This is a genomic window from Blastococcus sp. SYSU DS1024 (assembly GCF_054050795.1).
The window spans coordinates 56,328-154,196 of record NZ_JBJHAA010000009.1; the positions used below are offsets into that span (position 1 = coordinate 56,328).

At 73.6% G+C, this 97,869-nt stretch carries 98 protein-coding genes, 1 tRNA gene and 1 pseudogene (1 of these 100 cut by a window edge); 43 read left to right on the forward strand and 57 right to left on the reverse strand.

Annotated elements, in window-relative coordinates:
- Positions 1-295, reverse strand: partial view of an MBL fold metallo-hydrolase gene (locus ACI79S_RS10420; RefSeq protein ID WP_456593355.1) — the start only. The gene continues 317 nt to the left of window position 1, outside the view; the window shows 295 of its 612 coding nt (coding positions 1-295); its start codon is at positions 293-295; its stop codon lies beyond the left edge, outside the window.
- Positions 292-1,383 (reverse strand): S-(hydroxymethyl)mycothiol dehydrogenase, encoded by a 1,092-nt coding sequence (locus ACI79S_RS10425; RefSeq protein WP_456593356.1) that lies wholly within the window; start codon positions 1,381-1,383, stop codon positions 292-294. The genes ACI79S_RS10420 and ACI79S_RS10425 overlap by 4 nt, the downstream gene beginning before the upstream one ends.
- A 208-nt stretch (positions 1,384-1,591) precedes the next feature.
- Here ACI79S_RS10425 and ACI79S_RS10430 point away from each other — a divergent pair, with 208 nt between their 5' ends.
- Complete coding sequence (locus ACI79S_RS10430) at positions 1,592-3,007, forward strand: OFA family MFS transporter (protein ID WP_456593357.1); 1,416 nt, start codon at positions 1,592-1,594, stop codon at positions 3,005-3,007.
- Positions 3,004-3,153 carry an MFS transporter small subunit gene (locus tag ACI79S_RS10435; RefSeq protein ID WP_456593358.1) on the forward strand — a complete coding sequence of 50 codons (150 nt, stop codon included), beginning with the start codon at positions 3,004-3,006 and terminating at the stop codon, positions 3,151-3,153. The genes ACI79S_RS10430 and ACI79S_RS10435 overlap by 4 nt, the downstream gene beginning before the upstream one ends.
- Positions 3,154-3,299: 146 nt before the next feature.
- Here the strand turns inward: ACI79S_RS10435 and ACI79S_RS10440 are convergent, their stop codons facing one another.
- The 6 genes from ACI79S_RS10440 to purB form a co-directional block, all read right to left on the reverse strand.
- Entirely contained in the window at positions 3,300-3,710 is a 411-nt protein-coding gene (locus tag ACI79S_RS10440; protein ID WP_456593359.1) for a sterol carrier family protein, read from the reverse strand.
- Complete coding sequence (gene purL, locus ACI79S_RS10445; protein WP_456593360.1) at positions 3,710-6,055, reverse strand: phosphoribosylformylglycinamidine synthase subunit PurL; 2,346 nt, start codon at positions 6,053-6,055, stop codon at positions 3,710-3,712. Before purL ends, ACI79S_RS10440 begins: the two co-directional genes overlap by 1 nt.
- Positions 6,052-6,723, reverse strand: a complete 672-nt coding sequence (purQ, locus tag ACI79S_RS10450) for a phosphoribosylformylglycinamidine synthase subunit PurQ (RefSeq protein WP_456593361.1) — start codon at positions 6,721-6,723, stop codon at positions 6,052-6,054. Before purQ ends, purL begins: the two co-directional genes overlap by 4 nt.
- 11 nt (positions 6,724-6,734) lie before the next feature.
- Complete coding sequence (gene purS / locus ACI79S_RS10455; RefSeq protein ID WP_456593362.1) at positions 6,735-7,880, reverse strand: phosphoribosylformylglycinamidine synthase subunit PurS; 1,146 nt, start codon at positions 7,878-7,880, stop codon at positions 6,735-6,737.
- Between the two features lie 124 nt (positions 7,881-8,004).
- A complete protein-coding gene (locus tag ACI79S_RS10460; protein ID WP_456593363.1) occupies positions 8,005-8,859 on the reverse strand; it encodes a phosphoribosylaminoimidazolesuccinocarboxamide synthase in 855 nt (284 codons plus the stop codon).
- A gap of 2 nt (positions 8,860-8,861) precedes the next feature.
- Positions 8,862-10,169, reverse strand: coding sequence for an adenylosuccinate lyase (purB, locus tag ACI79S_RS10465; protein ID WP_456593364.1), 1,308 nt, complete (start codon positions 10,167-10,169; stop codon positions 8,862-8,864).
- Positions 10,170-10,265: 96 nt separating this feature from the next.
- On the opposite strand from purB, the gene ACI79S_RS10470 reads away from it, so the two are divergent.
- The gene (locus ACI79S_RS10470; protein WP_456593365.1) at positions 10,266-11,693 is read left to right on the forward strand and encodes an AI-2E family transporter; all 1,428 of its coding nucleotides are present in this window, start codon (positions 10,266-10,268) and stop codon (positions 11,691-11,693) included.
- Here the strand turns inward: ACI79S_RS10470 and purD are convergent.
- Positions 11,690-12,976, reverse strand: coding sequence for a phosphoribosylamine--glycine ligase (purD, locus tag ACI79S_RS10475; RefSeq protein ID WP_456593366.1), 1,287 nt, complete (start codon positions 12,974-12,976; stop codon positions 11,690-11,692). The two genes, ACI79S_RS10470 and purD, sit on opposite strands and share 4 nt — an antisense overlap.
- Positions 12,977-13,168: 192 nt before the next feature.
- Here purD and ACI79S_RS10480 point away from each other — a divergent pair, with 192 nt between their 5' ends.
- Positions 13,169-14,209, forward strand: a complete 1,041-nt coding sequence (locus tag ACI79S_RS10480; protein ID WP_456593367.1) for a glycerophosphodiester phosphodiesterase family protein — start codon at positions 13,169-13,171, stop codon at positions 14,207-14,209.
- A 10-nt stretch (positions 14,210-14,219) separates the two neighbouring features.
- On the opposite strand, the gene rsgA is transcribed toward ACI79S_RS10480, so the two are convergent.
- Positions 14,220-15,233 (reverse strand): ribosome small subunit-dependent GTPase A, encoded by a 1,014-nt coding sequence (rsgA, locus tag ACI79S_RS10485; RefSeq protein WP_456593368.1) that lies wholly within the window; start codon positions 15,231-15,233, stop codon positions 14,220-14,222.
- 57 nt (positions 15,234-15,290) lie between these two features.
- Positions 15,291-16,580, reverse strand: a complete 1,290-nt coding sequence (locus ACI79S_RS10490; protein ID WP_456593369.1) for an adenylosuccinate synthase — start codon at positions 16,578-16,580, stop codon at positions 15,291-15,293.
- A gap of 112 nt (positions 16,581-16,692) precedes the next feature.
- On the opposite strand from ACI79S_RS10490, the gene ACI79S_RS10495 reads away from it, so the two are divergent.
- From ACI79S_RS10495 to ACI79S_RS10505, 3 genes are read left to right on the forward strand one after another with little or no spacing between them, the layout of a single operon-like run.
- The gene (locus ACI79S_RS10495) at positions 16,693-17,307 is read left to right on the forward strand and encodes a hypothetical protein (protein WP_456593370.1); all 615 of its coding nucleotides are present in this window, start codon (positions 16,693-16,695) and stop codon (positions 17,305-17,307) included.
- A 38-nt stretch (positions 17,308-17,345) separates the two neighbouring features.
- Positions 17,346-18,479 carry an ABC transporter permease gene (locus ACI79S_RS10500; RefSeq protein WP_456593371.1) on the forward strand — a complete coding sequence of 378 codons (1,134 nt, stop codon included), beginning with the start codon at positions 17,346-17,348 and terminating at the stop codon, positions 18,477-18,479.
- Positions 18,476-19,312 carry an ATP-binding cassette domain-containing protein gene (locus ACI79S_RS10505; RefSeq protein WP_456593372.1) on the forward strand — a complete coding sequence of 279 codons (837 nt, stop codon included), beginning with the start codon at positions 18,476-18,478 and terminating at the stop codon, positions 19,310-19,312. Before ACI79S_RS10500 ends, ACI79S_RS10505 begins: the two co-directional genes overlap by 4 nt.
- Positions 19,313-19,352: 40 nt before the next feature.
- Here the strand turns inward: ACI79S_RS10505 and ACI79S_RS10510 are convergent, their stop codons facing one another.
- The 8 genes from ACI79S_RS10510 to ACI79S_RS10545 all read right to left on the reverse strand — a co-directional run bounded on the left by ACI79S_RS10510 (position 19,353) and on the right by ACI79S_RS10545 (position 26,052).
- On the reverse strand, positions 19,353-19,499 hold the full coding sequence (locus tag ACI79S_RS10510; RefSeq protein ID WP_456593373.1) for a GPGG-motif small membrane protein: 147 nt from the start codon (positions 19,497-19,499) through the stop codon (positions 19,353-19,355).
- 152 nt (positions 19,500-19,651) lie between these two features.
- Complete coding sequence (locus tag ACI79S_RS10515) at positions 19,652-20,074, reverse strand: DUF3151 domain-containing protein (protein ID WP_456593374.1); 423 nt, start codon at positions 20,072-20,074, stop codon at positions 19,652-19,654.
- Positions 20,075-20,076: 2 nt separating this feature from the next.
- Positions 20,077-21,111, reverse strand: a complete 1,035-nt coding sequence (gene fbaA, locus ACI79S_RS10520) for a class II fructose-bisphosphate aldolase (RefSeq protein ID WP_456593375.1) — start codon at positions 21,109-21,111, stop codon at positions 20,077-20,079.
- A 206-nt stretch (positions 21,112-21,317) separates the two neighbouring features.
- A complete protein-coding gene (locus ACI79S_RS10525; RefSeq protein ID WP_456593376.1) occupies positions 21,318-21,953 on the reverse strand; it encodes a pentapeptide repeat-containing protein in 636 nt (211 codons plus the stop codon).
- Between the two features lie 3 nt (positions 21,954-21,956).
- Positions 21,957-23,309, reverse strand: a complete 1,353-nt coding sequence (locus ACI79S_RS10530; protein ID WP_456593377.1) for an FAD-dependent oxidoreductase — start codon at positions 23,307-23,309, stop codon at positions 21,957-21,959.
- Positions 23,306-24,724, reverse strand: coding sequence for an FAD-binding oxidoreductase (locus tag ACI79S_RS10535; protein ID WP_456593378.1), 1,419 nt, complete (start codon positions 24,722-24,724; stop codon positions 23,306-23,308). The genes ACI79S_RS10530 and ACI79S_RS10535 overlap by 4 nt, the downstream gene beginning before the upstream one ends.
- A 53-nt stretch (positions 24,725-24,777) precedes the next feature.
- Positions 24,778-25,332, reverse strand: coding sequence for an orotate phosphoribosyltransferase (pyrE, locus tag ACI79S_RS10540; RefSeq protein ID WP_456593379.1), 555 nt, complete (start codon positions 25,330-25,332; stop codon positions 24,778-24,780).
- 51 nt (positions 25,333-25,383) lie between these two features.
- The gene (locus tag ACI79S_RS10545) at positions 25,384-26,052 is read right to left on the reverse strand and encodes a fasciclin domain-containing protein (protein WP_456593380.1); all 669 of its coding nucleotides are present in this window, start codon (positions 26,050-26,052) and stop codon (positions 25,384-25,386) included.
- 111 nt (positions 26,053-26,163) lie between these two features.
- Between ACI79S_RS10545 and ACI79S_RS10550 the strand changes: the two genes are divergently transcribed.
- Complete coding sequence (locus ACI79S_RS10550; RefSeq protein ID WP_456593381.1) at positions 26,164-26,625, forward strand: hypothetical protein; 462 nt, start codon at positions 26,164-26,166, stop codon at positions 26,623-26,625.
- 13 nt (positions 26,626-26,638) lie between these two features.
- Here the strand turns inward: ACI79S_RS10550 and ACI79S_RS10555 are convergent, their stop codons facing one another.
- Together ACI79S_RS10555 and clpB are read right to left on the reverse strand one after the other, a co-directional pair.
- On the reverse strand, positions 26,639-27,379 hold the full coding sequence (locus tag ACI79S_RS10555) for a hypothetical protein (RefSeq protein WP_456593382.1): 741 nt from the start codon (positions 27,377-27,379) through the stop codon (positions 26,639-26,641).
- 164 nt (positions 27,380-27,543) lie between these two features.
- Positions 27,544-30,129, reverse strand: coding sequence for an ATP-dependent chaperone ClpB (clpB, locus tag ACI79S_RS10560; RefSeq protein WP_456593383.1), 2,586 nt, complete (start codon positions 30,127-30,129; stop codon positions 27,544-27,546).
- A gap of 216 nt (positions 30,130-30,345) precedes the next feature.
- Between clpB and ACI79S_RS10565 the strand changes: the two genes are divergently transcribed.
- Positions 30,346-30,810, forward strand: a complete 465-nt coding sequence (locus ACI79S_RS10565; RefSeq protein ID WP_456593384.1) for a MarR family winged helix-turn-helix transcriptional regulator — start codon at positions 30,346-30,348, stop codon at positions 30,808-30,810.
- Between the two features lie 88 nt (positions 30,811-30,898).
- Entirely contained in the window at positions 30,899-31,336 is a 438-nt protein-coding gene (locus tag ACI79S_RS10570) for an OsmC family protein (RefSeq protein ID WP_456593385.1), read from the forward strand.
- Between the two features lie 61 nt (positions 31,337-31,397).
- Here the strand turns inward: ACI79S_RS10570 and ACI79S_RS10575 are convergent, their stop codons facing one another.
- From ACI79S_RS10575 to dnaK, 7 genes are all read right to left on the reverse strand, one after another.
- Positions 31,398-33,071 (reverse strand): MFS transporter, encoded by a 1,674-nt coding sequence (locus ACI79S_RS10575; RefSeq protein WP_456593386.1) that lies wholly within the window; start codon positions 33,069-33,071, stop codon positions 31,398-31,400.
- A 53-nt stretch (positions 33,072-33,124) separates the two neighbouring features.
- Entirely contained in the window at positions 33,125-33,607 is a 483-nt protein-coding gene (locus ACI79S_RS10580; protein ID WP_456593387.1) for a MarR family winged helix-turn-helix transcriptional regulator, read from the reverse strand.
- A gap of 111 nt (positions 33,608-33,718) precedes the next feature.
- Positions 33,719-34,195 (reverse strand): MarR family winged helix-turn-helix transcriptional regulator, encoded by a 477-nt coding sequence (locus ACI79S_RS10585; protein WP_456593388.1) that lies wholly within the window; start codon positions 34,193-34,195, stop codon positions 33,719-33,721.
- Complete coding sequence (locus tag ACI79S_RS10590) at positions 34,192-34,644, reverse strand: heat shock protein transcriptional repressor HspR (RefSeq protein ID WP_456593389.1); 453 nt, start codon at positions 34,642-34,644, stop codon at positions 34,192-34,194. The genes ACI79S_RS10585 and ACI79S_RS10590 overlap by 4 nt, the downstream gene beginning before the upstream one ends.
- Positions 34,641-35,846 carry a molecular chaperone DnaJ gene (dnaJ, locus tag ACI79S_RS10595; protein WP_456593390.1) on the reverse strand — a complete coding sequence of 402 codons (1,206 nt, stop codon included), beginning with the start codon at positions 35,844-35,846 and terminating at the stop codon, positions 34,641-34,643. Before dnaJ ends, ACI79S_RS10590 begins: the two co-directional genes overlap by 4 nt.
- 34 nt (positions 35,847-35,880) lie before the next feature.
- A complete protein-coding gene (grpE, locus tag ACI79S_RS10600) occupies positions 35,881-36,642 on the reverse strand; it encodes a nucleotide exchange factor GrpE (protein WP_456593391.1) in 762 nt (253 codons plus the stop codon).
- Positions 36,639-38,513 carry a molecular chaperone DnaK gene (gene dnaK / locus ACI79S_RS10605; RefSeq protein WP_456593392.1) on the reverse strand — a complete coding sequence of 625 codons (1,875 nt, stop codon included), beginning with the start codon at positions 38,511-38,513 and terminating at the stop codon, positions 36,639-36,641. The genes grpE and dnaK overlap by 4 nt, the downstream gene beginning before the upstream one ends.
- Positions 38,514-38,779: 266 nt before the next feature.
- Between dnaK and ACI79S_RS10610 the strand changes: the two genes are divergently transcribed.
- From ACI79S_RS10610 to ACI79S_RS10620, 3 genes are all read left to right on the forward strand, one after another.
- On the forward strand, positions 38,780-39,829 hold the full coding sequence (locus ACI79S_RS10610) for a type IV toxin-antitoxin system AbiEi family antitoxin domain-containing protein (RefSeq protein WP_456593393.1): 1,050 nt from the start codon (positions 38,780-38,782) through the stop codon (positions 39,827-39,829).
- Positions 39,830-40,217: 388 nt separating this feature from the next.
- Entirely contained in the window at positions 40,218-42,518 is a 2,301-nt protein-coding gene (locus ACI79S_RS10615; RefSeq protein WP_456593394.1) for a (Fe-S)-binding protein, read from the forward strand.
- 137 nt (positions 42,519-42,655) lie between these two features.
- A complete protein-coding gene (locus tag ACI79S_RS10620) occupies positions 42,656-43,987 on the forward strand; it encodes an MFS transporter (protein WP_456593395.1) in 1,332 nt (443 codons plus the stop codon).
- Here ACI79S_RS10620 and dcd read toward each other — a convergent pair.
- Positions 43,984-44,568, reverse strand: a complete 585-nt coding sequence (gene dcd / locus ACI79S_RS10625; protein WP_456590124.1) for a dCTP deaminase — start codon at positions 44,566-44,568, stop codon at positions 43,984-43,986. The two genes, ACI79S_RS10620 and dcd, sit on opposite strands and share 4 nt — an antisense overlap.
- A 140-nt stretch (positions 44,569-44,708) precedes the next feature.
- Between dcd and ACI79S_RS10630 the strand changes: the two genes are divergently transcribed.
- The 4 genes from ACI79S_RS10630 to ACI79S_RS10645 all read left to right on the forward strand — a co-directional run bounded on the left by ACI79S_RS10630 (position 44,709) and on the right by ACI79S_RS10645 (position 48,205).
- Positions 44,709-45,287 (forward strand): PAS domain-containing protein, encoded by a 579-nt coding sequence (locus ACI79S_RS10630; RefSeq protein WP_456593396.1) that lies wholly within the window; start codon positions 44,709-44,711, stop codon positions 45,285-45,287.
- A 1-nt stretch (position 45,288) separates the two neighbouring features.
- Positions 45,289-46,257, forward strand: a complete 969-nt coding sequence (locus ACI79S_RS10635; protein ID WP_456593397.1) for a methyl-accepting chemotaxis protein — start codon at positions 45,289-45,291, stop codon at positions 46,255-46,257.
- A gap of 52 nt (positions 46,258-46,309) precedes the next feature.
- Positions 46,310-46,383 (forward strand) — tRNA-Gly (locus tag ACI79S_RS10640).
- Between the two features lie 196 nt (positions 46,384-46,579).
- Entirely contained in the window at positions 46,580-48,205 is a 1,626-nt protein-coding gene (locus ACI79S_RS10645) for a GAF domain-containing protein (RefSeq protein WP_456593398.1), read from the forward strand.
- A 16-nt stretch (positions 48,206-48,221) separates the two neighbouring features.
- Here ACI79S_RS10645 and ACI79S_RS10650 read toward each other — a convergent pair whose 3' ends face one another.
- The 4 genes from ACI79S_RS10650 to ACI79S_RS10665 all read right to left on the reverse strand — a co-directional run bounded on the left by ACI79S_RS10650 (position 48,222) and on the right by ACI79S_RS10665 (position 50,863).
- Entirely contained in the window at positions 48,222-48,857 is a 636-nt protein-coding gene (locus ACI79S_RS10650; RefSeq protein ID WP_456593399.1) for a response regulator, read from the reverse strand.
- Positions 48,858-48,922: 65 nt separating this feature from the next.
- A complete protein-coding gene (locus ACI79S_RS10655; RefSeq protein ID WP_456593400.1) occupies positions 48,923-49,951 on the reverse strand; it encodes a type III polyketide synthase in 1,029 nt (342 codons plus the stop codon).
- 73 nt (positions 49,952-50,024) lie between these two features.
- On the reverse strand, positions 50,025-50,732 hold the full coding sequence (locus ACI79S_RS10660) for a methyltransferase domain-containing protein (protein ID WP_456593401.1): 708 nt from the start codon (positions 50,730-50,732) through the stop codon (positions 50,025-50,027).
- Positions 50,733-50,737: 5 nt separating this feature from the next.
- The gene (locus ACI79S_RS10665; RefSeq protein ID WP_456593402.1) at positions 50,738-50,863 is read right to left on the reverse strand and encodes a hypothetical protein; all 126 of its coding nucleotides are present in this window, start codon (positions 50,861-50,863) and stop codon (positions 50,738-50,740) included.
- A 95-nt stretch (positions 50,864-50,958) separates the two neighbouring features.
- On the opposite strand from ACI79S_RS10665, the gene ACI79S_RS10670 reads away from it, so the two are divergent.
- From ACI79S_RS10670 to ACI79S_RS10720, 11 genes are all read left to right on the forward strand, one after another.
- Complete coding sequence (locus tag ACI79S_RS10670; RefSeq protein WP_456593403.1) at positions 50,959-52,104, forward strand: ribokinase; 1,146 nt, start codon at positions 50,959-50,961, stop codon at positions 52,102-52,104.
- A gap of 96 nt (positions 52,105-52,200) precedes the next feature.
- A complete protein-coding gene (locus ACI79S_RS10675; RefSeq protein WP_456593404.1) occupies positions 52,201-52,332 on the forward strand; it encodes a hypothetical protein in 132 nt (43 codons plus the stop codon).
- A 152-nt stretch (positions 52,333-52,484) separates the two neighbouring features.
- Complete coding sequence (locus tag ACI79S_RS10680; RefSeq protein WP_456593405.1) at positions 52,485-53,111, forward strand: TetR/AcrR family transcriptional regulator; 627 nt, start codon at positions 52,485-52,487, stop codon at positions 53,109-53,111.
- A 15-nt stretch (positions 53,112-53,126) separates the two neighbouring features.
- Positions 53,127-53,552 (forward strand): hypothetical protein, encoded by a 426-nt coding sequence (locus ACI79S_RS10685; protein ID WP_456593406.1) that lies wholly within the window; start codon positions 53,127-53,129, stop codon positions 53,550-53,552.
- An 80-nt stretch (positions 53,553-53,632) separates the two neighbouring features.
- The gene (locus tag ACI79S_RS10690) at positions 53,633-53,803 is read left to right on the forward strand and encodes a hypothetical protein (RefSeq protein ID WP_456593407.1); all 171 of its coding nucleotides are present in this window, start codon (positions 53,633-53,635) and stop codon (positions 53,801-53,803) included.
- Positions 53,800-54,174, forward strand: coding sequence for a LapA family protein (locus ACI79S_RS10695; RefSeq protein WP_456593408.1), 375 nt, complete (start codon positions 53,800-53,802; stop codon positions 54,172-54,174). Before ACI79S_RS10690 ends, ACI79S_RS10695 begins: the two co-directional genes overlap by 4 nt.
- A gap of 139 nt (positions 54,175-54,313) precedes the next feature.
- The gene (locus ACI79S_RS10700) at positions 54,314-56,152 is read left to right on the forward strand and encodes an acyl-CoA dehydrogenase (protein ID WP_456593409.1); all 1,839 of its coding nucleotides are present in this window, start codon (positions 54,314-54,316) and stop codon (positions 56,150-56,152) included.
- A gap of 224 nt (positions 56,153-56,376) precedes the next feature.
- Positions 56,377-56,628, forward strand: a complete 252-nt coding sequence (locus ACI79S_RS10705; protein WP_456593410.1) for a hypothetical protein — start codon at positions 56,377-56,379, stop codon at positions 56,626-56,628.
- Positions 56,625-56,780, forward strand: coding sequence for a hypothetical protein (locus ACI79S_RS10710; RefSeq protein WP_456593411.1), 156 nt, complete (start codon positions 56,625-56,627; stop codon positions 56,778-56,780). The genes ACI79S_RS10705 and ACI79S_RS10710 overlap by 4 nt, the downstream gene beginning before the upstream one ends.
- A 45-nt stretch (positions 56,781-56,825) precedes the next feature.
- The gene (locus tag ACI79S_RS10715) at positions 56,826-57,740 is read left to right on the forward strand and encodes a 3-methyladenine DNA glycosylase (RefSeq protein WP_456593412.1); all 915 of its coding nucleotides are present in this window, start codon (positions 56,826-56,828) and stop codon (positions 57,738-57,740) included.
- Entirely contained in the window at positions 57,737-58,570 is an 834-nt protein-coding gene (locus ACI79S_RS10720; protein ID WP_456593413.1) for a tyrosine-protein phosphatase, read from the forward strand. The genes ACI79S_RS10715 and ACI79S_RS10720 overlap by 4 nt, the downstream gene beginning before the upstream one ends.
- Positions 58,571-58,573: 3 nt before the next feature.
- Here ACI79S_RS10720 and ACI79S_RS10725 read toward each other — a convergent pair whose 3' ends face one another.
- The 8 genes from ACI79S_RS10725 to pdhA form a co-directional block, all read right to left on the reverse strand.
- A complete protein-coding gene (locus ACI79S_RS10725; protein WP_456593414.1) occupies positions 58,574-60,667 on the reverse strand; it encodes a diguanylate cyclase domain-containing protein in 2,094 nt (697 codons plus the stop codon).
- 157 nt (positions 60,668-60,824) lie between these two features.
- Positions 60,825-60,974: a hypothetical protein gene (locus ACI79S_RS10730; protein WP_456593415.1), complete on the reverse strand. Its 150-nt coding sequence runs from the start codon at positions 60,972-60,974 to the stop codon at positions 60,825-60,827.
- Positions 60,975-61,182: 208 nt separating this feature from the next.
- Complete coding sequence (locus tag ACI79S_RS10735; RefSeq protein WP_456593416.1) at positions 61,183-61,644, reverse strand: SRPBCC family protein; 462 nt, start codon at positions 61,642-61,644, stop codon at positions 61,183-61,185.
- A gap of 80 nt (positions 61,645-61,724) precedes the next feature.
- Positions 61,725-62,888, reverse strand: a complete 1,164-nt coding sequence (locus ACI79S_RS10740) for an AGE family epimerase/isomerase (protein WP_456593417.1) — start codon at positions 62,886-62,888, stop codon at positions 61,725-61,727.
- 9 nt (positions 62,889-62,897) lie between these two features.
- Positions 62,898-63,269 carry a hypothetical protein gene (locus ACI79S_RS10745; protein ID WP_456593418.1) on the reverse strand — a complete coding sequence of 124 codons (372 nt, stop codon included), beginning with the start codon at positions 63,267-63,269 and terminating at the stop codon, positions 62,898-62,900.
- Positions 63,270-63,309: 40 nt separating this feature from the next.
- Positions 63,310-64,812, reverse strand: coding sequence for a dihydrolipoamide acetyltransferase family protein (locus ACI79S_RS10750; RefSeq protein WP_456593419.1), 1,503 nt, complete (start codon positions 64,810-64,812; stop codon positions 63,310-63,312).
- A 3-nt stretch (positions 64,813-64,815) separates the two neighbouring features.
- Entirely contained in the window at positions 64,816-65,796 is a 981-nt protein-coding gene (locus ACI79S_RS10755; protein WP_456593420.1) for an alpha-ketoacid dehydrogenase subunit beta, read from the reverse strand.
- Positions 65,796-66,935, reverse strand: coding sequence for a pyruvate dehydrogenase (acetyl-transferring) E1 component subunit alpha (gene pdhA, locus ACI79S_RS10760; protein WP_456593421.1), 1,140 nt, complete (start codon positions 66,933-66,935; stop codon positions 65,796-65,798). Before pdhA ends, ACI79S_RS10755 begins: the two co-directional genes overlap by 1 nt.
- 216 nt (positions 66,936-67,151) lie before the next feature.
- Here pdhA and ACI79S_RS10765 point away from each other — a divergent pair, with 216 nt between their 5' ends.
- Genes ACI79S_RS10765 through ACI79S_RS10775 form a run of 3 tightly spaced genes read left to right on the forward strand, consistent with a single transcriptional unit; the run spans position 67,152 to position 68,846 of the window.
- Complete coding sequence (locus ACI79S_RS10765; RefSeq protein ID WP_456593422.1) at positions 67,152-67,631, forward strand: Lrp/AsnC family transcriptional regulator; 480 nt, start codon at positions 67,152-67,154, stop codon at positions 67,629-67,631.
- A 60-nt stretch (positions 67,632-67,691) separates the two neighbouring features.
- The gene (locus tag ACI79S_RS10770) at positions 67,692-68,210 is read left to right on the forward strand and encodes a hypothetical protein (RefSeq protein ID WP_456593423.1); all 519 of its coding nucleotides are present in this window, start codon (positions 67,692-67,694) and stop codon (positions 68,208-68,210) included.
- A gap of 12 nt (positions 68,211-68,222) precedes the next feature.
- Positions 68,223-68,846, forward strand: coding sequence for a pyridoxamine 5'-phosphate oxidase family protein (locus ACI79S_RS10775; RefSeq protein ID WP_456593424.1), 624 nt, complete (start codon positions 68,223-68,225; stop codon positions 68,844-68,846).
- Between the two features lie 136 nt (positions 68,847-68,982).
- Here the strand turns inward: ACI79S_RS10775 and ACI79S_RS10780 are convergent, their stop codons facing one another.
- Both ACI79S_RS10780 and ACI79S_RS10785 read right to left on the reverse strand, forming a co-directional pair.
- Positions 68,983-70,305: a serine hydrolase domain-containing protein gene (locus ACI79S_RS10780; protein ID WP_456593425.1), complete on the reverse strand. Its 1,323-nt coding sequence runs from the start codon at positions 70,303-70,305 to the stop codon at positions 68,983-68,985.
- Between the two features lie 35 nt (positions 70,306-70,340).
- Complete coding sequence (locus ACI79S_RS10785; RefSeq protein WP_456593426.1) at positions 70,341-70,664, reverse strand: DUF3817 domain-containing protein; 324 nt, start codon at positions 70,662-70,664, stop codon at positions 70,341-70,343.
- Positions 70,665-70,776: 112 nt separating this feature from the next.
- On the opposite strand from ACI79S_RS10785, the gene ACI79S_RS10790 reads away from it, so the two are divergent.
- A complete protein-coding gene (locus ACI79S_RS10790) occupies positions 70,777-71,343 on the forward strand; it encodes a hypothetical protein (RefSeq protein ID WP_456593427.1) in 567 nt (188 codons plus the stop codon).
- On the opposite strand, the gene ACI79S_RS10795 is transcribed toward ACI79S_RS10790, so the two are convergent.
- Positions 71,313-72,392 carry a C40 family peptidase gene (locus ACI79S_RS10795; RefSeq protein ID WP_456593428.1) on the reverse strand — a complete coding sequence of 360 codons (1,080 nt, stop codon included), beginning with the start codon at positions 72,390-72,392 and terminating at the stop codon, positions 71,313-71,315. The genes ACI79S_RS10790 and ACI79S_RS10795 overlap by 31 nt on opposite strands.
- Before the next feature lie 377 nt (positions 72,393-72,769).
- Here ACI79S_RS10795 and ACI79S_RS10800 point away from each other — a divergent pair, with 377 nt between their 5' ends.
- Entirely contained in the window at positions 72,770-72,943 is a 174-nt protein-coding gene (locus ACI79S_RS10800) for a hypothetical protein (protein ID WP_456593429.1), read from the forward strand.
- 10 nt (positions 72,944-72,953) lie between these two features.
- On the forward strand, positions 72,954-73,841 hold the full coding sequence (locus ACI79S_RS10805; RefSeq protein ID WP_456593430.1) for a YihY/virulence factor BrkB family protein: 888 nt from the start codon (positions 72,954-72,956) through the stop codon (positions 73,839-73,841).
- Here ACI79S_RS10805 and ACI79S_RS10810 read toward each other — a convergent pair.
- Positions 73,782-76,202 (reverse strand): transglycosylase domain-containing protein, encoded by a 2,421-nt coding sequence (locus ACI79S_RS10810; protein WP_456593431.1) that lies wholly within the window; start codon positions 76,200-76,202, stop codon positions 73,782-73,784. The genes ACI79S_RS10805 and ACI79S_RS10810 overlap by 60 nt on opposite strands.
- Positions 76,203-76,385: 183 nt before the next feature.
- Here ACI79S_RS10810 and ACI79S_RS10815 point away from each other — a divergent pair, with 183 nt between their 5' ends.
- Positions 76,386-77,396: a zinc-binding dehydrogenase gene (locus ACI79S_RS10815; protein ID WP_456593432.1), complete on the forward strand. Its 1,011-nt coding sequence runs from the start codon at positions 76,386-76,388 to the stop codon at positions 77,394-77,396.
- A 233-nt stretch (positions 77,397-77,629) separates the two neighbouring features.
- Complete coding sequence (locus ACI79S_RS10820) at positions 77,630-78,037, forward strand: hypothetical protein (RefSeq protein WP_456593433.1); 408 nt, start codon at positions 77,630-77,632, stop codon at positions 78,035-78,037.
- Between the two features lie 48 nt (positions 78,038-78,085).
- Here the strand turns inward: ACI79S_RS10820 and ACI79S_RS10825 are convergent, their stop codons facing one another.
- On the reverse strand, positions 78,086-78,751 hold the full coding sequence (locus ACI79S_RS10825; RefSeq protein WP_456593434.1) for an acVLRF1 family peptidyl-tRNA hydrolase: 666 nt from the start codon (positions 78,749-78,751) through the stop codon (positions 78,086-78,088).
- 678 nt (positions 78,752-79,429) lie between these two features.
- Between ACI79S_RS10825 and ACI79S_RS10830 the strand changes: the two genes are divergently transcribed.
- A complete protein-coding gene (locus ACI79S_RS10830) occupies positions 79,430-81,619 on the forward strand; it encodes an AAA family ATPase (RefSeq protein ID WP_456593435.1) in 2,190 nt (729 codons plus the stop codon).
- A 55-nt stretch (positions 81,620-81,674) separates the two neighbouring features.
- On the opposite strand, the gene ACI79S_RS10835 is transcribed toward ACI79S_RS10830, so the two are convergent.
- Positions 81,675-82,772, reverse strand: coding sequence for a cupin domain-containing protein (locus ACI79S_RS10835; protein WP_456593436.1), 1,098 nt, complete (start codon positions 82,770-82,772; stop codon positions 81,675-81,677).
- Between the two features lie 108 nt (positions 82,773-82,880).
- On the opposite strand from ACI79S_RS10835, the gene ACI79S_RS10840 reads away from it, so the two are divergent.
- The 3 genes and pseudogenes from ACI79S_RS10840 to ACI79S_RS10850 all read left to right on the forward strand — a co-directional run bounded on the left by ACI79S_RS10840 (position 82,881) and on the right by ACI79S_RS10850 (position 84,507).
- Positions 82,881-83,090: a hypothetical protein gene (locus ACI79S_RS10840; RefSeq protein ID WP_456593437.1), complete on the forward strand. Its 210-nt coding sequence runs from the start codon at positions 82,881-82,883 to the stop codon at positions 83,088-83,090.
- Between the two features lie 15 nt (positions 83,091-83,105).
- A pseudogene (locus ACI79S_RS10845) lies at positions 83,106-83,219 on the forward strand (IS982 family transposase); the annotation flags it as partial.
- Between the two features lie 160 nt (positions 83,220-83,379).
- Positions 83,380-84,507: an MFS transporter gene (locus tag ACI79S_RS10850; RefSeq protein ID WP_456593438.1), complete on the forward strand. Its 1,128-nt coding sequence runs from the start codon at positions 83,380-83,382 to the stop codon at positions 84,505-84,507.
- Here ACI79S_RS10850 and ACI79S_RS10855 read toward each other — a convergent pair.
- Entirely contained in the window at positions 84,504-85,196 is a 693-nt protein-coding gene (locus ACI79S_RS10855) for a class II aldolase/adducin family protein (protein WP_456593439.1), read from the reverse strand. The two genes, ACI79S_RS10850 and ACI79S_RS10855, sit on opposite strands and share 4 nt — an antisense overlap.
- Before the next feature lie 67 nt (positions 85,197-85,263).
- Between ACI79S_RS10855 and ACI79S_RS10860 the strand changes: the two genes are divergently transcribed.
- Positions 85,264-86,523, forward strand: coding sequence for an NAD(P)/FAD-dependent oxidoreductase (locus tag ACI79S_RS10860; RefSeq protein ID WP_456593440.1), 1,260 nt, complete (start codon positions 85,264-85,266; stop codon positions 86,521-86,523).
- A 47-nt stretch (positions 86,524-86,570) separates the two neighbouring features.
- Here ACI79S_RS10860 and ACI79S_RS10865 read toward each other — a convergent pair whose 3' ends face one another.
- The 5 genes from ACI79S_RS10865 to ACI79S_RS10885 are packed head-to-tail and all read right to left on the reverse strand — an operon-like array spanning position 86,571 to position 91,177.
- Positions 86,571-87,392: an NAD(P)-dependent oxidoreductase gene (locus ACI79S_RS10865; protein ID WP_456593441.1), complete on the reverse strand. Its 822-nt coding sequence runs from the start codon at positions 87,390-87,392 to the stop codon at positions 86,571-86,573.
- The gene (locus ACI79S_RS10870) at positions 87,392-88,381 is read right to left on the reverse strand and encodes a hypothetical protein (protein ID WP_456593442.1); all 990 of its coding nucleotides are present in this window, start codon (positions 88,379-88,381) and stop codon (positions 87,392-87,394) included. Before ACI79S_RS10870 ends, ACI79S_RS10865 begins: the two co-directional genes overlap by 1 nt.
- A gap of 5 nt (positions 88,382-88,386) precedes the next feature.
- Entirely contained in the window at positions 88,387-89,397 is a 1,011-nt protein-coding gene (locus ACI79S_RS10875; RefSeq protein ID WP_456593443.1) for an amidohydrolase family protein, read from the reverse strand.
- Positions 89,394-90,131: a 4-carboxy-4-hydroxy-2-oxoadipate aldolase/oxaloacetate decarboxylase gene (locus tag ACI79S_RS10880; protein ID WP_456593444.1), complete on the reverse strand. Its 738-nt coding sequence runs from the start codon at positions 90,129-90,131 to the stop codon at positions 89,394-89,396. Before ACI79S_RS10880 ends, ACI79S_RS10875 begins: the two co-directional genes overlap by 4 nt.
- Complete coding sequence (locus ACI79S_RS10885) at positions 90,128-91,177, reverse strand: zinc-dependent alcohol dehydrogenase (protein ID WP_456593445.1); 1,050 nt, start codon at positions 91,175-91,177, stop codon at positions 90,128-90,130. The genes ACI79S_RS10880 and ACI79S_RS10885 overlap by 4 nt, the downstream gene beginning before the upstream one ends.
- Before the next feature lie 151 nt (positions 91,178-91,328).
- Here ACI79S_RS10885 and ACI79S_RS10890 point away from each other — a divergent pair, with 151 nt between their 5' ends.
- On the forward strand, positions 91,329-92,270 hold the full coding sequence (locus ACI79S_RS10890) for an ABC transporter substrate-binding protein (RefSeq protein ID WP_456593446.1): 942 nt from the start codon (positions 91,329-91,331) through the stop codon (positions 92,268-92,270).
- 9 nt (positions 92,271-92,279) lie between these two features.
- A complete protein-coding gene (locus tag ACI79S_RS10895) occupies positions 92,280-92,735 on the forward strand; it encodes an RpiB/LacA/LacB family sugar-phosphate isomerase (protein WP_456593447.1) in 456 nt (151 codons plus the stop codon).
- Positions 92,736-92,756: 21 nt separating this feature from the next.
- On the opposite strand, the gene ACI79S_RS10900 is transcribed toward ACI79S_RS10895, so the two are convergent.
- The 4 genes from ACI79S_RS10900 to ACI79S_RS10915 all read right to left on the reverse strand — a co-directional run bounded on the left by ACI79S_RS10900 (position 92,757) and on the right by ACI79S_RS10915 (position 97,693).
- Positions 92,757-92,927 (reverse strand): hypothetical protein, encoded by a 171-nt coding sequence (locus tag ACI79S_RS10900; RefSeq protein ID WP_456593448.1) that lies wholly within the window; start codon positions 92,925-92,927, stop codon positions 92,757-92,759.
- A gap of 470 nt (positions 92,928-93,397) precedes the next feature.
- Entirely contained in the window at positions 93,398-94,699 is a 1,302-nt protein-coding gene (locus ACI79S_RS10905; protein WP_456593449.1) for an MFS transporter, read from the reverse strand.
- Positions 94,700-95,845: an ABC transporter ATP-binding protein gene (locus ACI79S_RS10910; protein WP_456593450.1), complete on the reverse strand. Its 1,146-nt coding sequence runs from the start codon at positions 95,843-95,845 to the stop codon at positions 94,700-94,702.
- A gap of 84 nt (positions 95,846-95,929) precedes the next feature.
- The gene (locus ACI79S_RS10915; protein ID WP_456593451.1) at positions 95,930-97,693 is read right to left on the reverse strand and encodes an ABC transporter permease; all 1,764 of its coding nucleotides are present in this window, start codon (positions 97,691-97,693) and stop codon (positions 95,930-95,932) included.
- Between the last annotated feature and the right edge of the window lie 176 nt (positions 97,694-97,869).

Consider the following 97,869-nt stretch of genomic DNA (forward strand, 5'->3'; position numbering starts at 1 on the left):
GCACGACGTCCCACAGCATCCGGTCCATCGGGTGGAACCAGATCGGGGCGCCGGTGGCCTCGCGGAGCGCGGGCGCGGCGGTGATGTGGTCGTTGTGCCCGTGGGTCAGCACGATCGCGGTGACCTTCCGGCCGCCGATCGCCTCGACGATCGGTGCGGCGTCGTGCGGGGCGTCGATGACCAGCACCTCGTCGTCGTTCCCGACGAGCCACACGTTGTTCTCGACGTCGAAGTCCTGCCCGTCCAGGGAGAACACACCCGGGACGACGACCTTGTCGATGCGGGGCGCGCTCACTTGTCGAACACCACGACCGAGCGCAGCACCTCGCCGTGGTGCATCTTCTCGAACGCCTGCTCGACGTCGCCCAGACCGATGGTCTCGGAGACGAAGGCGTCCAGGTCGAAGCGGCCCTGCAGGTAGAGGTCCACCAGCATCGGGAAGTCGCGGCTGGGCAGGCAGTCGCCGTACCAGGAGGACTTGATCGATCCACCCCGGCCGAAGATCTCGATCGCCGGCAGGGTGACCTCCATGCCCGGCGTCGGGACGCCGACCATGACCACCCGGCCCGCGAGGTCCCGGGCGTAGAAGGCCTGCTCGAACACCTTCGGGTGGCCGACGGCGTCGATCGCGACGTCGACGCCGAACCCGCCGGTGAGCGCCTTGATCGCCTCGACGGCGTCGGTCTCCTTCGAGTTGACCGTGTGGGTGGCGCCGAACTGCTTGGCCCACTCCAGCTTCCGGTCCTCGATGTCGACGGCGATGATCGTCGTCGCCCCGGCGAGCTTCGCCCCGGCGATCGCGGCGTCACCGACGCCGCCGCAGCCGAACACGGCCACGGTCTCGCCGCGCTGCACGCCGCCGGTGTTGATCGCCGCACCCACGCCGGCCATCACGCCGCAGCCGAGCAGGCCGGCGGACGTCGGGGGCGCGGCGGGGTCGACCTTCGTGCACTGACCGGAGTGGACCAGGGTCTTCTCGGCGAAGGCGCCGATGCCCAGGGCCGGCGAGAGCTCGGTGCCGTCGGCCAGCGTCATCTTCTGCGCCGCATTGTGCGTGTTGAAGCAGTACTGCAGCTCACCCTTGCGGCAGGCGCGGCACTCGCCGCACACGGCCCGCCAGTTGAGGACCACGTAGTCGCCGACGGCGACGTTGGTGACGCCCTCACCGACGGCCGAGACGACGCCGGCCGCCTCGTGGCCCAGCAGGAAGGGGAAGTCGTCGTTGATGCCGCCCTCGCGGTAGTGCAGGTCGGTGTGGCAGACCCCGCAGGCCTGCACGTCCACGACCGCCTCACCCGGGCCCGGATCGGGCACGACGATGGTCTCGACCGTGACGGGCTGTCCCTTGCCGCGGGCGACCACGCCCTGCACCTCGTACGCCATGCCTGCACCCTAGGCGGACGCGCAGCGGCCGGCCGAGCCCCTTCCACCCTGCGGACGGGTGGTCACGCGCGGATCACGAGTTGCATGTTGAGCGCGCGACAGCACAGAGGGACACGTACGGTGCGAGCCGATAGCGACCCATATCACAGGGCGCGTCCCGGTCGTGTCCGTCCGGACGCACCGGTTCCCGTCCCCGGAGGTACACCCCGTGGCAGTACCCAGCTTCCTGGCACGCGAGCGCATCGTCGCCCGGCCAGGATTCAACCGCTGGCTGATCCCGCCGGCGGCGCTCGCCGTCCATCTGTGCATCGGCCAGGCGTACGCGACCAGTGTCTACAAGGTGGCGCTCGTCGAGCACTTCGACACGGGCCTCACCCAGATCGGGATCATCTTCTCGATCGCCATCGTGATGCTCGGTCTCTCGGCCGCCGTGTTCGGCACCTGGGTGGACAAGAACGGCCCGCGCGCCGCCATGTTCACCTCGGCCGTCTTCTGGGTGTCCGGCTTCCTCGTCGGCTCGCTCGGCATCTACACCGAGCAGCTCTGGCTGCTCTACCTCGGCTACGGCTTCCTCGGCGGCATCGGCCTGGGCATCGGCTACATCTCGCCGGTCTCCACGCTGATCAAGTGGTTCCCCGACCGCCCGGGCCTGGCCACCGGCATGGCGATCATGGGCTTCGGTGGCGGTGCGCTCATCGCCTCGCCGCTGTCCCGCCAGCTGATGAACTGGTACGACCCGAACTACGACCCGGCCGTCGCCGGCACGGTGCCCAGCGGCAACGCCGTCGCGGGTCTGTTCCTCACCCTCGGCCTGATCTACCTGGTCTTCATGATGTTCGGCGCGTTCATCATCCGCGTGCCCGCGGCCAACTGGCGGCCCGACGGCTTCGACCCGTCGACCGTCAAGGCCAAGTCCCTGGTCACCACCGAGAACGTCTCGGCCAACAACGCGATCAAGACCCCGCAGTTCTGGCTGCTGTGGACCGTCCTGTTCTGCAACGTCACCGCCGGCATCGGCATCCTCGAGCAGGCCGCGCCGATGATCCAGGACTTCTTCCGCACCGGTGCGACCTCCACGGTCCTGGCCGCCACGGCCGCAGGCTTCGTCGGCCTGCTCTCGCTGTTCAACATGGCGGGCCGGTTCGTGTGGTCCTCGACCTCGGACTACATCGGCCGCAAGCCGATCTACATGGTCTACCTGGGCGTCGGCATCGTCCTGTACGTCATCCTGGCGACCCTCGGCAGCACGGCGACCTGGATCTTCGTGGTCACCGCCGCGATCATCATCAGCTTCTACGGCGGTGGCTTCGCCACGGTCCCGGCCTACCTGCGCGACCTCTTCGGCACCTACCAGGTGGGCGCCATCCACGGCCGGCTGCTGACCGCGTGGGCGGCCGCCGGCATCGCCGGCCCGCTGATCGTCAACGGCGTCCTCGACGCCCGCGGCACCCCGGGTGAGCTCGTCGCCGGTGACTACCGGCCGGCGCTGTTCATCATGGTCGGCCTGCTGGCCGTCGGCTTCGTCGCCAACCTGCTGATCAAGCCGGTGTCGGAGAAGTACTTCGAGCCCAAGCAGACCGACATCCCCACCACCGCCGCCGAGCCCGAACGGAGCATCCGATGAGCACCCCCGCATCCCGGACCGGCGAGCAGCCGACCACCCACACTCCGGTGGGCCTGATCGCCTTCGCGTGGACCCTGGTCGGCGTCCCGCTGGCCTACGGCCTGTACAACACGATCAAGGCGGCCAGCGCGCTCTTCGGCGGCTGATCCACCTGAACGCCCGCGACGGCGGGGATCCCTCCGGGGGTCCCCGCCGTCGTCGTTCCCGGCGTTATGTGCACAAAGCGCCGCCACGGCAGCCCCCGTGCGGCGTCATGTGCACAAACTGCAGCCACAGGAGTCCCGGTGCGGCGTTATGTGCACAAATCGCCGCGGTGTCGCCCGGAGGGCGACAGGGGGCGCAGCGGGAGCAGGGCGGACAGGTCGGCGCGGTTGCCGCTCGCGGTCAGCGTCCCCCCGGCGACGGCCTCGTCCCAGCCCAGCTGCCCGGTGGCCAGCCGGAGCCAGGTCGCCGCGTCGGTCTCGACGACGTTCGGCGGGGTGCCGCGGGTGTGCCGTGGCCCCTCGACGCACTGGACCGCGACGTGCGGCGGCACCCGCAGCTCGACGGAGCGGCCCGGCACCTGCTGCGCCAGCCACCGCGCGCTGGTCTTCACCGCGGCACCCACGACGGCCCGGGGCGGCTGCTCCGCCTCACCCGCCAGCCAGGCCCGCACCGGGTCGACCACCGCCCGCAGCTCCTCGGCCGGGATGGGCGCCGGCATCAGGACGTGGGGACGGTGCCCGCCGGTACGGAACCGACCGTGACCTCCGGCGCCCCGAACAGCGCGGGGAGGGTGGCGGTCCAGGCGGCGCGCAGCTCGGCCAGCGGCAGCTCCGGCAGGCCGGCCACGGCGAGCGAGTCGCCCCCTGTCGTCCCGAGCTCGGTGACCGGCACGCCCGCCCACTCGGCGGTGGTCTTCACGCCACCCGGATCGGACGTGGTGACGACCGCCCGGGCGGTGGACTCGCTGAACAGCGCCGTGAAGGGATCCTCACCGAGGTCCAGCGCGGCGCCGACGCCGTACCGCAGCGCAGACTCGGTCAGCACCTGGGCCAGGCCGCCGTCTGCCAGGTCGTGCGCGGAGCCGATCAGGCCTTCGCGGCCGAGGGCGCCCAGCAGGTCGCCCAGCGCCCGCTCAGCGGCCAGGTCGACCGCCGGCGGGCGGCCTCCGAGGTGGTCGTGCACGACGCTCGCCCACGCGGAGCCGCCGAACTCCGGTCGGGTGGTGCCCAGCAGCAGCACCGTCTCCCCGGCCGCCCGCCAGCCGGCGGAGACCCGGGTGCGGACGTCCTGGTGCACACCGAGCACACCGATGACCGGGGTCGGGTTGATCGCCACGTCGCCGGTCTGGTTGTAGAGGCTGACGTTGCCACCGGTGACCGGCAGGCCCAGCTCGCGACAGCCGTCGGCCAGGCCGCGCACGGCCTCGGCGAACTGCCACATCACCTCGGGGTTCTCCGGGGAGCCGAAGTTCAGGCAGTTGGTGACGGCGAGGGGCTTCGCGCCGGAGACGGCCACGTTGCGGTAGGCCTCGGCGAGGTTGAGCTGGGCGCCGGTGTAGGGGTCCAGGCGCGCGTACCGGCCGTTGCCGTCGAGGGAGAGCGCGATGCCCCGGTTGGTCTGCTCGTCGATGCGCACCACGCCGGCGTCGTCGGGCTGGGCGAGCACGGTGTTCCCGCGGACGTAGCGGTCGTACTGCTCGGTGACCCAGGTCTTGTCCGCGCCGTCCGGGCTGCTGACGACGGCCAGCCAGTGGGCCTGCAGCTCCTCGGGCGTGGTCGGCCGCGGCAGCCGGGCCGGGTCGTCGGCCCGCAGGGCGTCGAGGTCGGCGGGGCGGGTCATCGGGCGCTCGTACACCGGGCCCTCGTGGGCGACGGTGCGCGGCGGGACGTCGACGATCCGCTCGCCGTGCCAGTCGACGGTGAGCCGGTCGCCGTCGGTCACCTCACCGATGACGGTGGCCAGGACGTCCCACTTCCGGCAGACCGCGAGGAAGGCGTCGACCTTGTCCGGTTCGACGATCGCGCACATCCGCTCCTGCGACTCGCTCATCAGGATCTCGGCGGGCGTCAGGGTGCTGTCGCGCAGCGGGACGGTGTCGAGGTCGACGTGCATGCCGCCGGTGCCGGCGCTGGCCAGCTCGCTGGTCGCGCAGGAGAGGCCCGCGCCGCCGAGGTCCTGGATCCCGGTGACGAGGTCGGCGGCGAAGATCTCCAGGCAGGCCTCGATGAGCAGCTTCTCGGTGAACGGGTCGCCCACCTGCACGCTCGGGCGCTTCGCCGGGCCCTCCGCGTCGAACGTCTCGGACGCGAGGACGGAGACGCCGCCGATGCCGTCGCCGCCGGTGCGGGCGCCGAACAGGATGACCTTGTTGCCCACGCCCTCGGCCTTGGCCAGCCGCACGTCCTCGTGCTTCATGACGCCGACGCACAGCGCGTTGACCAGCGGGTTGCCGGCGTAGCAGTCGTCGAAGAGCACCTCGCCGCCGATGTTCGGCAGGCCCAGGCAGTTGCCGTAGCCGCCGACGCCGGCGACGACGCCGGGCAGCACGCGGGCGGTGTCGGGGGCATCGGCGCGGCCGAAGCGGAGGCTGTCCATGACCGCGATCGGGCGGGCGCCCATGGTGAGGATGTCGCGGACGATGCCGCCGACCCCGGTGGCCGCGCCCTGGTAGGGCTCCACGTAGCTCGGGTGGTTGTGGCTCTCGACCTTGAAGGTGACCGCGTAGCCGTCACCGACGTCGACCACACCGGCGTTCTCGCCGATGCCCACCAGCAGCGCATCGCTGGGCGGGAGGTCGCCGAACTGCCGGAGGTGGACCTTCGAGCTCTTGTAGGAGCAGTGCTCGCTCCACATCACGCTGTACATCGCGAGCTCCGCCGTGGTGGGGCGGCGGCCGAGGATGCCCTTGATCCGGGCGTACTCGTCGGCCTTGAGGCCCAGTTCGGCGTAGGGCTGCTCGTCGTCCGGGGTGCTCGCCGCCAGCTCGACGGTGTCGAGCCGGTTCGCGAGCCGGCCCGGCCCGGTGTCCAGGTCGGAGAGCCCCGCCGTTGCCGACTCACTCATGCGCTGACGACCGCCTTCAGGACGGAGGTGAAGAAGCCGAGCCCGTCGGTCGACGGCCCGGTGAGGTCCTCGACGGCGTGCTCGGGGTGCGGCATGAGGCCGACCACCCGGCCGTTCTCGCTCGTGACCCCGGCGATGTCGCGGGAGCTGCCGTTCGGGTTGCCACCCTCGTAGCGGAACACCACCCGGCCCTCGCCCTCCAGCCGGTCGAGGTCGGCGTCGGCGGCCACGTACCGCCCCTCGCCGTTCTTGACCGGGATGACGATGCGCTGGCCGACCGCGTAGTCCTGCGTCCAGGCGGTGTCGTCGCGCTCGACGACCAGGACCTGGTCGCGGTTGCGGAAGTGCAGGTGGCTGTTGCGGGTCAGCGCCCCCGGCAGCAGCCCGGCCTCGCAGAGCACCTGGAAGCCGTTGCAGATGCCCAGCACCGGCATGCCGCCGTTCGCCGCGGCCACGACGTCCTGCATCAGGGGCGAGCGGGCGGCGATGGCGCCGGCCCGCAGGTAGTCGCCGTACGAGAAGCCACCGGGGAGGACGACGGCGTCGACGTCCAACAGGTCGTGGTCGGCGTGCCAGAGGGCGACCGGCTCACCGCCGGCGAGCCGCACCGCGCGCGCGGCGTCGACGTCGTCCAGGGAGCCCGGGAAGGTGATGACACCGATGCGCACAGCGGTCTCTCTCAGTCGGTGGGGAGGTGCAGCTCGACGTCCTCGATGACCGGGTTGGCGAGCAGCGTCTCGGCGATCTGCTTCAGCTCGGCCTCGTCGGGTGTCCCGTCGACCTCGAGCACGAAGTGCTTGCCCTGACGGACGCTCCTGATCGAGTCGTGGCCGAGCCGGCCCAACGCTCCCAGGACCGCCTGCCCCTGGGGGTCGGAGATCTCTGGCTTCAGGACGACGTCGACGACCACCCGGGACACGCCGACGAGGGTACCGGGACCCGTCCACCGCTCCCCCGCCCCCGGCGCCCGGAGGATCTGGGCGACCACCTCGTCGGGGCGCCCGAGGACGTCCGCCGAGCTGAAGCGCAGCACCGTCCACCCGGCGGCGACCAGCGCGTTCTGACGCCGGAGGTCCCGGACGAACACCGCGCGGTCGCGGTGCAGATCGCCGTCGAACTCGACGAGGACCCGGTGCTCCGGCCAGGCCAGGTCGGCGCGGAACTCCCCGTCCGGCGTGCGGACGGGGTGCTGCAGCAGCGGAGCCGGCACCCCGGCGGCCTGGAGGAGCCACCGGAGCACCGACTCCATGGGCGACTCCGCCCGCGGGTCGGCGACCGGGAGCACCGCCCGCGCCCGCGCGGAGCCCCTCCCCGCCGGCCGCAGCGCCAACTGCTCCTCCAGGTCGGCGGGCGCGCACCACGCGGCGAGCACCTGGTCGGTCACCGCGAGGAGAGCAGCCGGTGGCAGCGTCGCGGCGAGGTCGCGCCAGGTCCGCCGCGGGGTGGTCAGGTGGAAGCCGAGGCGCTGGTCGACCTCGCCGGGGACGAGGGGGCAGCGGTGGATGCAACGATCGGCCCTGGCACGAACGGCCGAGCCCGTGGCGACGGTCAGGTGCACCCGTTCGTCGTCCCGCTGGAGGGGGATGTCCAGTCCCCAGACCGCGGCCGCGGTCCGATGGCTGACGACGGCACCGGGCGGGGCGGTCAGCAGCACCGCCTCGACCGGGACGGTGACGTCGTCCACCGCGGCGCGGGGGACGTAGGTGTCCCTCGACAGCCGGACGACGTCTCGATGCCGGAGCTGCTTGCCGCTGATCCCGGCTGCCGCCGCCATGGCACGCGTCGCCGGGCCGGTGAGTCGAGAGGGAGCAGGACGCGCAGGCACCGGGCGATGGTGGCCGCCGTCGGGCGCACGGCGCGGCAGCTGTCCACAGACAGCCCCGAGATCTGCGTTCTGGCCCCTGCGGCGGCGCTGATGGGGCCAGTGTGCAGATCTCGCCAGGGTGGGGTCAGGCGAACGGGCGGCCGGTGAGGCGCTCGTAGGCGGTCACGTAGCGCTCGCGGGTGGCGGCGACGACGTCGTCGGGCAGCTCCGGCGGCTCGGAGACGCGGTCCCAGCCGGACGACGTCAGCCAGTCGCGCACGAACTGCTTGTCGTACGAGGGCTGCACCGCGCCCGGCGACCAGGTGTCGGCCGGCCAGAACCGGGACGAATCCGGGGTGAGCACCTCGTCGCCGAGCACCAGCGACCCACCGGCCACCCCGAACTCGAACTTCGTGTCGGCCAGCACGATGCCCGCGTCGGCGGCGATCTCCGCACCCCGCCGGTAGAGCGCCAGCGTCAGCTCGCGCAGCTCCTCGGCCCGGTCGGCGCCGACGGCGGCCTCCACGGCGGCGAAGTCGATCGCCTCGTCGTGCTCGCCCACCTCCGCCTTGGTCGACGGCGTGAACACCGGCTCGGGCAGCCGCGAGCCCTCCACCAGCCCGGTCGGCAGGGCGACGTCGCGGATCGACCCGGTCCGCTCGTACTCCTTGGTGCCCGAGCCGGAGAGGTAGCCGCGGGCCACGCACTCCACCGGCAGCATCTCCAGCCGGCGGACCAGCATCGCGCGGCCGGCCACCGACGCGGGCACGTCCGAGGCCGACACCAGGTGGTGCGAGGCCCCGAACGAGGCCAGCACCGGCGTCAGCTGCTCGAACCACCACACCGAGAGCTGGGTGAGCACCCGCCCCTTGTCCGGGATCGGCGTGGGCAGCACGTGGTCGTAGGCGGAGATCCGGTCCGACGCCACCAGGAGCAGCCGGTCGGAGCCGGCGTCGTAGATCTCCCGCACCTTGCCGCGGGCGACCAGCGGGAGGTCCACGCTCACGATAGCGCCGCGAGCCGGTCGAACAGCGGGCCGAGGTTGGCCACGTACCTCTCCGGCCGGCAGATCTCGTCCAGCCGCGCCTCGTCCAGCGTCACGTCCGAGGCGGCCGCGCGATCGCGCAGCGTCGACCGGAACGGGACACCGGAGTTCCAGGTCTCCATCGCCGCCGACTGGACCAGCGCGTAGGCGTCCTCGCGGGAGAGCCCGCTCTCCACCAGCTCCAGCAGCACCGACGAGGTGTAGATCAGCCCGCCGGTGGATTCGAGGTTGGCGCGCATCCGCTCGGCGTCGACCACCAGGTTCTCCACCAGCCCGGCGGTCAGGTGCAGCAGGTAGTCGGTGGTGATCGCGGCGTCGGGCAGGAACACCCGCTCGGTCGAGGAGTGCGAGATGTCGCGCTCGTGCCAGAGCGGGATGCCCTCCATGATCGGCACGATCGCCGCCCGCACCACCCGCGCCAGCCCCGCGATGCGCTCGGAGCGGATCGGGTTCTTCTTGTGCGGCATGGCGCTCGAGCCCTTCTGGCCCGAACCGAACGCCTCGGAGAGCTCGCGCACCTCGGTGCGCTGGCCGTGCCGGACCTCCAGGGCGACCGCCTCGCACACCGTCGCCAGCACGGCGAGGGAGGAGACCCACTCGCTGATCGAGTCGCGCAGCACCACCTGGGTGGAGGCGTCGGCGGGCTTCAGGTCCAGCGCCTCGGCGACGACGACCTCGACCGACGGGTCGATCAGCGAGTACGTGCCGACGGCGCCGGAGATGGCGACGACGCCGACGCGCTCGCGGGCGGCCCGCAGCCGGTCCCGCGACCGGGCGGCGGCGAAGGCGAGGTCGGCGACCCGGTGCCCCCACACGACGGGCTCGGCGTGCACGCCGTGGGTGCGGCCCACCTTGATCGTCGAACGGTGCGCCAGGCCGTGGTCGCGCAGCGCCGCCACCAGCCGGTCGGCCTTGGCCAGCAGGATGTCGGTGGCCTCGGTGAGCTGCACGGCCAGCGCGGTGTCCAGCAGGTCCGACGACGTCATGCCGTGGTGCACGAACGCCGCGGCCGAGCGGGGCTCGGTGCTATCGGCCCACGCGGTGAGGAAGGCGATGACGTCGTGCTGCGTCGTCTCCTCGATCTCGGCGACCCGTTCGGCGGTGGGCGGGGGTGCGTTGCGCACCGGCTCGACGACGTCGGCCGGGACGCGGCCCGCCGCGGCGTGCGCCTCGAGCACCAGCGTCTCGACGCGGCACCACAGCTCGTACTTGTGGGCGTCGCTCCAGACCCGGCCCATGTCCGGAAGGGTGTAGCGCTCGATCATGCGGGTACCGCCCGCCACCGGTCAGCTCGTCGCAGCACGGGGACAGTCTCCCGTAGGGCTAGCGTGATCACGAACGGCCCCTACCGGAGGTGATCGATGCGGCGTCGCGCCCGTGATCTCGCCGCGCGCGCCCGCGAGCGCATCCGCGCCGCCCGGGAACACGATCCGCACGCCTGGCACCACCACCACGGGCCGCCCGATCCCTATCCGGTCGGCATCCGGCACGATCCCGCGCCCGACGACCCGAGCGGCCGGCCGGACGACGCCGGCGCCGCGAGCCCGCCCCTGGGCAGCCCGGCCCCCGGCGCCCCGGACCTGGACGGCGTGGTCGGTCCCGGCGGGGTGAGCGGCCCCCCTGACGCCCGCTCCCCCGAGGGGGCCGGGCCGCGCCCTGCCGGGTCGCCGGCAGCCGCCCACCCCGCCCACGCGGAGGACGACGTCCCGTTCGGGCTGCGCACGGCGGCCGCCTGGTCCTGGCGGCTGATCGTGGTGATCGCCGGCTTCTACGTGCTGCTCTCCGCCGCCGCGCACATCGCCGTCGTCATCGTCCCGGTCCTGGTGGCGCTGCTGCTGTCGGCGTTGCTGCAACCCGGCGCCGCGGGGCTCGCCAAGCGGGGCTGGCCGCCCTCGCTGGCCGCCTCCACGATGCTGCTCGTCGGCCTGACCGTGGTGGCCGGGATCATCACGCTGGTCGTCGAGCGGTTCACCGCCGGCTTCGCCGATCTGGCCGAGCAGGTGAGCGAGGGCCTCGAACAGGTCCAGACCTTCGTCGTCCGGCGGTTCCCCATCTCCGAGGGCCAGCTCGCCGACCTCCTCGAGCAGGCCCAGGACGTGCTGCTGGACAACCAGGACACCCTGGCCTCCGGGGCGCTGACGACCGCGGCGACGGTGGGCGAGGTCGTCACCGGCATCGTGCTGGCGCTGTTCACGCTCTTCTTCTTCCTCAAGGACGGCCGGTCGATCTGGCTGTGGCTGGTGGGCCTGTTCCCCGCCGCCTCCCGCGCCTACCTCGACGAGGCCGCCCGGCGCTCGTGGCGCACGCTGATCTCCTACGTCCGCGCCACCGTGGTGGTGGCGCTGGTCGACGCGATCGGCATCGGCGTCGGGCTGGCGATCCTCGGCGTGCCGCTGGTGATCCCCCTGGCCGCCCTGGTCTTCCTGGGCGCCTTCGTGCCGATCATCGGCAGCTTCCTCGCCGGCACCGTGGCGGTGCTGGTGGCCCTGGTCTCCAACGGCCCGATCACCGCGCTGATCACGCTCGCCATCGTCATCGGGGTCATGCAGCTGGAGGGCCACGTGCTCCAGCCGCTGCTGCTAGGCCGGGCGGTGCGGGTGCACCCGCTGGCGGTGGTCCTGGCGATCGCCGCGGGCCTGCTCATCGGCGGCATCTTCGGCGCCCTGATCGCCGTTCCCACGGTCGCCTGCGTCAACGTCGCCGGCACCTACCTCAGCCGCCGGCACGAGGGGCCGCGGCCGCCCGAGCCCCGGCCCGAGCGCGCCCGCCCCACGGTCGCGGCGGGTTAGCCGGAAAGGGCGATGCGGCCCTCGACGGCGGCCAGCGCGATGTCGGTGCGCCAGTGCGCGTCGGCCAGCCGGACGCCGGCGACCCGCTCGTAGGCGGCCTGCCGGGCTGCGGCCAGGTCCGAGCCGGTGGCGGTGACGGCCAGGACGCGCCCACCGGCGGAGAGCACCGTGCCGTCGTCGGCGAGCGCGGTGCCGGCGTGCAGCACGCCCTCGCCCTCGGCCCCGGTGATCGGGTCGCCGGTGCGCGGCGCCTCGGGGTACCCCGGCGCGGCGACGACGACGGTGACCGCCGCACCGTCCCGCCAGCGCAGCGGCGGGTGGTCGGCGAGGGTGCCGGTCGCCGCGGCGTGCAGCAGCCCGCCGAGCGGGGTCTCCAGCAGCGGCAGCACCACCTGCGTCTCCGGGTCCCCGAAGCGGGCGTTGAACTCCACCACCCGCACGCCGCGGGAGGTGAGGGCCAGCCCGGCGTAGAGCAGGCCGCTGAAGGTCTCGCCGCGGCGCGCCATCTCGTCCACGGTCGGCTGCAGCACGGTGGCGAGCACCTCGTCGACCAGCCCGGCCGGCGCCCACGGCAGCGGGGCGTAGGCCCCCATCCCGCCGGTGTTCGGTCCGCCGTCGCCGTCGTCGCGGCGCTTGTGGTCCTGGGCGGGCACCAGCGGGAGCACGGTCGTGCCGTCGGTGACGGCGAACAGCGACACCTCGGGGCCGTCCAGGTACTCCTCGACCAGGACCGCGCCGCCGGCCTCGAGCACCCGCCGGCCGTGGGCCGCGGCGGCCGCCCGGTCGGCGGTGACGACGACGCCCTTGCCGGCGGCCAGCCCGTCGTCCTTCACCACGAAGGGCGCGCCGCCGGTGAGCGCCGCGACCTCGTCGAGCGCGGTCTCCAGCTCGGCCTGGCCCCCGACGGGCCACGAGCGCGCGGTGGGGACCCCGGCCGCCGTCATCACGTGCTTGGCGAAGGACTTGCTGCCCTCCAGCTGGGCCGCCTGCGCCGAGGGCCCGAAGCAGGCGATGCCGGCCTCGCGGACGGCGTCGGCCGCTCCGGCGACCAGCGGCACCTCGGGGCCGATCACGACCAGGTCGGCCGCCCACTCCCGGGCGAGCGCCGCCACCGCGACGGGGTCGGCCACCGCGAGCGACCCGCCGCCGGAGGGCGGCGGCGCGATCCCCCGCGTCCCGGCGTTGCCCGGGGCGCAGGCGAGCTCGCGCACCGCGGGGTCGGACTGCAGAGCCACGCACAGGGCGTGCTCCCGGGCACCGGAGCCGATCACCAGCACGCGCACGAGCGGCGACCCTACCGATCCCGTGGCTGCGGGCCTCGCGGAGGGCCCGTCCCACCCGCCCCAGACACCTCAGGTGATATAGGTCACGATGAGTCCGAATTGCTGCTGGTCAACGAACCGGCCGCTCGATCGTGCACAACCCGTCTCCTCCAGTTCCCCCCACATTCACCCGACTCAGATGTGGTGGGTGCCATGCGCGCGACCGAGTCGCTGGCCGTCCGGCCAGGGACACGCCTTCCCCGGCCCGTCGTCATCGGACACCGCGGCGCTCCGGCCTACCGGCCGGAGCACACGCGGGCCAGCTTCGAGCTGGCCATCGACCTGGGTGCCGACCTCATCGAGCCCGACGTCGTGCTCAGCCGCGACGGCGTGCTCGTCGTCCGGCACGAGAACGAGCTGTCGCTCTCCACCGACGTGGCCCAGCACCCGGAGTTCGCCGACCGCCGGACCACCAAGCTGGTCGACGGCCAGCTGAGCACCGGCTGGTTCACCGAGGACTTCACCCACGCCGAGCTGCGGACGCTCCGCGCGATCGAGCGGATGCCGTCGCTGCGGCCGCTCAACACCGCCTACGACGGCCGCTACGGCATCCTGACGCTGGCCGAGGTGATCGAGCTGGCGCGCTGCCGCTCGACCGCCGGGCGCGCGATCCGCGTGCTCGCCGAGCTCAAGCACCCCGAGCGGTGCCCCGCCCCGGGGGCCTCCATGGCCGCTCTGGTGGCCGACGAGCTGCGCCGGCTCGGTGCCGACCGCGCCGACGGCCCCGTGGTGCTGCAGTCGTTCGACCCAGCGGTGCTGCGCGAGCTGCGCACGCGCCTGGGTGAGGACGGCCCCCGGATGGTGCAGCTGGTCGAGGACGACCTCGGAGGCGACGCCATGGTGACCCCGTCGGGGCTGCGGGAGGTCTCCACCTACGCGCAAGGGATCGGGCCGAACCGGGAGCGGGTCCTGGCCGACGCCGCGGAGCACGCGCTGACCGGGACCCCGAACATCGTGGACCAGGCGCACGGAGCGGAGCTGGCGGTGTTCTGCTGGACGCTGCGGGCGGAGAACGCCTTCCTGCCCGAGCACCTGCGCCGGGGGGAGTCCCCCGGCGCGCTCGGGGACGCGCTGGGCGACGCCGTGGCGCTGCTGGCGCTCGGGGTGGACGGGCTGATCACGGACTACCCCGACGTCGCCGTCCGCGCCCGCACCGCCGTCACCGCTGCCCCCGCCACCGCGCAACTGGCCTGAACCGCACGGCTCAGCGCAGCCGGTTCGGCTGGGCGCGCTGCGCCCGGTGCACCCCCCGCAGCCGGGCGCGTTCCTCGGCGCGGGCCCGCGCGTCGACGCGGAGCCGCTGGCGGTGGGCCTCGCCCTGCAGCTTCCGCCAGGCCGTGAAGCGGGCGGGGTCCAGCCGGCCGTCCTCGAGAGCCGCGGCGACGGCGCACCCGGGTTCGGTGCGGTGCGCGCAGTCGCGGTACCGGCACGCGGGAGCGAGCTCCGCGACGTCGGCGAACACCCGGTCGACGCCGTCCGCGTCGTCGTGGAGCGCCAGTTCGCGCATCCCGGGGGTGTCGATCAGCAGCCCGCCGCCGGGCAGCCGGTGCAGCTCCCGGGCGGTCGTGGTGTGCCGCCCGCGGCCGTCGTCGCGGATGTCCCGGGTGGCGGCCACCGTGCGGCCGGCCAGCGCGTTGGCGAGGCTGGACTTCCCGACGCCGGAGGGCCCCACCATGGCGGCCGTGGCACCGGCCGGCAGCAGCGCCCGGACGGCGTCCAGCCCGGCCCCGGTGACCGCGCTGACCGCCAGGACGGGCACACCCACGGCGTCCTCGGCGACCTGCGCCACCCCGGCCGGTACGTCCGGGCACAGGTCGGCCTTCGTGAGGACGACGACGGGCGCGGCGCCGCTGCTCCACGCCACCGCCAGGTAGCGCTCGACCCGGCGCGGCCGGGCCACCCCGGTGAGCGCGTCGACGACCAGGACGGCGTCCACGTTGGCGGCCACGACCTGGGCGGCCGAGGTCCGGCCGGCGGCCGTGCGGGTGAACGCACTGCTGCGCGGCAGCACCGCCACCGCCAGCTCACCGCGCAGGGCGACCCAGTCACCGACGGCGGGAGCGCCGTGCAGCGCCGCCGCGGGGGCGACCCGCCGCATCCCGGCGGCGGTGAGGACGCTCAGCCGGCCGCGGTCCACCCGTGCGACCCGGCCGGGCTGGCAGCCCGGCGGGAGCGCTGCGGCCCGGCCGGGCGTCCAGCCCAGATCGATGAGCTCCACGCCGGGATGGTCGCCGGGAACGGCCCGGCTGTCGCCCCAATTACCGGGCGGGCGCGCTCACGCGATCAGATCGTGGATCACGACGTTCTCGTCGCGGCCCGGGCCGACGCCGATCACGCTGACGCGGGCCCCGGAGAGCTCCTCCAGCCGCCGCACGTAGGCCTGGGCGGCCGCCGGCAGCTCGTCGAACGTCCGGCAGTGCCGGATGTCCTCGAACCAGCCGGGCATCTCCTCGTAGATCGGCTTCGCGTGGTGGAAGTCGGTCTGCGTCATCGGCATCTCGTCGTGCCGGACGCCGTCGATCTCGTAGGCGACGCAGATCGGCACGGTGTCGAGCCCCGAGAGCACGTCGAGCTTGGTGAGGAAGTAGTCGGTGATCCCGTTGACGCGGCTGGCGTAGCGGGCCACGACGGCGTCGAACCAGCCGCAGCGCCGGTCGCGCCCGGTGGTGACGCCGACCTCTCCGCCCTGCTTGCGCAGGTACTCGCCCCACTGGTCGTGCAGCTCGGTGGGGAACGGGCCGGAGCCGACGCGGGTGGTGTAGGCCTTGAGGATGCCCACGACGCGCTCGATCCGCGTGGGGCCGACCCCGGCGCCGACGGCGGCCCCGCCCGCGGTCGGGTTCGACGACGTGACGAACGGGTACGTGCCGTGGTCGACGTCGAGCAGCGTCCCCTGCGAGCCCTCCAGCAGCACCCACTCGCCGGCGTCCAACGCCTTGCCCAGCAGGAGGCGGGTGTCGACGATGCGGTGCTTCAGAGCCTCGGCGTACTGGGTGTACTCCTCGACCACCTCGTCGACGTCGATCGCCTTGCGGTTGTAGACCTTGACCAGGATCTGGTTCTTCTCCTGGAGCGTGCCCTCGAGCTTCTGCCGGAGGATCGAGAGGTCCAGGAGGTCCTGCACGCGGATGCCCACACGGGCGACCTTGTCGCCGTAGGCGGGGCCGATGCCCCGGCCGGTGGTGCCGATCTTGCGCTTGCCCAGGAACCGCTCGGTGACTTTGTCGAGCGCCCGGTGGTGCGGCATGATCAGGTGCGCGTCGGAGGAGATGACCAGCCGCGAGGTGTCCACCCCGCGCTCGTCCAGCCCGGCGAGCTCGCGGATCAGCACCTCGGGGTCGATCACCACGCCGTTGCCGATCACCGGCGTGCAGCCCGGCGTCAGGATCCCCGACGGGATCAGGTGCAGGGCGTACTTCTCGCCGTCGGGCGTGATCACCGTGTGGCCGGCGTTGTTGCCGCCCTGGTAGCGGACGACGTAGGGGACGCGGCCGCCGAGCAGGTCGGTGGCCTTGCCCTTGCCCTCGTCGCCCCACTGGGCACCGATCAGCACGACAGCGGGCATCGGCTCCTGGGTCTCCTGTTCGGTGGGGTGACGGTCGGCGCGCGACACCCGGATCGATCCGGCCGGCAGGTCGGCCGGGACGGTGGGGCTGGACGGATGACAGGGTATCGGCATGTCGTCGGTCGAGTTGGACCTCCGCCGCCTGGGCCCCGGGGAGGCGCCGTTGCGGAGCCAGCTGGAACCGGTCGCCACGGCCGGGCAGCTGGTGGTGCGCGGCCCGGTCGCTGCGCTGTCGGCGGTGCTGGCGACGCTGCTCAAGGCCGGGCGCACGGCGGAGGTGCCGGTGGCCTGGGAGCCGACGGCCGACAAGGGCTCGGCCGCCCTGGCCCGTGCGCTGGAGCTGGGCACGGGCACGACCCGGGACCTCACCCTGGTCCGCGACGACCACGGTGGTGTGCTCCTGCACCACGGCCGGATCGAGGCGCCCGGGACCGGCCGGCGCTCCCTGTCCCGCCGGCTGGGCCTGCAGGCCCACCACGACGACATCAAGGTGGCCGACGGCGAGATCACCCGGATCGACGTCCGACCGGACTGGACCGCCGTCGACACCATCGGCGTGACGGTGATGACCCAGCCGCTGCGCCCCACCCGGCAGACCAGCGGACGCGCCCTGCAGGTCGCCTCGGACCCCGCCCGAGTGGTGCGCGACGGGGTGCCCTACGTGCGCCCCGTCGACCGGTGGACCTGGTACGCCGACGACCGGGTGCGGTGGCGCCTGGTCCCCTAGGAGCGGTCTGCGCGGGGCCGGGGCCGTCGTGGACACTGGTGGGGCACCCGACCGCCCGAGGAGGACCCGCTGCCGACGTCCTGCCGTCCCGCTGGGTCGACGTGCCGGTGATCACCGACCCGCGCACCTCGTTCGGCTCCCGCGCCGCCCCGGCACCCGCCGGCCGCCCCTTCCTGGTGCGCACGCTGTCCCGGCCGAGCCTGCCTGCCGTCGTCGGACTCCTCGTGGTCGTCGCCTTCTTCGCGGTGCGGGTGCCGGACCTGGTCAGCCCCTTCGGGCTGGCGACGGTCCTGGACACCGCGGCGCTGCTCGGCATCGGCGGCGTCGCGGTCGCGCTCCTGCTGGTGGCAGGGCAGTTCGACCTCTCGGTCGGGGTGATCGCCGTCGCCAGCTCGCTGCTCACGGCGCTGCTCATCGGCCACGCGGGGTGGAGCACCTGGCCGGCCCTGGTCGTCTCCCTGCTGGCGGCGCTGCTGGTCGGCGTGGTCAACGGCGTGCTCGTCGTGAACACGGGTCTGCCCAGCTTCCTGGTGACCCTCGCGACCTTCCTGATCCTGCAGGGCACCTCGCAGGCCGGGGCGCAGGAGGTCGCCGGCGGCACGCGGGTCAGCGGTCTGGACCAGGCCCCGGGCTGGTCGTCGGCGACGGCCGTCTTCGACGCGACCGCCCAGCTGGGCAACGGCCGGTTCAGCGTGAGCATCCTCTGGTGGCTCGGCCTCACCGCGCTGGCCACCTGGGCGCTGTGGCGGACCAAGTTCGGCAACGCGGTGTTCGCCAGCGGTGGCGCCCGGCAGGCCGCGCGGGAGCTGGGCGTACCGGTGCGGCGGACCACGGTGGCGCTGTTCTGCCTCACCGCGGCCGCGGGCTGGCTGCTGGGCACCATGACGCTCGTGCGGCTGGGCAGCGTCCAGGCCGGCGGGACCGTCGGCATCCTCAGCGGGATCGACTTCATCGTGGTGGCGGTCATCGGCGGCTGCTTGCTGACCGGCGGCTACGGGTCGACGGTCGGCGCCGCCGTCGGCGCCCTGCTGTACGCGGTGGCCCGGCAGGGCATCACCCTGGCCGACTGGGACACCCGCTGGTTCCAGGCGTTGCTGGGGGTGCTGCTGCTGGTGGCGCTGCTGGCCAACGGCGAGGTGCGCCGGCGGCTCCGCGCGAGGCCACGGTCGTGACCCCCGATCTCCCCGCCGACGAGACCCCGGCGCCCGGCACGACCCCGGTCGTGGAGCTGCGCGGCGTCACCGTGCGGCACGGCAGCGTGCCGGCGCTGAGCCGGGTCAGCGCCGCGCTGCTGCCGGGGCAGATCACCTGCGTCCTCGGGGAGAACGGCTCCGGCAAGTCGACGCTCGTGTCGGTGGTCTCGGGGCTGCGCCGGCACGACGAGGGCACGTTGCTGGTGGAGGGCGTGCCCACGCGGTTCCGGTCCCCCCGGCAGGCGCGGGACGTGGGCATCGCCACCGTGTGGCAGGACCTCGCCGTCGCCCCGCTGCTGTCGGTGTGGCGGAACTTCTTCCTGGGTGTCGAGCCCACCCGGGGGGTGTGGCCGCTGCGCCGCCTCGACCTGGACGGAGCCCGCGAGACCACCGTGCGCGCGATGGCCCGGGTCGGTGTCACCGGGCTGGACCCCGACCAGCCGGCCAGCGCCCTGCGGGCCGGGGAGCGGCAGAGCCTCGCCGTCGCCCGCGCCCTGCACTTCGGCGCCCGCGCGCTGGTGATCGACGAGCCCGTCACCCCCATGACCGTGGCGCGCCAGACGTTGTTCGGGCAGGCCGTCCTCGCGGCCCGCACCCAGGGGCTGGCGGTCGTCGTCGTCACCAACAACCCGCGCTACGCCCACCTCATCGGCGACCGGTTCCTGCTGCTGGCCCACGGGCAGGTGGCCGGGAACCTCACCCGCGACGACGTCGACGCCGACGTGCTCACCGCCCTCATGGCCGGCGGGGACCAGCTGACCACCCTGACCGACGCGCTCACCGCGCTGCACCCGGAGCTCGGCGAACGGTGAAACTCCCCCGGGCCCCCGCCGCGCGGGGGCCCGGGGCCGGTCAGGTGAAGATGCTCACCCCGCCCGGGCCGACCAGCAGCCCCACGACGATGAGCACGATCCCCCACAGCATCTGACCGCGGAAGATCGAGACGATCCCGCTGATCACCAGGATCACCGCCAGGATCCACAAGATCGTTGCCAGCATCCGTAACGTCCCTCCTCCGGGCACCCTCTCGGCACCGTGCACGCTCCGTGGTTGCCGCTGGCGGGCTCCGGCAAACCCGGGGGCGGAAAACGCAGGTGAAAGCGTGACGGGCGGTCCGCGCCGGCGGACCGCCCGTTACCGATGGTGACCCCTCAGGGAACCAGCGTCGGATCGCAGTCCCGGAGCAGCTGGGTGCAGCGCTCGGCCTCGGCCGTCTCGCCAATGGCCTCGGCCGCCCGCGCCAGAACGGTCACGCAGCGCAGGAACCCCCGGTTCGGCTCGTGCGACCACGGCACCGGGCCGTAGCCCTTCCACCCGTTGCGGCGCAGCGCGTCGAGCCCGCGGTGGTAGCCGGTGCGGGCGTAGGCGTAGGCCTGGATCGTGTCACCGAGCGCCCGCTCGGGGCGGCTCATCGCCTCCTCGGCCAGCCCCGCCCACACCGCGCTCACGGTCGGGTGGTGCGCGGCGACCTCGGCGAGCGTGGCGCCCTCGGCGAGCTCGGCGTCGGCCTCCGGCGTGGCCGGCAGCAGCGTGGCCGGCGGCTCGCCCAGCAGGTTGCCGTGGGAGTGGCTCATCGTCACGCCCCCTGCGACTGGCCGGCCGAGAGCAGGTGCTCGCACGCCTCGACGACACGGGCGGCCATGCCGGTCTCGGCGGCCTTGAGGTAGCTGCGCGGGTCGTAGGTCTTCTTGTTGCCGACCTCGCCGTCGATCTTCAGCACCCCGTCGTAGTTGCTGAACATGTGGCCGGCGATCGGGCGGGTGAAGGCGTACTGGGTGTCGGTGTCGACGTTCATCTTCACGACGCCGTAGGAGAGCGCCTCGCGGATCTCCGACTCGGCCGAGCCCGAACCGCCGTGGAACACCAGGTTGAACGGCTTGGCGTCCTCGCCGAGGCCGAACTCCTTGGCGACCAGCGCCTGGCCGCGCTGCAGCACGTCGGGGCGGAGCTTGACGTTGCCCGGCTTGTAGACGCCGTGCACGTTCCCGAAGGTCGCCGCGAGCAGGTAGACCCCGCGCTCCCCCAGCCCCAGCTTCTGCGCGGTGCGCAGGAAGTCGCCGTCGGCGGTGTAGAGCTTCTCGTTGATCTCGGCGACGACGCCGTCCTCCTCACCGCCGACGATGCCGATCTCGAGCTCCAGCACGAGCTTGGCGGCGGCGGACTTCTCCATCAGCTCCTCGGCGATGTCGAGGTTCTCACCGAGCTCGATCGCCGAGCCGTCCCACATGTGCGACTGGAACAGGGGCTCCTGCCCGGCGTCCACCCGGTCCTGCGACAGCGCGATGAGCGGGCGGACGTAGGAGTCGAGCTTGTCCTTGGGGCAGTGGTCGGTGTGCAGCGCCACGTTGATCGGGTACTTCTCGGCCACCACGTGGGCGAACTCGGCCAGCGCCACCGCGCCGGTGACCATGTCCTTGACCCGGGTGCCCGAGCCGAACTCCGCACCTCCGGTGGAGAACTGGATGATCCCGTCGCTGCCGGCGTCGGCGAAGCCGCGCAGCGCCGCGTTGATCGTCTCCGAGGAGGTGCAGTTGATCGCCGGGTAGGCGAACCCGCCCTCCTTCGCCCGGTTGATCATGTCGGCGTAGACCTCAGGGCTGGCGATGGGCATGCGGGCACTCCTCCGTCGGGAACGGCTGTACTGCGCTGTACGTGCGGACGTCGGTGATCAGTATCGCGCTGTGCCCCCTGCCTGCGACAGCGTGGGCGGCAGCGGAGCCCGACCGGGCGACACCGGGTCAGCCCGCGTCCTCCGCCAAGACCGGCGGAGCGAGCGTCGCGGCGACGGCGCACCGGGGGTGGCCGCGGCCCCGCGCGTCACGGCCGGCCCGTCCGCCTCGGCTGGTCCGCCTCGTCCTCCCCCACCCGGAGCCCGAGCGCGGCCGCGACCTGCGCCGCCTGCGCGAGGTCGATCCGCGCCCCGGTCAGCCGGAGCTCGCGCGGGTCGAACGCCGGGAGATCGCTGCCGCGCAGGTCGGCGCCGCCGAGATCGGCCTCGTGCAGCTCGGCCCCGGAGAGGTCGACGTCGCGGAGCCGGACGCCGGCGGCGCGCACGGCGCTGAGGTCGGCCTCCCGCAGCCGCGTACCGCGGAAGGACGCCCGCCGGAGGTCCGCCCCGGGCAGGACGGCGAAGGACCAGTCACCGCCGTCGACGGTGAGCTGGTCGAACGAGCACCGGTCGAACACCGCGCCCACGAGCTTGCACCCGGTGAGGGTCGCGGAGAAGAACGAGCAACCGGTGAAGGTGCAGTTCACGAAGGCGGCGTCGGTGAGCTGGGCCAGGGAGAACCGGCAGTCGTGGAACGTGCAGTCGGTGAAGGTGGCCCCGGTGCCGGTGGCCTCGGTGAGGTCGACCGCGCTGAAGGCGACGCCCTCGTGCTCCTGGCCCGTGAGGTCCGCGCCGTACCAGTCCGCGTTCCGCACGTCGGCCGCCGGCAGCACGCGGCCGGGCACCGGTCAGCCCTGCTCGATGCGGCTGACCACCCGCGCGGCGACGACCACCGGGTCGTAGGTCGGCGAGAAGGGCGGCGCGTAGGAGAGGTCCGAGCCCGCGAGGTCCTCGGCGGTCATCCCCGCCCAGATGGCGGCGGCCAGCACGTCGATCCGCTTGCCCGATCCGGGGCCGCCGACGATCTGGGCGCCGAGCAGCCGCCCGGAGCCCGCCTCGCTCAGCAGCTTGATCGCGATCTCCTCGGCGCCCGGGTAGTAGCCGGCCTTCGTCGTCGCCTCGATCGTGTCGGTGCGGTAGTCGAACCCGGCCTGCTCGGCCTCGGTGGTGCACAGCCCGGTGCGGCCGATCTCCAGGTCCCCCACCTTGGTCAGCGCCGTGCCCAGGGCCCCGGCGAAGCGGGCCGCCCGGCCGCCGACGACCGAGCCGGCCACCCGGCCCTGCTTGTTCGCGTGGGTGCCCAGCGCGATGTGGGTGGCCTCGCCGGTGACCCGGTGGAAGGTCTGCGAGCAGTCGCCGGCGGCGTAGATCTCCGGGTGCGAGCGGCTGCGCTGGGTGCGGTCGACGGCGATGGCGCCGGTGGTGCCGAGCCGGATGCCGGCCTGCTCGGCCAGCGCCACCTCGGGGCCCATCCCCAGGCCCAGCACGACGAGGTCGGCGTCGTAGCTGCCGGCGTCGGTGCGCACGCCCCGCGCGCGGCCGGACTCGTCGACCAGGATCTCGCGGACCGCCTGATCGGGGTGCATCTCCATGCCCATGGCGCCCATGCCGGCGCACACCCGTTCGGCCATGTCGGCGTCGAGCAGCTGCATCGGCAGCGGGTCGGCGAGGACGACGGTGACCTCCAGCCCGCGCCGCTGCAGCGCCTCGGCCATCTCCAGCCCGATGTAGCCGCCGCCCAGGACCAGGGCGCGGCGCGGTCCGGCGTCCAGGGCGGCCCGGATGTCGGCGCCGTCGTCGAGCCGGTGCACGCCGAAGACGCCGGGGGCGTCCAGGCCGGGGATCGGCGGGCGGTTCGGCCGGCCGCCGGTCGCGACCAGCAGGCGGTCGTAGCCGATCCGCTCGCCGCTGTCGGTGACGACCTTCCCCGCGTCGGCGTCGATCTCGATCGCACGGGTGCCGGTGTGGACGGTGATGTCCCGGGCGGCGAACTCCGCCGGCGTCCGGGCGATCAGCTCGTCCCGGCCCTGGACCTGCCCGCCCACCCAGTACGGGATGCCGCAGGCGGAGTAGGAGACGACGTCGCCCTGCTCCAGCACGACGATCTCCAGGTCGTCGTGGCTCCTCAGTCGGCGAGCCTGCGCCGCTGCGGACATCCCTGCCGCATCGCCCCCGATGACGAGGAACCGCTCCCTGCTCATCGCCCCAGCGTGGCACCCGCCGGCGCGCTGCGGAACACCGTGCCGGGGTTGAGCAGGCCGGCGGGGTCGAGCGCGGACTTGATCGAGCGGTGCACGTCCAGCGACACCGGCCCGATCTCGCGCTCCAGCCAGTCGACCTTGAGCACGCCCACCCCGTGCTCGCCGGTGATCGTCCCGCCCAGCGACAGCCCGAGCTCCAGGATGTCGTCGAAGGCGGCGTAGGCCCGCTGCCGCTGGTCGGCGTCGCCGCCGTCGAAGCAGACGGTGGGGTGCATGTTGCCGTCGCCGGCGTGCCCCACGACCCCGATGACGACGTCGCGCTCCGCGGCGATGCGGTCGCAGCCGTCGAGGAACCCCGCGATCCGCGAGCGGGGCACGGCGACGTCGTCGATGAGGATCGCGCCCCCGACCTGCTGCAGGGCGGGCAGCGCCATGCGCCGGGCCGCGAGGAGCAGGTCGCCCTCGGCCTGGTCGTCGGTGGAGTGGACGAACTGCGCGCCGGCCTCCTCGCACAGCGCGGTGAGCGTCGCGATCTCGTCGGCGGCCGCCACCCCGCCGGTGTCGGACTGCGCCACCAGCAGCGCGCGGGTGTCGTGGTCGAGGCCGGCCTTGAGCACCTGGTCGACGGTGCGGATGCAGGTGTTGTCCATGATCTCCAGCAGGCTGGGCACCAGCCCGGCGGTGACCACCCGCTCGACGACCTGCCCCGCCTGCGCCGTCGTGGCGAAGGAGGCGGCGAGGGTGACCGGTGCCTTCGGTGCGGGCCGCAACGCGAGCGTCGCCTCGGTGATGACGCCGAGGGTGCCCTCGGACCCCACGAACAGCCGGGCGAGGTCGTAGCCGGCCACGCCCTTCACCGTGCGGCGACCGGTGCGGAGCACCCGGCCGTCGGCCAGCACCACCTCCAGGCCCAGCACGTAGTCGGTGGTGACGCCGTACTTGACGCAGCACAGACCGCCGGAGTTGGTGGCGAGGTTGCCGCCGATGGTGCACCAGTCGTAGCTGGAGGGGTCCGGCGGGTAGAACAGCCCGCTGCCTGCGACCGCGTCGCGCAACTGCTTGTTCACCACCCCCGGCTGGACGACGGCCAGCCGGTCGGCGGCGGAGACCTCCAGCACGGCGTCCATGCGGGTCATCACCAGCGTGATCCCGCCGTCGACGGCGTTGCTGCCGCCCGCGAGCCCGGAGCCGGCGCCGCGCGGGACCACCGGGAGGCCGTGCCGCGAGGCGACCCGCATCACCGCGACGACGTCGTCGGTGCGGCGCGGGAACACCACCGCCGCGGGGGTACCGGCGGGCGCCATCATCGCCTGGTCGCGGGCGTAGCCGGCCGTCACGTCGGGGTCGGTCAGGACGCCGTCGGGGCCGAGGGCGTCCTGCAGTTCGGCCACCCACGCCGTCGTCACTGTGGTCACCGTCACACCGTAGCCACCCCGACGATGATCAGGTCACCTGATCATCCGCGTGGTCAGCCGAGGTCGAGGTCGGCGAGGGTGAAGGCGGCCCGGTACTCGAAACCGGCCTCCTCCACCGCCGCGCGCCCGCCCCGGTCGACGATCACCGCGATGGCGACCACCTCCGCGCCGGCCTCCTGCAGCGCCTGCGCCGCGGTCAGCGGGCTGCCGCCGGTCGTGGAGACGTCCTCGACGACGAGGACGGCGCGGCCGGCGACGTCCGGCCCCTCGATCCGGCGCTGCAGGCCGTGCGCCTTGCCCGCCTTGCGGACGACGCAGGCGTCGAGGAAGCCCTCGCCCGCCGCGGCGGCGTGCAGCATCGCCGTGGCCACCGGGTCGGCGCCGAGGGTGAGCCCGCCGACGACGTCGTAGCGCAGGTCGCCGGTGAGCTGCCGCATCACGCGGCCGACGAGCGGTGCGCCCTCGTGGTGGAGCGTGAGCCGGCGCATGTCGATGTACCAGTCGGCCTCCTGCCCGGAGGAGAGCGTGACCTTCCCGTGCACCACGGCGAGGTCGAGGATCAGCTGCAGCAGCCGGTCGCGGTCGGGCAAGGTCGGGGCAGCTGTCATGGGAGGGACCCTACTGAGCGCCCGGCGGGCGGGGTCGGGACGACGCAGGTCTCACAGGCCGGCGGGCTGGAGCACCTGGTCGATGACGTAGACGGTCGCGTTCGCCGTCTGCAGGTTGCCGCAGATCACCGTCGCCTCCTCGCCGACGACGGTGGCATCGGCGCCGATGGTGAAGTCCCCGCCGGAGCCCTCGATGGTCACCTCGTCGTTGTTCAGCGTGGTGTGCGTGCCGGCCAGCTCGTCCGGGGCCAGCCGGCCGGGGATGAGGTGGTGGGTGAGCACCGCGGTCAGCGCCGGGGTGTCGGCGAGCAACCCGTCGAGCGCCTCCGCCGGGAGGGCCTCGAACGCCTGGTTCGCCGGCGCCAGGACGGTGATGTCCTCCGTGCTGTTCAGGGTGTCCACCAGGTTCGCGGCCTGCACGGCCTGCACCAGGGTCGACAGCGCCGGGGTGTTGCCGGCCGCGGTGGCCACCGGATCGGCGCTCATGCCCTCGAAGCTGCCGGGGCCCTCGGTGGCCACCGCAGCGCAGCCCTCGCCGAACGGCTCGTCGGGTACCGGCGCCGCCGCGCTGGTCTCCGGGGCGGCGCTGCTGGTACCGGGGGTGGTGGCGGCGGTGGTGGCGGTGCTCTCGGCGGAGTCGTCGGAGCCGCAGGCGCTGAGCGTGATGGCCAGGCCGGAGACGGCGGTGAGCAGAACGCCGCGGGTCAGGGTGCGCGTCATGGGGGTGATCCTGTCTGGTTCCCGGCGACGGCGGCGACGCGATCGGGTGGTGCGCCGGCGCCGCCCCGGCGTCCCGCCGGTCGCGACCGGGCCGTCTGCCAGGCTGGGCCGGTGCCGGCCGAACCCCGCCCCCGCCCCGCCGACGGAGACCCATCCCCGCAGGCACCGCCGTCGGCCAAGGTCGCCATCGCCCTGCTGGCGACCCTCGCCGCCCTGCTCCTGCTCTACGTGACGATCACCTGGCTCGGGCGCGACGGCGTCGTCGAGGCGCTGACCGAAGCCGGGCTCACCCGGGACGAGGCGCAGCAGTTCCTGCTGATCAACACCACCGCCCCGCTCGTCCTGGGGGTCGGTTACGGCGTCTCGGCCTGGGCGCTGGCGGGCCGCCGCCGGTGGGGCCGCTGGACCGGGCTGGTCGCGACGATCGTGCTGGCGGTGGTGCTGCTGTCGACGATGCTCACCGCGGGCGGCGCCACCGTCGTCGCGCTGCTCCTGCTGGTGCTGTCGGTCGCGGCGGCGACCAGCCTGGTGGCGCGCACGACGCGGGACTGGGTGAACGCCGGCCCGGCCTGAGGCCCGGTGCGGATCAGCCCTGCCCGGTGGCGCGCTGCCACTTGCGGAAGCGGTACCAGTCGTTGGACGGCTTCGCCGCCAGCAGCACCACCCCGGCTGCGGTGAGGGCGAGCTGGAACCAGGTGAGCGTGGTGACGAACGGCAGCGGCCCGCTGGCGACGGCGTTGAACGGGCCGGAGAGCAGCGTGAGGCCACCGAGGATCCACAGCACGATCCGCGCCCAGTTGCGGCCCTGCCAGGCGAACCACAGGAACAGCAGCTGCAGGGCGAGCATCAGGACGGTGATGCCGACGGTGACCCGGCCGATGAGCTCGGCGAACGCCTCGGGGTCGATGCCCTCGAACTCGGGGCCCTCGAGGTCGGTGCCCGACTGGTCCAGCGTCCAGGCGACGAACTCGTCCCAGTTGAGCAGCGTGGCGACGGCGGCCACGGCGCTGAGCACCAGCGCGGCGAGGAAGGCGCCGAGCCCGGCGCGCACCGTGACCGGCCGGTCCAGGGGCGCCGGCGCGCCAGGTCCGCCGCCGGTGGGGGCCGAGGGAGCAGGCGCGTAGCCGTACGGGTTCTGGCCGTACGGGTTCTGGGGCCCCTGGCCGTACGGGGGCTGACCGCCATACGGAGGCTGACCGCCGTACGGAGGCTGACCGCCGTACGGAGGCTGACCCGAGGGCTGGCCCCATCCCGGCTGCGGCCGGTCGCCCTGTCCCTCGGGCTGCCCCTGCTGCTGGCCGTGCTGGTCGTCCTGCCCCGCCGTCATCACGCCTCCGTGTCCCGGTCCCCCTCGTCGCCGCGATCATGGACGACGACGCGGTCAGGGACCAGCAGGGCACGCGGTCGCACCCGATCAGGCGGCCCGCCCGCCGGACCCGCGAAGGGCCCGGCGGGCGCGCCGGCGGGTGCCGGGACCTCCCGCGGGCGCGGCTACGCGCCTCGGGTGACGCGCAGGCCCTCGACGTCGCCACCCGGCCAGTCGACGACGACCTCGTCGCCGTCCCGGATGTCGCCCGACAGCAGGGCCTTGGCGAGCTGGTCACCGATCGCCGACTGCACCAGCCGGCGCAGCGGGCGCGCCCCGTAGACCGGGTCGAAGCCGTTGAGCGCCAGCCAGTCGCGGGCGGCGTCGGTGACCTGCAGCGAGAGCCGGCGCGCGGCCAGGCGGCGGGCCAGGACCCCGACCTGGATGTCGACGATGCCGGTCAGCTCCTCGCTGCCCAGGGCCCGGAACACCACGACGTCGTCCAGCCGGTTGAGGAACTCCGGCTTGAAGTGCGTCCGGACGACGTCCATGACGGCCGAGCGACGCCGCTCCTCCGGCACCGACTGATCGGCGATGATCTGCGACCCGAGGTTGGAGGTCAGGATCAGGATGGTGTTGCGGAAGTCCACCGTCCGGCCCTGGCCATCGGTGAGCCGGCCGTCGTCGAGCACCTGCAGGAGGACGTCGAAGACGTCGGGGTGCGCCTTCTCCACCTCGTCCAGCAGCACCACGGTGTAAGGACGCCGCCGGACGGCCTCGGTGAGCTGGCCGCCGGACTCGTAGCCGACGTAGCCGGGCGGGGCACCCACGAGCCGGGCCACCGAGTGCTTCTCGGAGTACTCGCTCATGTCGACGCGGACCATGGCGCGCTCGTCGTCGAAGAGGAACTCCGCCAGCGCCTTGGCCAGCTCCGTCTTGCCGACACCCGTGGGGCCGAGGAACAGGAACGACCCGGTCGGGCGGTCGGGGTCGGCGACGCCGGAGCGGGCCCGCCGGACGGCGTCGGCGACCGCCCGCACCGCGTCCGGCTGCCCGACGACCCGGTGCCCGAGCTCCTCCTCCATGCGCAGCAGCTTCTGGGTCTCACCCTCGAGCAGCCGGCCGGCGGGGATGCCGGTCCAGGCCTGGACGACCTCGGCGATGTCGTCGGGGCCGACCTCCTCCTTCAGCATGGAGGCCTGCTCCTCGACCGACGCCTCGGCCTCGGTCAGCGCCTTCTCCAGCTGCGGCAGCTGCCCGTAGCGCAGCTCGGCGACGCGCGCCAGGTCACCGTCGCGCTCGGCGCGCTCGGCCTCCGTGCGCAGCCGCTCGAACTCCTCCTTGATGTGCTGGATGCGGGTGATCGCGGTCTTGTCCTGCTGCCAGCGGGCGGTCAGCTCGGCCAGCTCCTGGCGCTTGTCGGCGAGGTCCTCGCGCAGGGCGGCGAGGCGCTCGAGGGACGACGGGTCGTCCTCCTTGGCCAGCGCCATCTCCTCGATCTCCAGCCGGCGCACGGCGCGCTCCACCTCGTCGACCTCGACCGGGCGGCTGTCGATCTCCATGCGCAGCCGGCTGGCGGCCTCGTCGACCAGGTCGATCGCCTTGTCCGGCAGGAACCGGGACGTGACGTACCGGTCCGACAGGGTGGCTGCGGCGACGATCGCGCCGTCGGTGATGCGCACACCGTGGTGCACCTCGTAGCGCTCCTTGAGCCCGCGGAGGATGCCGATGGTGTCCTCGACGCTGGGCTCGCCGACGAAGACCTGCTGGAAGCGCCGCTCCAGCGCGGGGTCCTTCTCGATGTGCTCGCGGTACTCGTCCAGCGTGGTGGCGCCCACCATGCGCAGCTCACCGCGGGCGAGCATCGGCTTGATCATGTTGCCGGCGTCCATGGCGCCGTCGCCGGTCGCGCCGGCGCCGACGATGGTGTGCAGCTCGTCGATGAAGGTGATGATCTCGCCCTCGGCCTCGGTGATCTCCTGCAGGACGGCCTTCAGCCGCTCCTCGAACTCACCCCGGTACTTCGCGCCGGCGACCATGGACGCCAGGTCCAGCGCCATGAGCCGCTTGCCCTTGAGGCTCTCCGGGACGTCGCCGGCGACGATCCGCTGGGCCAGGCCCTCGACGATGGCCGTCTTGCCGACGCCCGGCTCCCCGATGAGGACGGGGTTGTTCTTGGTCCGGCGGGAGAGCACCTGCACCACCCGGCGGATCTCGGTGTCACGGCCGATGACCGGGTCGATCTTGCCGTCCCGGGCGCGCTCGGTGAGGTCGACGGCGAACTTCTCGAGCGCCTGGTAGGTGGCCTCGGGGTCGGCGCTGGTCACCTTGCGGTTGCCGCGCACCGTGCGGAAGGCCGCCAGCAGCGCGTCGCGGGTGGCCCCGGCGCTGGTGAGGACGGCCGCGGCCTCCCCCTCCGAGCCGGCCAGCCCCACGAGCAGGTGCTCCGTGGAGACGTACTCGTCGCCGAGGGCCCCGGCCTGCTCGGACGCGGCGTTGATCACCCGGAGGAACTCGCGCGAGGGTGCGGGCGCGGAGACCGTCGCGCCGCTGACGCTCGGCATGCGGCGCAGCGCGGCATCGGCCTTGCTGCGCACGTCGGCCGGGTCGGCACCGACAGCGGTCAGCAGCGGCCCCGCGATGCCGTCGGCCTGCTCCAGCAGGGCGACCAGCAGGTGCAACGGCTCCAGAGCCGCCTGACCCCGGCCGACGGCGAGGCGCTGAGCGCCGGCGACGGCCTCCTGCGAGCGGGTCGTGAGCTTGCTCTCCATGCTCGGGCGCACGTCCTTTCGTGTGTCTGGGGGCGCCGTCCGTCCGTGGCGGCGCCATCGACTTCCCCAACGCACCAGGGGTTGAGTCTGTTCCGCTCAACTCTGCCCCGCGCGGCCGCCCCGGCGCACCCCCGACCGGCGGGCAGGTCCCCCTTCCGGGCGGGCACAAGGGCGGAAGGTCCCGAGTCCGCCGCCGTCGCCCCCTAGACTGGCGGCATGACCGCCCTGCCAGCCCCGAGCGTCGCCCTCGACGATCAGCTGTGCTTCGCGCTGTACGCCGCGTCCCGGGCGGTGACCGCGCGGTACCGCCCCATGCTCGACGCGATCGGTCTGACCTACCCCCAGTACCTGGTGATGCTGCTGCTCTGGGAGCAGGACAACCAGACGGTCGGCCAGCTGGGTGCTCGCCTGGCCCTGGACAGCGGAACGCTGTCGCCCCTCCTCAAGCGCCTGACGGCCGCGGGACTTGTCACCCGCCACCGGCGGGTCGAGGACGAGCGGTCGGTCTCCATCGCCCTCACCGACGCCGGCCGGGCCCTCGAGGACAAGGCCGTGGCCATCTCCGAGGAGATGATCGGCGCGATCGGCTTCGACGCGAGCGAGTTCGACGACCTCAAGGCCCGCCTCCGGCTGCTCACCGAGCGGGTCAACGGGACGGTCGAGGTCCCCGAGCAGGCCTGATCCGCGCGGTAGCTCGCGCTCCGGGCGGGTAGGAGGGCGGCCACAGCGCCGCCCGAGCCAGAGGCGGCCACGGCCCGGAAGGGGCAGCATGCCCACTCGTACCGCCCGCACCGCCTGGAACGGCACCCTGCAGGAGGGCTCGGGGCAGGTGGAGCTCTCCAGCTCCAAGATCGGCACCTACGAGGTGTCCTTCCCCAAGCGCACCGCCGACGAGGCAGCCGGCGCCACCAGCCCCGAGGAGCTGATCGCCGCGGCGCACTCCGCCTGCTTCGCCATGGCGCTCTCCAGCGAGATCGGCAAGGCCGGCGGTACCCCGCAGTCGCTCGAGGTCTCGGCCGACGTCACCCTCGGCCAGCAGGACGGAGCCCCGGCGATCACCGGCATCAAGCTCACCGTGCGCGGCGAGGTTGACGGCCTGGACGCCGCCGGTTTCGACAAGGCCGCACAGGCGGCCAAGGCCGGCTGCCCGGTGAGCAAGGCGCTGACCGGCACCGAGATCACGCTGGACGCCTCGCTGGAGGGATGACCCCCGGCTGAACCGGCGACGGCCCGCCTCCCTCAGGGAGACGGGCCGTCGGACGGTCCGGTCAGCGGGTGGCGGGCCCGGATCCGGCGTGCGCCACCTCGCCGGTCCGCTCGCCCGCGGCATTCCGGCCCTCGAGGGCGTCGGTGTCGATGCGGACGGCGTCGGCCCGCTCGGCGCGCTCGCGCTCGTCTCCGGTATCGGTGCGCAGCGCCACCTCGCGGATGAACAGCACGGCGAGCACCGCCACCACCGCCACCACCGCGGAGATCAGGAACACCCGGCCGGTCGCGTCGCCGTAGGACATCCGGATCAGCTCCCGGACGGGCGCGGGCGCATCGGCCAGGTCGGCCAGGCCGACGTCGCCCCCCGCGGCCGCCGCGGCACCGGGGACCCGGGCCAGGCCGTCCCGGATCAGGTCACCGACGTGGTTGCTCAGCACCGCACCCAGGACCGAGACGCCGATCGTGCCGCCGAGGCTGCGGAAGAAGGCGACCGCGGAGCTGGCCGCCCCCAGGTCGCTGGCCGCCACGGTGTTCTGCACGGCGAGGACGAGGTTCTGCATGCTCATGCCGATGCCGACGCCGAGCACGAACAGGAAGGCGCTGAACACCACCATGTCCGTCTCGTGGTCGATGGTGGAGAGCAGCGCGAACCCCGCCACGACCAGGACCGAACCGGACGTGAGGTAGGCCTTCCACCGGCCGAACCGGGTGATCAGCAGACCCGACACCGTGGAGGAGATCAGCAGCCCGCCGACCATCGGGATGGTGAGCAGCCCGGCCTCGGTGGGCGAGTAGCCGCGCGAGATCTGCAGGTACTGGCCGAGGAACACCGTCGAACCGAACATCGCCATGCCGACGGCGACGCTGGCGATGATCGCGAGCGTGGTCGTGCGGTCGCGGAACAGGCGCAGCGGCACGATCGGCTCCACCGCCCGCACCTCGGTGACGAGGAAGGCGGCGATCGCGAGCGCGGCCCCGCCGAGGAACAGCGCCGTCTCGACCGAGGCCCAGTCGAAGCTGCCGCCGGCCAGGGTCACCCAGATCAGCAGCGCGGAGACGGCCGCGGTCAGGAAGGCGGCACCGAGGTAGTCGATCGTCACGTCCCGCTTGGTGACCGGCAGGTGCAGCGTGCGCTGCAGCAGCACCAGCGCCACCGCGGCGAAGGGGACGCCGACGTAGAAGCACCAGCGCCAGCCGAGCCAGCTGGTGTCGACGAGCAGCCCGCCCAGGAGCGGCCCACCCACGGTGGCGACCGCCATGACCGAGCCCATGAGCCCGGCGTACCGGCCACGCTCGCGCGGGCTGATCATCGCCGCGATGGCGATCTGCACCAGCGCCTGCAGTCCCCCCAGGCCCAGCCCCTGCAGCACGCGCCAGGCGATCAGCGTGTCCACCGACTGCGCCAGCCCGGCCAGCATCGAGCCGACGATGAAGATCACGATGGCCAGCTGGATGAGCAGCTTCTTGCTGAACAGGTCGGCCAGCTTGCCCCAGATCGGCGTGGAAGCCGTCGACGACAGCAGCGTCGCGGTGACCACCCACGTGTACTGGTTCTGCGTGCCGCGCAGCTCGGTGATGATCGTCGGCAGGGCGTTGGAGACGACGGTCGAGGACAGGAACGCCACGAACATCGCCAGCAACATGCCGGACATGGCCTCCAGCACCTGGCGGTGGCTCATCCTCCCCTGCTGCTCGACGGGCGCCTCGGCTGCGGAGGTCTGCGGGGTGCTCACGGGACTCCTGGACGGAACTGGTGCGGAACGGGGTGGGAGAGAGGGCCGGGCGCTCATCCGGCGACGCCCAGGGGGGCCGTGCGCGGGGACGCGCTCAGCACGTCGATGTCGGCGACCAGCCGCTCGAGCAGGTCGGCCAGCCGCCGGGCGTCCTCCTCGTCCCAGCCCGCCAGGGCGGTCAGCGCCCACTCCCCGCGGAGCGCCCGCGAGGTGGCGAGCGCCCGGACCCCCTGGCCGGTGAGCCGGAAGAGCGCGGCCCGGCCGTCGCGGGGGTCGGGGCGACGGTGCACGTAGCCGGCCCGCTCCAGGGCGGCGAGCTGCCGGCTGGCGACGGAGCCGTCGACCCCGGCGAGCGCGGCGAGCGCGCTGCAGCGGAGGTCCTCCTGCCGCTCGAGCGGGGAGAGCAGGGGCCAGCCGAACGACGGCAGGTCGCCGTGCAGCTGCACGGCCGCACGGGAGCTCAGGTGCCGGCCGGCGCGGATCAGCTGGGCCACGCCGGCCGTGAGCCGGTCACGCGTGGCGGGGTGCATGGGCATGGGACGTCCTCGGGACGGAAAAACGCTTGTAGACCGCAACCATACGATCATATGGTTGCGGTCTACAACGAGATACCGTGTGTCGTCGGCCACGCCCGACCCGGGGCCGGGTCAGCGCTCCGCGGACTCCGCCTCCCGCGCCTCGCCGATCCGGTTCAGCCGCTCGAGCAGCACGGCGAGCGTCGCCACGTCCTCGGCCGGCCAGTCGGCGAGGTCGCTCTCCCAGCGGGCCCGGCGGACCGTGCGGATGCCCGCCAGCCGCGCCGCCCCCTCGGCGGACGGCCTCAGCACCTGCGCCCGGCCGTCATCGGGGTCCGCCGCCCGGTCGACCAGTCCCAGCTCCACGAGGCTGGACAACTGACGGCTGACGGTGCTCTTGTCCAGCCCGAGCCGCGCGACCAGGTCACTGGCCCGCAGCGGCCCGGCGTCCTGCAACAGCGCCAGCAGCCCGTACGCGGCGCCGTCCAGATCGGGGTGCAGCTCGCGCGCCAGCCGGGTCGAGATGGCCCGGGACCGCCGGAGCAGCAGCCCGATCTCCCGCTCCAACGAGACGAAGGCCTCGTGGGCGTCGACGTCCGGCCCGCTCACCGGGCGCCTCCCGGGCGCCAGACGACCAGGGCCGAGCTCTGCCGCCGGTGCGGCACCAGATCGGCGCGGTAGGCCGCCGGGATCGCGGCCTCCGCCGCGATCCGCCGGTTCTCGGAGTGCTGCAGCTCCTCGAGCAGCTCGTGCACCCGGGCCTGCAGCGCCTCGACCTGGGACTCCAGGTCGATGATCCGCTTGATGCCTGCCAGGTTGACCCCGTCCTCCTGCGACAGCCGCTGCACCTCGCGCAGCAGCGCGACGTCGCGAGGGCTGTACCGCCGCCCTCCGCCGGAGGTCCGGCCGGGGCTGACCAGCCCCAGCCGGTCGTACTGCCGCAGCGTCTGCGCGTGCATCCCGGCCAGCTGGGCCGCCACGGAGATCACGAACACCGGGGCGTCGTCGGCGACGGCCGGGCCCGCCTCACCGAGCGGGCCGCCCGAGGGCCTGGTCATCCCTCACCTCCACCCCGCACCGCGGCGGTGATCTGCGGGCGCGGGTCCTCGTCCATCTCCTCGGCCAGGGCCTCGACCGCCTTGCGCTGCGCCGGGGTCAGCCGCGCGGGGACGGCGATCTCGACGGTCACGAGCAGGTCGCCGGCGCGGCCCTTGGCGGGCACGCCCCGCCCGCGGACCCGCAGCGTGCGGCCGCTCGCGGTGCCGGCCGGCACCCTGAGGGACACGGTGCCGTCCAGGGTCGGCACCGTCAGCGTGGTGCCGAGCGCCGCCTCGGCGAAGGTGATCGGCACGGTCAGCGTGAGGTCGTCGCCCTTGCGGCCGAACAGCTGGTGCTCGGCGACGTGGACGACGACGAACAGGTCGCCGGCCGGGCCGCCCCGCCGCCCGGGTGCGCCCTTGCCGGGCAGCCGGATGCGCTGGCCGTCCTTGACCCCCGCCGGGATCCGCACGGTGATGGTGCGGGTCTGGCTGGTGACCCCGCTCCCGGCGCAGGTGGGGCACGGGTCCTCGACGACCTGACCGCTGCCGCGGCAGTTGCGGCACGGCTCGGAGAAGGCGAAGGCGCCCTGGCTCCGGCTGGTCACCCCGGCGCCCTGGCACACCGGGCAGGTGTGCGGGGAGGTGCCGGGGCGGGCGCCGCTGCCGGCGCAGGTCGCGCAGCTGCCCGGGCTCTGCATCCGCAGTGGCACGGTGACGCCGAGGACGGCCTCCTCGAAGGAGAGCGTCGCCTCGGTCTCGACGTCCTGACCCCGCGCGGGCCCGGATGCGGCCTGGCTGCGCGCACGCGCGCCACCGGCCCCACCGAACAGCCCGCCCAGGATGTCGCCCAGGCCGCCTGCCCCCCGGGCGCCCGCCCCGGCGCCGGCCGCACCGAACAGGTCGCCGAGGTCGAACGGCTGCCCGCCGGCCCCGCCGCCCGGGAAGCCGCCGGGGAACCCGGCACGGGCACCGGCTCCCCCGGCGCCGAACAGCCGTCGCGCGTCGTCGTACTCACCGCGCCGCTTGGGGTCGGAGAGCACGTCGTAGGCCTCGGAGACCTCCTTGAACCGCGCCTCGGCCGCGGTGTTGCCCGGGTTCTTGTCCGGGTGCAGCTCCGTGGCCAGCTTGCGGTAGGCCTTCTTGATCGCGGCGGCGTCGGCGTCCTGGGGGACGCCGAGCGCGCCGTAGTAGTCCTTCTCGATGAAGTCACGGGTGCTCATCGGACGCCCCCTCTCGCGCTCGGTCGGACGCCGCTCAGCCGGCGGCCTGGTCGGTTGGCTCGGCGGACTCCCCGGACTCGGCGGAGGCCGCGGCAGGCGCCGGCGCCTCCGGCTCGGTGACGGCGACCATCGCGGTGCGCAGCACCCGCTCGCCCCGGCGGAAGCCCTGCCGCAGCACGGTCGTGGCCGTCGGCACGCTCACCTCGGGGGAGGTGTCGTGCATGACGGCCTCGTGCAGCGACGGGTCGAACTCGTCGCCGGCCTTGCCGAACGCCTCGACCCCGAGACCGTCGAGCAGCCCGAGGATGCGGTCGGCGACCAGCTTGAAGGCGCCGGTGAGGTCGCCGTGGTCGCGAGCGCGCTCGATGTCGTCGACGATCGGGAACAGCTGGGTCGCGAACCGCTCCGCGGCCTGGTCGACGACGAGCGACCGGTCACGGTCCACCCGCCGCCGGTAGTTGGCGTACTCGGCGGTGACCCGCTGCAGGTCCCCGGTGCGCTCGGCCAGCTGCTGGGCCAGGTCGCCGTCCGCCGCCGGCTGCGGCGCGGCGCCCCCCTGCGACTCCGTGCCCTGCTGCGGCGCCGCGTCCTGCTGGGGCGCCGTGCCCTGCTGCGCGCCCGCGGCCTCGTCGGCGGCCGGCGTGTCGTACTCGCTCATCTGCTCCCCTGGGAGGTCGGTACCGGGCCGGACGCCGGCCGGCTGCTCGCCGGCCGGCGTCCGCACTGCGCCAGTGGTGGGGTCGATGCGCCGCCTGTCGCGGATCACGACCCGCGGCTGCTCTTCCCTGTCCGTCATCGGCGGTCGGTGTCCTCGTCGACGATCTCGGCGTCGACGACGTCGTCGTCACCGGAGGCCTGGGCACCCGTGGCACCGGCACCGGCCTCGGCACCGGCCTCGGCACCGGGAGCTCCGCCGGCCGCCTCGGCCTGCTGGGCGTAGAGCGCCCCGCCGACCTCCTGGGAAACCCGGGCCACCTTCTCCTGGGCGGACTTGATGGCCTCGATGTCCGAGCCGCCGAGGGCCGAGCGCAGCTCGGTCAGCGCCTCACCGAGCTCGTCCTTCTTCTCGGCCGGGATCTTGTCGCCGTTCTCGGCCAGGAACTTCTCGGTCTGGTACTGCAGCGACTCGGCGAGGTTGCGGGTCTCGGCCTCCTCGCGGCGGCGCTTGTCCTCCTCGGCGTGGGCCTCGGCGTCCTTCATCATGCGCTCGATGTCCTCCTTGGGGAGGGCCGAGCCGCCGGTGATGGTCATCGACTGCTCCTTGCCCGTGCCGAGGTCCTTGGCGGACACGTGCACGATGCCGTTGGCGTCGATGTCGAAGGCGACCTCGATCTGCGGGACGCCGCGCGGCGCCGGGGGCAGGCCGGTCAGCTCGAACATGCCGAGCTTCTTGTTGTACATCGCCATCTCGCGCTCGCCCTGGAACACCTGGATCTGCACGGACGGCTGGTTGTCGTCGGCCGTCGTGAAGATCTCCGAGCGCTTGGTCGGGATCGTGGTGTTCCGCTCGATGAGCTTGGTCATGATCCCGCCCTTGGTCTCGATGCCCAGGGACAGCGGGGTGACGTCGAGCAGCAGCACGTCCTTGACCTCGCCGCGGAGGACACCGGCCTGCAGCGCGGCACCGATGGCGACGACCTCGTCGGGGTTGACGCCCTTGTTGGGCTCCTTGCCGCCGGTCAGCTCGCGCACCAGGTCGGTGACGGCCGGCATGCGGGTCGAGCCACCCACCAGGACGACGTGGTCGATCTGGCCGACGGAGATGCCGGCGTCGCGGATCGCCTGGTTGAACGGCGCGCGGGTGCGGTCGAGCAGGTCCTGGGTCAGCCGCTGGAACTCGGCGCGGGTGATCGTGACGTCCAGGTGCAGCGGGCCCTCGGCGCCGGCGGTGATGTAGGGCAGGTTGATGTTGCTCGACTGCGCGCCCGACAGCTCGATCTTGGCCTTCTCTGCGGCCTCGCGGAGCCGCTGCATGGCCAGCTTGTCCTTGGACAGGTCGATGCCGTTCTGGGCGCTGAAGGTCTGCACCAGGTGCTTGACTACGCGCTCGTCCCAGTCGTCACCACCGAGGTGGTTGTCACCGGCGGTGGCCTTCACCTCGATGACGCCGTCCCCGATCTCGAGCAGGGAGACGTCGAAGGTGCCGCCACCGAGGTCGAACACGAGGATCGTCTGCTCGGTCTCGCCCTTGTCCAGGCCGTAGGCCAGCGCGGCCGCGGTCGGCTCGTTGACGATGCGCAGGACGTTGAGGCCCGCGACCTCACCGGCCTCCTTGGTGGCCTGGCGCTGCGCGTCCTCGAAGTAGGCCGGCACGGTGATGACGGCGTCGGTGACCGGCTCGCCCAGGTAGGTCTCGGCGTCCCGCTTGAGCTTCTGCAGGATACGGGCGGAGATCTCCTGCGGCGTGTACTTCTTGCCGTCGATCTCGTCGGTCTTCCAGTCGGTGCCCATGTGCCGCTTGACGCTGCGGATGGTGCGGTCGACGTTGGTGACCGCCTGGTTCTTGGCCGACTGGCCGACGAGGACCTCGCCGTTCTTGGCGAAGGCGACGACCGACGGGGTGGTGCGCGAACCCTCGGAGTTGGCGATGACCGTCGGCTCACCGCCCTCGAGGACGGTGACGACGGAGTTGGTGGTGCCGAGGTCGATACCGACCGCTCGAGCCATGGGAGATGGCCTCTCTTCCGTGTGCTGGGTGGTGCTGGTCCGTGTGAGGAGTCGAGCGCGACCGCATTGCGCGTGGTCGGCTCAACTTTCCTGTCCACCGTAACGGCAAGCCGTGCTGTCGTGTTCCCGGGGGAGCGACCCCGCCCCGGCCCACCGCCCTCGCACCCCACCTCGCCGCGCCCCCACCTCGCCGCACATCCGCCGAACACACCGCACACCGCGTGGCCGACCAACGCGCGGCGTGGACGACCGACGGCTGTCCACAGTTGCCAGGCCGGCCGATCCCGGGGCGCCCCGTCGCGGCCCACACTTCTGTCCTGCACCCCCTCCTGCGCGCGGCGGCCGAGCGGCAGCTGGGCCTGTTCACCGCCGCCGACGCGCGCCGGGCCGGCTACGGCCACCCGGAGATCCGGCGCCACCTGGCCTCCGGCGCCTGGGTGCGCCTGCGTCGCGGCGTCTACGCGACCGCCGGGGCGGTGGCGGCCGCGGGCACCGGAGCGCGGCGGCATGCCCTCGACTGCCACGCCGTGCTGCTCGAGCTGGGCCGCTCCACGGCCGTGGTGAGCCACGGGTCGGCCGCGCGCCTGCACGGCCTGACGGTGCGCCGGGGTCTCGATCCGACCGTCCGGCTGACCGATCCGTCACTGTGGCGGCGCGGCCGCGGCTTCCACATGACCCGCGCGCCGCTCGCCGCCCACGAGGTCACGGGGAGGAGCCCGTTCCGGTCGACGGCGGTCGCGCGGACCCTGGTCGACTGCGCACGGGAGTGGGACGTCGACGACAGCGTGGTCGCGATGGACTCCGCCCTCGTGGCCGAGCGTCTCACCACGCACGACCTGCGGACCGCGGCCGCCGCGGTGTCGAGCTGGCCCGGCGGGATCGCCGCCGTGCGCGCCGCGGGCCTGGCGGACGAGCGAGCGGAGTCGCCGCTGGAGACCCGCGGCCGGCTGCGGATGCTCGGCGCAGGGCTGCCGTCACCGGTGCTCCAGGTGGAGATCCGGACCGAGGGGCACCTGGTCGGCGTGGTCGACGTCTGGTTCGACGCGGCGGCCGTCGCGGTCGAGTTCGATGGCCGGGTGAAGTACAGCGACCCGTGGCGCGGACGCACGCCCGCCCAGGTCCTCTGGGATGAGAAACGCCGCGAGGACGTCCTGCGCGCACTCGGCATCCGCGTGGTCCGGGTGGCCGACGAGGACCTCGACCGCGGCTGGCACCGCGTCGAGGGGCGGTTGCGCGACCTGCTCGCCGCCCCGCCGCCCACAGCGCGCCCGTTCCGTGCCGTTCCCCGGGAGCGGGGCCGTCGCCGGGCCGGCTGACCGGTCCACCTCGCCGCGCGTGCGCCGGACACGCCGCACACCGCGTGGACGACGACCACACCGCGAGGACCCCACCACACCCCCCGTGGATGACGGTCAGACCGCGTGGACGACGACCACACCGGCGGCGACATGTGTCGCGGGTCACCCCATGGGCGGGGCGCCCCACGGGAGCCCGGCGATCCGGTGCACGGCGCCCGGGGCTACCCATGAGTAACCCGTGCCGGCGCCAGCTATCGTGCGTCGCAGTGCGGACAGCGCTGCCCGCACGCGCCTCGACGCGGCGGCCCCCGGGCCGGCGCACCGGCGCGCGCACCACACACAGCCCCGTCGCCCGCGTGGCCGGCGGGAGTCGACCGACGCCGCGAGGCGTACGGGAGGGGAAAACATGACGGGCCCGCTGCAGATCGTCCTGGGGACGATCAGCGTCCTGTTCCTGATCGTCGCGTCCGTGATGGCCTACCGGGCCGTCCGGGCGATGGTGCGGATCATCCGCACCGGCCAGCCCGACGGCACCCGCTTCGGCCCGGTCAAGAGCCGGCTGAAGACGCTGGTGGTGGAGTCGATCGGCCACACGCGCATGCTGAAGTGGTCGACCATCGGCGTCGCCCACTGGTTCGTCTTCGTCGGCTTCTACGGCCTGTTCCTGACGCTGGTCGAGGCGTTCGGCGAGGTGTGGAACCCGGCGTTCCACCTGCCGCTCATCGGCGAGTGGGCGATCTGGAGCCTCTTCGTCGACCTGATCGGCGCCGGCACGATCCTCGGGATCATCTACCTGATCATCCGGCGGCAGCTCGACCACCCGCGCCGACAGGGTCGCAAGAGCCGGTTCGCCGGGTCCAACGAGGGCCGGAGCTACTTCGTCGAGGCCGTCGTCCTCATCGTCGGCATCAGCATCCTCAGCATCCGCGCTGCCAAGGTCGCCTCCGGCCTGGACGACGCCCCCACCTGGTCGCACCCGTTCGCGAGCCTGGCGTCGAACCTCTTCCCGGACAACCCCGACGTCGTCTCGATCGTCGCCTTCATCAAGATCGTCGTCTCGCTGACCTGGCTCGTGGTCATCAGCCGCATCCTGAACATGGGGGTGGCGTGGCACCGGTTCAGCGCCTTCTTCAACATCTACTTCAAGCGCGAGGCCGACGGCGCCCCGGCGCTCGGCCCGCTGCCGGCCATGACCTCCGGTGGCAAGCCGATCGACTTCGAGGACCCGGGCGAGGACGACGTCTTCGGTCGCGGCAAGATCGAGGACTTCACCTGGAAGGGGATGCTGGACTTCACCACCTGCACCGAGTGCGGGCGGTGCCAGAGCCAGTGCCCGGCGTGGAACACGGGCAAGCCGCTCAGCCCCAAGATGGTGATCATGGACCTCCGCGACCACCTGTACGCGAAGGCTCCCTACCTCCTGGGCGAGAAGACGGCGTCGGAGTCGGCGCCCGACTACGACCTCCTCAAGCCCAGCGACGAGCAGGTCTGGGCGTCGGGCTACGCCCGGATCGAGGGCACCAACGACGCCCAGGCGCACCGCCCGCTGGTCGGCACCTTCGAGGAGGGCGGGGTCATCGACCCCGACGTCCTGTGGAGCTGCACCAACTGCGGCGCCTGCGTCGAGCAGTGCCCGGTGGACATCGAGCACATCGACCACATCGAGGACATGCGCCGCTACCAGGTGCTGATCGAGTCCAACTTCCCGTCCGAGGCCGGGGTCATGATGACCAACCTCGAGAAGCGCGGGAACCCGTGGGGCATGGGCGGCAACGTCCGCGAGGACTGGATCAAGGAGATGGACTTCGAGGTCCGCGTCGCGGACGGTCCGCTCCCCCACGAGGTCGAGTACCTGTTCTGGGTCGGCTGCGCCGGCGCCGTCGACGACCGCGCCAAGAAGGTCACCAAGGCCGTCGCCGAGCTGCTGCACACCGCGGGGGTCGAGTTCGCCGTGCTCGGCAACGGCGAGACCTGCTCGGGCGACCCGGCCCGCCGCATGGGCAACGAGTTCCTCTTCCAGCAGCTGGCCATGGAGAACGTCGAGACCCTCAACGGTGTCTTCGAGGGCCGGGTGCCCGGCACCCGCAAGATCGTCGCGACCTGCCCGCACTGCTTCAACTCGCTGGGCCGGGAGTACCCGCAGGTCGGCGGCGAGTACGAGGTCGTGCACCACACCCAGCTGCTCGGCAAGCTGGTGGAGGAGGGCCGGCTGACCCCGGTCACCCCGGTCGACCGCAAGGTCACCTACCACGACCCGTGCTTCCTGGGCCGGCACAACAAGGTCTACACGCCCCCGCGGGAGATCCTCGACTCCGTCCAGGGCCTGTCCACGCAGGAGATGCACCGCTGCAAGGACCGCGGCTTCTGCTGCGGCGCCGGCGGTGCGCGCATGTGGATGGAGGAGAAGATCGGCAAGCGGATCAACATGGAGCGCACCGAGGAGGCCCTCGAGCTCGATCCCGACGTCATCTCCACCGCGTGCCCGTTCTGCATCACGATGCTCAGCGACGCGCTGACCAGCAAGAAGCAGAACGGTGAGGCCGGCGAGCACGTCGAGGTGCTCGACGTCAGCCAGATCCTGCTGCGCTCGCTGACGCCGGCCGGCGTCAGCGCCCCGGGCGCGGAGTCCGGCGCCGACGTCGGCACCAAGGCCGACGACCCGGCGGGAACCGGCTCGGCGGCGACGGAGCACGGTCCCACGACCTGACCGCTGCACGGCCCGACGACGACGGCGCGCGTCCCCGCGAGGGGGCGCGCGCCGTCGCCGTTCCGCGCCCCCAGGTTGGTTGCGCCGCGCACCCGCCCGGGAGCGGTGTGGGCCGCGTCATGGAGGACGCTTTCCGGGTGACGCGCACCGCCCCCGCACCCAGCACCACCGGCACCGATCGACGACGGGGTCTCGGGCTGATGGCCGTGGCCATCGTGCTCACGGCGCTCAACCTCCGGACGGCGGTCACCAGCGTCGGCCCGGTGCTGGAGGAGATCGAGCGGGGCCTGGGCATCTCCAGCGGCCTGGCCGGGGTCATCACCACGATGCCGGTGCTCTGCTTCGCGCTCATCGGGTTCACCGGTCCCGCTCTGTCGGCGCGCTACCGCGACTCGCACGTCCTCGCCGGCGCCCTGGTCGCGATGACCGTCGGGCTGGTGCTGCGGAGCCTGGCCGAGGCCTTCCCCGTCTTCCTCGCCGGCACGGCGCTGGCCATGGCCGGCGGGGCGCTGGGCAACGTCATGCTCCCGGGACTCGTCAAGCGCCACTTCCCGGGGCGGACGGGTCCGCTGATCGGCGCCTACAGCACCGCGATGGGCCTGGGCGCGACCCTCGCCGCCGTGTCCGCGCAGCCCGTCGCCGACGTCGCCGAGGGGGAGGGCTGGCGCTGGGCACTCGTCGTCTGGGCGCTGCCGGCGCTCGTCGCGGCGGGGGTGTGGCTGGCCCTGCCGGCCGCGCCCGACGTGTCCCGCGAGGGCCACACCGCCGTCCGGATGCGGGCCCTCGTGCACAGCCCGACGGCGATGGCGATCACCGCGTTCTTCGGCGTCCAGGCGCTGCAGGCCTACGTGGTCATCGGCTGGTCGGCCCAGTACCTGCGCGACTCCGGGCTGAGCGCGGCCACCGCGGGGCTGCTCCTGGGCCTGAACTCCGTCGTCGGGCTGCCGCTGAGCGCCGTCATCCCGTCGCTGACCGTCCGCCCGCGCCTGCAGCGCCCGCTGCTGCTGCTGTTCATCGCCTGCTACGTGACCGGTTGGGTGGGCCTCTGGACGGCGCCGACCGCCGCCCCGTGGCTCTGGATGGTCCTCATCGCCGTCGGCATGGGCACCTTCTCGATGGTGCTCACCCTCATCGGCCTGCGCGCGCGCACGCCCGAGACCGTCTCCGCCCTCTCCACCGTCAGCCAGAGCATCGGCTACGTGATCGCCGGATCCGGCCCGCTGCTCGTGGGCGTGCTCCGCGGGGCGACCGGCAGCTACGACGGGATGTTCGTCATCGTGCTCACCGGCGTCATCGTGCTCGCCGTCGCCGGGTGGATCGCCACCCGGCAGGTCTTCGTCGACGACGAGGTGGAGCGCACCGTCCCCGGCTGGTCACCGGCCGGCGACCGCGCGGAGGTGCTGGAGAGCGCCGGCGTCGAGGTCCCGGCGGCGGCCCGCGTCACCGACGCACCGCCGGCGCGGACCTAGGGACGCCTGGTCTCGGCGCGGGTGAAGTTGCGGAACGAGCGCGACGGGGTGGGCCCCCGCTGGTCCTGGTACCGGGAGCCGTAGACCGCCGAACCGTAGGGGTGCTCGGCTGCGCTGGTCAGCCGGAAGAGGCACAGCTGGCCGATCTTCATGCCCGGCCACAGCGTGATCGGCAGGTTCGCGACGTTCGACAGCTCCAGGGTGATGTGCCCGGAGAACCCGGGGTCGACGAAGCCCGCGGTCGAGTGGGTGAGCAGCCCGAGCCGGCCCAGCGAGGACTTGCCCTCGAGCCGCGCGGCGAGGTCGTCGGGGATGCGGACCACCTCCAGCGTGGAGCCCAGCACGAACTCACCCGGGTGGAGCACGAACGGCTCGTCGCCCTCGGGCTCCACCAGCGACGTGAGGTCGTCCTGCTGCTCCGCCGGGTCGATGTGGGTGTAGCGGGCGTTGTTGAACACCCGGAAGTACCGGTCCAGCCGGACGTCGATGCTGGACGGCTGCACCAGCCCCGGGTCGTAGGGCTCGATGCCGAGGCGTCCCCCGGCGATCGCGGCCGTGATGTCGCGGTCGCTCAGCAGCATGGCGCGGAGTCTAGGGAACCGCGTCCGTGCGCCGTGCGGGCGAACGTCGCCACCGGTCCGCGCGCGAAGGCGCCGTGCCGATCGGCGTCCCACCTGCCGATGTACGGGACGCAATCGAACGACACCCGAGGGGGACCTGCGTGCTCGACACCCGGCCGGCCACCGCCGCACCTCGCGGCGCGCGTGAGGCCGTACGCCCCACCGGCCGCGAACGGAGCTTCTCCGCCGACGAGCTGATCGTCTCCAAGACCGACCTGCGCGGCGTGATCACCTACGCCAACGACGTCTTCCTGCGGGTGAGCGACTACTCGCTCGACGACGTGCTGGGCCAGCCGCACAACCTCATCCGGCACCCGGAGATGCCGCGGGCGGTGTTCAAGCTGCTGTGGGACGCCCTCGGCGCCCGCCGGGAGGTGTTCGCCTACATCAACAACCTCGCCGCCGACGGCGGCCACTACTGGGTGCTGGCGCACGTCACGCCCTCCTACGACGCGAGCGGCACCGTCGTCGGCTACCACTCCAACCGCCGCCGGCCCTCCCGGGGCGCCGTCCAGCGGGTGCTGCCCCTCTACCAGCGGCTGCTGGCCGAGGAGCGCCGGCACCCGAACGCGCGCAGCGCGGTGGCGGCGTCCTCCCGGCTCCTCGACGAGGTGCTCGCCGAGCAGGGGCAGGACTACGAGGCGTTCGTCTGGTCGATCATCAACCGCGAGGAGAGCTGACATGGGCGTGCGCACCGCGCGCGGCGAGCACGGTCGGCGGTCGGACGTCGCCGAGCTGGCGCTCTACCGCGACTTCGTCCGGCAGCTGACGACGGCGTGCGAGGCGGCCTCCCGCGGCGACCTCGAGGCCCGCAGCCGCATCGCCCCCGCCGCGGAGGCGGTGCCCGAGCTGGCCTCCCTCCACCACGCGCTCAACCGGGTGCTCGACGTCTCCGACGCCTTCGTCCGCGAGTCGTCGGCCGCGCTGAGCTCGGCCGCCGAGGGCCGGTTCCACCGGCGCCTGCTCACGACCGGCCTGCTCGGCTCCTTCCGCCGCACCGCCAGCGACATCAACGACGCCCGCACCGCCATGCAGGCGACCGCCGGGCGCGTCACCGACGCCCAGGCCAGCCGGCTGCGGCTGGCCGACGACTTCGAGTCGGTGGTGCTCTCGATGTCCGAGCAGGTGGCGACGGCCGCCACCGAGCTGAGCGCGTCGGCGTCCGGGCTCACCGCAGCCGCGGCCGCCGCGAGCTCCGAGGTGAGCACCGCGCAGGACACCATCGGCTCGCTCACCCGGTCGTCGGCCGAGATCAAGGAGATCATCGCGCTGATCGACTCGGTGGCCGCCCAGACCCGGCTGCTCGCGCTCAACGCCACGATCGAGGCCGCCCGCGCGGGCGAGGCCGGCAAGGGGTTCGCCGTCGTCGCCTCGGAGGTCAAGGACCTCGCCGACCAGACCGGCCGCGCGACCGAGCGGGTCACCGCGCAGGTGGAGCAGATTCGCCAGGCGTCGGAGGGCGTCGCCGCCGGCATGAGCAGCGTGAGCTCGACCGTCGACGAGATGAACGGGCTGGTCAGCGGCATCGCCGCCGCGGTGGACGGCTCGGCGTCGCTGAACACCGGGCACGAGGACGTCACCGGGCTGTCGCAGATGGCGGAGAAGCTGCGGTCGGAGGCGACCGGCTTCCTCGCGGAGATGCGCCGCTGACCGGAGGCCGCTGTCGCGGCGGCGAGGCGACCAGGTACGCTGGTCGCCGTTCGCGGGTGTAGTTCAATGGTAGAACATCAGCTTCCCAAGCTGACAGTGCGAGTTCGATTCTCGTCACCCGCTCCACGAGCTCCCGAGGCCCCGGTCGCAGCGACCGGGGCCTCGTCGCGTTCCGGCCACGCCGGGGAACGCGGAACGGAACCGGGCCTTTCGTCCCTGGGGGACGACGGAACCGTGCCCCACGATGGGCGAAGCGCTTCCCCTGCCCCCGTCGGCGCTCCTACGGTCAGGCCGTGCCCCCGCCCGACCCCTGGTGCGCTCGATGAGCGACGACGCCGCGGCCCTCACCGCCGCGGTGCTGGCGGCGGCCTCCGGTGGCCGGCTCGAGGCCACGCTGCACGAGATCGTCGCGGTCGCGGTCCGGCACGTCGACGCCCGCTACGGCGCGCTGGGCGTGCTCACCCCCGACGGGCGCGGGCTGGACCGGTTCGTCACGGTCGGCATGGACGCCGAGGCACACGAGCGGATCGGCCGCACACCCGCGGGCGACGGCATCCTGGGCCTGCTCGTAGCGGACCCGACCCCGCTGCGGCTGGCCGACCTCCGCACCCACCCGGCCTCGGTCGGCGTCCCCCCGGGGCACCCCCCGATGCGGTCGTTCCTGGGCGTGCCGGTCCGCTCCCGCGACTCCGCCTTCGGCCACCTGTACCTCACCGAGAAGCGCGGCGGGGGCGCGTTCACCCCGGCCGACCTGGAGCTCTCCCAGGGCATGGCGGCGGTGGCCGGGCTGGCCATCGAGAACGCCCGGCTGCTGGAGCAGGCCGAGCAGCGCCGGGCCTGGTCGCAGGCCGGCACCGACATCGCGACCGCACTGCTGTCGGGGCGCCCGGCCGACGAGGTGCTCCGCACCGCGGCCACCCGCATCGCCGCGCTCTCCGGCGCCGACTCCGTCGGCATCCTGGCACCGGTGCCCGGTGACGAGGGCACCGTGGTCGTGACCGCCGCCGCCGGCCCGGAGGCCGCCGAGACCGAGGGCGTGCGCATCCCCCTCGCCGGCACCCGGCTGGGCGACGCCCACCGCGCGGGCACGCCCCTGCTGGTGGACGACGTCGCCACACCGGCGCCCGGCACGACGCGCCCCCCGGTCGTCGGTGAGCTCGCCGGCCGGTACGGGCCGGCGCTCCTCCTCCCGCTGGGCGGCCCGTCGCCGCCGACCACCCTGGTCGCCATGCGGCTGCGGGAGCGGGCGCCCTTCGACCCGGCGGTGCTGGAGCCGGCCTCGGCGTTCGTCGCCCACGCGGCGGTGGCGATGCGGCTGGTCCGCAGCCAGCAGCGCGAGCAGCGGCTGCAGGTGCAGGCCGACCGGGACCGCATCGCCCGGGACCTGCACGACCACGTGGTGCAGCGGATCTTCGCGACCGCCCTGGCGCTGGACCGGCTCGGCCGCTCGCTGGAGGGGTCCGCGCCGCTGGTCGCCAGCCGGATCGCGCGGCACGTGGACGAGCTGGACGGCACCATCGCCCGGATCCGGGCGTCGATCTTCGAGCTGCACGGGGCGGAGGACTCCTCGTCCGCGGCGCTGCGACGACGGCTGGCCGACGTGGTGCGGTCGGTGACCGACGGGCACGGGCTGCGCCCGGACCTGCGGGTGCGCAGCGAGATCGAGGACCTGCCTCCCGGCCTGGCCGGGGACGTGGTCGCCGTCGTCCGAGAGCTCGTCACCAACGTGGTCCGCCACGCCCGGGCCACCCGCATGACGGTGACCGTGGCCCTGGCCGACGAGGTGCGCGTCGTGGTCACCGACGACGGGCACGGGCTGCCGGAGGTCACCGTGCGCAGCGGGCTGGCCAACCTGGCCGACCGCGCGGAGCGCCGGGGTGGCCGGCTGACGACCGCCACCGGGACCTCGGGGACGGAGATCCGCTGGGTCGTGCCGCTCCCCGGCTGACCGCACCGGCGCGAGCTCAGCTCCGGCGGTCGCGCAGCTCGGTGGCCAGGATGGCGGCCTGGGTGCGGCGCTCGAGGCCCAGCTTGGCCAGCACGTGGCTCGTGTAGTTCTTGACCGTCTTCTCGGCCAGCCCCATGCGCTCGCCGATCTGGCGGTTGGTGAGCCCCTCGCCGATCAGCCCCAGGACGGCGCGCTCCTGGTCGGTCAGCGTCGCGAGCCGGTCGCTGCCGGACGGCGCCCGTGGCGGCGGCCCGCCTTCGGTCAGGACACGGCCGGCGGCCACGGTGCGCACCGCCGACACCAGCGCCGAGCCGCGCACCTGCTTGAGCAGGAACCCGGCCGCGCCGGCGCGCACCGCCTCGTCGCGCGCCGCCCGGTCGGCGTAGCTGGTGAGCACCAGGCACCGCAGGGCGGGCAGCCGCGCGCGCAGCTCCCGGCAGAGCGTGGCGCCGTCCCCGTCGGGCAGCCGCATGTCGAGCACGGCGACGTCGGGACGGACGGCGGGAGCCCGGGCCAGCGCGTCGGCGCGCGAGCCTGCCTCCCCGACGACGGTGATGACGGGGTCGTCCTCGAGGACCTCCGCCACGCCGCGACGGACCACCTCGTGGTCGTCCACGAGGAAGACCCGAACGCTCGGCGTGGACGCTCCCACGGCCGCCTCCCTCCCACGGTCCCGGGGAGGGCAGCGTAGGGCCGGCGCGACTCCGCGGCCAGGGGTCACACCGGCAGGAGCAGCGCCGCGTAGAGGGTCAGCCCCGGCCCGAACGCCATGGCCACGACCGGCCCGTCGACGTCGGCCAGCTCCTGCAGCACCAGCAGGACGGTGGCCGAGGAGCAGTTGCCGTGCTCGGCGAGCACCCGACGCGAGGCCGCGACCTGCTCCTCGCGGAGGCCGAGCTCGTCGCGGACGACGTCGATGATGCGCGGGCCCCCGGGGTGCACGGCCCAGCCCGCGACGTCCTCGGAGCGCAGACCCGCTCCGGCGAGCAGCTCGTCGACGACGTCACCCACGTGCCGCGCCAGCACGTCGGGCACCCGCGGCGACAACCCCATGCGGAAGCCGAGGTCGGTGACGTCCCAGGTCATGTGGTCGGCGGTCGAGGCGTCCGTCCGCGCGACGATCCCGGCCAGCCGGCGCCCGCGCCCGGCGCCGGGTTCGACGACCACGGCCGCCGCGGCATCGGAGAACAACGCGTGCGCGACGACCTGCTCGAGGTCGGCCTGGGCCGGCTGGACGTGCAGGCTGGTCAGCTCGCAGCACAGCAGCACCGCCGGACGCGACCGCGCGGTGACGAAGTCGCCGACGGCCGCGAGGCCCGGGATCGCCGCGTAGCAGCCCATGTGCCCGACCAGCAGCCGCTGCAGCCCGGCCGGCATGCCGAGGTCGCTGGCCAGGCGGATGTCCAGCCCCGGCGTGGCGTAGCCGGTGCAGGTGGCGACGGCGAACAGCCCGACCTCACCGGGCGCCAGCCCGGCGGAGTCCAGCGCCCCGGCGACGGCCTGCTTGCCCAGCGGGAGGGCTTCCTGGACGTACCGCGCCATCCGTGCCCCGGTGCTCCAGCCGCTGAGGTCCTCGTCCACGGGATTGGCCACCGCGTGCCGGCGGCGGACGCCGGCCCCGAGGAAGATCCGGCGGGCGGCGCGCACCCCCTCGTAGTGGACGCCGAAGAACCCGTCCCAGGCGGCCTCCTGGTCCAGGGTGGTGGGCAGCGCGCTGCCCGCCCCGGTGAGGACGGCGGCGGTCACGATCGCGGCCCCACTGCTGACCTGCTCGGGATCATGGTTTCGACGGTACGTGCGCCGCCGTCACGTCGCCCGCTCACCGCTTCCGGCCGTACCCGGCGAAGACGACGGCCGTGGAGCGGATCGGCTTCATGCGCACCGAGCCCCGGCGCCCCAGCCGCCAGGCGACCGCGTCTCGCAGCGACGGCCGCAGGCCGACCAGGCGCAGCTCGAGCCCCAGCCGGTCGGCCGCGGCGAGCAGCCGCGCGCGATCGACGAAGAGCGCCGGGTCGTGGATGCCGGGCGGCGGGCCACCGGGGAGGCGCTCGGCCACGGTGACCATGAGGAACCGGCCGATCCGCGTGGCGGCGAGCGCGTCGACGACCAGGACGCCCCCGGGCCGCAGCAGGCGGGCGCACTCGGCCAGCACCGCGACGTCGTCCTCGACGTGCTCGAGGATCTCACCGGCGACGACGACGTCCGCGCAGCCGTCGGCGAGGGGGACGGCGAGCACCGAGCCGCGCACCGGCAGCACCCCGTGGGCCCGCGCGGTCCGCAGCCCTTCCCAGCCGAGGTCCACGCCCACGTGCCGGTAGCCGAGCCGGGCGGCGTGCGGGGCCATCAGCCCTCCACCGCAGGCGAGGTCGACCAGCTTCGCCCCCGGGCCGCTCGCCGGTGGGATGTGCTCGGCCCGGGAGGCAGCCAGCCAGTGCAGGGCGGCGAAGCCCCCGGAGGGCTGCCACCACTGGTCGGCGAGCTCGTCGTACTGGGCGGGGTCGTTGCGGGGCAGCGCGGTGGTTCGCACGTGGCCTAGCCCTTCTCGAGGGGGTCGTGTCCCCGGTTCACCAGCGGGCACCGTCGCGTCAGCGCCGGGGCCAGGCGCTGCTGCATGTGGCCGCAACCCTTCCGCACGTGGGCGAGGTCGTCGGTCGCCATGGTTCCTCCGCTCGTCGTCGTCCTCCCGGGTACCGTCGCGCCGGCCACGGGAAACGGCCTGTCCGGTCCCCTCGCCCAGCTCCCGGAGGTCCTGCGTGTCCGTCACCGTCGTCGGCAGCCTGAACGAGGACGTGCTGGTGTCCGTCGACCGGCTGCCGGGCCGCGGCGAGACGGTCGTGGCCCGGGCCGCCGCGCTCGCCCCGGGCGGGAAGGGCGCCAACCAGGCGGCGGCGGCCGGCATCCTCGGCGGCGGCGTGCACATGGTGGGACGGGTGGGCGACGACCCGGCCGGCGACCGCCAGCTGGCCGCGCTCGCCTCCTGCCGGGTCAACGTGAGCCGGGTGCTGCGCACGACCGGCGCACCCACCGGGACCGCGACCATCCCGGTGGAGCAGGGCAGCGGCGAGAACCTGATCGTGGTGGTCCCCGGCGCCAACGCCGAGCTGACCCCCGCCGACGTCGACGTGCCGTCGGTGCGGTCGGCCCGCGTGGTGCTCCTGCAGCTGGAGGTGCCGCTGCCGGCGGTCGAGGCGGCCGCCCGGACGGCGACCGGGACCGTCGTCCTCACCCCTGCTCCCCCGGTGCCCCTACCGGCCACCCTGCTGGAGCGGGTGGACGTGCTCGTCCCCAACGAGCACGAGCTGGTGCAGCTGGCCGGCGCCGAGCCCGGGAACCGCTCGCCCGCCGAGCTCGCGCAGCTGGCCCGCCGGGTGACGGCGGGCGCCGTGGTGGTCACCCTGGGCGCGCGTGGCGCGCTGGTCGTGCCCGCGGAGGGGCCGGCGCTGCTGCAGGCCCCGCCCCCGGTGACCCCGGTCGACACGACCGGCGCCGGCGACTGCTTCTGCGGCGCCCTGGGGCAGGCGCTGGCCGACGGCGCCGGCCTTCCCGACGCCGTCCGGCACGCCGTCGCGGCGGCGGCGTCCTCCACCACCGGCCCCGGCGCGCGCGGCGCCCTCCCCGACGACGACGCCGTGCGTGAGCTGCTGCCCCGGGTGCCCCCGGCCACCCCGATCGGCGAGCCCGCGGTTTCCCGGCCGGTGGACCGGGCACACCGCTCCCCGACCCGAACCGAGGAGGACGCCGCGATGAGCGAATCCCAGCGCACGCCGCGCAGCGCCGAGCGCGCCGAGGGCGACCCGGCCGGCGAGCAGGCAGGCAGCGGCCGGACGCCGCACCCCGAGGAGCCGGCCGAGGGCCGGACCGACGCCGCGGGCGGGGGCGCCGACACCCCCGACACCTGACCGGCGCCCCGGCCGGCCGTCGGGGGTGAGCGACGTCTCACCCCGGCGGGCCGCGCGCCGGTTTCCCGCAGCGAGGGCGCGGGCACGCAACGACGCATGGAGGACACCTCGATGCACCCCCGGACCACCGACGAGTCGCCCGACCGTTCGCGGACCGACTCTGCCGAGTCCTCGGCGCGGGCCGTCGCCCGGCTGCTGGCCAACCCGCGTCGCACCCGCCGGAACTGAGCCCCGCGCTCACCCTCCGTGACCTCACGGCGTCACATCGGCCCCACCACTCCCCGGGGCCACGGAAAACCCGGGCGCCCCTCGTCACCCAGAGCGATCAGGGTCGGCGTGCCGCGAACTGCTCCGTCACGTCCTGGTGCACCATCGCTGGCGTGACCGCCGCCATGCCCCTGTCCGCCGCCGACGACGCCACGGCCCCGGTTCGCCGCAGCCGCGCCGAGCGGCAGGCGATCGTGCTGGACACCGCCGAGCGGTTGTTCGCCGGGCGCAGCTCCCGCAGCGTGGGCATGGACGAGCTGGTCCGGGAGACCGGCCTGGGCAAGATGACGGTCTACCGGCTGTTCAAGAGCAAGGACGACCTCGTCGGCGCCTACCTCAGCCGGAAGGCGGCCACCGTGCTGGCCTTCATCGACGCCGAGCTGGAGCGACTCGAGGGCGATCCCCGCGCGGCGCTGCTCTCGGTCGTCGACGCCGTCGAGCGCGACGTCACCCGCACCGGCTTCCGCGGCTGCCCGTTCACCAACGTCAGCAGCGAGTACGACGACCCGCAGCACCCCGCCCGCAGCGCGGCGGCCGACTACAAGTTCGAGCTGCACGCCCGCCTGGAGCGGCTGGCCGACGAGATCGTGCCGGGCGACGGCGAGGACCTCGCCGCGCAGATCCACCTGATCATCGACGGCATGTACCTCTCCGGCGGCCTGCTGGGCCCCGACGGCCCCGCCGCCCACGGCCGGCAGCTGGCCGAGCGGCTGATCGAGATCGCGGTCGCCCGCGCCTGACCGCAGGATGGCCGGGTGAGCAACGACCGCACCCGGCCCGACCTCGACGACGCGACGGTGGAGGCGCTCGGCAAGTTGTCCGAGGCCCTGGAGACCGTCGACCAGGCACGCGGCTTCCTGTACGCCTTCCACCAGCTGACCGGCAAGGCCGACCGGTTGCTCCAGGAGTCCGTCGAGCTGTTCGGCCGGGCCGGCGCGACCAGCCTCGCCGAGGACCTCGACCGCGACCTCGTCGGCCGCAACGTCATCGCCGACCGGTGGACCTTCCAGATCGTCGAGGACTTCGACGAGAACTACTGGGGCACCTTCCGGGCGTTCGACGCACGCGCCCGGGAGGAGCTCGCCGGGGGCGACCGGCACGTGTTCGAGGCCCGGATGAAGCAGCGCGAGCGCACCGCCGGCCACCCCGCCCACGAGGCGGGCCCCGCACTGGCGGACTGAACGAGCACTCGTCCTCCGCACGCTCGGGCGGGGCCGTGGCGAGTGGTTTCCACACGCCCGCTCAGGGGCAGAACCGGCCCATGACCATGCCGGATGCGAACAACGCGGGTGCCGACCGCGAGGCCCAGCCGCTCGGCGCGGAGAAGGCGCCCGGCGAGGACCGAGACTCCCTGGGTGCGACCGAAGGGCCGGCCGACGGCATCGCCGGACCGGCCTACCCGCCCGCCGACACCGAACCGGACGCCCGGTGACCGGCGCCGGACGGGAGCCGGCCGGGGCGCCGCGCGACCCGCTCAGCGTCGGCCTCGGCTCGCCCGCGGCCGACAACTCCTCCGCCGGTCCGGCCGGTCCGGCCGAGCCGGCCGGTCCTGCCCCGGCACCGGCCCGCGAGAAGCACACCGGGCGCACCATCGGCCGATCGCTCGCGCTCGCGCTGCTGATCTTCGTCACCGTGGTGCTGGTGCTGTTCGTCGTCTTCAACGGCCAGACGGTGCAGATCAGCCTCGTCTTCACCGACGTCCAGGGCCCCCTGGTGGTGGCCCTGCTGATCGCGGCGGCGCTCGGCGGCCTGCTGGTGTGGCTGGCCGGCGCGGTGCTCCGCGCCCGGCGCCGCAAGCGCTGACCCTTCCGGGTCAGACGCGGCGCCCGGAGCGTGTCCGGGCACCCGGTGCTTGCCGTTGCTACTCGCGAGTAATAGCATTTGTTACTCGCGAGTAGCACGACGCCGCACGCCGGCACGGAGCACGGGAGCCCTGAGCGCCATGACGCACTACACCGCCAACCTGCGGGACCTCGAGTTCAACCTCTTCGAGTTCCTGGACACCAAGGACCGCTTCGGCACCGGGCCGTTCGAGCAGATGGACCCCGAGACCGCCCGCGGGATCCTCAGCGAGGTCCGCCGGCTGGCCGAGGGACCCGTCGCCGCGTCGTTCGCCGACGCCGACCGCAACCCGCCGGTGTTCGACCCGGCGACGAACTCGGTGCAGCTCCCCGAGTCGTTCAAGAAGTCGGTCAAGGCGATCGAGGACGGCGAGTGGTACCGCCTCGACCTGCCCGAGCACCTCGGCGGGTTCGGTGCTCCGCACACCCTGACCTGGGCCGCCTTCGAGATGATCCTCGGCGCCAACCCGGCGGCCTTCATGTACGGCTCGGGCACGGCGTTCGCCGCGATCCTCGACGAGCTGGGCACCCCGGACCAGAAGCGCATCGCCGAGCTGATGCTGGAGAAGGGCTGGGGCTCCACCATGGTGCTCACCGAGCCCGACGCCGGCTCCGACGTCGGCGCCGGCACCACCAAGGCCGTCCAGCAGGCCGACGGCTCCTGGCACATCCACGGCGTGAAGCGGTTCATCACCTCGGCCGAGCACGACCTGTCCGACAACATCATCCACCTGGTCCTGGCCCGCCCCGAGGGCGCGAAGGCAGGCACCAAGGGGCTGTCGCTGTTCGTCGTCCCGAAGTTCCACGTGGATCTGGCGACCGGCGAGCTGGGCGAGCGCAACGGCGTCTACGTCACCAACGTCGAGAAGAAGATGGGGCTCAAGGCCTCCACGACCTGCGAGCTGACCTTCGGCGACGGGCCGGTCCCGGCGCAGGGCTGGCTGGTCGGCGAGGTGCACGACGGCATCGCGCAGATGTTCAAGGTCATCGAGCACGCCCGCATGTTCGTCGGCGCCAAGGCGATCGCCACTCTCTCGGCCGGCTACCAGGTCGCGCTGGACTACGCGAAGACCCGCGTGCAGGGCGCCGACCTCACCGCCACCAGCAAGGACGCCCCGCGGGTGACCATCACCCACCACCCGGACGTCCGGCGCTCGCTGATGCTGCAGAAGTCCTACGCCGAGGGCATGCGCGCCCTCTACCTCTACGCCGCGAGCTTCCGCGACGAGGTCCGCGAGGCCGACGCCGAGGGCGACGCCGAGCGGGCGAAGCTGGCGGAGCGGGTCAACGACCTGCTGCTCCCGATCGTGAAGGGCTTCGGCTCCGAGCGGGCCACCCAGCTGCTCACCGCGGAGTCGCTGCAGACGCTGGGCGGATCGGGCTTCCTGCAGGACTACCCGATCGAGCAGTACATCCGCGACTCCAAGATCGACACCCTCTACGAGGGCACCACGGCGATCCAGGGCCAGGACTTCTTCTTCCGCAAGATCGTCAAGGACGGCGGCGTCGCGCTGACCTGGCTGGCCGAGCAGATCCAGGCGACGGTCGACGGCGAGGCCGGCAACGGCCGGCTCAAGGAGGAGCGCGCGCTGCTCGGCACCGCGCTGGCCGACGTCCAGGGCATGCTCACCACGATGTTCGGCCACCTGACCGCCGCGCAGGAGGACATGTCCTCGCTCTACAAGGTCGCGCAGAACACTTCCCGGCTGCTGCTCGCCGCCGGCGACCTGATCACCGCGTGGCTGCTGGTCCGCCAGTCCGAGGTGGCGCTCGCCGCCCTGGCCGGCGAGGTCAGCGAGAAGGACCGCCACTTCTACGAGGGCAAGCTGGCCGCCACCCGGTTCTTCACCAGCCAGGTGCTGCCGAAGCTGACCGCGGAGCGGGCCATCGTCGAGAACACCGACAACGCCCTCATGGAGGTCGACGAGGCCTCCTTCTGAGCACACCGTCGTCCTCCGGACGACACCGCGGCCCCGAGCCGTTCCCGGCCTGCACGGAGCCGTTGCCCATGTGCCGGCCGGGGACCCTCCGGGCCCCGCGACCGGTCCACTCCGGCTCCGCGCCGTACCCGACGGCCGTCTCCCCTGAGGAGGCGGCCGTCGGCCGTTTCGCGGGGGCGATGGCGGGCATGGGCCGGAGGACAGTCGACGGACAGGAGGCCGGCATGACCGATCCCCAGGGCAGCGACCGCATCCAGCAGGACGTACCGACCGCGTCCGGCACCGGCGCCAACAGCGACCTGACGTCCTCGGCCGACGACGTGCCCCTCACGCGCGAGCAGGCCCTGGAGCGGGACGCCGCCCAGGGTGACGACCTACCGGCCCGCGCGGACGGCGACATCGCCCGCGCCACCCGAGCCGGCGCCTCCGGCGAGGTCACCGGCCCCACCGAACGATCAGGAGACGACGGCCGATGAGCGAGTCCCAGCCGACGGGGTACCGGGAGTCCCCCGACACCACCGGCGACGGCGCCACGCCCGCCCGGCAGGACGACGAGGTGCAGCTGACCACGGACGATGACGCGCAGCGCGACGACTCGGTGGCCCGCCCGGGCAACGAGGCGGACTGACCCGGCCGCCGGGGAGACCCCGCACCGCCACCTACGCTGGGCGCCGTGCCGACCTCGTCCGTCCTCGTGCTGGCGGCCGAGGAGTGGCTGCCTCGCGCGGCCGCGCACGCGGCGCGGATGGGCGCGTGGACCGGCCCGCACGTGCAACGGCGCCACGCCGGCCGCGCGCACCCGGTCCTCGACTTCCTGTTCACCTACTACTCCGAGACGCCCGGGCGACTGGCCCGCTGGCACCCGGGAGCCGGGGTCGCGCTGAGCGGGCCGGCCGCCGCCGAGCGCCTGACCTGGCCCTTCTACGGCTCCCTCGCCGAGGGCGCCGTCGGCCTGGACCGGCCCGCGTTCCTCGCCGCCCGCGGGAACGCGGTGGCGCACATCGCGCGCCTGCTGCGGGCCACCGCCGGTCGGCCCGCCCAGTTCGGCTGCTTCGGGCTGCACGAGTGGGCGATGGTGTACCGGCCCGACGACGGGGAGGTCCGGCACTCCACCGTGCCCCTGCGGCTCGGCGCGGAGGGCACCGCCGCGGTGGTGGACGCCCACCGGGTGCAGTGCAGCCACTTCGATGCCTACCGGTTCTTCAGCCGCCGCGGGCGGCCGCTCAACACGCTGCGCCCCACGCGCGCGACCCAGGTCGAGTTCGAGCAGCCCGGCTGCCTGCACGCGACGATGGACCTCTACAAGTGGGCCTACAAGCTCTCCCCCGCCGTGCCCGGCGAGCTGCTGGCCGACTGCTTCGCCCTGGCCGTGGACGTGCGGGAGCTGGACATGCGCGCCTCGCCCTACGACCTGCGCGACCACGGGTACGACGCGGTCCCGATCGAGACGCCGGAGGGCAAGGCGCAGTACGTGGCCGCCCAGCGGACGTTCGCCGACCGGGCCGCGACGCTGCGGCGACAGCTGATCGACGTGTGCGAGCGGCTGCTCGGAGACGTCCCGACCGAGGCCGTACCGTCCCAGGCGTGACCTCTCCGCACACCGGCCGCTGGATCCGGCTCGACGGCACCACCAACATGCGGGACCTCGGGGGCCTGCCCACCACCGACGGCGGGCGCACGTCGGCCGGGCGGATCCTGCGCAGCGACAACCTGCAGACCCTCAGCGACGCCGACGTCCGGCGGTTGGTGCACGAGATCGGCCTGCGCCAGGTGGTCGACCTGCGGACCACCGCGGAGATCCTGCTCGAAGGGCGCGGCCCGCTGCGCGCCGTCCCCGAGGTCACCCACCGGCACTTCACCCTGCTGCCGGAGCGCGGGCACCACACCGACGTGTTCGCGGTGGAGGAGGAGGAGCCGCAGCTGGAGCTCGGGGCCGGGTGGGCCGAGTCGCTGCTGCCCCGGCAGGTCGCGGCCCACGACGAGGTGGAGCCGCCGGCGGTGCGGTCCTACCTGGGCTACCTCGGCCAGCGGTCGGAGAACGTCGTCGGCGCGCTGCGTGCGCTCACCCGCGCCCCGGACGGCGCGTCGGTGGTGCACTGCGCAGCCGGCAAGGACCGCACCGGCGTGGTCTGCGCCCTCGCGCTGGCGGTCGCCGGCGTGCCGCACGAGGAGATCGTGGCCGACTACGCGCTGACCGCGGAGGTCATCGACGCGCTGGTGGCGAAGCTGGCCACCTCCCCCACGTACGCCGAGGACATGGTCACGCGCGACGTGGCCAGCCACACCCCGCGGGCCGAGACGATGGACCGGCTGCTGACCCTGCTCGACGAACGGTTCGACGGTCCGGCCGGATGGCTGGACGCCCACGGTTTCGGCGCCGACGAGCAGGCGGCGCTGCGGGCCCGGCTGCGCGACTGACGGTCAGCGGACGGCGCGGGAAGCCCGGCTGCGCCGCTCCTTCTCCCGGTACATCGCCGCGTCGGCCTCGCGCAGCAGGGCGTCGGCGCTGCGCGCCCGCTCCGCGCCGAGCACGGCGACCCCGACGCTGGTAGCGACCCGCACCGGTGTGCCGTCGAGGCGGAACGGTTCCTCGAAGCAGGCCGTGATGCGGTCGGCGAGGGCCCGCGCGTGGTCGGCGTCGGCCAGGGCCGGCAGCACGATGGCGAACTCGTCGCCGCTGAGCCGGCCCACCGTGTCGCCGGGGCGGACGGCGGCGCGCAGCCGTGCAGACACCTGCCGCAGCAGCTCGTCCCCGGCCGCGTGACCGAGCGAGTCGTTGACGTCCTTGAACCGGTCGAGGTCGCAGAAGAGCACCCCGAGCTGGCCGTCGGGGCCCGTCCCGGCGAGCGTCGCCTCCAGCCGCTCCAGGAAGAGCACCCGGTTGGGCAGCCCGGTCAGCGCGTCGTGCGTGGCCTGGTGGCGCACTGTCTCCAGCAGCCGGGCCTTCTGCAGCGCGGTGGCCGCCTGGTCGCCGACACCCCGCAGCCGGGCGAGCACGTCGCCACCGAGCTCCTCGGGCGCCGTCCCGGACTCCCAGCTCGCCGTCGCCACGCCGAGGAAGGTGGCGCCGGCCAGGAGCGGCACGGCGACGACGTCGGAGACGCCGATGTCGGTCATGAACCGGCGCAGCACCGGGCTGCTGGTGGCGAGGCTGAGGATCCGGGGTTCGCGGTCGGTGAGCATGCCGACCAGCTCCGGGGTGTCCTCCGGCCGCAGCGGCGTCCTCAGGAAGTGCTCCCGCCGGAGCGGCTGGCTCCGGGCGGAGCTGCGACCCTGCAGCTGCCCCGTCGCCGGGTCCCAGAGCATCACCGAGGCGCTGCTGCAGCCGATGACGCGCGGCAGGGCCTCGGCGACGACCTGGCTGACCGCCGTCGCGTCGCCGGCGCCGGCCAGCTCGTGGGCCAGGGCCAGCAGTGCGCCCGCCCGGTCGGCCTCCCGGCGCGCGTCCTCCAGGGCGATGAGCAGGTCCAGCGCCGCCGCCGCGTGCCCGGCGTAGGCGGCGAGCATCGCGTGCTCGTCGGCCATCCCGCCGTCACCGGAGGGGTAGATCGCGGCAAGCCGGCCGTGCCGGCGGCGGGCGGAGGCGACGTCGACGACCACAGCGGTGCGGCCCAGGTCGTCTCCGGACAGGATCCGGGCGGCCAGCTCCGGCAACTGGTCGTCGGGGATCCCGGCGCCGTGGACCAGGGGCGGACCGCCGTCCGGGCTGTCGACGACCAGCAGGTGCGCCGGGGCCAGCACGGCCTCACCGGCCCGCGCCACGATGCGGTGGAGGACGGTGTCGAGGTCGTCGCTGGCGACGAGGTCACCGGCCGCGGACTGCAGCGTGCGCAGCTGCCCCCGCAGCGCCACCAGCTCGGGGTCGGCCGCGGCCCCGTCGGGCCGCCGGCGGCGGAACCGCGACCGCCGCTCCCAGGTGAGGCGGTAGACGCAGGTGCCGGTACCGTCGACGCAGCACTCGGTGTGCGTGAGGACGCCGGCCGGCAGGCCGAAGATGGCCGGGACGGTGACCGCCAGGCCGCGCGCGTACGCGCAGTCCAGCTCCGAGTGGGTGTAGCCGTCGGCCAGGCGCAGGGCGACCGTCGCCGACGTCGGGGTGGTCTCGAGGACCTCCATGCGGGAGACGGTGGTGAACTTGGCCGCCGCCCGCGGCAGCTGGCGGAACACCTGGCGGGGCGTGCCCAGGGCGCGCAGGACCAGGAGCAGGGAGTGCCCCAGGCCGCTGCGCATCGCGGCCGCGCCCACGTGGAACATCGTGTCGGGGTCGCCCAGCACGTCCGTCGCCGCGGCGAACAGCCGGATCCGGGTGTCGTAGCTCCACCAGCGGGCCTGGTCGGCGACCTGGTCGCCGAGCCCGCTCAGCCCGGCCCGGTCGAGCACCGCCTCGACGGCGTCGTCCCCGGCGTGGCGGCGGACGTAGGTGAGGACGCCGGCCATCGTGATGCCCGGGGTCTCCCGCGCCTCGGCCGGTGGCACGGCGGTCGCGCCGCCACTGCCAGGTGATCCTGTGCCCACGGTCCGGTGATCGGCGCGCCACCACCCCCGCTTGAGCGGAACCGACCGGTTCGGGTGAGCCGGGGCGCAGGTCGAGCGCCGACCCTGCGACGCACGCGACCCCGGTCCCTGAGGGAGACCGGGGTCGGTTCTACGGGCCGCGGGGCGCGGCCGGGGGTCAGCGGCCGAGGAAGTGGCTGCTGTTGGCCATCGTCAGGAGCTCGTCGCGCATGGCCGGGCTGCTGCTGCGGGCCAGCGCCTTGTTCAGCGCCCGCCGGGTACGCGCCACCTGCCGACGCTGCCGCCAGCTGGTCGTCACGCTGCTCATCGCTACTGCCTCTTTCGTCGGAGTGATCTGCCTACAGCCGTAGTAACGCAGGCGTGCACCACTCTAATCCGACGAAACGTCGGCGAACATGAGACGTGGCCGAAGGTTCCTCATCCTTTCGAGTGAGTCGCGCCACTCGGAGCCCCAACGCACGACGGCGCCCACCCCGGACCGGGGTGGGCGCCGTCGACGTGACGAGGTGGGGCCGTCAGCTGGGGCGCTGCACGTCACCCCGCCAGGCACCGGTCTCGCTGCCGCGGCTCTCGATGAACTCCTTGAACTTCTTCGCGTCGGCCTTGATCTGCCGGTCGTCGAAGCCGAGCGCGGCGCCGGCCTTCTCGACCAGCCCCTCGGGCTCCCAGTCGATCTGGATCATCACCCGGGTCTTGGCGTCGTCCAGCCGGTGGAAGGTCACCACGCCGGCGTGCTTGGCCTCACCGCTGGTGCTGGTCCAGGCCACGCGCTCCTCGGGGTGCTGCTCGGTGATCTCCGCATCGAACTCGCGCTTCACACCGTCGATGCTGGTGACCCAGTGGGTGTGGGTGTCGTCGATCTGCGTGATCTTCTCGACCCCGCCCATGAACTGCGGAAACGTCTCGAACTGCGTCCACTGGTCGTAGGCGACGCGGATCGGGACGTCGACGTCGACGGACTCCTGCACGCTGGCCACGTTTTCAGCTCCTCGTGTCGCTTGTTCGGTCGTGCCCCACCTACCCCGGGCCCGCCGGACCGACACGTGGGAGGAGCAGGTCAGCGCAGCGCGGCCGCGATGCTGCCGCGCACCGGGCGGTCCACCACCAGCAGCATCTGCGCCAGGTGGTAGGCGTCGGGCTGCCCGGCCCAGGTGCCCTCGGCGACCTCCCCCGACGGCGTGAGCTCGTGGTGCCAGCTCCCGGTGACGGGGTCGGCGAACCGCTCCTCCCCGTGCGCACGCCAGCGGTCGGCCAGCGCCCGGTACCCCGGCTCCCCGGTCACGCGGGCCAGCACAGCCGCTGCTGCCACCGCCTCGCACAGCACCCAGTGCATGCGCGCGCCGACCACGGGGCGGTCGTCCCAGTCGAGGGTGTACGGGAAACCGTCCGCGCCATCGGCCGCCCACCCGCGGGTCGCCGCGGCGTCGAACAGCGCGACGGCGTCGTCGAGCAGCCAGCCCGGCGGGTCGGGGAGGGCCGCCCGCAGGTGCACCGCGAGGCGAGCCCACTCGAACTGGTGCCCGACCGTGACGCCGTAGGGGCGGAACGGGTCGGCCGGGTGCGCCGCGTTGTGCTCGGGCAGCGGCTCCCAACCGGGCGTGAAGTGCTCGGGCAGCCGCCAGTCCCGCACGCGGGCGAAGCCGTGCACGACGCGTTCCGTGCTGCGCAGCGCCTGCCCGCGCAGCCTGGCGGCCAGGGCCGCGTCGTCGACCGCGTCGGCGGCGGCGAGCACCGCCTCGACACCGTGCATGTTGGCGTTGGCGCCGCGATAGCCGTCGAGCCGCGTCCAGGTGCGGTCCCACTCCTCCACCGCCAGGCCCGCGTCCTCGTCCCAGAACCGGTCGTGCCAGACGCCGAGGGCCTCGTCGAGCAGCGCGCGCCCGCCGTGGATCCCGGCCGCGGTCGCCGTGGCACCGGCCAGGACGACGAAGGCGTGCACGTAGGCGGCCTTCGTGCCGTCGTCGGCCGTCGCGCACCAGCCGCCGTGCACCGGGTCGTGGAGGGGCCCGCTCCGCAGCGCCTCGACGCCGTGCCGGGCCAGGTCGTCCGCCCCGGGCCGCCCCAGCAGCGCGGCCAGCCCGAAGACGTGGGTCATCCGCGCGACGATCCAGCCCTCCTGCGGCCGGTCCGCGAGCAGGGCGCCGTCCGGCCCCAGGTACCCGAAGCCGTCCGGCAGCCGGGATCGGGCGGCGAAGTCCAGCAGCCGGTCGAGGTGGGTCACGCGGGCACGCTAGTGCGCCGACCGCCGGTCCGCCGCGAGGGCAACGGCCAGCCGGGCCGTCGCCACCCCGAGGACCGCCAGGCAGAGCACCCCCAGGAACCCGGCGCCGATGTTCGCCCCGGCGTCACCCGTGGTCATGGCGTCGACGAGCACCATGACCACGGTCGCGCCCAGCACCACGAAGCCGAGCCGCCGGCCGACCGGGGCACCGGCCGCCAGGAGGACCCCGCCGGTGATCGCGCACACGTACCCGAGCACCTGGAGCAGCCAGGGGGCCGTCCCCTGCTCCAGGTGCGGCCGCGAGCCGCTGACCCCGATCGAGACGCCGGTGAGCGCGACGAACACCAGCAGGGCGACGAGCGACTGGGCACGACGATCCACGACGGGCCCCCTCACGATCGACGAACCGGGCGGCTCGCCCTCAGTAGGCCAGCGCGCTCCCCGGATCGTGCAGCACCGCGCCGACGTCGGCCAGGAACCGTGAGCCCAGCTCGCCGTCGACGATCCGGTGGTCGAACGACAGCGCCAACTGGGTGACCAGGCGGGGCTTCACCTTCCCCTTGTGCACCCACGGCAGCTCCCGGACGGCGCCGAAGGCCAGGATCGCCGACTCCCCCGGGTTCAGGATCGGGGTGCCGGTGTCCACACCGAACACCCCCACGTTGGTGATCGTGATCGTCCCGCCGGTCATGTCCCCCGGTGCCGTGCGCCCGGCTCGGGCGGTCTCGGTCAGCTCGCCGAGGGCCGCGGCGAGCTCCGGCAGGGACAGCCGCCCGGCGTCCTTGATGTTCGGCACGATCAGCCCGCGCGGGGTCGCCGCGGCGATGCCGAGGTTCACCTGCCCGTGGACGACGATCTCCTGCGCCGCCTCGTCCCAGGAGCTGTTGACCATCGGGTGCCGCCGCGCCGCGAGCAGCAGCGCCTTGGCCACGAACAGCAGCGGGCTGACCTTGACCTCGGAGAACTCCGGCCGCGCGGCCAGCCGGCTGCGCAGCTTCATCATCCGCGTGACGTCGACGGTGAGGAACTCGGTGACGTGCGGCGCGGTGAAGGCGCTGGCAACCATCGCGGCCGCGGTGGCCTTGCGGACACCCTTGACGGGGATCCGCTGCTCCCCGCTGGTGGCCGCCACGGGCGCCTGCGCCCCGGCGCCGTCCGATCGTGCGGCGACCGCGGCGTCGACGTCGGCCCGGGTGATCACGCCGCCGTCGCCACTGCCGGTCAGCGTGGTGAGGTCCACGCCGAGGTCCTTGGCGTACTTGCGCACCGGCGGCTTGGCCAGCGGGCGAGGCCCCCGCCGGCCGGGGGCGGAGCCCCGCGCCGGGGCGGCGTCCTCGCGCCGAGCGGCGGCCTCGGCCTGCCGGCCCACCTCCAGCCCGCCGTGCCGCACCGGCTTGCTGCGCATGTCGGGGGCGGTGGCCAGCAGGGGCGGGCCGTCGTCGGACGGCAGCGGGGGACGGTCGGCCCCGCCGGAGCCGTAGTCCGCGCCGGGCAGCCCGGTCGCCCGGGCGGCGGCCGCGGTGCCCGACCGGCGCGGGCGGCGGCGCGCCTCGGTGGTCCGCGGCCCGTAGCCGACGAGGACGGCGGTCCGCCCGCCCGGGGCGGCCCCGCCGATCAGCCCCGCGGCCGGCTCCTCGGCGGCCGCGGCGCCCTCGTCGGCCGGCTCCGCCGCCGGGGCGTCCCCGCCGACGTCGATGGTGATGATCGGCGCACCGACGTCCACCATCGTGCCGGCCTCGTGGAGCAGCTCGACGACGGTGCCGGCCCACGGCGAGGGCAGCTCGACGGCGGCCTTCGCCGTCTCCACCTCGCACAGCGGCTGGTTGACCGTGATCGTGTCGCCGACCGACACCAGCCACTGGAGGATCTCCCCCTCGGTGAGCCCCTCACCGACGTCGGGCAGCTTGAACTGACGCTGTGCCATCTCTCAGAACCCCATCACGCGGTCGACGGCGTCCAGCACGCGGTCGAGGTCGGGGAGGTACTCCTCCTCGAGCTTCGACGGCGGGTAGGGGGTGTCGAAGCCCCCGACCCGCAGCACCGGCGCCTCCAGGGAGTGGAAGCAGGTCTCGGTCACCCGCGCGGCGATCTCCGCGCCGAGGCCGAGGGTCACCGGCGCCTCGTGCACGACGACGCAGCGACCGGTCCGCCGCACGCTCTCGAACACCGGCTCGAGGTCCAGCGGCGACACCGTCCGCAGGTCGATGACCTCCAGCGACCGGCCCTCCTCCTCGACGGCCTGGGCCGCCTGCAGCGCCGTCTTCACCATGGGGCCGTAGGCGAGCACGGTGACGTCGTCGCCGCCGCGGACGACGCGGGAGGCGAACAGCGGGTCCGGGGTGGCGTCGGTGTCGACCTCCGCCTTCTCCCAGTACCGCCGCTTGGGCTCGAGGAAGACGATCGGGTCGGGGTGGGCGATCGCCTGCTGGATGCCCCAGTAGGCGTCGACCGGGTTGCTGACCGCGACCACCTTGAGCCCCGCGGTGTGCGCGAAGTAGGCCTCGGGGCTCTCGCTGTGGTGCTCGACGGCCCCGATGCCGCCACCGAAGGGGATGCGGATGACGATCGGCATCGGCAGCCGGCCCTTGGACCGGGCGTGCATCTTGGCGACCTGGGTGACGATCTGGTTGTAGGCGGGGAAGACGAACCCGTCGAACTGGATCTCGCAGACCGGCCGGTAGCCGCGCATGGCCAGGCCGACCGCGGTGCCGAGGATCCCGGCCTCGGCGAGTGGCGTGTCGACGACGCGGGCCTCGCCGAAGTCCTTCTGCAGGCCGTCGGTGATGCGGAAGACCCCGCCGAGCTTGCCGATGTCCTCGCCCATGAGCACGACCTTGGCGTCGTCCTCCATGGCGCGGCGCAGGCCGAGGTTGAGGGCCTTGCCGATCGTGAGCGTCTCGCCGGCCATCAGTGCTCGCCCCCCTCGAAGCTCGCCTGGTACGCGACGAACTCCTCGCGCTGGGTGGCCAGCCACGGGGTCTGCTCCGCGTAGACGGTGTCGAACATCGACGCCGGGTCCGGATCGGGCATGTCGACGGTGCCGCTGCGGATCCGCGCGGCGAGCTCGTCGGCCTCCCGCTCGACCGAGTCGAAGAACGCCGCGTCGGCCTTCTCCTGCCGGGAGAGGTGCGCCTTCAGCCGGGCGATCGGGTCGCGCAGCTTCCACTCCTCCAGCTCGCTGGCCAGCCGGTACCGGGTGGGGTCGTCGGAGGTGGTGTGCGCGCCCATGCGGTAGGTGAACGCCTCGATGAAGGTCGGGCCCTGGCCCTCGCGCGCGGCCTGCAGCGCCTGCCGGGTCACGGCCAGGACGGCGAGGACGTCGTTGCCGTCGACCCGGACGCCGGGGAACCCGAAGCCCGCCGCCCGCTGGTACAGCGGGACGCGGGACTGCCGCTCCAGCGGGACGCTGATCGCGTACTGGTTGTTCTGGCAGAAGAAGACGACGGGAGCTGAGAAGCTCGCCGCCCAGATCATCGCCTCGTTGACCTCGCCCTGGCTGGTGGCGCCGTCACCGAGGAACGCCAGCGTCGCGTTCTCGGCACCGTCGCGCTGCAGGCCCATGGCGTAGCCGGTGGCGTGCAGGGTCTGCGCGCCGATGACCACGGTGTAGAGGTTGAAGCCGGTGGCCACCGGGTCCCAGCCGCCGTTGTCCACGCCGCGGAACAGGCTGATGACGTGCAGCGGGTCGACCCCGCGGGTCCAGGCGACGCCGTGCTCGCGGTAGGTCGGGAAGGCCATGTCCGAGGCGGCCATCGCGCGGCCGGCGCCGATCTGCGCGGCCTCCTGGCCCAGCAGCGAGGCCCAGATGCCGAGCTCGCCCTGGCGCTGCAGGGCGGTCGCCTCGACGTCCCACCGGCGGACCAGGACCAGATCGCGGTAGAGGTCGCGCAGCTCCTCGTCGGAGATGTCGAGGGCGTAGTCGGGGTGCTCGACCCGCTCGCCCTCCGGCGTGAGCAGCTGGACCAGCTCGGACCGCTGCGGCAGGTGGGGCGCGGCGGCCCCCGGGACGGGGTCGACCATCTCCGTGGTCTCTGGCAACGCTGTCACCGGTCGCACTCCTCGCCGTCGGCCACCGCCGCCGGGGTCACCGGCGACGCGGTGGTGCTGGACGTTCCGACCGCCGGATGTGGCGGCCCTCACACATCCTGGCACGACCTCCCGGCCGGTGACCAGCCCCGGCGCGCATCGATCTGCGCAGGCCCTCCGGAGCGGGTTGCGCAGAAAGCTCGCCCGGGGCGGCTTCCAGCTGTCAGACTGCGCAGCGTGCCCGAGATCGATGCCACCGATGCTCGGTTGCTGCTCGCGCTGACCGAGGACCCGCGGGCGAGCGTCATGGCGCTGTCGCAGCGGCTGGGCCTGGCCCGGAACACCGTGCAGGCCCGGCTGGCCCGGCTGGAGAGCAACGGGGTGCTCGGTCCGCTGGACCAGCGGGTCCGCCCGGAGTCGCTGGGCCACCGGCTGGCCGCCTACATGTCGGTGCAGGTGGCGCAGCGGGGGCTGGCCGAGGTCAGCGACGCCCTGGCCGGCCTGCCGGAGGTCCTCGAGGTGACCGGCCTGTCGGGCGCCACGGACCTGCTGGTGCACGTGGTCGCCACCGACGCCGACCACCTGTGGCGGATCACCGAGGCGGTCCTGGCCATCCCCGGCGTCCAGCGGGTGGACACCGCCCTGGCGATGCGCCGGTTCGTGGAACGGCGCGTGGGCCCGCTGCTGCGCCGCGCCGCCGGCCCGCCTCCCGACTGACCGGCCGGTACCCGGCGGCCCGGTGGTGTGCCGCGAAGGCGTGCGGGTACCAGGCCGCACATGGCGAAGAAGACCCCGTTCGGCGTGGCGGGCAAGGGCAAGCGCGGCATCAGCACGCTGGGCTGGGCGCTGAGGGGAGCGGCCGCCGGCGCGGCGGGCACCACCGCGCTGAACGCCGTCACGTACCTGGACATGGTGGTGCGCGGTCGCGGCAGCAGCTCCACCCCCGAGCAGACCGTCGAGAAGCTCGCGGAGACGGCGCACGTGCCCATCCCCGGCGACGACCAGACCCGGCAGAACCGCCTCCAGGGGCTCGGACCGATGACCGGCATCGTGGCCGGCGTCGGGGTGGGCGTGGTGGGCGGGCTGGCCCGGGCGTCGGGCCTGCTGTCGTCGAAGCCGGTCGGGACGCTGCTGACCGGGCTGGGCGCGATGGTCGCGGGGAACGGGCCCATGACGGTGCTCGGCGTCACCGACCCGCGCACCTGGTCGACGACCGACTGGCTCAGCGACCTGGTGCCGCACCTGGCCTACGGCCTGGTCGTCAAGAACACGATCGACGCCTTCGACCGCCCGTGACACAGTCCGGGCGTGGACGAGATCACCACCGAGGCGGAGCTGCGCGCGCTGCTGGGTGAACCGGCGCGGGCGGCCCTGGCCAAGGAGCGCACGGCGCTGCACGACCTGGACCGCGCGTGGCTGGCGGCGTCCCCGTTCTGCCTGGTCGCGACCAGCGGGGCGGACGGCACCTGCGACGTCTCGCCGAAGGGTGACCCGCCCGGCTTCACGCTCGTGCTGGACGAGCGCACCATCGCCATCCCCGAGCGGGCCGGCAACCGCCGGGCGGACGGCTATCGCAACGTCCTGACCAACCCGCACGTCGGCCTCGTCCACCTCCTCCCCGGGCGCACCGACACGCTGCGGATCAACGGCCGGGCGCGGCTGGTCCGCGACACGGCGCTGCTCGACCGCATGGTGGTCGAGGGTCACCGGCCGGTGCTGGCGCTGGTGGTCGAGATCGAGCAGGTGTTCCACCACTGCGGCAAGGCGTTCCTGCGCTCGCAGCTGTGGGACCCGGCCACCTGGGACGTCGACGCCGTCCCGCGCCGGGCCCGCATCGCGCACACGCTGGAGCGCAGGGACGAGTCGATCGAGGAGCTCGAGCGCTACTACGCGGGCCCGGCCTACACGGCGGGCCTGTACCCCTCGCCCTGATCCGCCGACCGCCCCGGCCGGCTGCCCGCGACGATCAGGTGCCCTGATCGTGGAGCGTCCTCCCTCAGCGCCCACGGTGAGGGAGGACACCGCATGATCAGGGAGGCTGATCGTGGCCCGAGGTGGGGAGGACGGGTCAGCGCCAGCCGCGCTCGTCCACGCCGCCAGGCACCGGGGCGGCCGGGTCGTAGGGGGTGCGGGTGAACACGAACGTGTCCAGGTCCAGGTGGTCGGCGGCGATGCGCAGCGTCTCCCCGGCGAAGTAGCCGTCCAACCCGCGCCAGGTGCCGTCCGCCGCCCGGGCGAACCGGCTGGCCCGCCCGGATCGCCCGGGCAGCGGGCCGAGGTGCAGCAGGCCGCCGGCGACCGAGCGGAGGACGTAGGGGGCGGGCCCCCAGAACCAGACGCCCAGGTCCTCCAGGGGCACCGGCGACGGCGACGGCGTCCACGGTTCGACGATGCGCGGCTCGGCGGCGCGCAGGTCGGCCAGCAGCCCGAACACCAGCGGGTCGAGGCCGCTGGTGGTGTTGGCCAGCGACACCGCGCCCGCCTGCTCCTCCCGGTCGACGAACACCCCGGCGAGGAAGCCGGGCATCGAGCCGCCGTGCCCGACCAGCGTCCGCCCGTCCACGCGCAGCACCTGCAGGCCCAGCCCGTAGGCCGACCATCCCGGCGCCGACGAGTCCACCCCGGCCGGCACCGTCATCTCCTCCAGCGTCGCCGGGTCGAGCACGTCGCCGGTGTCGCCGAGCAGGAACGCGGCGAACCGGCCCAGGTCGGTCAGCGTCGCCCACAGCTGGCCCGCGGCGGCCATCACGCCGGCGTGGTGCTCGGGCTCGGGCAGCACGACGTCGGCCCACGGGTGCACCGCACGGCCCTCGGCGGCCGGCGCGACCGGCCGCGGCGTGGTGCGGGCCATGCCGAGCGGGGCGAGCACCTCGGCGGTGACGACGTCGTCCCACGAGCGGCCGCGCAGCCGGGCGACGAGCTCGCCGAGCAGGCCGAAACCGAGGTTGGAGTAGTGGAACCGCCGCGCGGCGCCGAGGACGACGTCGGTCTCGGCGAGGCCCAGGTCGTCCAGCGACCCGCCCGGCGTGCGCTCCCACCAGCCGCCGGGGCTCTCGGCGGAGGCGCCGGCGAGGTGGGAGAGCAGCTGGCCGACCGTGCGGTCCCCGAACGGCGTCCCGGGCAGGTGCCGTTCCAGCGGGTGGTCCAGGCCCAGCAGGCCCTCGTCGCGCAGCCGCATGACCACGACCGCCGTCACGGTCTTGCTGATCGACCCGAGCCGGTACTGGACGTCGGCGTGCGGCCCGGGCACCTCGCCGCGGCCGGCCGACCAGGCCAGCCCGCCGTCGCGGACGACGCCGGCGACCAGCCCGGGGGCGCGGCCGTCCCGCTGCACCCGCGCCGTGCGGGCCAGCAGGAGGCGGGCGGTCGAGGGCAGCACGGGCTCGGGCATGACGGCGACCGTAGCGACACGACCCGCCCGGTGGATCAGGCGGTCAGCGCCTCGCGCGCGGGCAGCGCACCGTTGCGGCTGGCCCACCGTTCGAACCAGACGGTGGCCAGCGGCGGCACCGACGCGGCGAGGGCGAGGACCGTGGTGGGCAGGGACCAGCGCAGCACCCGGGCCGCGACGAGCGCGACGAGGACGTAGACGACGAAGACCGCGCCGTGGATGGGGCCGAACACCTGCACGCCCACCTCGGAGGTCTGCAGCACCCACTTGACGAACATCCCGGCCAGCAGGCCGATCCAGGTGATCGCCTCGGCGACGGCGACGAGGCGGAAGGCGGTGGTGACGGTGCGCGGGTTCAACGGACGTCCTCGGGTCGTTGGGCTCTGCCGTCGTCAACGACCGGGCGGGGCGCGGGGTCCCCGCGGTGGGTGTGACGTACGCGGCAACGGCCGCGGTGGCAGGGTCGGCGGCGTGCGTGGACTGGCCCGGCGGGAGTTCTGCCTGGTGCTGCTGCGGCGGATGACCGATGTCCGCCCCGATCTCACGGCCGCGGCGCTGCCGCGGCTGGGCGCGACCCGGGCGGAGGCCCACGCCGCGCACACCCGCTGGCAGGCGCTGCAGCACTCCCGCCGGGCACCGCGCGGGCTGGCACTGCGCTCCGCGGTCCTCGGCCCGCCCGAGGAGCTGGAGGACCGGCGCGTCGGCGATCTCGACATCCAGGTGCGGCGCTGGCCCCTGCCGCTGTGGCCGCACCTGTGGTGGGAGGTGGTGAGCGGGCCCGGTGGCGCGGTCCTCCACGAGCAGCTCGCCCGGGCGCCGGGCTCACCGGTGCCGGCGGCCCGCCCGCACCGGCTGCTGGTGTGGGAGCACGTGCTCGACGACGTCGTCGGGCTCCCGGGTGCGCGCGGCCTCGACCCGGGCGTGCCCACCCGTGCGGAGGTGCGCCTCCCCGGCGGGGTGCGCGCGGTCTTCGTGTGGGGACTCTTGCAGCAGGTCACCCGGCACGATCAGCCGGCGATGCGCCGGGCCCCGCTGTAGCCGCCCATCGAGTCGATGCTCGCGACCTTGACGACGTCGCCCGACGTGGGCGCGTGCACCATCTGGCCGTTGCCGATGTAGATGCCTACGTGGCTGATCGGGCTGTAGAAGAACACGAGGTCACCCGGGCGCAGCTGGTCGCGGGAGACGGCCTGTCCGGCGCCCGCCTGGTTCCGGCTGGCGCGCGGCAGCGAGATGCCGGCCGCCCGGTAGGCGTAGGAGGTGAGGCCCGAGCAGTCGAAGGCGCCGGGGCCCGAGGCCGCCCACACGTAGGGCTTCCCGCGCTGGGCCATGGCGGTGTCCACGGCGATCTGCGCCGCCTCGCTGTCGGCCACCACGGGCGCGGACGGCGCCGGCGCAACAGGTTCCCGGTCCCCGCGGCTGGCGCGCTGCGACTCGGTGCCGCGTTCCTCGGCGTGGTGCGCCTGGGCCACCGCCTGGCGCTCCTGGGCGCTGAGCCGGTCGAACTGCGCCCGGAACTCGTCGACCTGCCCCTGCAGCTCGGCCTGCTGCCCGGCGACGGCGTCGTAGGCGGCCTGCGCCTGCGCCGCGGCCTCGTGCGCGGCGGCCTGGGCCTGGGCGGCGGCCACGTTGGCCTCGGCGGCATGGGCCAGGACCACGCCCTGGTGGCCCGAGATCGTCTCCAGCGTGGCCACGCGGCTGACGAACTCGTCCGCCGAGCTGCTGGTGAGCAGCGCCTGGAAGGAGCCCAGCCCCTCGCCGGTCCAGGCGCTGCGCGCGATGCCGCGGACCGCCTCCTGGGCGCGGGCGAGGTCGGCGGTGGCCTTCTCCAGCTGGGCGGCCGCGGCTTCCGCGGCCGCCTGCTGGCCGGTCAGCGCGTCGCGCGCCTCGTTGAACCGCTCGGTGACGACCTCGAGCTGGTGGCCGCGCTCGGCGACCAGCCGGGCAGCCTCTTCCGAGGTGGCGGGAGAGCCGGGATCCGCGGACGCCGGAACCGTGGCGAGAAGGATGCCGACGGTGCCGGCCAGGGCCAGCCCCACCCGTCCGGCGGTGCGGCGGCGAGCGGGCGTGCGCAGGGGGGTCGCCATGGTGCGGCGGCTCTCCGATCTCATCCACGGCCGCCTGCCGGGGGCCCGGCCGGGCACGCGCCGGCACGCAGGGACGGAAGGGTCCGTCCCGGATGCGGGCCGCAGCGTTGCCGGTCCGGCACCCGCGCCTGTGCGGGTGCCCGGTTCGGTCGACGGCGCCCGGCGGAGGTCACTCGGTAGTGATGGAAAGCCCCGACGGGCACACTCACCGTAGGCGGCGTGACCCGGTCGTGACAATGCCCGGAACAACATTCGTGTAGTTCTCCCTGCGCGTCCTGTCACAGCCGTCGCAGCCACCTGGGCCTTCGCTCCGCGGGGGGCGGTGGACGCCCGCCGGTATCCGTTTCGGCACGGCTCCGCAGGACCACTACCGGTGGATGGACATCCGGAAGCCCCTCCTGCTGCTCGCGCTCACCGGGTCGCTGGTCGCCTGCGGCGACAACACCGACATCCAGCGCGGGGAGACCAACTGCGACGCCAGCGGCGAGCAGGCGAACAACCCGCACGACGCCAGCTGCGAGGAGACCGGCTCCAACCCGGGCACCGACTGACCCGCCCCGCGTGAGCCGGTTCTCCCGGGCCGCCGCCTGGCTGCGCGACGTGATGCGCGGCGTGCGGGCGAGGTTGCAGGGACGCGACCTGATGCTCATCGCCGCCGGGCTCACCTTCTACGCCGGCATCGCCGTCGTACCGCTGCTGCTCCTGGCATTCGGCCTGACCTCCTGGCTCACCTCGCCGGAGCGGGTGCACGCCCTCGGCGAGCGGCTGGCCGAGCTGCTGCCGGGCGCACTGGACGCGCCGACCGCCGTGGCCCGCCTGGTCGACGCCGGCACGAGCCTGGACCCGCTCGGCGCGCTGCTGGCACTGCTGCCGATGTCCTTCTACGGCGAGGGCCTCCGGCGCGCGCTGCTGCGCTTCGGTTCCCGGCACGAGGGGATGACCGGCTGGCGCGGCCGGCTGGCCGCTCTCCCGCTGCTGCTGATCACGCCGGTGCTGCTGTACCCGCTGCTGCTGGCGGCCTCGGTGATGGCCGAACTCGCCGACCGCGGCGGGGTGGCCGCCGCCGTCGGGCAGGTCGCTCTCGGCTACTACGCGGTGCTGGCCGCCCTCACCCTGCCGCTGGCCTGGGGGTTCCGGGTCGTCGGCGGAGGGCGGGTGCGGTGGCCGGCGCTGACGGCGGGCGCGCTGTTCACCGCCGCCTGCCTGTCCGGCTTCCTGCAGGGCTTCGTGCTGTTCCTGGCACTGCCGCTGGACCTCGGCGCGCCGTTCGGTGACCTCGACGTCGTCGGTGGGGTCGCGGCGCTGGGCGTGTGGCTGTTCCTCCTGCACCTGGTGGTGCTGATCGGCTGGCTGGCCACCCAGGAGATCGACGAACGGCTGGAGCGCCGGTCAGCGTCGCGGCGGGGGCCGGTAGAGGAACCGGTCGAGCCAGGCCTCGACCTCGCCTAGGTCCGGCTCGTCGGGGGCCGGGGGTCCGCCGGTCCCGGTACCCGGGTCCGCCACGACCGGCGGCGGCGCGGTCGGCGGAGGAACCGGCACGGGCACCGGCACGGGTGCGGGCTCGGGTGCCGGCGGCGGGGGCGGGGGCGGCGGCACGTAGCGGGAGCCGTTGCTGACCAGGATCGAGACGACCTGCCCCCGTACCGCCCGGCCGCCGGCCGGCGGGCTGGTGCCCACGAGCTCACCCGGGGCGAGGTCGCTGTCCACGCGCACCACGACGTCGAGGAGACCGGCGTCGCTCAGCACCTCCTGGCAGGCGAACGGATCAGGGCACGACGGCACCCGGATCGTGTTGCCCCGCACCACCACGGGGTCCGCGGGCGGGAAGTCGCTGCTGCCGCGGGCGCCGAGGACCGGCGCCATGGCGTCGTGCCAGATGGTGGCGCCCTTGCCGCCCCCGAAGCCGCCGACGTCCTCCTTCTCCTTGGGGTTGAAGACCATGACGCTGGCGGCGATCTCCGGGGTGTACCCCACGAACGCCACCGAGACGTTCTCCTGGGTCGTGCCGGTCTTGCCCGCGATCTGGTGGCCCGGCACGTACGCCCGCCGACCGGTCTGCCCGGGGAAGCCCGGCTCGACGTCCTTGCGCAGCATCTGATTCAGCGTGTTCGCGACCCCGGTCGGGATGGCCTCCGGGGTGCACCGGTCGCCGCCGACCAGCGGTTCGCCGTCCGCACCCAGGACGGGCTCGCCGGACCGGTCGAGCAGCCCGGTGACCGGGACGACGTCGCACCGGGTGCCCGAGGCCGCGAGCGTCGAGTAGGCGCTGGCCAGCCCCAGCGGGCTGGTCGCGTCGGGGCCGAAGGCGAACGAGCCGTTGTTCTCCTCGATGGTGCGCTGCGCCAGCCCGTCGGGGCCGTGTGCGTACAGGCCCATCCGCTCGGCCATGCGCACCGGCTCCTCGACGCTGCCGAGGGCGTCCTCGAGGGCGAGGAAGTAGGTGTTGGAGGACTGGTAGAGCGCGGTCGTGAGGTCCAGCGACGCCCGGTAGCTCCCGGAGTTGCGGACGCGGTAGGGCCCGCCGTCGGCCTCGTAGACGCGGGAGTAGTACGGGTTCGGGGCCATCAGCGTGTACTCGGTCGAGTAGCCGCGGGCCAGGGCGGCGGCCGCCACGAACACCTTGTACGTCGAGCCCGCGCCCCGGCTGGGCTCGGCGTTGAGGTTCACCGACTCCTGCCGCCGGTCCTGCTCGTCGTGGCCGTAGATGCGGTTGACGCTCATCGCCAGCAGGTGGCCGGTGCCCGGCTCGACGGCGGTGAAGGTCGCCGCCAGCGAGCTCTCCAGCGGCTGGTTGGCGAGGACGGCGGCGTCACCGGCGCGCTGCAGGTCGGCGTCCAGCGTGGTCTGGATGACGTAGCCGTTGCGCTCCAGGTCCTCCTGGGTCAGCCCCAGCTCCTGGATGAGGTACTTCTGCACGAAGTCGCAGACGTAGGCGCCCACGCTCGCCTCGACGCAGCCTCGGCGCGGTGCGGGCGCCGGGGCCAGGTCGAGCGGGGCGGCCGCGGCCTGCTCCTGCTGCTCGGGGCTGATGTAGCCCTGCTCGGCCATGCGGGCCAGCACCTGGTTGCGCCGGACGGTCGCGCCCTCGGGGTCGGTGAACGGGTCGTGGTCGGACGGGCTCTGCACCAGGCCGGCCAGCAGGGCCGCCTGCGGCAGGGTCAGCGCCGCGGCGTCGACGCCGAAGAACGCCTGGGCCGCGGGCTGCACCCCGTAGGCGTTGCGCCCGAAGTAGACGATGTTGAGGTAGCGGGTGAGCAGCTCGTCCTTGGTGTAGGTGGACTCCATCGCCAGCGCCAGCCGGGCCTCGCGGAGCTTGCGGCCGAAGGTCTTCTCGATGGCGGCGTCGCGCTCGGCCGGGGTCCGCGCGGACTGCAGCAGGGTCTGCTTCACCAGCTGCTGGGTGAGCGTGGACCCGCCCTCCTCCACCTCCCCGGCGGCGATGTTGGTGACCAGCGCGCGCACGGTGCCCTGCACGTCCAGCCCGCCGTGGTCGTAGAAGCGGGCGTCCTCGACGGCCACCAGGGCCTGCCGCATCACCTCGGCGATCCGGTCGAACGCCACCGGGTCGCGGTTCTCGCGGTAGAAGGAGGTGATCACCTCGCCGTTGGCCGCGAGCATCACGGTGTTGCGGGCCGGCACCTCGACGGAGAACTCCTCCGGCGGGTCGCCCAGGAGGGCCGAAGAGCTCTGCGCGGCCAGGGCCGGCCCGCCGATCCACGGCAGCAGCAACCCGGCCACGAGCGCCCCGGCCAGCAGGATGGCGCCCGCGAGGGTGAGCAGGGTGCGGCCGGTCCCCGTGCGCGACTCCATGACCCTCCTCGTGGCTGAAAGCCCAGCTCAGCAGGGAAGATCATGATTGACAACCACCCGCGCGGGGGCGACGCAACCGGAACCGTCCCGTCCGTCACCGGGGACCCGCCCGCCCCACCGGCTCCTCCGGCCGCGTGGCGGGCCCGGTTCGTCGGCGCGGCGCCCACGGCGTTGGATGGGGGCATGCCTGACTCGATGCTGGCCGGCCGGCTGAACGTGCGCACCCGTGAGTTCGTGGTCAAGGAGGTGCCCAGGCCGGTGCCCGGCCCCGGCGAGGTGCTCATCCAGGTCGCCGCCGCCGGCATCTGCCTCTCCGACGTCCACCTCGTCGAGGGGCAGCTCTCCCCGCTGTTCCTCGCCGGCGACGAGGTGACCCTCGGCCACGAGGTGGCCGGCACCGTCGCCGAGCTCGGCGACGGCGTGACCGGACTGGCCGAGGGGCGACGGGTGCTGCTGCAGGCCGGCGAGGAGAAGGACGGCTGGGTGCACACCCGCGGCGTCGACTACGACGGCGGCTGGGCGCAGTACGCGCTCGCCACCGCGGCCACGGTCGTGCCGATCCCCGACGAGCTCCCCTTCGAGCAGGCGTGCATCGTCCCCGACGCGGTGTCGACGCCGTGGGCCTCGATCGTGCGGACGGCGCAGGTGCGCGCCGCGCAGCCCGTCGGCGTCTGGGGCATCGGCGGGCTCGGCGCCCACGCGGTGCAGCTGCTGCGCCTGGCCGGGGCCGCCCCGATCGTCGCCGTCGACCCGGTGCCGGCCGCCCGGCAGCGGGCGCTGGACTTCGGCGCGGACCTCGCGCTGGACCCGGCCGAGGACATCGCCACCCGCGTGCGGGAGCTGACCGGTGGCGCCGGGCTGGCGTTCGCCTTCGACTTCGCCGGCGTCGCGCCGGTGCGCGAGCAGGCGGTGCGCTGCCTGGAGCGCGACGGCGCCCTGGTGCTGGTGGGCCTCACCGACCAGCCGCTGAGCATCCGCAACGGCACGCAGTTCAGCTACTTCGGGCAGCGGATCCTCGGCCACTACGGCTCCGAGCCGGGGCACGTCGAGGAGCTGGTGAACCTGGTCCGGCACCACCGGCTGGACCTCTCCCGCTCCATCTCCGGCACGCTCCCGCTCGCCGACGCCGCCGAGGGCGTGGAGCGGCTGGCGAACAAGGAGGGCGACCCCATCCGCCTGGTCATCACGCCGTGACCGCCTGACCCCCTTGCGCCGCGGGCGGCATCCCGGCCAACCTCACACCGTGAGAACCGGCCGGTCGACCCGCTGCACGCTGCTCGTCGTGCTCGTCGGGGCCCTCACCGACCCGCGAGGGGGCGCAGGCCGGTGAGGAGCCGGCCCCGGCGGGCGGCATGCGTGCCGAGCTCCTGTCCCCCGGCGAGCCGCCGCCCCTCCCCGAACCAGTGCCGCGACCGCTTCCCGAGGAGATGCTCTCGCTGCCGCCGGTCACTGAGGAGATGCACGTGCTCCTCGAGGAGGTCCGGGCGCGCTGGGGCGAGCACCCCGACCCGGGGCAGTCGGAGATCACGCTCGACCGGGGGCAGGTGATCCTGCGCTGGTACCGCGCCCCACCGGCCGAGCTGGTGGCGCTGGCGGAGGCCTCCGGCGGCACCGGCTTCGACGTGCGGATCGAGGAGACCCGGTTCCGCACGACCGAGCTCGTGGAGGAGGCCGACCGGCTGGTCCGGGCCCACCCGGGGGTCGTCCACAGCACCTGGCCGCTCACCGCGGGCGACGGCGCCGGCATCGGGCTGGACCCCGCGGTCGCGCGGGACTGCGGGGCCGACGACCTGGCCCGCCTCGGGATCAGCAGCCGGTTCCCGCTCGCCCCCTAGGTGGCCGGCCCGCCGGTGGCCGCGAGCGCCGTCGGCTGATCCCGCCGGTCAGGGGCGGTCCTGCGGCTCCACGATGTGCACGTCCACGGCACGGAACTGCTTCGGCGTCTCCAGCAGCACCGCCTTGGTCGGCTCCCCGACGTCGAGTGCGCCGGCCCGCCGGAGCGCGACCAGCTGGCGCAGCCGGGGGTCGGCCAGAACCTCGTCCACCAGCCCGGCGTCGCCACCGGTGACGAGGGCCGCCAGCCCGTCGGCGTGCGGCAGCAGCACCCGGGCGGCGGTCTCGACGGCGTGTCCGACGACGGCGTCGGTCTGGTTGGCGCGGCGGCGGGCGAACCGCTGCTGGGACCAGCCACCGGCCGCCGTCCGGCCCTGCACCTGGCGGGCGTCGACCTTGGACACCACCAGCTGCGCGCCGTCGAAGACCCCGACCGCCCAGCGACCGCGCCGCACCAGGAGCACGGCGGCCCGCCGGTCGCGCTGCGCGGCCGCGGTGAAGCCGGCCAGCAGCGGCGCCTCCGGCGTCCAGCCGAACGGCGCCCGCAGCGTGACGGCGGTGCTGTCGGCGCAGGCGATGCGGAGGCCGTCGTCGGCCGGCGCCACCTCGGTGAAGGCGCCGTGCCGGGTGGCGACGCCGTCCAGCCAGCGGCCCAGCCGCTCGGGCGCCACGCCGAGCCGTCGCCCCCCTCCGGCAGCCGGCCGGGGCCTGGTCATGCGCCCACCGTAGGCGTACCAGCGATCGCGTTCGATGACCGACCACTGCCCATTTCCTCAGTCAGTCACACGGCATTGGAAGCAGTGACGGCGAATTGGCGGTCGACCAGGTCGTGCACGGGCGGGGCTACCTCCCGGTTGAGGCCGGGTTTCCCGCGAAGACCGACCACATGCCCTGACGGGAGCACAGCGCGGGGGACGCGGTCCGGCCCTGCGGCGATGCCTTGCCCGAGACGTCGGCGGGGAATGGGTGGCCGGACGCCGGGTCGTCGTGGTGCGCGTCGAGTGCGCCATTCATCAGATTCCCCGAAGGTGCCCCGCCCGTTGTTCAGCAGACTCCCACCTGGAGAGCCCTGGCGGAGCAGCACTCGGGCTGCGAGCGCGATCGAGGGCTCCGGCGGCTACCGCCCTAGCGTCATCCGGCATCCCAGCCGCGTCGGGCGGCAGAAAGGCGAGCGCCACCTCAGCCGTCCTGCTCGCCCTCGTCGGTGCCCACGCGCCTGCTCCGACCTCGCCGGAGACTCGTCGCAACTCCGCGAGCGACCTCAACGGGGGAACGCGGCGACAAGAGGAGCGAGGGGGGGCACCCCGAGCATTCGGCCGCTCGGCAGAATGGTCTGACCACCGGTGGGTCCGTAGGGCAATCACCGGAGGCAAACCCCCGTCGAACGGAGTCCCATGCCATCGCCAGCCGTCGTCGATTCCCGCCCGATCGACTACCGGGTCGCCCACCTGTGCGCGGCCGTTCTGGCCCCGGACGTCCGCGCGGCCGTCGGAGCAGCCGAGGGCGATGTCGTCCGCATCGCCACGGAGCGCGGGCGCAGTGCGCTGTGTCGGGTGGCAGGCCCGGTCGACGAGCCGGGAGCCGGGTCGGTGCGCATCGACCGGTTCACCCGGCAGGCGCTCAAGGCCTACCCGCACGAGCAGGTGACACTGGAGCGGGCGGAGCCTGGGCCGGCACGGGAGCTCGCCCTGGTGCCCGGGCTGGACATGAGCCAGCGCTTCGACCCCCAGCTGGTCCCCGCACTGCGGCGCGTCCTCGCCGAGCAGCAGGTCGCCGTCCGCCCGGGCATGCTGCTCTACGTCCGCATGCCCGAGGCCCTGGCCGGCGTCACGTACGAGGTCCACTTCGTCGCGCCGGCGGACGGAGACGGCACCGAGGGCGTCGTCACGGGTGAGACGACGATCTGGATGGTCCAGAGCGACCACCACCACGGACCCGGTGACCACGAGCACGATCACGACAAGTCGTCCGAGACCGTGCTGGACACGACGTTCGAGGACGTCGGTGGGCTGACGGCGCAGATCCGTGAGGTCCGCGAGTTCGTCGAGCTGCCGCTGGTCTTCCCGCAGGTGTACCGCCAGCTGGGCATCAACCCGCCGCGAGGCGTGATCTTCCACGGCGCCCCGGGCACCGGGAAGACGCTGCTGGCCCGCAGCGTGGCCAACGAGATCAACGCCGAGCTCTTCTACATCAACGGGCCCGAGGTCGTCGGCACGTTCTCCGGCGAGACCGAGGCGAACCTGCGCAAGATCTTCGCCGAGGCGAGTCTCAACCCGCCGTCGATCATCTTCATCGACGAGCTCGACGCCATCGCCCCGGCGCGGCGGATGGCCACGAGCACCACCGAGGCGCGCACGGTGACCCAGCTGCTCGCGCTGCTGGACGGCCTGAAGCGGGCCGAGGGCGTACTGGTCATCGGCACGACGAACCGGGTGGAGGCGATCGACCCGGCGCTGCGCCGGGCGGGCCGCTTCGACCGGGAGATCTACTTCCCCACGCCCGCGACCGAGGCGCGCGAACAGATCCTCCGGGTGCAGACCCGTGAGATGCCGCTGGCCGACGACGCGCTCGCCGGGCTGCCGGCGATCGCCGAGCGCGCGTACGGATTCGTGGGCGCCGACATCATGGAGCTCAGCCGGGAGGCGGGGCTCAACGCGCTGCGCCGTGCATCGACCCGGTTCGTCGAGTCGCCCTCCATGGCGACCTACCCCGACGCCGCTGACCTCGTCGTCACCCGCGACGACTTCGACGCCGCCCTGCGGGTGGTCCAGCCGGCCGCGATGCGCGAGTCGCTGATCACCTACCCACGGGTGACGTGGGCGGACATCGGCGGGCTCGAGCACGTCAAGGGCCGGCTGCGCGACCTCGTCGAGAAGCCCCTGCGGCACCCGGAGGTGTTCGAGCGGATCGGGCTGTCGAGCAATCTCGGCGTCCTGCTCTACGGGCCGCCCGGCACCGGCAAGACGCTGCTTGCCCAGGCGATCGCCCGGGAGGCCGGCGTGAACTTCCTGCCGATCAACGGCCCGGAACTGTTCTCCCAGTGGCTGGGCGAGTCCGAGGAGAGCGTGCGTCGCGTGTTCGACGTCGCCCGGCGCGCGGCGCCGTGCATCGTCTTCTTCGACCAGCTGGACGCGGTCGTCCCCAAGCGCAGCGACCTCGAGCACGAGGGGACCCGGGCTCCGCAACGGGTGGTCAACCAGCTCCTGGCCGAGCTCGACGGGATGGAGCAGCGCAGCCAGGTGCTCGTCATCGGCGCCACCAACCGGATGACCATGGTCGACCCTGCGGCGCTGCGCCCGGGCAGGTTCGGCGTCCACCTCGAGGTCGGCCCGCCGGAGGACGCCGGTCGCGATGAGATCCTCCGGATCCACCTCGCCGGTGCGGCGCTCGACGGCGACCTGACCCTGGACCGGGTGGTGGAGCACCTGGTCCAGCGGACCGCGGGGATGACCGGCGCTGACCTCGCGTTCCTCGTGCAGAACGCGAAGCTGGCGGCCCTCGATCTGAACCAGGCCTCGCCCGACCCGCGGCTGGACCTGGCGACGTTCGACGCGGTGCTGGCCGAGACGGCGCCCCCCGGATGACCGGCGAGCGCGACGCGACCGCGCCGGGGCGATCCCGGGCGCGGCCGCGGTCGGCTCAAGCCACCGGCGGTGCGGTGAACCCTTCGCCCGCAGCGGCCTGCAGGGACGCGTCGTCGAACTCCGGCGCGTTCTCGAAGTGGACGATGCGGGAGTAGCCCAGTTCGGCGTAGATGCTGTTCGACGCCCCGATCAGCTTCGCCGACCCCGTGCCGGTGCTGAAGCGCTGGACGATCGTGTTGTGCGGCACCCAGATCATGTCGCCCTTCTTCCAGTCCCACCGCGTCGGCTTCTTCGCCACGCGCGCGTAGAACTGGTCGGCGATCTCGGCCTCGACGTCCCAGTGCAGGTCGTAACCCTCGCCGTCGAGGACGTGCACCGCCTCGTCGGCCATCTGCCACCGCTTGCCCGAACGGCTGCCGGCCGGGATCTCGTGCAGGTAGGCATCGGTGCCCTTGATCCGGAGGGGGGCGCCCTTGCCGGCGATCTGGCGGACGCGGCCGAACTCGGTCCACTGCCACTCGGTATCGGCAGGAGTGAGCACCTTGGGGACGAGCTCGTCACCTTCGGGACGGGCGGTCAGCCACTCTGTGCGCGGCTCCCACTGGTCCTCGTCCGCCGGCTTGGTGCCGATCTTCCCCTGAAAGGTGAGTCCGAGGAACAGCGACAGCGGCTTGGGCTTCATGACCAGGCAGACCGCGCGCTTCTCGGGGTCCGGGTTGTTGTGCCAGTGCACGCAGTCGTTGTGCACCGCGACAGCGTCCCCGGCGCTCCACGGGTAGTCCTTGCCGTCGTGCGTCTCGTAGCCGCTGCCCTCGAGCACATAGAACAACGCTTCGTTCTGGTGTCCGTGCCCGTCATTGCGCCCGTTGGGCTGGATCACGACGAAGTGCAGGTGCAGGCTCTGCGTGCGGAACTGCTCATCACCGGGGTCGATGATGTTCCAGTTCTCCTTGAGGCTCAGCCCCTCCCCCAGGGTCGGAGTCCACACCCGGGGAACGGTCGTGACGCGCTCGCGCCGCTCCTCGGTCAGGGTGTACCGGTTGCTGGCCAGCTCCCGTACATAGATGCGGGCCTTCTTGTAGTGGTCGTCGTAGACGTGCACGTTCTGCGCCGTCTGCTCGCGGCTCTGGGACTTCGTTCGTTCCTGCTCCATGCAGTGCCTCCTTGGTGCCCCGGTGGTATGACCATTGGACACCGAACTCTAGTTGTCCCACCAGAGGGCACGCCCACGGCTCCAGCCACGGGGCGGCTGGCGCCCGGCATGTTCGCCGTCGAGAAGACCTATCCCAAGGGGTTCCTGTGTCTTGACCGCGTTCCCCCGGGAACGCCTGTCGGCGGGCCCGACGTGGCGCGATCGGGTGACGACCCCGGCCCGGTCAAAGATGGAAATCGCCCCAAGATCAGGGACGCGGAGCTGATCACGCTGGCGGTGGTGCAGGCGCTGGCCGGTCGCCCCAGCGAGACCCGCTGACTGCTCCACTGGCGCCAAGCCGACGAGCGCGACGTTCTGCTCGACGTCCTCGACACCGACCCTGCGTCGACGGCCGAACGGGCCGGGCAGGCGGTGTTCGCGGACAAGAACTACTACGGCCGCGAGTTCGGGCCCCACCCTGATCGAGCCAGGACTTCAGATCGCCGCGTGCGCGCACATCGCGTGACGACGTTCTGGCAGCAATGCCCTTCTCGCGTATCGCATCCGTCAATGATCAGTCCATTAGACCAAAGCTGCTACCCTGCCGGACGACGAGTGGGGGTGGGGCGTGGCGCATCGGCGGGACTCCCTCGCGTCGGCGACAGGTGCCGGCATCTACTCGGTATCGCTCAGCATCGCCAGCGTCGCGCTCCCCCTCCTGGCCATCGGAGCCGGGTACTCGGCCTTCGAGATCGGCGCGCTGACGGCAGCCTCGGCCGCGTCCCAGATGCTGGTGCGGCTCGGCCTCGGTTGGGCCATGCGCCGCTGGCCGGACTGGATCCTGATCGCCGCCGCCGGAGTACTGCTCGCAGTCAGCTGCGCCGTGGTGGCCGTCTCCGCGGCACTGCTGCCCTTCGTCGCGGCCCAGCTGCTGCAGGGCGCCTCCCGCGCCCTCTTCTGGACCGGCAGCCAGACGCACGTCGTCCGGGGGGCGGGGCGTGCCGCCGGGGCCCTGGCGCAGGTCAACCTGGCCGCCTCCGTCGGGCTGCTGACCGGGCCACTCCTCGCCGGGGTGCTGTCCGAGGACAGCCCGGCGGTCGCCCTCGTCGTCGCCGCGGCCGTGGCCCTGCTCGGTCTGGTACCCAACGCACTGCTGGACCGGCTGCCACCGTTCGTCCCTCCCACGGACCGCCCGCCGGGCCGGGTGTGGCGCCGACCAGGGGTCGACGTCGCGTGCTGGGCGGGGATGACCGCCGGCGCCTGGCGGGCACTGCTGACCTCCTACGTGCCCGTCGCCCTGGACCAGGCCCGCCAGTCGCCCACCACGATCGGGGCGCTCGTCGCCGCCGCGAACGGCGCATCGCTCGTGGGTACCGCCATGGCGGCACGGGTGCGGGGACGCTGGACGATGCCGGTGCTGGGCGCAGGCATCGTCCTGACCGGTGTCGCGACGGGGCTGACCGGTGTGGTGGCCTGGAGCGTCGCCCTGTCCGCCCTGGTGCTCGCGGTCAGCGGCATCGCAGCGGGGGCGGTCCAGGTCCTGGGCCCCGCCATCGCCGCAGAGGCCGTGCACCCCGAGGAGCGCGGCGAGGCCATCGCGGCCAGCGGGACCTTCCGGGCGGCAGCCCTCCTCGCCGCACCCCTGACCGTCGCCGGCCTGGTGGTCGCCGTGCCGCTGACGCCCGCCATGGCGGTCGTCGGCGCCGTGATGGTCGTTCCCGCACTGGCCCTGCGCCGCCTCGGTCGGACTGCCTAGCTCCGCTCCAGTCGCCGCACCAGGTACTCCCAGGCCCCCTGCAGCAGCGGGTCGGGGTAGCAGTGCTCACGCTTGGCGAGCGACTCCTGGGGCGAGGACCAGGTGGCCCACCCGCCGGCCGCCATGGCCGTCAGCTGCATCCGGCAGGCGCGATCGAGCAGGTAGGCGGTGACCGTCGCCGTCTGCACGTCCGGCGCGGCGACGACGATGCCGTGGTTGACCAGCAGGCAGGCGTTGCGGTCGCCCAGCGCGCCGGCGACGTCCCGGCCCAGCTCCGGGGTCAGCACGAGGTCGCCGGTCCCGGTGAAGCGGGCGATGTCCGGCGGGACGAACAGGTTCGCCTCGTGCGAGATGGGTCGCAGCGGGACACCGAGGGCCCCCAGGGCCACTGCGGCCGGCGAGTGGGTGTGGATCACGCTGCTCACGTCGGCGCGCGCCCCCATGACCTCCGTGTGGATCGGGTACTCGGCGTGTCGTCGGCCGGAGCCGGCGAGCACCTCACCGCCCCAGTCCACCAGGATGACGTCCTCGGGCTCCACCTCCTCGAAGCCGAGCCCCGAGGCCTTCATCCAGATGCCGCGGCCCTCAGGGTCCCGGGCGGAGACGTGCCCCCAGATGAGGTCGCCCTGATCGGCGGCGCCGAGGACCCGGCATCCCAGGGAGACCAGCTGGCGAAGGTCGTCGGTCATGGCTCGCCCTCCTCGCGATGTTATGGCAGAATGGTAATACCATTCCCCACGATACCGGGAGGCCGTCATGCCGCGCTCCGAGCACGACGCCGGCACGCTCGTCGTCGGCGCGAGCCAGGCAGGCGCCCAGCTGGTCACGTCGCTGCGCCAGCTCGGCGACACCGCCCCCGTGACGCTCGTCGGCGCCGAGGCGCACGCGCCCTACCACCGCCCCCCGTTGTCCAAGGAGTTCCTGGCGGGGACCGCGACGCCGGACACGCTGGCGTTCCGCAGCCCCTCGTTCTACGCCGACCACGACATCGACCTGGTGCTGGGCGAGCGGGTCGAGGAGATCACGCCACCCTCCGACGAGCGCCCCGGCCTGGCCCGCACCTCCGGCGGCCGGGAGCTGCCCTTCGCCCGCCTGGCGCTCACCGTGGGCGCCCGTCCCCGCCGCCTCGACGTACCCGGCGCCGATCTGGCCGGGATCCTCTACCTCCGCGACCTCGACGACGCCGTCGCCCTGCGCGACCAGCTGGCCGGGGCCTCGCGCGTGGTGGTCGTCGGTGGCGGGTTCGTCGGCCTGGAGGCGGCGGCCGCTGCCCGGGCCCTGGACAAGCAGGTCACCGTCGTCGAGGCGGCCGACCGCCTGGTCGGCCGGGCGGTGGCTCCGGTCGTCTCCGAGTTCTACCGGCGGGCGCACGAGCGCCGTGGCAGCACCGTCCTGCTCTCCACCGGCGTGGTCGGCTTCCAGGGCACGGCTGCTCGGGTGGAGGGCGTGGTCCTCGCCGACGGCCGCACCCTGCCCGCCGACCTGGTGATGGTGGGCATCGGCGTGGTCCCTCGCGTGGAGCTGGCCGAGCAGCTCGGCCTCGAGTGCGACGGCGGCATCGTCGTCGACGCCCATGCCCGCACCAGCGCCCCGTCGGTGGTCGCCGCCGGGGACTGCACCGTCCTGCCGCACCCGATGACCGGCGAAGGCCGGGTCCGCCTGGAGTCGGTGCCGAGTGCGGTCGCGCAGGCGACCCTGGCGGCCGCCACCCTGCTGGGCCGGGAGGCCAACGCCCGCAGCGTGCCGTGGTTCTGGTCCAACCAGGGCGACCTGAAGTTGCAGATCGCCGGGCTCTCCGCCGGCTTCGACGAGCACGTCGTCCGGGGGGATCCGGACACCGAGAGCTTCTCGGTCCTCTACTACCGCGGCGGTGACCTGCTGGCCGTCGACGCGGTCAACGCCCCCGCCGACTACCTGGTGGTCCGCAAGGCCCTGACGAAGGGGATCCGGCTGCCGGCCGACCTGGTCGCCGACGCCGGCACCCCGCTGAAGAGCGTGCTCGCCGCGGCTGCCTGACCCCCGCATCCTCCGTGGCGGCTGGGCCGCCACGGAGGATGCGGGGGTCAGCGCAGGTCTGCCAGGTCCTCGCGGGTCAGCTCCGTCACGAGCGGTTGGAGCGCCCGCACCAGCGGCACGTCCACTCCGGCCTCCTCGGCCATGGTCAGCGCGACCTCCAGGTCCTTCGCCGGCCAGCGCAGCCGGTGCAGCCCCCAGTCGGCGAGCACCTGGTTGGCACCGGTACCGGCACCCAGGATGCTGCGCAGCCGGCCCGGCGCGACACCGAGCGACCGGGCCAGCCGCAGGACCTCGACGTCGGCCCGCAGGGCCGTCCACATGAGCACGTTGTTGGCGCTCTTGGCCACCTGCCCGGTCCCGGGCCCCCCGATGTGGCAGACGTCGGTGGCGAACGCCGCGAAGGCCTGCGCGCACCGGTCCAGCACCCCGGCGTCGCCGCCGCACATCAACGTCAGGCCGGCCTGCTCGGCCGCCCGCTCACCCCCGACCAGCGCCACGTCGACCACAGCGATGTCCCGCTCCGCCGCCGCCTCGGCCATCCGGACACAGGTGTCGGGCCGCACGGATGCGCAGATCGCCACCACGGTCCCCGGACGAGCCGCGTCCCGGATGCCCCCGTCGCCCACGAACGCCGCCTCGACCTGCGCGTCGTCCACGACGACGAGCAGGACCAGGTCGGCCTCCCGGGCGACGTCGGCGGCCGAGCCGCGGAACTGCGCGCCGGCCTGCCCGATCCTCTCCTCGGCGCCCGGCGCCGGATCGGTCGCGAGGACCGGCCAGCCGCGCTCGACCAGCCAGCGGCCCATCTCGGCGCCCATCCGGCCCCAGCCGACGACGCCGACGGTGCGGATCTGCTCGGTGCCGGCCATCAGATGACGAACGTCTCGGTGGCTTCCGGCGCGAAGAGCTCCGCCGGCTCGTACCGCCGCCGGGACAGCCCCTGCTCGTGGTGGTAGCGCAGGAACGTGCTGAGCACGTGCTCGTTGGCCTGCAGCCCGTAGGACCAGTAGTCGTCACCCATCAGGGCCCGCGCCTCCTCGAGGCCGGGGATGAGCCAGGGCAGCATGAAGCGCAGCGCCGAGGCGTCGTACAGCTCGGCCGCCGCCTTCTGCTTGGCCAGGTACAGCGCCTTGGTGAGCGTCTGGGCCACCCAGGGGTGCTTCTCGTAGACGTCCCGGCGGACTACCACGACGTGCATGATCGGGAAGATCCCGGTCTCGGCGAAGTACGCCTTCTCGGCGGCCACCGGGTCGGCGAACAGCCGGCGCACGTTGCCACCGGGCACGAAGGACGACGGCACCCGCGGGCCCTGGAAGGCATCGATCTCGCCGTCGGCCAGCATCCGGGCCAGCGTCTGGCCGGGACCGATCGGCGAGATGCGGATCCGCTCGCCGAGATCCACCGCGGCCTTCTCGATCCGGCCCGGGGTCTCCTGGCCGCCGGTCCGGTACTCGACCGAGTCCACCGGCACCCCGTACTGGTCGGCGAGGAGGCCGCGGATCCAGACGTTCGCCGTCAGCTGCCACTCCGGCGTGCCCACGACCTTGCCCCGCAGGTCCCCGGGCTTCTCGATGCCCGAGTCGGCGTTCACGAAGATGCCGGTGTGCCGGAACTGCCGCGAGGTGTAGACCGGCAGCGCGACGAACGGGGGGTCGTCGAGGTCCAGGGACTTCACGTAGGACGACATCGACATCTCGGCGACCTCGAACTCCCGGTACCGCATCATCCGGAAGAAGGTCTCCTCGACCGGCAGCCGCAGGTAGGTCAGGTCGATGCCGTCGGGGCGGACGGTCCCCTCCTCCAGTGCGCGGGTGCGGTCGTAGTCGCCACAGGCGAACGTCAGGTGCAGTCGGGACACGGGGGTCACTTCCCTCTCAGGCGGGCGTCGAGCCGGGGGTAGACCCGGCGGGCGTTGTCCTCGAAGACCGCCTGCAGCTGGGCCTCGCCCAGCCCGGCCGCGTCCAGGTACCGCTTGGTGTCGTCCCAGGCGATGCCGGTCTCCGGGTCTCCGCCGCGCACCGCGCCGAGCATCTCGGAGGCGAAGAGGATGTTCTCGGCCGGGACGACCCGGGTCAGCAGGTCGATCCCCGGCTGGTGGTACACGCAGGTGTCGAAGAAGACGTTGCGCAGCAGCTCCGAGGGGTCCTTCCAGCCCATGCGCATGGACAGGCCCCGGTACCGGCCCCAGTGGTAGGGAACCGCCCCGCCACCGTGCGGGATGACCAGCCGCAGCGTCGGGAACCGCTCGAACAGGTCACCCTCCAGCAACTGCATGAACGCGGAGGTGTCGGCGTTGAGGTAGTGGGCGCCCAGGGCGTGGAAGTTGGGGTTGCAGGAGCTGGAGACGTGCACCATCGCGGGCACGTCCAGCTCGACCAGCGCCTCGTACACCGGATACCAGTACGCATCGGTGAGCGGAGGGGAGGTCCAGTTGCCGCCCGAGGGGTCCGGGTTGAGGTTGGCCCCGACGAAACCGCGCTCCTCGACGCAGCGCCGCAGCTCGGCGACCACGTCGTCCAGTGCTCCGCCGGGCGTCTGCGGGAGCTGGCAGACCGCTGCGAAGTGCTGCGGGAAGAGGTCGGCGACCCGGGCGACCAGGTCGTTGCTGGCGCGGGCCCAGGCGACGGCGGTGCTCGGGTCGGGCACGTGGTGCTCCATCCCCGATGCCCTCGGGGAGAAGATCATCAGGTCGCCACCGCGTTCGCGGAGCACCCGCAGCTGGTTGTTCTCGACGCTCTCGCGCACCTCGTCGTCGCTGATGCCGCCGAGCTGCGGTGCGACGCCGCCGGCCTCCAGCGCGGCCTTCTGCGCCTGGCGGAACAGCTTCAGCTGCGCCGGCTCGGTGGTGTAGTGACCGTGGCAGTCGATGATCAACGCGGGGGCTCCTGCTCGACGTAGCGCAACCCCTTGGCGGCCAGGGGCTCGCGCATGTTGTTCATGTCCAGGCCCAGCTGGCCCTCGCGGTAGCGGGACCGGATGCCGGCCTCGCGCTGCTCACGCGCACGAGCCGCCTCCAGCACCTCGGGAGCGCGGCCCCGGGGGACCACGACCACACCGTCGTCGTCGGCGACGACCACGTCACCGGGCTCGATCCACTGGCCGGCGCACACGACGCCGACGTTGACGCTGCCGAGCGTCTCCTTGATGCAGCCGAACGCCGACACGTGCCGGGACCACGCCGGGAACGCCATGGCGGTCAGCTCCGCGACGTCACGGACACCGGCGTCCACCACCACGCCGCGGACACCGCGGGTCGCGAGGGCGGTCGCGAGCAGGTCACCGATGTAGGCGGCCTGCGACGGCGTCGTGGGCGCGATGACGAGGACGTCGCCCTCGGCGCACTGCTCCACCGCCACGTGCACCATCCAGTTGTCGCCCGGCGGCAGGCTCACCGTGACCGCGGTGCCGGCGATCCGGGCCCCGGGGTACACCGGCCGCAGCGCCGGGTCGAGCAGGTGGGTGCGTCCCTGCGCTTCGTGGACGGTCGCGACGCCGCACTCCGCGAGCCCGTCGACGGTCGCACGGTCCGCCCGGGAGATGCCCGTGACGACGACGGTGCCGCGGACCGCGGCTGTGTCCTGGGATGCGCTCGCACGCTCGCTCGTCACGCGTCGCCCCACGGCTTGAGCGAGATGTGCAGGGCGTCCTCACCGGTCTCGCCGGCGAGCGCACGGATGGCGCGGTCGACGTCCTCCAGGCCGAAGCTGTGCGTGGCCAGCCGCTCCAGCGGGAAGCGGCCCGACGCGAGCTGGTCCAGGGCCAGCTCCACCGAGCGGTAGCTGTGCCCGCGGGCGCTGCCCAGGGTGATGCACTTCTCGGTCATCTTCTTCAGCGGGAAGTCGGGGAACGCGGCCTCCTCGCCCTGGGTCACCATGATCCCCTCGCGTCGCTTGAGCGCGTCGATGCCCAGCAGCACCGGCGCGGTCCCGGCCCCGGAGGTGCAGTCCAGGACGACGTCGACGCCCACGCCGCCGGTGAGCTCCAGGACCCGCTCCAGCGGGTCCTCCTTCTGGACGTCGATGACCGCGTCAGCACCGAGGTCCTTGGCCAGCTGCAGCCGGGTCGCGTCCCGGGTGGTGCCGGTGACGACGATCAGCGAGGCGCCGGCCTGCTTGGAGGCGACGACCTGGGAGAGGCCCTGCTGGCCGGGACCCTGGATCAGCACGGTCGTCGCGTAGCCGACCTTGCCCGCGTTGAGCGCCCACTCGATGCCGTTGGACAGCGGCGTGACCAGCCCGGCGAGCTCGGCCGAGACGCCGTCGGGCACCCTGTGGGTCACGGCGTTCCATGGCAGGTACATGTACTGCGCGAACCCGCCCCACAACCGGCCCGGGTTGTCCGAGGAGGTGTAGCCGTACCGCCGGGCGTCCGGGTTGGTGCGCCAGTCGGTGAGTTCGCAGTGCCGGTACTCACCGGCCCGGCACCACTGGCAGTGCATGCAGCCCACGTAGTGCTCGACGAAGATCCGGTCCCCCTCGGCGAGCCCGTGGATCTTCGACCACTTGGCACCCGCCTTGGCGACGATGCCGACGTTCTCGTGGCCCATGATCACCGGCTCGTCGATCGTGGGCTTCCGATAGAGCTTCACGTCGGTGCCGCAGATGCCGGCCACCTCGATCTTGAGCAACGCCGCGTCATCCGCGATCTCGGGCATCGGGAACTCCCTGAGTTCCGTCGTCCCCGGTGCGGTCCGGACCGCCGCAAGCACCTGCTCCGCCATTGCTGCTCCTTCCGCGCCGTGTGTCGTGGAGCACCCTAATCGACGGCCTATTGGTCTGACCACCACCGTGCTAGCGTCCGCCGACATGGCCGACCTGCACCTGCGCACCGTCACACGCGCCCAGGGGAACAACCGGGCTCTCCTGGACGGATCCGTCACTCCCGAGGGCACGACGTTCGACTTCGAAGACGTCCCCGTCCTGGTCCAGGGCTTCCGCCGGATGGTGCGGAACCTCGAGTTCGACGTCTGCGAGATGGCCCTCACCACCTACCTGGTGGCCAAGGCCCACGGCGTGCGGTTCACGGCGGTGCCGGCGTTCCTCGTCCGCGGGTTCCACCACAACGCGATCACGGTCGACACCCGGCACGGCATCACCCACCCGAAGGACCTCGAGGGCAGGAAGGTCGGGGTCAACCGTGGCTACACGGTGACCACCGGGGTGTGGGCGCGGTCGGTGCTGGCCCAGGAGCACGGGGTGGACCTCGACTCCATCACCTGGGTGCTCTCCGGCGACGAGCACGTCCAGGCCTACCGGCCGCCGGCGAACGTCGTCCCGATCGCCCCGGGACGCACCCTCGACGAGATGCTCGCCAGCGGGGACCTGGCCGCCGTGGTCGGCGTGACGATCGACTCCCCCGACGCCCGGCCGCTGCTCCCGGAGGAGGCGGCACACGCTGCGCTGCAGCGGGGTCTGTGGCCGATCAACCACCTGGTGGTCGTCCGGGACGAACTGCTCGAGCAGCACCCCGACCTCGGACGCCGGGTGTTCGACGCGTTCGCCGAGTCCAAGCGGCGGTACGTCGAGCAACTGCGCAGCGGCTCCCTGCCGCAGGAGACGTCGACCGATCGCATGCACCGCACCGTCATGGAGCTGACCGGCTGGGACGACCCCCTGCCGTACGGGATCGAGCCCAACCGGGCGGTGCTCGAGGGCCTCCTGCGCACCGCGGTGGACCAGAAGATCCTGGACCGCGCACCGCGCCTGGAGGACGTCTTCGCCCCGGGCACCCGAGACGTCACCGGCTGAGGCAGCGACGTGCGGATCGCCATCACCGCCGACCACAACGGCGTCGCGCTCAAGGCCCGGCTCGTCGAGGCGCTGCTGACCGAGGGGCACGAGGTCGACGACCGCGGGCCGACGTCGTCCGACGAGCTCGTCGACTACCCGCCGCTGTGCGAGGACGTCTGCCGGCGCGTGACGGACGGCCGGGCCGATCGGGCGATCGTCGTCGGCGGCAGCGGCCAGGGGGAGGTCATCGCCTGCAACAAGCTCCCCGGCATCCGCGCAGGCCTGTGCCCCGACGTGTGGCACGCGGAGATCTCGCGGGGCAACAACGACGCCAACGTCCTGGTCCTGGGGGCGAAGGTCATCACGCCGGACACCGCGGAACTGGTGCTGACCACGTGGCTGACGACGCCGTTCAAGGGCGACGTGCACGCCCGCCGCGTGGCGATGATCGAGGCGCTGGAGCGGGGCGAGTCGCTGCTCTGAACGACCCACCCCACGGGCGGGTCAGCGAGAGAGCGCAGGCACCCGGACGGAGGCCGGACGCAGCCGGCGGACGAACGCCGCGGCGCTGGTGAACCAGGAGCCGTCGCCCCCGCGGTACCGGCGCAGGCGAGGCTCGCCACTGCCGATCAGGTCGGTGCTGACACCCTCGCTGATGAACATCCCAGAGGTCATGACAGGTCTCCTCGATAGGTCTGGAGTGGGCTCGGCCGCACGGCGCGTGCGGTCGACTCCCGACGTCTCCGTTGACCCGGGCGGCCGCTCGAACTCGACTGTAAGCGCCTCCGACCTGCGGGTTCGCCAGTTCGGCATGTGACCTCCCCCGCAGAGGTGCGTGCTCTTGATCACGCTGTGGTCTTGCGCACGAGCCGGCGCCGCCAGCAGCCTGGCCGGACCGCGACGCCCACCCTGATGGAGCCGGCCGAGTCCGTCGGCGCCGGCGTGGTGGGGACCCCCCGGCGGCCGAAGCTTCCCCGACCGGCGCCCGCGCGACGTCACCGCCAACGGCGCGCAGGAGCAGGCGGAGCACCAGGAGCGTGGCCCGCCGCCGGCCGACGGGACCTGTCAGCCGGGCGAGCAGCCCCCGGGAGCGCCGCCGCTCGACCGCCGCGCCCGTCCACGGGGCAGTGGAACGGGCGGGCGGATCAGGCGGGTCCGGGGGTCTCGCTCGCGATCGGCCGCGCGTCCGGCGGTGCCACCGGCTCCACCGGTTCGTCCGCGCCGTCGTCCTCGATGACGCCCTGGTAGTCGCGCACCACGTTGGGCCGCGACCAGAACGCCACCGCGACCAGCATCGGGCCGATGCCCCCCAGGGTGAGCGCGAGCACCGGGCCGACCGCTCCGGCGAATGCCCCCATGGCCACGTCGCCGATCGCCGGACCACCGCGGGAGGACATCTGGTAGAACGCGGTGACCCTCCCCCGGATCTCGTCAGGGGTGTCGATCTGCACGGCCGCGTGGCGGATGGTCGTGGCCATCGCGTCGAAGGCGCCGAGCAGCAGCGCCGCCCCGACGGCCAGCCAGACGACCGGCGACTGGGCCAGTCCGATCGCGGCGATGCCGTAGAGGAACGTCGACACCAGCAGGATTCGGCCCTGCCGCCGCGAGTCCTTGACCACCCTGAAGATCGTGTAGGTGGCCAGCAGCGCCCCCGCCGAGGGAGCACTGGACAGGACTCCGTAACCGGTCGCGCCGACGGCGAGGACGTCGGTCGCGATCGCCGGCAGGAGCACCCGGTAGGCGGAGAGCACCGTCGCCGACAGGTCCAGCCCCATGAGGCTGGTGATCAGCGGCCGGCGGACCACGTAGCGTGCGCCCTCCGCGATGCTGGCGAAGATCGACGTCGGCGGGGCCTGGCCGCTCACCAGCGGGGGCGTCCGGATGAAGGCGAGCACCACCACGAGCACCGCGTAGGTGACCACGTCGACCAGGTACATCAGTTCCGGACCGCCCGCGGCGATGAGCACCCCGGCCAGCAGCGGGCCGAGCAGGACCGCCACCTCCCGGGAGGGGTTGAGCAGCGCGATCGCCTCGCCGATGTGCTTGCGCCCCACCAGCGCCGGGATCAGCGCCTGCCGGGCCGGCTGGTCGAAGGTGGCCGCCGCCGTCGTGAACAGCACGCTCAGGACGACGTGCCAGGCCTGCACCGCCCCCGAGAAGGTGACCACCGTCAGCGCGAGCGCCACGGTCAGCGCCACCGCCTGGGCCGCCTGCAGGAGCCGGCGGCGGTCGTACCGGTCGGCCAGGGCCCCGCCCAGGGGACTGAGCAGGATCAGCGCCACCGCCTGCCCCGCACCGACCAACCCCGTGTAGGCGATGGAGTCGGTCAGCGCGTAGACGTGGAAGTAGTTCGCCGCGACGGTGCCCCGGGTGCCGATCTGGCTGAGGACGACCCCCGACCAGTAGAGCCTGAAGTCGCGGTTGCGGAAGATGGTCGGCAGAGGCACTCAGTTCACCGGGACGAGGGAGATCTTCGACGGGTCCAGCTGCAGATGGACCGGCGTGCCCGACTCGATGGACACCGACGGGTTGACCCGCGCGCGCATCTCGTGCTCGCCCACGGCGACGACGTGGTCGACGGCGTCGCCCAGGAACGCCCGGGCCACGACCGTGCCCGCCCACTCGTTGGCCACCCGGTCGCCCTGGCTGGTGGTCGTCAGCTCGACGGCCTCCGGGCGGATCGAGACCACGACGTCCGACCCGACGGGCAGGTGGTGGGGCGACTCGAGGTACAGGATGCCGTTGGAGGTCTCCACGCAGTGCCGGCCCGCCTGCTGGGCGGCGACCTTCCCGGGGATGAAGTTCGACGTGCCGATGAACTCGGCCACGAACTTGTTGGCCGGCTGTTCGTACACCTCGCGCGGCTTGCCCAGCTGGACGACCCCACCCTTCTCCATGACGGCGATCTGCGTGGAGAGAGCGAGCGCCTCCACCTGGTCGTGCGTCACGTAGACGGAGGTGATGCCCAGCTCCCGCTGCAGCCTCTTGAGCTCGTACCGCAGCGACTCGCGCAGCTTGGCGTCCAGGTTCGACAGCGGCTCGTCGAGGAGCAGCAGCGGGGGCTCGATCACCAGGGCGCGGGCGAGGGCCAGACGCTGCTGCTGACCGCCGGAGAGCTTGGTCGCCTGCCGGCCGGACTGCTCGGACAGCTGCATCGTCGCCAGCACCCGCTCGACCTTCTCGGCGATCACCTTCTTCGACGGGCGCTGCCCGCGGGGCCGCACCTGCAGCGGGAAGGCGACGTTGTCGAACACGGTCATGTGCGGCCAGATCGCGTAGGACTGGAAGACCATGCCCAGGCCGCGCTGGTTCGCCGGCAGGTTGACCGTGCGCCCGCTGCCGGTGGAGGAGAACATCACCCGGTCGCCCACGGCGATGGTCCCGCTGTCCGGCTTCTCGAGGCCGGCGATCGAGCGCAGCGTGGTGGTCTTGCCGCATCCCGAGGGGCCCAGCAGGGTGAACAGCTCCCCCTCCTTGACCTCGAAGCTGACGTCGTTGACGGCGAAGACCGTGGTGTGACCGGACTCCTCCTTCTTCTTGCCTCGGGCCTTGTCGCCGGCGAAGGACTTGACGAGGTTGTCGATCCTCAGCATGGGATTCAGGAGTCCTTTCCGACTCGGAGCACGTGCGGTGGGATGGAGTGGGTGTCGCGGTTGGGACGGGTACGGACGGTCGGCTCAGTCCTCACGCAGACCCACCTTTGCGCCGAGCTTGTAGGCGATCGTCACCATCACCATCAGCGCCAGGACCATGAGCACGCCGATGGCGGCCAGGACGTTGAACGATCCGTTCTCGAACTGCTCCCAGATGAGGATGGAGAGCACCTCGTTGCCCGGGCTGTACAGCAGGATCGAGCTGGACAGTTCGCGGAAGCTGACCACGAGGATGTAGATGAAGCCGGCCGTGATGCCCGGCGACAGCAGCGGCAGCAGCACCCGGCGGAAGGTCGTCCACCAGCTGGCACCACTGACCATCGCCGACTCCTCGAGCTCCGAGGAGATCTGCGTCATCGACGTCGTCGCGTAGCGCATGCCGTAGGGCATGTACTTGGTGCAGTACGCGATCAGCAGGATCAGCAGCGTGCCGTACACCGGCAGCGGGAACCGCAGGTACACGAACGAGATCGACAGACCGAGCACGATGCCGGGGATGACGAGTGGCACGAAGCTCAACTGCTCGACGATGCCGCGCCCCGGGATGGTGGAGCGGACGGAGATCCAGGACGCGACCGCCATCAGGGCCATGACGATCGTCGCGGAGCCGATGCCCAGGATCAGGCTGTTCCTCAGGGCCCGCGCGGCAGAGTTCATCTCGAACACCTGGATGAAGTTCTCGAAGGTGAAGGCGGAGACGGCCTCCCACGACGGCGCCTGGTAGTACGGCAGCAGGGCGGCGTAGATCAGCACCAGCAGCGGGCCCAGCACGGTGACGAAGAAGTAGAACAGGATGCCGACGCCGACGACCGGCTTCCACTTCCCCAGGTCCAGCGGCCGCGGGCGGAAGCCCTTGCCGGTGACCGTCTGGTAGGTCTTGCTGCCCCTGCCGGCCAGCAGCCGGCTGACGGCGACGCCGATGACGGCCACGGCGAGGAGGCTGACCGCCAGTGCTCCGGCGGCGCCGAGGTCCTGCGGATAGCTGCGCAGCACGAAGTAGATCCGGCTGGTGAAGACGTAGATGCCGTTCTGCAGGCCCAGCAGCGCCGGCACCTCGAACGACTCGAGGCTGGTGATGAGGATGACCAGCACCGAGGACAGCAGCGCGGGCCGGACGAGCGGGAGGGTCACCTTGCGCAGGGCCTGCATGCGCGTGGCGCCCGACATCAGCGCCGACTCCTCGAGCGAGGGATCCATGGAACGGAACGCCGCCACCATCAGCAGGAAGACGATGGGCGAGGAGTGCAGGCCCTCGACCCAGATCATCCCCCAGAGGGTGAAGATGTTGAACGGCGCGCTGCCGAGGATCGGCTCGAAGAAGGAGTTCAGCAGCCCGATCTGCGGGCTGGCCAGGAAGATCCAGGAGACCGTGTAGAGGATGCCGGGGATGACCAGCGGGACGATCGACGCGGCGAAGAACAGTGCCTTGAAGGGCACCGCCGTCCGCACGTTGAGGTAGGCCAGCGTCGTGCCCACGGTGATCGAGAGAAGCGCCGACCCGCCGGCGAAGGCGAGGGAGTTGCCCCACAGCTCGCCCATCCGACCGTCGCCGTAGGCACGCTCGAAGCTGCCGAGGTCCAGGCCCTCTGCATCGAAGAAGGTGCCCCAGACGAGGTAGCCGAGGGGGACGAGCGCCAGGTAGCCGATCGCGGCGGCCACGCCGGCGACGATGAACACCTTGGGCGTCAGCGGCCCGCGCCACCGAGTCTTCTCAGGCTCCGACGGGCCGTCGCTGGGCCGGGTCAACTCCTCCGGCGTCACCGCCGGATCGGCCAGGTTGGCGGTCATCCCGGGGGATCACTCCTTCATCTCTGGGGGTGGGGCAAACGTGGGGAACCGGCCCGGACCGGGCCTCCGGCGGTCGAGTGGGGGGGGGGGGGGGGGGGGGGGGGGGGGGGGGGGGGGGGGGGGGGGGGGGGGGGGGGGGGGGGGGGGGGGGGGGGGGGGGGGGGGGGGGGGGGGGG

Excerpts from the sequence above, each read along its gene's own strand:
- ACI79S_RS10425 (WP_456593356.1), bottom strand. The coding sequence starts at position 1,383 with ATGGCGTACGAGGTGCAGGGCGTGGTCGCCCGCGGCAAGGGACAGCCC.
- ACI79S_RS10435 (WP_456593358.1), top strand. The coding sequence starts at position 3,004 with ATGAGCACCCCCGCATCCCGGACCGGCGAGCAGCCGACCACCCACACT.
- ACI79S_RS10440 (WP_456593359.1), bottom strand. The coding sequence starts at position 3,710 with ATGCCGGCGCCCATCCCGGCCGAGGAGCTGCGGGCGGTGGTCGACCCG.
- purL (WP_456593360.1), bottom strand. The coding sequence starts at position 6,055 with ATGAGTGAGTCGGCAACGGCGGGGCTCTCCGACCTGGACACCGGGCCG.
- purB (WP_456593364.1), bottom strand. The coding sequence starts at position 10,169 with ATGATCGAGCGCTACACCCTTCCGGACATGGGCCGGGTCTGGAGCGAC.
- ACI79S_RS10470 (WP_456593365.1), top strand. The coding sequence starts at position 10,266 with ATGCGGCGTCGCGCCCGTGATCTCGCCGCGCGCGCCCGCGAGCGCATC.
- ACI79S_RS10480 (WP_456593367.1), top strand. The coding sequence starts at position 13,169 with ATGCGCGCGACCGAGTCGCTGGCCGTCCGGCCAGGGACACGCCTTCCC.
- ACI79S_RS10490 (WP_456593369.1), bottom strand. The coding sequence starts at position 16,580 with ATGCCCGCTGTCGTGCTGATCGGTGCCCAGTGGGGCGACGAGGGCAAG.
- ACI79S_RS10495 (WP_456593370.1), top strand. The coding sequence starts at position 16,693 with ATGTCGTCGGTCGAGTTGGACCTCCGCCGCCTGGGCCCCGGGGAGGCG.
- ACI79S_RS10510 (WP_456593373.1), bottom strand. The coding sequence starts at position 19,499 with ATGCTGGCAACGATCTTGTGGATCCTGGCGGTGATCCTGGTGATCAGC.
- ACI79S_RS10515 (WP_456593374.1), bottom strand. The coding sequence starts at position 20,074 with ATGAGCCACTCCCACGGCAACCTGCTGGGCGAGCCGCCGGCCACGCTG.
- fbaA (WP_456593375.1), bottom strand. The coding sequence starts at position 21,111 with ATGCCCATCGCCAGCCCTGAGGTCTACGCCGACATGATCAACCGGGCG.
- ACI79S_RS10530 (WP_456593377.1), bottom strand. The coding sequence starts at position 23,309 with ATGAGCAGGGAGCGGTTCCTCGTCATCGGGGGCGATGCGGCAGGGATG.
- pyrE (WP_456593379.1), bottom strand. The coding sequence starts at position 25,332 with ATGACAGCTGCCCCGACCTTGCCCGACCGCGACCGGCTGCTGCAGCTG.
- ACI79S_RS10545 (WP_456593380.1), bottom strand. The coding sequence starts at position 26,052 with ATGACGCGCACCCTGACCCGCGGCGTTCTGCTCACCGCCGTCTCCGGC.
- ACI79S_RS10555 (WP_456593382.1), bottom strand. The coding sequence starts at position 27,379 with ATGACGGCGGGGCAGGACGACCAGCACGGCCAGCAGCAGGGGCAGCCC.
- clpB (WP_456593383.1), bottom strand. The coding sequence starts at position 30,129 with ATGGAGAGCAAGCTCACGACCCGCTCGCAGGAGGCCGTCGCCGGCGCT.
- ACI79S_RS10565 (WP_456593384.1), top strand. The coding sequence starts at position 30,346 with ATGACCGCCCTGCCAGCCCCGAGCGTCGCCCTCGACGATCAGCTGTGC.
- ACI79S_RS10570 (WP_456593385.1), top strand. The coding sequence starts at position 30,899 with ATGCCCACTCGTACCGCCCGCACCGCCTGGAACGGCACCCTGCAGGAG.
- ACI79S_RS10580 (WP_456593387.1), bottom strand. The coding sequence starts at position 33,607 with ATGCCCATGCACCCCGCCACGCGTGACCGGCTCACGGCCGGCGTGGCC.
- ACI79S_RS10590 (WP_456593389.1), bottom strand. The coding sequence starts at position 34,644 with ATGACCAGGCCCTCGGGCGGCCCGCTCGGTGAGGCGGGCCCGGCCGTC.
- dnaJ (WP_456593390.1), bottom strand. The coding sequence starts at position 35,846 with ATGAGCACCCGTGACTTCATCGAGAAGGACTACTACGGCGCGCTCGGC.
- grpE (WP_456593391.1), bottom strand. The coding sequence starts at position 36,642 with ATGACGGACAGGGAAGAGCAGCCGCGGGTCGTGATCCGCGACAGGCGG.
- dnaK (WP_456593392.1), bottom strand. The coding sequence starts at position 38,513 with ATGGCTCGAGCGGTCGGTATCGACCTCGGCACCACCAACTCCGTCGTC.
- ACI79S_RS10615 (WP_456593394.1), top strand. The coding sequence starts at position 40,218 with ATGACGGGCCCGCTGCAGATCGTCCTGGGGACGATCAGCGTCCTGTTC.
- dcd (WP_456590124.1), bottom strand. The coding sequence starts at position 44,568 with ATGCTGCTGAGCGACCGCGACATCACGGCCGCGATCGCCGGGGGACGC.
- ACI79S_RS10635 (WP_456593397.1), top strand. The coding sequence starts at position 45,289 with ATGGGCGTGCGCACCGCGCGCGGCGAGCACGGTCGGCGGTCGGACGTC.
- ACI79S_RS10645 (WP_456593398.1), top strand. The coding sequence starts at position 46,580 with ATGAGCGACGACGCCGCGGCCCTCACCGCCGCGGTGCTGGCGGCGGCC.
- ACI79S_RS10665 (WP_456593402.1), bottom strand. The coding sequence starts at position 50,863 with ATGGCGACCGACGACCTCGCCCACGTGCGGAAGGGTTGCGGCCACATG.
- ACI79S_RS10675 (WP_456593404.1), top strand. The coding sequence starts at position 52,201 with ATGGAGGACACCTCGATGCACCCCCGGACCACCGACGAGTCGCCCGAC.
- ACI79S_RS10690 (WP_456593407.1), top strand. The coding sequence starts at position 53,633 with ATGACCATGCCGGATGCGAACAACGCGGGTGCCGACCGCGAGGCCCAG.
- ACI79S_RS10700 (WP_456593409.1), top strand. The coding sequence starts at position 54,314 with ATGACGCACTACACCGCCAACCTGCGGGACCTCGAGTTCAACCTCTTC.
- ACI79S_RS10705 (WP_456593410.1), top strand. The coding sequence starts at position 56,377 with ATGACCGATCCCCAGGGCAGCGACCGCATCCAGCAGGACGTACCGACC.
- ACI79S_RS10710 (WP_456593411.1), top strand. The coding sequence starts at position 56,625 with ATGAGCGAGTCCCAGCCGACGGGGTACCGGGAGTCCCCCGACACCACC.
- ACI79S_RS10730 (WP_456593415.1), bottom strand. The coding sequence starts at position 60,974 with ATGAGCAGCGTGACGACCAGCTGGCGGCAGCGTCGGCAGGTGGCGCGT.
- ACI79S_RS10750 (WP_456593419.1), bottom strand. The coding sequence starts at position 64,812 with ATGGCACAGCGTCAGTTCAAGCTGCCCGACGTCGGTGAGGGGCTCACC.
- ACI79S_RS10755 (WP_456593420.1), bottom strand. The coding sequence starts at position 65,796 with ATGGCCGGCGAGACGCTCACGATCGGCAAGGCCCTCAACCTCGGCCTG.
- ACI79S_RS10770 (WP_456593423.1), top strand. The coding sequence starts at position 67,692 with ATGGCGAAGAAGACCCCGTTCGGCGTGGCGGGCAAGGGCAAGCGCGGC.
- ACI79S_RS10780 (WP_456593425.1), bottom strand. The coding sequence starts at position 70,305 with ATGCCCGAGCCCGTGCTGCCCTCGACCGCCCGCCTCCTGCTGGCCCGC.
- ACI79S_RS10795 (WP_456593428.1), bottom strand. The coding sequence starts at position 72,392 with ATGGCGACCCCCCTGCGCACGCCCGCTCGCCGCCGCACCGCCGGACGG.
- ACI79S_RS10800 (WP_456593429.1), top strand. The coding sequence starts at position 72,770 with ATGGACATCCGGAAGCCCCTCCTGCTGCTCGCGCTCACCGGGTCGCTG.
- ACI79S_RS10810 (WP_456593431.1), bottom strand. The coding sequence starts at position 76,202 with ATGGAGTCGCGCACGGGGACCGGCCGCACCCTGCTCACCCTCGCGGGC.
- ACI79S_RS10815 (WP_456593432.1), top strand. The coding sequence starts at position 76,386 with ATGCCTGACTCGATGCTGGCCGGCCGGCTGAACGTGCGCACCCGTGAG.
- ACI79S_RS10820 (WP_456593433.1), top strand. The coding sequence starts at position 77,630 with ATGCTCTCGCTGCCGCCGGTCACTGAGGAGATGCACGTGCTCCTCGAG.
- ACI79S_RS10825 (WP_456593434.1), bottom strand. The coding sequence starts at position 78,751 with ATGACCAGGCCCCGGCCGGCTGCCGGAGGGGGGCGACGGCTCGGCGTG.
- ACI79S_RS10830 (WP_456593435.1), top strand. The coding sequence starts at position 79,430 with ATGCCATCGCCAGCCGTCGTCGATTCCCGCCCGATCGACTACCGGGTC.
- ACI79S_RS10835 (WP_456593436.1), bottom strand. The coding sequence starts at position 82,772 with ATGGAGCAGGAACGAACGAAGTCCCAGAGCCGCGAGCAGACGGCGCAG.
- ACI79S_RS10840 (WP_456593437.1), top strand. The coding sequence starts at position 82,881 with ATGTTCGCCGTCGAGAAGACCTATCCCAAGGGGTTCCTGTGTCTTGAC.
- ACI79S_RS10855 (WP_456593439.1), bottom strand. The coding sequence starts at position 85,196 with ATGACCGACGACCTTCGCCAGCTGGTCTCCCTGGGATGCCGGGTCCTC.
- ACI79S_RS10860 (WP_456593440.1), top strand. The coding sequence starts at position 85,264 with ATGCCGCGCTCCGAGCACGACGCCGGCACGCTCGTCGTCGGCGCGAGC.
- ACI79S_RS10865 (WP_456593441.1), bottom strand. The coding sequence starts at position 87,392 with ATGGCCGGCACCGAGCAGATCCGCACCGTCGGCGTCGTCGGCTGGGGC.
- ACI79S_RS10885 (WP_456593445.1), bottom strand. The coding sequence starts at position 91,177 with ATGCCCGAGATCGCGGATGACGCGGCGTTGCTCAAGATCGAGGTGGCC.
- ACI79S_RS10890 (WP_456593446.1), top strand. The coding sequence starts at position 91,329 with ATGGCCGACCTGCACCTGCGCACCGTCACACGCGCCCAGGGGAACAAC.
- ACI79S_RS10900 (WP_456593448.1), bottom strand. The coding sequence starts at position 92,927 with ATGACCTCTGGGATGTTCATCAGCGAGGGTGTCAGCACCGACCTGATC.
- ACI79S_RS10910 (WP_456593450.1), bottom strand. The coding sequence starts at position 95,845 with ATGCTGAGGATCGACAACCTCGTCAAGTCCTTCGCCGGCGACAAGGCC.
- ACI79S_RS10915 (WP_456593451.1), bottom strand. The coding sequence starts at position 97,693 with ATGACCGCCAACCTGGCCGATCCGGCGGTGACGCCGGAGGAGTTGACC.